Origin of the sequence: Mesorhizobium sp. M0051, assembly GCF_040323235.1 — a bacterium.
GTDB lineage: Bacteria > Pseudomonadota > Alphaproteobacteria > Rhizobiales > Rhizobiaceae > Mesorhizobium.
The window spans coordinates 112,641-223,899 of sequence record NZ_JAMYUT010000007.1 but is presented as its reverse complement, the minus strand read 5'-3'; the positions used below and the strand labels follow the sequence as shown (position 1 = coordinate 223,899).

The window sequence follows — 111,259 nt, the reverse complement described above, 5'->3', positions numbered from 1 at the left end:
TGAGGGCCTTGGCCGCCTGAGCACCGTCATGTGTCCGCCGCTCCGCTAAACACGGGAGCTGCGCGGCGGACACGCCGACGTCACAAACGGACTGGCAGCTTCGAGTGCGGGTTGTAAGAAGCGGACATTCAGGCGCTCCCGTGGACTGCCCTCGATCTGACACTCGCGTCCACAGGTGCGCGGTTGGCAAACCGGAAACTGAGGCAGAGAGGGGGCGGCCCGACGCCCACCTCGACGACAGCGGCGGTTTCTTGTTTTGAAGCACCATGGATGCCAATGCGTGCCTCGGCCGACATCTTCAATGCTCGATGACACTCAGTTAAATGTCGAGCAAAACCGTTCCTTGTGGGCGGCTGCAACATGCCAGGACATAGCCGGCCGACTTCTCTTCAGCGTTCAGTCCGCCTAGGTCGTCCATCGCAACTTCGCCGGATAGTTTGGCTATTCGGCACGTTCCGCAAACGCCCTGCTGGCAAGCGGTCGGGATGTAGATGCCACAATTCCGTGCCGCCTCCAGCAGGGTCTCTCCGGGCGTGCATTGATACTCCAGGCCCGAGCGGGCGAAACGGACCGAAGACGGAACCGCTGAACCCATTTCCGAACGCGAACCGTTGCTGCCTCCGAAACTCTCCTCGTGATACTGGGCCGGCGGGAGGCCAATTGCGTCAAGACAGGCGCGTGCCGTCTTCATGTATCCTTCGGGCCCACAGGCAAAAACGGTGCGCTTGTGGAGATCGGGAACCAGGCTCAGCAGCATCCGACCACCAATTCGGCCGGTTGAACCCGTCCAAGCGGGACCTCCCTGATTGCAAATCAAAGTCACTTGAACGTTGGGAAAGCGAGCGGCAAGTGCTTCCAGTTCCGATCGGAAGACGATGTCGCCTGGCGTTCTCGCACTGTGAATGAAGCGGATCTCCCTGTCATCCGCGCGATCGGTAAGTGCACGCAGCATGGACATAACCGGAGTCACGCCGCTACCGCCCGAAAGGAAAACGGGTTTCTGAGCCGGCAACTCATCAAGATTAAACGAACCGAGCGGCCCTTCGATCTCGATCTCGCTGCCTGGCCTCACATTGTCATGGAGCCAGTTGGAAGCAAGCCCGCCTGGCTTTCGTTTCACCGTGATCTGAAGATCAAGCGGTCGAGTCGGCGGTGATGATACAGAGTAGGAGCGCGTCATCGCGGCACCGTTAATCCTGAGATGCACGAGAACATACTGGCCGGCGCTGAAGCAGAACATCCGATCTGCGGCAGACGTGAGAACGAATGTCTTCACATCGTGCGTCTCGTCGATTACGCGACGGCAGAGCACAACATCTCGCGTCTTTTGTGTCCATTGCCGCTGACGCGACGTGGGCACGATATCGGATGCTTGGATGGAAGCGTATGCGTTCATTGTTCGGCTCGGCTTTGCGGTCGAGCGAACATGCCAGTTCTTATCCCATAAAACAGCAGTATAAACCCAACGTTATGATCGGCAATTTCGATTAAACTTCCAGCGACATAACGGCGAGATGGAGAGCTCGGATGCCTTTGCGAATGATCGGTTCGTGTTTGCGACGTGCCAGTATTGCCGTGTGAACTGGCTGGTGCAGCGTCGGCGCTCCTTCAACGAGGAACGATGGAAGCTCGGCGGTGAACCGGCGCGCATCATCGCTACGCATGTAGCAAGTGCCGCCCGTTCGCCGAAGCATGATCTCCGCCAGCGTTTCCGATCCGGTCGAAAGTCGACAGATCGCCAATTGAGCCAGCAGCTCCGCGTGCGTTTTCTCCAGCAGAACGGTGTAGCCTGGGCGGATGTAGGTGTCAGGATCAACATCCGACAGCGTTCTGGCGGCAGTCGAAACCATCACATATTCCTCGACCATCAGGTGCTCGTAGGCGATCTCGGGCAAGTAGCGAGGGGCATAAAGCACCGCGATATCCAGGTTTCCCATGCTCAAGTCGCTGACCATCTGGTTCGAGTAATCCGATTCGATATGAATCGAGGACTTCGGAAGGACCTGGCACAGTGTCTCGACCCACCCGGGTAGGACTGAGCGGGTCATGCCCACTTGGGCGGCAACGCGCAAGGTGCCTTCGAAACGGTTGAACGCGCGTACGTCGTGGCGAGCTTGCGACCAGGTCGAGAGCAGAGACCTGGCGTAAGCTTCGAACCGGCGTCCCGCGGCAGTCGGCTCTGCCCCGGCGCGTCCACGCTGGAACAGTTCGGACCCGATTGCGCTCTCCAGGTTCTTGATGCGGGTGCTGATCGTCGATTGGGTCAGGCCCAACCGATCCGCGGTCCGATTGAAATTTCTCGACTCGACGATATCGAGAAAGGTTTCGATGTGATCAAGCTGCATTGAACCCTCGATCGAAAAACTCGATCATATTGGCACGTTTCATAAGCTTGATCAAACGACAGCCAAGGCGGAAGCTGCACCAGTCAGCGATCCGGCAGCATCGCCGGACGAGGCTACGGAGCGGAACAAAGTGTTTATAATCGACTGCGATTGTCATAATTACTGGTCAAGCGCCACGGTATTGCAGCCCTACCTTTCCGGCCTCTGGAAGGACATGTTCGTCGAAGGCGAGAAGACAGGTCCCGTTGGGGCCTTCCCCCACGGCCATCGTCCCTGGTTTCATCCGCAGGATTTCTCCCGCAAGGACGTCCGTCCGAAAACCGAAGCCGATAACTATCTCATTATGAAAGAGAAGCACCTCGACAAGTACAAGATCGACGTGGCAATCCTGACGGGTGATGAGCCGATCGAGGCGTCAACCCTCGCCAACCCCTATTATGCCAGCGCCTTGGTCAGCGCCTACAATGACTACCAAATCGATCAGTGGCTGCCGAAGGACGACCGTTTCATGGGCTCGATCATCATCGCGCCACAAGATCCAAAGCTCGCCGCCGCCGAAATACGTCGCCTTGGCAATCACCCGCGCATGGTGCAGGTGCTCGCTTCCCAAGGATCCGTCAAGCCGTATGGCGACCCGTTCTACCACCCGATTTACGAAGCCTGCGCTGAAGTAGGATTGCCCTTCGCCATCCATCTGGGCGGCCATGGCGGAGTGAATTCAACTGCCATCGCTCCTGCCCCAACGACGTTCTTCTGGGAGACCCACGCTATCCTCCACATGTCGGCAATCTCGCACGTGGCCAGCATGATCGCGCATGGCGTCTTCGAGAAATGGCCGGACCTCTATTTCGTGATCATCGAGTGCGGCGTCGCTTGGGTCCCATCGGTACTCTGGCGCCTGGACGCCGACTACAAAGCGCTGCGCAAGGAGACGCCATGGCTGAAGATGCTGCCGTCGGAATATTGCAGGCGCAACATCCGCTTTTCCACGCAGCCGCTGGAACAGCCCGCAAACATCCAGCATCTGTGGTCCACGCTTGAGGCGATGGACGGCGAAAATACGCTGATGTTTGCGTCCGATTATCCCCACTGGGATTACGACGATGCAAACACGCTGCAGATCCCTCCTGCCTGGAAGAGCAAGATCATGGGACTGAATGCGCTGGAGGTCTACAAGCGCATCCCGCGCGCGCAAGCGGCGAATGCCGCCTGAGGAACCATGTGATGCCCGAAAAGACCTACATCTGCCGCGTCGACGAAATCGAATCCGGGTCTCCCTTTATCGCCAAGATCCGCAGCCTTTCGGTTGGCGTTTTCCGCGTCGGGGATTCATTCCACGCGCTGCTGAATGTTTGTCCGCACCGCGGCGCTCCACTTTGCGAGGGACCGCAGTGTGGAACGACCGCGCCCGTCGAACAGGCGCAATTCATCTATCATCGCGAAAACGAGATCGTCCGATGTGCCTGGCACGGCTGGGAATTCGACATCAAGTCAGGTGAGGCCTTGGTCGATCCGACCGTTCGCGCTCGCACATTTCCAGTCACCGTGGAGGCCGGCGGCATCTATGTGACGGCCTGATTGGCGCAAAACCGATTGGGATTGGAAAATTCGAAGGAAAGGTGGCCGCAGCAAACTAGCAGATTTGCAGGTGTTTTGACGAGAAATAACGCGGAGAACTCCGCAATGGGAGAGTCGAATGTCAGAATCTGAATACAAGCTTGGTATCGCTCGAAGCCTGATCGGTGGCGGCAATGTTTCCCGCCGCGACTTCATTCATCTTGGCCTGGCCGCTGGCCTGACCGTCGCCGCCGCCGACAAGCTGTTCGTGAGCACGGCGCGGGCCGAACCGATGCAGGGCGGGTTCGCCAAGCTCGGCATGGCTCACGGCGCGACGACGGATTCGATCGATCCGGCCGGCTACCCCGATACGTTCACACAAACCGCATTTTCGGGCTCGCTGTCCAACAGCCTCACTGAGGTCGACGCCAAAGGCAATGTCCAACCGGACCTCGCCGAGAGCTTCGAATCTTCGGATGGGGCCAAAAACTGGGCCTTCAAGCTGCGCAAAGCCGCAACCTTCCACAACGGCAAGACCGTGACGGCGGATGACGTCGTGACCTCATTGCAATATCATATGGGCAAGGACACCAAATCGGCGGCGAAGTCGCTGTTGGAGTCCGTCGCCGAGATCAAGGCGGACGGCCCGGAAACGGTGGTCTTCACGCTTAAGAGCGGCAACGCCGATTTCCCTTACATTATGAGTGACTACCATCTGGTCATCATGCCAGCCAAGGACGGCAAGGCGGATTGGGCCTCAGGCGTTCGCACGGGCGCTTTCGTAATCGAGAACTTCCAGCCCGGCGTTTCGGCCAAACTCAAGCGCAATCCGAACTACTTCAAGAACGGCAAACCATACCTCGACGAGGTGGAGTTCATCGCCATTACAGATCTTGCCGCTCGCATGGCGGCATTGTCTACGGGGGAGGTGGACTATATCGGCCGCGCCGACTTGAAGACTCTCGGCATGCTCAAACGCAATCCCAAGGTGGAAATCGTCGAAGTCACTGGCTACGGTCACTATACCTTGCCGATGAATGTCACGATGGCGCCGTTTGATAATCCGGACGTGCGAATGGCCCTGAAATGGGCGATCAATCGTCAGGAGATCGTCGACAAGATCTTTCTCGGCCACGCCACCGTGGCCAACGACAACCCGATCGCGCCAGCGATCAAGTTCGCCAAGGATCCGCAACCGCAGCACAGCTTTGATCCGGAAAAAGCCAAGCACTACCTGAAAAAGGCCGGAATGGAGAACCTGAAAGTGGATCTCTCGGTCGCCGATGCCGCTTTTGCAGGCGCGGTGGACGCGGCTTCGCTCATTCGCGAGACGGCAGCCCAATGTGGCATCGACGTAAATGTCGTGCGTGAGGCCGAGGACGCTTATTGGGACAATGTCTGGCTCAAAAAACCCTGGTGCGCTTCCTATTGGAGCGGTCGAGCGACGGCCGACTGGATGTTCACCCAAGCCTTCGCCGCGGACTCCAGCTGGAATGAGTCGTTCTGGAAAAATCCCCACTTCAACGAATTGCTTGTCCAAGCGCGCGCCGAGACGGACGAGGTGAAGCGAGCGGCGATGTATGCGGAGATGCAGCAGCTAACCCACGATGATGGCGGCAGCATCGTGCTGGTCTTCAACAATTTCGTCAGCGCTCAATCCAAAAAGCTCGCACACGGCGAAGTGGCGCCCAATTGGGAGAACGATGGACTGAAAATGGCCGAACGCTGGTGGATCGCCACTGCATGAGATGGCGGGCCGGAGCCGAGTTGACTGTGAGGCTCCGGTTGGCTTCCCTGGCTGTTGCAAGGGCTGCCGCCCAAACAGGAAACGCACGCCCATGAACCCTGTCGCAAAAACAGTTCTGGAGCGGCTTGGGCTCGGCCTGATTACTTTGTTCATCGTGTCCATCATTATCTTCTCTGCGATCGCGATGCTCCCCGGCGACTTCGCCAAGGCCACGCTCGGGCAATCGGCGACGTCCGAAACGGTCGCCGCATTCCAGCGAGAAATCGGCATCGATCGTCCACCTGTCGAACGCTATTTTGTCTGGGTCGCGCAGATGCTCCACGGTGACTTCGGCTCCTCGTTTGCGAGCCGCACCGGATACCGGCGTAGCGTGGCCGAGATCATCGCGCCACGGCTATACAATACGATGTTCCTCGCAGCGGTGACTGCGCTGATCGCAGTCCCGCTCGCCCTGGGGCTTGGCATTCTTGCCGCTCTGTACCGCAACGGCTGGTTCGACCGGCTGGTGAATGCTGTGACGCTGACAACCATCTCGTTCCCGGAGTTTTTCGTCGCCTATATGCTGGCCTACCTGGTCATCTCGCGCGACACGTTCATTGGATCCGATTTCGCTCAATCGCTGCCGCATTGGCTGGCAGCCTCACTGGGCTGGGCACTCAATGCTGTTCCCAAATTTCCGACATTGTCGAATGTGAACGAGCAGACGCCGTTTTGGGATCACGTCTGGAAAGTGGCCCTGCCGGCAATCACCCTTACGCTCGTCATCGTGGCCCATATGATGCGCATGACCCGAGCGGCCATCATCAACATGCTGGCAAGCCCCTACATCGATATGGCGCGCCTCAAGGGAATGTCCCCGATGGTGATCGTGCTGAGGCATGCCCTGCCCAATGCCTGGGCTCCCATCGTCACCGTGGTGGCCTTCAATCTGGCGTATCTCATCGTTGGAGTGGTCGTGGTCGAGGTCGTGTTCGTGTATCCCGGCATCGGTCAGTTGATGGTTGATGCAGTGAAATCCAGGGATGTTCCGGTCGTTCAGGCCTGCGCCCTGATTTTCGCCGCGACCTACATCCTGCTCAATCTGATAGCCGATATTATCTCCATCGCCACCAACCCCAGGCTCTTGCATCCACGATGACCAGCTTCGAACCTATCGCGGCGATTCAAAGGCTGAGGCGCTCGCGTGCCACCCGAGCGAAAACGGCCCTGAAGAAGGCACCCTTCAGCGCATGGTTCGGGATCGTCGTGATCGTCGGCTACGTTTTTGTTGCGGTCTTCGCGCATTGGATCGCGCCATACGGGGAGACTCAGGTCTTCAGCGAAGCCTTCGCGCCGTGGAGCCAGGAGTTCAAATTGGGAACCGATCAGCTCGGCCGCGACATGCTCACCCGCTTGATCTACGGTGCGCGCAACACCATCGCTATTGCAGTCGCGACCACGTTGCTGTCCTTCGCGGTTGGCGTCTCGCTCGGTCTTCTTGCCGCGTTGCACAGGGGATGGCTCGACCAGATATTGTCGCGTGCGGTGGACGTGTTGATGTCAATCCCAAGTCTGATCTTCGCGCTGGTGCTGCTGTCGATCTTCGGCTCGTCGATCACCAGCCTGATTGTGATCATTGCCCTTCTTGATTCCACCCGTGTCTTTCGGCTTTCTCGCGCCGTTGGGCTTAACGTGGCCGTGATGGAATATGTGGAGGTGGCGCGATTGCGCGGCGAAGGCGCGAGGTGGATCATCGCCAAGGAAATCCTTCCCAATGTAATGCCGCCGCTGGTCGCAGAGTTCGGCTTGCGATTTTGCTTCGTATTCCTCACCATCGCGGCGCTGTCCTTTCTCGGCGTCGGTATTCAGCCACCGACCGCCGATTGGGGTTCGATGGTGCGCGAGAACGCAACCCTGATCACTTACGGAGACGTCACGCCGCTCCTTCCGGCCGGCGCGATCGCTCTCCTTACGGTGTCAGTCAATTTCGTTGTGGACTGGTTCCTGTACGCAACAAGCGGGTTGCGGGATGAAAAATAGCGGTCTAGGCCCGCGCGAAAAAGGAAAGGATCTACTGCAGATCCGCAATCTGCATGTGGAGGGGTTCTCGGACGAGCGGTGGCATCCCATTGTGCGCGGGATCGATCTGACGCTGAAGCGGGGGGAGGTTCTGGGCCTGATCGGCGAGTCAGGCGCCGGCAAGTCCACCATTGGCCTTGCCGCAATGGGTTATACCAAGCCGGGCTGCCGGATCACACAAGGCTCGATCCTGTTCGACGGGATTGATCTTCTGGCAGTCAGTGAAGCAGTGCGCCGTCGCCTCAGGGGCTCCCGCATCGCCTATGTCGCGCAAAGCGCGGCGGCCTCTTTCAACCCGGCCCACCGGCTGTTGGAACAAACCGTCGAAACTGCGGTGGCGCATGGAATTGCCAGCCGGGAAGAGGCAAACCGGAGCGCCGTCGATCTTTATCGACGTCTTCAGCTCCCAGACCCGGAGACCATAGGCTTTCGCTATCCTCATCAGGTCTCCGGCGGGCAGTTGCAAAGAGCAATGACCGCAATGGCTATGGCTTGTCGTCCGGACCTCATAGTGTTCGACGAGCCAACGACCGCGCTCGATGTGACGACGCAGGTCGAAGTTCTTGCCTCCATTCGCAACATCGTGGAGGAATTCAATACGGCCGCAATCTACGTGACGCATGACCTGGCGGTGGTAGCGCAAATGGCGGACCGCATTATGGTTTTGCGCGACGGGCTCACTGTGGAGGAGGCTGAAACACGGCAGATGCTCGCTGCGCCTGCCCAGGAATACACCAAAACACTGTGGGCTGTGCGCAAGCTCGCGAAGCCCGAAGTTGCGGCCGAAGAGTATCTGCTGACGATAGACCACGTTACCGCGGCCTATGCCCGAACCGTCAAAGTGCTCCAGGATGTCTGCATCAAAGTTCCACGCGAAAGAACGGTGGCTGTGGTCGGCGAGTCCGGCTCCGGGAAGTCGACCCTCGCTCGGGTCGTCACCGGCCTTCTGCCATCGCTTTCGGGGTCGATCTCTTTTGCCGGCCAGCCCCTTTCAAAGAGCTTGAAGATGCGCCCGAAGGAGGTCCTGCGCCGCATACAGATGATTTATCAAACGCCTGACAACGCGTTAAATCCGCGCCAGACGGTCGAAGACATCATAGCGCGACCGCTTGAATTCTACCTCGGCTTTAGCGGCGCGCAGCGGGATCGCCGGATCGGCGAACTCATGCATATGGTCGAGATGAGCGAAGCTTACCTGGACCGACTGCCGGCCGAATTGTCGGGTGGCCAAAAACAGCGCGTTTGCATTGCCCGGGCGCTTGCGGCCGATCCGGATCTCATTATCTGCGACGAGATTACGTCCGCGCTCGACCAGATCGTGCAGGAGGAAATCCTAAAGCTCCTCATGCGCCTGCAAAAGGACTTCGGCATGAGCTACCTCTTCATCACTCACGACATTGCCACCGTACGGGCGATAGCCGACGAAATTGTCGTCATGCACCAGGGCAAAGTCGTTGAGCAGGGTATGAAGAGCGAAGTTCTTACGCCGCCGCATCCGGCTTACACCGAAAGGCTCTTGTCGTCCGTACCGGAAATGGATCCGGACTGGCTCACAACGCTGCTGGCCAGGCGGAAAATCTGATAGGATCGCAAGGTGGACAGGAAGAGAAACCCGTCCACCAGGCACCTGCCGTCCGTCCTGCTGCCAGAACACCCCGCGACCGCTAGGCCGCATAGCACTGGGACGGAGAGATGCCGTACGATCATCACCCGACTGTGCGTTCGATCGTGAGTTTTTTCCCTCGTGAGAGCGCGACCAGCAAGACGGCACGATCGTCGCCGCTGCGCCGACTGACCCAGCGCGGTCGCGTATTTTAGGCAAATTGAATCTTGGCCCGTTCTGAGCGATGGCATGCCCCAGCAGTAGGTCGCGATTGCCCGTCAATCCGATCAAGATCATCGTCAGTGACGTCGCCTCATTGCTCCTCGGCTTCGATCACCTCATTGGTTCGACCGGCATAAATTGAGGCGTGACGCCAAACCCGCCGCCGGCCGATGCGATCCGGACTTCAACGGGTCAGAACGAGGGCCTCCTCCTCGTCGCGCTGCTTGCCACCGTACACTGCTGCAACGCTGGCTATGAAGGCGCCGACAACCATCGACAATGCGCCTATAAGTGCGAAGGACGCAGTGGCTTTCCTTGCTGTATCGGCCGCCTGCTTGGCCTTGGCCTTGGTGTCGTCGACTTTGGCGATCACCGCATCCACTCGAGCCTTCGCATCGGCCTCCGACAGGCCTGTGCGGGCGGCGACGAGTTGCGCCAGATAGGCCTTGTCCTCAGGCGATATCTGGCCATTTGCCGCCCCCGCCAGCAGGATTCGCGTCGCCTGTTCCGTAGCGGTGGCGCCGTTCTGTTCATTGGCGGGCGCTGCGGCGGGGGTCGCCGCGCGGAACAGAGAATCCACAAAATAGCCGGTCCAGATGCCAGAAGGTGGGGCACCTGTCGTAGCCGCATTGGCGGCTGCTGTCGTTGCCCCCGTCGCGGCGCCTGACGCCACGGAGGATGCAGCCTGCACACCCGTGCCCAGCGCCGCCGAAAGAGCCGAGCCCAGCACGCCGGCAACAAGCAATGTTGCCAGCGCCCACGCAAGGAAACCGTGCGCGGTGTCACGAAAAAAGACTTCGTCGGTGTGGACATTTACCCACTTGGTGCGCAGCCGGCCGGTGAGATAGCCGCCTAAGCCAGCTGATAGCCATTGAACGACGACAAGCCAGGCAGCCGCCGAAACCGCGAAGGTCGTGGTCGAAGCGCTCGCTCCGGTCCAGGGCGAAACCATGGTCAGTCCTAGACCGGAGCCGACCAGCATCAGAATAACCGTCAGCGTCGAGGCCGCGAAAGCGCCCGCGACGATCGGCCCCCAGCTGACGGCCGATGAGGATGACTCAGTGACCGGCGTGATGTCTGTCGATGAAACCACGGTTCCCATTTTCACCCCCTACCGCGCAAGAAGCATAATCAGAATGATGATTGGGATCGGCACTCCAAGCAACCAAAGCAAGATACCTCGACCCATAACTACCTCCTTTAAAAGGTGCTGAGACGAAGTAACAATTCTCCATGAAGGTTTTCGTTCCAAAGCTGCCGCTGGGCATTATGCGGCAACTCTCCTGCGCGAGACTGGTCCAGGCACGCAAGTTACCCGGCTGACGGCAAGCGGTGCGTTGTCGTGGAATCTGCCCCTCGATACGTGCGGAGTTTACCGCGCCTGTGTTGCGCCGCCTTGTCGAGAGCCTTTGCTGGGCCCGTCATTGTTTTGGTGGGCAATAAGACTCAATCGTTTGGAAAGTTCCAGGGGCTGAGGCTGTTCAGGAGGTTAGGCATAATAGAAAGGCTGTCCTGCGCGGACCGCGTTACCCATAGCCGCCATCGCATTCGGCTCGTAGGCAGCGATCGCGAGAAGTTCCCAGGTAGGAGTTGGGACACGCCGCAGGCACAAACTAACGTGCCTTCGTCACCGCCCTATCGTGGTTTCGCGTAGTGAGGTTGCGCGAGCTACTCGCGCACGGTTACCCGCGATGTCGCTGAGACCTCGGCAATGGAATCAATATCGACAGTGACAAGACCGCATCCGTCGATACGAACGGTGACTTTGCCGTCCTCTAGATCGACGCGCGTGGCGAAACCACTGATTTCGACTTTCTGGCCTACCTTGGCCTTCTGCGGCGTGTCGATGGCAAGCGGGAAATTATAGGTCGGCACACTAACGCTCGAAACGCCGTCCTCCATCACCTTCAGGATGGTGGCCGATAGCGTGATCTCATCTCCGACTTTCGGTTTTCGCGCCATTCAAATCGCTCATGATCGTGATTGTGATTGAAACATGCAACTCAGCTGAAATGTTCCCGACCCTGCTCACTGCCATTGGATTAATCGAGTCATTGCTAAGTTTTACTCAAAATGCCATCGCTGGATGTCCCCTCAAGCCCCAGCAAGCCGACGCGGCCTGCGTCCCCAAAGGTTTAGAGCGTGCCGGCTTCCCTATCGCGCCAGCACACCTTGTGGGCTGCGCGAAGGCGTTCCACACCGGTCGGCCAAGCCCGTTCCCTCAAGGGCTAGAAGCCTCCGCACGACGACGACCAGTAGCTGAAGAGGACGAAAAGCCCCGCCATAGGAGCGAGCTGCGCCGAACTCTTGAAGCGGTCAAATCCATGAGGTTTAGACCCTCGTGGGTTGTATGGGAGCCGTCTGCATCAGGCTTGCCTAAGTGCGCGCCCTGGCCGTCATGAAACGTCAGGCGAGGCCGTCTCCGGTCAAGCTTTTCGCTAGCAAGACGTTGCTAAAATATACGTTATCCACGCCGGAACCAGGTGGTCAAGCGCACGTTGCTTCGTGCAGTCACGACAAGCTTGTTGACCTAAAGGAGGTTAAAATGAGCATGAAACTTCTCGTTGCTGCAATCGCGCTCGCATCGATGGGGGGTGTTGCGATGGCTGGTTCCACAACCGGCACATCCGCGCTCGACGATCCTGCCAAAATGTCGCCGTTCTTCACCGATGCCGGTATGAAGACATTGAGGTCCGAAAAGGATTTCAAGACCGCGTGGACGGCCATGAAACCCGACGAACGAACGGCGGTGTTGAAAGACTGTGGCGACACCACGCTTAACAAGGCGCATGCGGAATTTTGCGCAATGGCCAAGAAGATGGGCAGCTAAAATAGCGCTGCCAACCACCGAAGACGAACATTAAGTCCGGCTTCGGTGGCCGTGAATGGATGGCGTGCTTCGTCGGCGATTGCCCAACGCCTTTGTTCCTGCGTCGCTGTTCAAGCCGATTGAGTTGCGAGACTGATCGGCAGCATCACCATTGAGATGCGCGACAGGGCTCGCTGGGGTGTAAGAGCCGAAAGTGGATGAGCAGTTACCTGTTCCACGCGGTCGGACGCAGCCACCATGCTGATCGCAGCCTGACCATTTCGAAAGGATAGCGCCTCGACGACCTGCCTTGCCTCTGGGGCGGGAGATCTGGGTCTTCTCGGAACATTAGGCATTTAGCGAAGTTTGGTTGGACGGCTCGCTCTTGGGGCCAAAACGATGGCCAGGCGGGCTTTGGGAGGAAGCTATGATCGATGTCACGCCTTCGCTTCACGTCTGTCGCCGCCGGGCACTGCAAATTGGCCTGGGAGCAACCCTCGCTTCGACCATCGGCCTTGCTCCGGCTTCGCCTGCTTTTGCGCAGGATGGCGTCAAGGACGAAGACATTTTCCGCTTTGCACTCAACCTCGAATACATGGAGGCGGAATACTATCTTCGGGGTACCACAGGAAAAGGCATCGACGATTCAGATGCCGGTTCCAAGCCCGGCGATGTCGTTGGCGGCAAACAAGTTTCCTTCGAAACGCCCGCGCTCGGTGAATTCATGCGGGAAGTCGCGGAAAACGAACTTGCCCATGTTAGGTTTTATCGCAAGACGCTTGGGTCGGACGCCGTCGACCGGCCGGCAATCGATTTTGATGCCGGCTTTGCTGCAGTCGCGAAGGCTGCGGGCCTGAGTGCGGATTTCGACCCCTTTGGCAACCAGATGAATTTCGTGCTCGGCGGCATGCTGTTTGAGGATGTGGGTGTAACGGCCTACGCTGGAGCGACAACCGTTCTAAAGAACAAGCAGTTCCTGGCTGCTGCAGCTGGTATTCTCGCGGTCGAAGCTTACCACATGGGAATGGCGCGGTCTTCGCTCTATCGCATGGGCGAGAAGGCCTGGAAGGCTGCCAATGCCATTTCCGACGCGCGGGACAAGATCGACGGGCCTGACGACAAGGACCAAGGCATCTATGTCGACGGCAAAGCCAACTTCGTTCCTTCGACGCCAGACGCGATCGCCTTCACAAGAACACCGCAAGAGGTGCGGCGCATTGTCTATCTGACTGATCAACCCGGAGTGAGCAAGGGCGGTTTCTACCCAAACGGGATGAACGGAACGCTCAGGAGCACTTAAATGATGGAACCTGTCGGACACGCAGAACCTGATTGTCGTCGGCAGATATCCCCTTCATCTGTTTTCGTCCCCATGAGAATGCGATGAACGTCAGCAGCGAAGCGACGAAATCTCTGTGGGCTCTTGACGCCAGCTTGCCCACCGCTCCCCGTCTTGAGCAAAACGAGAAATGCGACGTGGCCGTGATTGGGGCTGGCATCGCCGGGATTTCGGTTGCCTACGAACTGGCGCTGGCGGGACGCAAAGTGGTGCTCGTGGATCGTGGACCCTTGCTCGGCGGCATGACCTCGCGCACGACCGCCCATCTGGCGCCCATCTGCGACGACGGGTTGAGCGCGCTGGTCGAGATGCGTGGCGAAGCTCTGGCGCGCGGCTTTCAGGCAAGCCAGCGAGCCGCGGTCGACCGGATCGAACAGCATGTCGCCAGCCTGGAAATCGACTGCGATTTCCGGCGACTGGAGGGGTTCCTTTTCCCCGCCGCATGGATGGACGAGAAGGACGCCGCCAGACGATGCAACGAAGAGTATGCGGCTGCTGCAAAGACGGGCGTCGAAGTCGAGCGTGGGAAGGGCGTGCCGCTCAAGGGTCATGAATCGGCGCCCGTCCTGCGCTATCCGGGCCAGGCCACTTTCCACCCGCTGAAGTACCTGCGCGCCCTGCTTGCTGATTTCAAGAAGCGAGGCGGCAAGGCCTTCGCCGACAGTGCCGTCGTCGAAATCAAGGAGGGGAAGCAAATTCGCCTCAAATGCGACAGCGGCTCAACCATCACGGCTTTGAACGCGGTGTTTGCAACCAACTCTCCGATCAACACTTGGGTCAAAATCCACAGCAAGATGGCGCCCTATCGCACCTATGCGATGGCTTTCGAGATCGCCGGGGGAATTCTCCCGGACGCGCTCTACTGGGATATGGACGACCCCTATTATTACGTCCGCCTCAGCCGCGGGTCTGGTAAGACCGACTGTCTCATTGCGGGCGGTCGCGATCATAGATCGGGCGAGACGGACGATGGCGAGGCGCGCTTTGCGGCGCTCGAGGCCTGGATCAGAGCGCTGGTGCCCGATCTTGGTGGGGAAAGAGCGAGATGGTCAGGTCAGGTTCTCGAAACCATTGATTATTGTGGCTTCATCGGCCGCAGCCCCGGCGACGGCAACGTCTTCATCGCCACCGGCGACTCCGGCCAGGGCATGACGCATGGTGCATTGGCCGGGCGCCTGATCCGCGATCTGATCGTCGACGGATCGAATCCCTGGGAAGCCGTCTATGCTCCCGACCGGACACCGCCAGCTGCCTTCACGCATTACATCAATGAGAACCTCACGACGGTGAAAAATCTCGCCGGTTACTTGCTACCCGGCCAGATCAAATCGGCCAGGGATCTCAAGCCCGGCGAAGGCGGCGTCCTTCAGGACGGCTTGAGTAAATTCGCCGTGTGCCGCGACCGCGCCGGCAAGTTGCACAGGCGGTCAGCCACTTGCACACATCTTGGCTGCATCGTGCACTGGAATTCCACCGAGCAATGCTGGGATTGCCCTTGCCATGGCTCGCAGTTCGCGCCGGACGGGACGGTACTTAACGGCCCAGCGACCCGATCTCTGGTTCAGCCGAAGTCATAATGCCAAACGTCAGAGGCGGATCAGCCGGACGGCATAAGCCAGCTTGTTGTGGCGTGCTCTTTTTGCTGGTGGACAAGCCGTGTTTCGCCTAATGGCACTGGGCTGCATGCCCCGCATTCTCGGGCAGCGAAGGCCCGGTATGTCGAGCCGGTTTTGTTCGAGCAATCCCTCGCTGGTCTGTTCGAAATTGCTCGTCCGATAGTAGCCGCATTTCGGATTGATCGGGGGCCTGGATTGCGAATGTAACCCTTGGCCCTTACCGACGGCGCATGGAAGAGCAGCTGGCGCCTTCGCTCGCACCCTTGCACGCCCTAAGACCAAGCAGACAGCGCCAGCGTTGGAGCCTTCGATGATGCTTATAGTCGGCACTGCGGCGGTTTTCGCCGCAAACCTCTTCCGTTCTTTCAGCGCACGATCCGCCGAAAGACCGCCGGTATGTCAGACAAGGTCACGATGCGCTGCCGTTGACCAGCGGCGTATGCATCCTAGTTGCAGTCATCCGCGTTCGAGAGGAACATTCCGTGCATCCTGGCCTCTGGATAGCATTCGTCGGAACGGTCATCGCACTGCAAGTGCCACCGGGGCCGGACAGCATGCTTGTGATGGCGCGCGGAATTGCGCAGGGCCGTGGAGTTGCGCTGTTCACTGTGCTCGGGATGACCGTCGGAGCGGGCATGGTGCAACTGCCCCTTATCGCGCTTGGCCTCACTACTCTCATTAGAGCTTCACCGCTCGCGTTCGCTGCGCTCCAATGGATGGGAGCGGCCTATCTCATTTGGCTCGGGCTTCGGCTGATTTTCACAGCCGCGCATGTCCCTGCCCAGCACGATGGGAGGTCGCCCGGGCACCTTGCGGCGGCAGGCGAAGGCATGATCGCCAATCTAATCAATCCTTGGCCCATCACTTTCATGGTTGCATTCCTGCCCCAGTTCGTGGACCCGCATGGAAGCTCGATTACGCTCCAACTCTTGTTGCTGGGCGCCACTCAGAAATTGTCGGGCGTACTCGTGTTAGGAACTTATGCCATGGCTTCGGGCAGCATAGGGACGTGGATCATGGCGCATCCCCGCGTAAGGCGGTGGCAGCAGCGGATCGCGGGCTTCTTCATTGTCGGCCTCGGGCTCCGAATGGCCTTTGGTGGTGGAGCAAGCCATTGAATCTAACGCTGTCGAATTGCGCCGGAGACCCTACAGGGGGAGGAACATCTTCTCTTCGCCTCGAATCTCTTGCGGGCCTCCTGAGCGGGCATGTTGCCTTCCACAGCAGACAAGCAGGTTTCCACCGCCTGTTTCCTTAGGGCCTTAGGGCCACGCCTCGTACACTTCAGGAGATGCTCGGAGGCACCTTCCGCATGACTGACCCGAAGCGGATGCCAGGTTTGTCTGTCCTGACGTAGACCGGAGGTTGAATCAATGCAGAGCCGTCAGGGCTCTCTGAGGACGAAGAGCACGAATTGATCGTGAAGCGTCGCTCGGTCCATGATGATCTCGACCAATTCCGGTCGGTCTCTCGTAGGACGGGCCCGGCCTTATGAACTGCGGCGATGGACAATGCTTGCCAACCGGGATGAAACGCATCGCCGCCTCGACCAACTCGTTGGCGGTGGCCACGGGCTCGCAAACTGCTTGAAGCCTCATCGCTCCTCCCCCCAAGGGAGAAACCTAAGTGGTCTATGGTTCACCAAACGAAGATCAAGTTTGGATGTATCAAGCCAAGAGGCCGGGTGAATAGGGACCGACGCGACCTCCGTCGCGTCTTTGCGTTTGCACTTACATTAGCTTTAGAGCACATTAAAGCAGCCGGTGAAGTACCCCGTACCGGTTAGGCTCGCGCCAGTCCCCCAGACCCCTCGACGCCGGGCCGCTCGGGTGACAAGGCACATTTCCGTTTTGCCTAGTCTCGCCGCCGCTTCTTGTCGCGCAAATTGAGAAGCTCGACCAGATCATCAGCCTCTTCGACAGGCATGTCGATCAACGGAACGCCCAACTCGACGGCAGGCATGCCGGTGAACACGTCGATGACGTCCCACGTGCCTTCAGGCGTTCTTTCCATGTCATATCGTCGCGTCATCGGGGCAGAGCGTTCAACGCTGCGTATCGTCCGGCTGGGCATCGGGTCCTTTTTCATCAAGTTCATCGGCCAATGAAGCAATGTTGGGGGGCAGCTCGGGCTCCACCTGCCAGTTTAAGAGCTTGCGCAGGTGCCGGCGCAGGATTTCCGTGCCAATCCAGCGCCGCACGATTTCGGCAATAGCCTTCTGCCTTGATCGATCAAGTTCTGGCATGTTCGGAACTCTCGGAACTTCGTTTACACGCCGAACTCACCCACCATGGAATGGTTCCTGCCGCTGAAACATTGCCGCTACCGCTACCCTTGGCGCCGGTCGTTCGTCGATTTCACATCGAAGACAGGTGACGCAGCCTTTTTGCGGAATGGTGGGAAGTCTGGGTTGTCGAAGCGCGCGTTACTGTTTTGCATTGCATGGTCGAGCTCGCCGCCAACCAAGATGACAATGGAAGAAATCCAGATCCAAATCAGGAAACCGATGATCCCGCCGAGCGAACCATAGGTTTCATTATAGTTTCCGAAATTGCCCGCATACCAGGAGAACAGAAACGATCCGACCAGCCAGCCGAGTGCCGCGACGGCGCTGCCCCAACTTATCCAGCGCCATGGCGCTCTCTGCCGGCTCGGACCGAAACGATAGAGGAGGGCGAAGCCGAGCGCGACGATTGCAAGCACCACAGGCCAGCGCAGAATTCGGATGAGCAGGTCCGTCGCCCCAGACAGTCCGACGAACGACAACAGGATTGGGACCGCCACGGCAGCGCCGATTGCCAGTAGCCCCAGGACGATCCCGCCCATCGTGAAGGCCAAAGAAACCGCATTGATGCGGAAGAAGCCGCGTTTCTCCTTCTCGCCATAAATTATATTAAGGGCATCGAAGAGTGCCTTAACGCCGGCGTTGGCACTCCACAGCGAGGCGGCAAGACCGATTATGAATGCCAGCCCAAGAGTTCCGCTTCGCTGCGAGGCGATGTGCTGCATCTGGTTGCGGATAACTTCCAGTGCCCCGGCGGGTAGCAAGCCTGAGATGCGGTCGAAGTGTGAGGCAATAGTCTGCGGATCGGCGAACAATCCGTAGACGGCGACCAGTGCGGCAATGGCAGGGAAAATGGCAAGGATGGTGTAAAAAGCGATTCCCGCAGCAATGGCAAGCACGCGGTGTTCTGTGATGCCCGTCTTAACGCGAAGAAGGATGTTCCTCCAACTTGCGAACGAGCTTGCCGAAGAATTAGTGAGGCGCTGCTGGCCAGCGTCACTGTTTTCCTCATGCACCGGCGTAGCAGCTGGAGCGGCGTATCGACGTGGTGAGAATCCGAACGCCAGCAGAACCAGAGTAGCCGCAGGAACCCAAAATGGAGTGAAATCCCTCTTGTGAAGGGAGCGGTTCTCCGGCTGGCCGGTGGCAGTCGTTGTCATCACCCTGCTTTGTCGTGCTCTTCGTTCGCCTGCGGTGTGCGCGCGGTGTTTTCTCTTGAGGCTGCTTTGTTGGCCGTGTCTGGCTCTGCCGCTGCCGCGGGCACGGCCGGCCTTGCTGGCTCCTTTCCTTCTTCTTTTGTCTTAGCGGCAACCTCTTTCTCGCCGGACGGAGTGGGTTGTTCAGTACCATCTCCGGACTGGCGATGTCGGCCGGGTTCCGGACTGCGTGGGTCTTCTGTCGCACCGCCTGGTTTATCGCGTATCAGGTGATCTTCCACTTCCGAGGGCGGCAAAGCCGCACCGATTGCCGCGCCGACTGCCAGGCCGATGCCCGCCAGGACAAGCGGCTCATTGCGGCAGAAATTCAGCAGGCTCTGAGTGGTCGATGCGAGGCCATGGCCGAGGCTTCGTGCCGAACCGCCGATCGCCATCGCTGTTCGGCTGGTGCTGTCGGCCACCGCGTCATAAGTCGAGGATGCCGTCCTTGAGACAGATGCTGCCGCCGATTGAGCATTCTCCCCAGCGGCTGCGCCCAGGCGCCCAGCTGCATCCCTAATTTGGGAACCGGCCGCCGCACCAGCTTCCGTGACTGAGTCGGCGACGGCCCCAATCTTGTCACTCATCCGGTCCAGGTCGCTGCCTTCGGGCTTGGGGCGTGCGCCAATGTCGGCGGCTCTGCCGTTTGCCGGGCCAGCGCACATCAGCCAAGCGATTCCGGCTCCGATTAAGGTGACGGGCAGCGGATTTCTTGCCATCTGATGGCGCAGGCCACGATAGAATTCACCGGCATCGCCTCGACCGGCGTAGTCGCTGAACTGATCCAGAATTTGGCCAGGCGTGACGCTGGCCCTCAGTTCGTCAAGTGTGTCCACGAGCTGCGAGCGTGTCCGCTCCGTCTCGCGCTCAAGCTGCTCTGTGTAAGTCATGGCGATGCCTCGCTTGTTCTTTTGCAACGGATGCGTCCCGCTGAAGCTGGTGAATGGTCTTGTCGGGCATCATCGTTTTGATTTTGAGCCGGTTCATGCCCACGAGAAGGAAGATGAGACCCAACACCAAAGCTATGCCGCCCACGATCAGGGCGGATGCGGCGGCTGTGGTTCCAAGTGCCGGCGCCAAAGCGGCGACGCCGGCCTGAAACAGTATGACCAGCGCCGGAATGAGCAGCACAGCGCCGCCAATCACAAGGCTCAATCCGGCCGTAGCACGGCCTATGTTCTCCGAAATCTCGCTGCGGGCAAGTTGTCCTTCTTTTCGAAGCAGGGTCGTGAACTGCAACACGACATCCGAGAATATGTCCGGAATGGACCGGCTATGTCCGAGAGTTGTCATTTTCTTCTCCTGTCAGGGGTGCGTTCCGCCGTGCTTCTGAGGGCCGGGAGACCTCTTCAGAACCCGCGCGAGAGTGATCCCTGCCAGAATGGCTCCGCCGAAGAACGCCGCAGGCTGAGTGTGTGCGAAATCGCCAAGGTCTTTAACCAGATCCTCGACTCTGCGCTTACGCAGTGCAGCGGCTGTGCCTTCCAGACGTGACGCGGCGTCGTGAACGTAGTCAGCACTTCGTGGAAATTGCTTCTCCAGCTCATTTGCAGCGCTATGGATCGCGTCAGCCATCTCGTCGATCCGCCCGGCGCCAGCTTCCTTCTGTTGCTCCGCCGCTTGGCGTGCATGCTCTTTCATCTCATTGGCCTGGACCATGTTAGTCTTCCTCGGTTCGGTCGTCGCCCTCGGCGACGACCGGTTTATTACGTTGAGCTTAACTACGATCGGGAAATTGAGTTCCGGCCGACTGGAAAAAGTCATTGGCCGTTGCCGGACAGCAGTTCACTCAGGGGACTCGGCGGCTCTGCAGTCGCACTTGAGAGGCGCTGCTAACCACTGGTCGAGGGAACCGCGTCTCAACCAATGGAGCGTCCGAAAGCAAGTTGACCGGCCCTCTCACGCGCTGCGCCTCCTGAACCACGGCTGAACGCCACCTTCAGCATTGGTTCGAATTGCATCTCCTAAAACGAAGCCGTTCAAACTCGCGGTCCCGTCCGCCAAAGGAGACGCTCTCATGATCCGCAATTCTTTCACCGCAACCGCGCTCGCCGCTCTTATCGGCATTGCCGTCGCTGCCCCGGCCATGGCCAACGACGTGAGCATCGAGCAGTATGGCTGGTCCAATTCGGCTGGTGGCGCCCAGAACGGCTTCAAGAACCGTATCCGGGTTTACCAGGACGGCCGCTTCAACACGGCAATCGGCCAGCAGCGCGGCCGCCATAACCTTTCGGCCATTGGCCAGCAGGGGATCGGCAACTACGGCGCCACCTATCAAAATGGCAATCGCAACGTCGCAGGCGTCGCCCAGTTCGGCTCCAATCACACCACCATCCTGACCCAGGACGGCAACGGCAACATTGCTGCCGGCGTGCAGGTTGGCCGCGGCTGCAATGCCAATGTCAGCCAAGGCGGCAGCGGCAATGTCGCCGCTTTCGTTCAGGCCTGCCCATAAGCAGCACCGGCTGGGCGGCCGCGGAAACAGTCCGCGGCCCACGAATGCCAAGGAGACGAACCATGCCAAGCATCGTCAAACTTCCCCGTAGCGTCATGACCGCATTCGCCCTGCTTCTGATCCCGGCCGGCGCTTTGGCGACCATGGCCACCGCCGGCCAGTCGCTCGGGCCGGTGCGCTGCGAGATCCGGGCTACCCAGGAAGGCGGCATGGTCTCGCTGGAGGCGCTCGTCCATGCCGACAAAAGCGTCAGCGGCACCTATTCCTTCCATGTTGAAAGTGCCGCTCGCACCGGCGGCACCAATATCGAGCAGGATGGCGCCTTCAGCACAGCGCCCGGCAAGCCAGCTACGCTCGGCGCTGTCACGCTCGACGCGAAGGGCGGCGTCTATGACGCCAGGCTCGAGCTGACGGTCGATGGCAAGAGCATCAGCTGCGCCGAGCGGCTCGGCGGCGCGACCTGATCGGATCGCCAGATTTACGAAAAGGGCGTCGGCAATCGACGCCCTTTTTCTATGTACGTCAGGCCGGGAGAAAAAATGACTGAACGACAGCTGAACGAAGGATTCCGGGAGGGTTCAGCCACCAAATGAGAAGGTTGGCCAAGACCGGAGCAGCCGGAAAATGGAGACCAAGATGACCCGGAATACATTGAAAACTCTTGCCGCCGTTCTCGTTGCCGGCAGCATCGGCCAGGCGGCGCTGTCCGCACCGGCTTACGCCGGCGGCTGGGTTTCGGTGACATTTGCCCCCGGCAACGTCCGCGACGCTGGCGCCCTGGCGACTGGACTGCGCTTCTATTCGCTGTATCGCGGCGTGCATGGTGCCAGCATTCGTCAGTCCGGACACGGAAACGCAGCTGGCATCGGACAAAACGGTCGCGGCAATCTGGGCATCATCCAGCAGGAGGGCAATGGCCACTCCGCCACGCTGCAGCAGAATGGCAATGACAACGCTTACGGCATTTTCCAGTTCGGTAGGACCACCGACGCCAACGTCGGGCAGAACGGCAATGGCGGTGGCGGTGCCACCTTCAGCTACGGCTGGTAACTGCCGGCGACGAGCCATGAAATTTAGGGTTCCCGCTGGGAACGACGTATAAAGCGAGCAAATTTAGAAATGTAATGGCCGATTGCGTGGAACGCCCGTATAAAAGAATGAGAGAGAAGTCGGGACAGCCGAAGTGCGTCAATCGTAAAAGATCTGCTGAAGCGCAAAGGCTGATCAGGACCGGTATAGTGCGAAACACAATCCCGAAAATTTGTGGGAAATGGAAGAAAACCCGAAACCAGATTTCTTCCGCAGCTGCATTTGCATTCCTGCCCCAATCATGCGGCCTCGCGCTTCCGCCTATTTCCAGACAGAGCCTAGGCAAAACCGCCTATTGTGGTCGGGCCGAATTTCAAACTGACCCACTACCCAGCCTTGCGCTCCAATGACAACACGGCTATATATCTGGATATAAGCACGGAGGCACGCGATGAGCAACAGTGCGCAGAAGAGAGCGATCGACAATTATCGGTCCCGCCTGACCGAGCGTGGCATCGCGCGGTTTGAAATCCAGGCGCTCGACGCCGACCGCGATCTACTCAGGAGCCTTGCCCGGAAGTTGACGGAGGAGGGGCCGGAAGCTGGCCGGCTTCGCCGGACCATACAGCAGGCAGTAGCGGGTGAACCTCCGAAAACGGGCGGTATTCTCGCCGCATTGCGTCGCTCGCCTCTGGTTGGTGCCGATCTCGACCTCAGCCGGCCGCGAGAAGAGGGGCGTAAGGTCGACCTGTGAGGCGCTACCTCCTCGATACCAATATCATCAGCAATGCCATAAAGCAGGAGCCTTCAGAATCGCTGCTGGCCTGGATGGGAACGCAGAACGACGATGACCTCTTCATCGCTTCGCTAACCGTTGCGGAAATTCGCCGCGGTATTCTGGAGAAGCCGCGCGGTAAGAAACGTGACGCACTGGACAAGTGGTTCTCTGGGTCGGAAGGGCCGCAGGCTCTGTTTGCCGGCCGCATCCTATCGTTCGACGACAAATCGGGGCTGATTTGGGCGCAACTGATGGCAGAAGGGAAAGCGGCCGGCCGGCCGCGTAGCGCGCTCGACATGATCGTCGCCGCCGTCGCCAGTGCGAATGACTGCGTGGTCGTGACGGATAACGAAAAGGACTTCGCCGGACTTCAGATCGTCAACCCGATACGCGGAACGGTCTGATGCAGCGGCGGATCAAGGAATGCATGATGTCTTCGCTGATGCCGTCGGCGAAGTAGCCCTGCTCGGTGTCGCCATTTTGGCGAACGGCAGGACGGCGATGGAATGCTTTGCCGGCGTTGACCCTGCCGGCCGGCTCGTCGAGGGTTCCGACATAGCGATCGCCTTGGTCCCGGCGCTGCCGACTTGCAGCGAATAGACCACGATCGGCTCGGCGAAATTATTGAGTTGTGTGCTGTGGAGATCGCGGACCGAGAGGTCGAGCGTTGCCTTGACCTGCCGATAGGCATCCTCGGAAAGGCAGATGGCGCCGGGCGCCGCCACGCCCGCAGCACACGGCATCCAGACTGCGGAACCAACCAGCGCCCCATCGCCGGCCACTTGATCGCCCGGCCGTTGTACACGGTGATGATCGAGCTCTCGCTCGGCCGCCGCCTCTGGATATGGCATTGCAAGGTCGCCACCGTGCCTGGCGCCGGGCCCGATTCCCTCGCGAATGGCTTTCTCGGAGGGGCGCAAATACCATTACCACAGCCGGTTGTCGGGGGAATGGTTTCGGGGACCATCGTTGCCGGATATGACGCAAGAGCCCGAAACCACTCGAAATTGCGATGCAACTCAGGCCGCCATTGTCAGCATTTCTATCCCGTGCTGCTGCATTGCCGCGCCGATCCGCGCGAAGTCGGGCTGCGTCTGCGGCTCGGCCGTGCCGATGTCGCGGAAGAAGACGACCATAGAAGTTTCTATGAGCACGAGCATCCGCACCGGGTGGCTGCTGTCGTTTGAGTAATTATGCGGCTCTCTGGGACCGATACGCACCGAGGTTCCGGGGCTCGCGACCGTCACCTCGGGCGGGCCGCCCTCGGCAAAGTGGCGGACCGTGAGGTCGCCCTCGATTACATAAAATTGTTCGGGCGACGCGTGGCTGTGCGGCGGGGTGCCGGAGCCCGGCGGGACCTCGACCTCAATGAGTTCGAGGTTCGAGCCCACAAGGCCTCCCAGGAAGCGGATGCGATCGGCAACGACCCAGAGGGTCTGGCCGTCGTAGGGGTTGGTGACGTCAATTTTCATTACCTGTCTCTTTCATTTGCGATGTAACGTCCGCTGGAGAGTGGCCCGAGGTGACTGCGGACAGTATCACCTCAATTGCCCAGGATGCGGTCTCGCCAGCCTCGGTTCCGGTGAGACCGCCGTAGTCTTTCAGGACCTCCCAGGCAGAGGCCGAGAAGAGAAGATGGACTAGCGACTTGATTTTCTCGGCCTCGGCGGGCGGAAGGGAGGCGATGGCGGGAGCAAGTGCGTGAGCGAAATTGGCACGCCGCTTCGCCACCGTGCCTGTACGCATCTCGCGGCCGGTCCGGGAGTGTAGCGAGGAGCGGATCGCCGCTTCGTGTGTGTCGAACTTTGGGAACGCTTGTCGTGGGCCATCGACGAGGTCTTTTAGACTCTCAGGTGTCGCCGAGACACCTATCCGGGCATTCAGCCAAGGCCAGAAGGTGGCCAACAGGTCGTCCTTAGTCGCGAAGTGGCGAAACACGGTCCGCCGCTGCACTCCGGCCCTCAACGCGATGGCTTCCGTGCTGATCTCGTCCGCGGCGCTCGCCGAATCCATCAGTTCAAACAGTGCGATAAGGATCGCCTCGCGTGTCTCACGCGCTTTTTCCTCGCGCACGGGGCTGTTGTATGCACGGACACTAGACATGCGGCTCGTTCCAAATTTCACGACACTGCCTGTGTCATTAAATTTGACCCCTGTCAATTGATGGCACCATATGTGTCCTTAAATATCGCAGGAGTCTGTGAGTGGCTGGATTCCCAACGCCGGCCGAATGCGTTTGAGTCCCCGCCAGGCCAGTGCAACACAAGCCGCCGCGCGCCATCACGCCCACTGACGTGAAGGCGGCCACCGCTCGATTATTGGGTTGGGACCTTTGCCCTTCGTGGCGTAGTTTCATCCCGAGCTGGTCGCGCCTGCCGGCGATGCGGTCGAGATTTCCTCGGTGAGCTTGCCCCATTGTTCTTTCACCTTGCCTTTGACCTGCTTCCAATTTCTTTCGACGCGGTTCAGTCCATGGTGGCGAACTCCTTCGTTTCTCTCGTGGAAAAACGGTCGTATGGCCGTGGGGTTCAGCTACAACGCCGAAGAAGCGACGACCTCGATTGGAAGTCGATTTTCAATCAGTCTCGATGGAACATTAACAGTCCCTAAGGGTTGTGCGTGCGGCAGGTGCCCTCCATCGCCTGCTGAAGATCGGTGTTCTCTGATCGGCCCGCGCTCTCACAGAGGGCGCGGGCTTCAATTGCACAGGCGATGGTCGGAACCTACGTCGTCAGACCATAAGGCGCTGGCCATGGCAAAGGAGAACGGTGCCAAGGTGCGGGTCGAGGAGGTGAAGAAGCGGTAAGGCCCGTCTGGCGAGGCAACGGGAGTTCGCTAATAGTTACATTGACGGTATCGAGCAATATCTCGTGCTTGGACATTCCTGGGGAGCTCGGGCAGCCCTCGTGCCGGCCCGCAGGCATGCTCCACCCTGGCCGTGGTGCTGCTCTCCGGCTATCCGGCTCCGCGGCTCGATCTTGCGCTGGCCGCACTCCCGGCCCTACCGGTGATCGGCACCGCTCTCCGTCACACCTGCTGCCGCTGCTTGTGAGGCTGGCCTGGCCTTGGGCGAAATGTTGGCCGCAGGCCTGTTGTCGAAGGCTAGCGAGAAGAATATCGCCGAGCCGACCGGCATCGTGGCCGGATCTGGAGACCGGCTGTTCGACGCGCAAGCGGATGCACCACGCCTGCATGGAGAGATCAGTGGGTCTCTCCTTGAGATCGTTTCGGGCTTCGGCCACAGGGTTCGTAAGGGCGCCGCGGGTGGTGTTCGCGATAGTGGGCAAGATTGCAGGGCTCGTCGCCACAGCTCGAGACCGCCCGACGTATCGAGGGGGAGACGAGCGCCGCTTTCACAAAAATGGCATTCAAAAGACATGAGTGATCAACGTCCCGCCGACATGCAGTCCGTCCTTCGCCAGAACATACAGACTCTGGTCGACCACAGACGGCAACAGGAGGAAAACCAAGGCGTTCAGGTGCGAGTTGCTGGCGCCGTTTCGCGCTTCGCGGGAAGCATGACTTTTGTCTATTTGCATCTCGCAATTCTTGTAGCCTGGATTCTGGCGAACCTTGGCGCTATACCATCCATCCCAGCTTGGGACCCCACTTTTGTGATCCTGGCCATGGTCGCCTCCGTCGAGGCAATCTTCTTGTCCACTTTCGTGCTGATCAATCAGAACAGAATGGCTGAACACAGCGAGCACCGAGCGGAACTGGACTTGCAGATCAGCCTTCTCAACGAGCATGAAACCACGCGACTGATCGAGATGGTGGCTGCTTTGACGGCGCGTCTGAATGTCTCGACCCCCGCCGACAACGAGCTGCCGCAACTGGCAGAGAATATCGATCCCCAACATGTGATGAACCAAATTCAGCAAGCTTCTGGAGATCAGGGCAAAGGTTGAGCAAAACGAGGTCGCCGCCGCGAGTGATGCAGCCAGAGCATAGATGCGACGCGCATTGGCTACAATTCCGGACTGGGCTTCAGGCCCACCATCCTCTCTCCTTTGTACCATTCAACTACGATTTCGCCCAACCAAGTCAGTTATTAATAAGAAAAAGCACCGCACAAAGCCCAAGTTGCACCACAGCATGCCTCGGGAATTTGAGATCGGTGACGAGGTCGCGCTGACCAGTACGGTGATCACGATTCTCCCCAGCGGACGCGCTAGAGTAAGCATTTCTCACGGTTCTGTGGCCGATCCACAATGGCCTGCTACGCTACTCAGGCTTTGATGTGCTGCCACCCTTTGTCGCCTACATGCCGGGCCGCGTCGGCGACGATGGCCGCAAGGCCACCTGGAGGCCTACCGAAAGAGGCTCGAAGAAATCAACGACACGCCGCGATTATTCTTCCACGCCGCCGATGAGTACGGCAAGGACGAACGGCTGAAGCCTAGTGTGCTCGCACTCTCAGGTGTGCAGCGCAACGTTGATGCCGCCCGCCCGCTGGAAGGCCTTGTTTGTCGTCGACAGCTATAGATCACCAGTAAGACCGCATCGATGATCGAACGTCCGGTAAATGGGGTCCCTCACCTTTATCCAGCCGCGGAGCATCGCGGGGGCTGCTTCGCGCTGCCGGTGAGGTCGACAAAACGAAGAGCCAGAGGAGATTTGAAGCCCGCGAGAGCGGAAACAGCAAACCTCATCAAGGGTCGTCGTCTTGGTCGGCCTGACGATACCGGAAGTGATTGCGGGTGATCGTTAAAGTAGCGACCCTTGGCGAAAGCGGCTCGAAATGCAGCAAAGGCAGGCGGCACGTCCTCGAACTCGTAGCGTTTGCCGCTGGCCACAAACCATACAGACAGGATTCTGCTGTTCGGATCATGTTCCGTTTTGCGTATCGAGCTCGAAGGCATGAGCAGACTTTACACAATCCGCCCGCGTCACCAGTGGATGACGCGGGCCAGTCAGACTCGCGGCTCAGCGACTGATCAACAACCTTCCGTCGTCTTTTTCATCTGCCCTGGAGCAGCGGTCTTGGCGGCGGTATCCTGTTGCCCCGGAGCGGCCTGCTTTGCGCTGCCGGTCTGTTGACCGGGGGCGCAGGGCCTCGCCGAGTTCGGATTGGTCCCACCGGTGATGGTCGAGTCAGTGCCTTGATCATTGGTGCTCGGCATCGTTGTGGTGGTAGTCGTCGTGGACGATCCACTGGTGCTCGACTGAGCAAAGGCAAGGCCCGTTGACAAAGCCACCATGGCTAATGCGAAAAGAAGCCGTTTCATCTCGTGGTCTCCTGTCCGAAAAAATGCCCTTCAATTATCAAACAGCGAAATGAGAGCACGGTTCCTCCGGTGAAAAACAATCTGTCTGGCTAAATACGTTGCGAAGGCCATCTTCGGCAGGTGGACGCCGACGATCCTCGACCGCAACTTCGGAGTCATGCAGCGCGTCTCGCCAGGCTGAAAAGCAAGCAGCGCACCGGCGATGATGTCGAGCGTCGAACCTGATCATCCAGCAGTGTCGCTAGCGCCCCAACCTGCAAGTTCGAGGCCGGATCTTACTCGTTCCCGATCCTGGACACCCTCGAAGCGAAAATCTGCGACGATCGCCTGCACGGTCACCCACACGTCGCGCGGGCGGCCCGCAAGCAGCCGCCGGCGGATGTCAAGGTAGTCGTGATCCTCCAGGCTGCGCTGCCCCGCGCCGGGCCGGCGTCGTCGATCTTGCGATCGATCTTGGCGACGAGGTCTTCGATAAGGGCGATTTTCATGACCGTTCTCAGGTTAGTGTCCCGCAAGCATCGCAGCGGCAGGGCCCCGCGTCCTGAACGGGTGCTGATATTGTGCTGAAAATCGAATGTGGATGGCGCCCGCAACGATGATGTTGCGCCTATTTTGGAAAGCCTTGCTTGAGCTCGATTCGGGTGCCGTGAATCGGGCTTGTGTCGACGTTGCGATCGGCATGTGCCGGTTGGGCCGGCAGTTTCAGGATCAGCGGCATCTCGAAGGTAGCGGGAAGCGGCAAGACGATTTCCTTGCCTTCGCCATCGGAGGCGCATGCCAGCCGATCGATGATGAAGATTGACGGCCAGCGATGATGATGGCTCCGTCTCGCCAGGCGCGACTGTGACTGAAAGCATGCGGATCATGTCGTCTTCGTAAAGCACCTGGTGGTTGTCCGCCGCGGCCCAATTCCGCCGTCCTACGGCGGGGCGGAGCCTGCATAGGCGATTGTACGGAAGCTTGTTTGGGGTGTCCGATCAAGCCCGCCGCTAAAGCACCCTGTGCATTTGAGAAATGCTGCAACGCGCAATGTGAATGCAACATCCCCAGCCACTCCAAACTTATTCATAGGGGATATTAAGGCGGGGCCAAACCGAGTGTCGCACGCACTTGAAATCTCGAACGTCACTATCATGTTTGATGCGACAGATGACACAGGAGGTGCATATGGCGACTACGGCGGATAAGGTCGTTACTGAAGCGAGAGGCGGTGGTCTCCAAAGGGTGGAGGCATTGCTCGGCGGGTCTCTTATATTGTCGCGTCGATTGACCAGTGCCCTTGACGCGCATGATCTGCTGCTACTCGGTCTGCCGGGCTCGGCGCTAAACCACCTCGTCGGACAACTGGTCTTCATCAACAAGACAACATCGCTCGAAAAGGCGGTTGGCATGAGCCTGCGAACCTGGCAGCGACGCAAAGACGCTCCATCCAAGCCTCTTAGCCAGGAGCAGAGCGGACGGACTTGGAAATTCGCAGAGATCCTGGCGAAGGCGACGGATGTCCTCGGCACGCAGGCGGAAGCCGAACAATGGTTGGAGCGTCCGGCGATCGGTCTCGACCAGCGCCGTCCGATCGATCTGCTGGGCACTCCCGCCGGCGTGGAACTGGTCGAAGATTATCTCGAGCGGCTTGAATACGGCGTCTATGCATGACGGCTCTGCCGATAGCGCTCGGAGGAACGGAACTCATTGCGTGGCGACTCGACCAGCCCGTCTATGCCGCGACATGGAATAGTGGCGAAGGTGCGTTTCAGGAAGCTTTTGCCCTCGACACAAGGCTGCATCCCCCGGTCAGCAAATAACATCGGGGTGGGCGCGACCTTGCCTGGTTTTCGCCGGACAAGTTGGTGAAGCGGCGCGTCTCGCGATCGGCGGTATGCAACCCATGAGATACGATGGGTTCGGAAACTGGCCTCAACGGGAGTAACTGTTGGAATAATCCCGAGTGGGCAGCTTGGGTGAGCTTTGCGTTTCTCCCAGACGACGCCCCGGAACGGTAGTTCGGCGACATCAGCTCTACCAGCGGATCACCCCCAAAAATGCTGAATTTAAAGACTGATTTCTCAGGGTGCCATTCTATTTGCAATTTGCCGTCAGTTTAGCTGATCGCGGCGACGATCCAGCGTCGAGGCCGCCAGCGACTTTAGCCCGCCGATATCCAAGTCGACCGTCCAGTTGGCTCAGCTGAGAATGGCACCCGCTAGTAGTACCGTGATGAGAATTGACAACGGAACGGCTAGAAGACCGCACATCTCAAGGGTTTTGGTGTTTAGCTCCATCTTCGTCGCCTCGCGTCGTTGGCGTTGTCATTTTGACGCTAACGGGAAGTCATTGGAAGTGGTTCCGCGCGAGGCAGTCAGAGATGCAGTCCCTGCTGCATATTAGCAACACCTTGACGACCCTGGCTGGCTGGAAGCCCCATCGGCGTGCGTTTCCGTTGTCCGCTGCCCTACGGCGAATCACGGAGCTATGCATTGGGATCATGTCGGCCTCTTTGGCTGCTCAGATTGCAAAGCCGGCGGCCGCGATCTCCGAACCGGCTCGCCGACATTGTGCAATCTGATGGCGCCCTTGGGAAAATGACAAGCTGAACAATTAGTCCCGGCGGCCGAAACCTGTCCTATCTGTCAGGCGAATTCGGCGACAACAAACCTCCAGTCAAAACACCGTGGGAACGCAAATCCCATGTCCATTTTTGGCTTATGCGCCGGTCAGTCGCGGGTTGCCGGCCATCAGCTCGGTCGCCTTTCGTGCTCGGTGCTCATGCCCTTTCAATGCGCCCGAGGCAAGACGCGCGCAAGTCCGCCGCGCCTCAAGGCATAGCTGAGTCTTAACGGCGTCAGGTGGCGGCGGACTACGCTTTGGCTTTCCGCTTCGCAGCTGCCTTCTTGGCTGGTGCGGCGGGTTCAGACTTGCGGCCAAGCCCGATGGATTTCGCAAGTTGCGAGCGCTGAGCTGCGTAATTCGGAGCCGTCATCGGATAGTCGTGCGGCAAGTTCCATTTAGCGCGATAGGCGTCAGGCGTCAGGCCGAAATCCGTGCTGAGGTGCCGTTTCAGGGATTTGAACTTCTTGCCGTCCTCGAGGCAGATAATGAAGTCCGGCGTCACCGACTTCTTTGGATTAACCGCAGGAGTTTGCGGCTCGACGGCAGGCGCGACCGCCGTGCCAAGTCCGGCCAACGAAGCATGAACCGATGCTATCACGTCCGGCAAGCCGGTCACCGGCAACGGGTTGTTGCTGACATATGCTGAGACAATGTCGGCGGTTAACTCAGCTAGTTCGGCAGCGCTGTTATCAGTTTGGTTGGTCATCGGTTGGTCCTTTTGTCTGATTTATCCGCTCTTTATTGGTTGATGATCAATGACGCAACCGAGTTGCACCGGGTTTACCCGCTGAAACAGGGACTGGGCGAAACGCCTATTGATACCAACCAGATGCAACCTGGCATATGCAGCTTACTGAACCCTCAAGGCAAAATGGCCATGCTGAACCGCAGCGAAGACCTTAAGCACCTTCTCGGCACACGCATGTTCCACTTTTCGTCCATTTTCTTTTACTCGACAAGCCGCTCAAGGCTTCGTTCACGGCGCCTTCAGATCCGCGAGCTGGATCACCATGATCGGCGTTGTAGGCAGCGAGACTTGCGTTGTCGACAGCCCTGGAGACATCGTGGACTCTAGACCCTCTGGGTTGAAAAGCCGGAATGAGGGACTTTACATCGGCCACATCTTAGAGGATGCTGAAATATGCCATAGCATCTGTGGCACTCTTAGACTTCCGCGCATCGTGGATCGCCTGAAAACAACCTGTTTTCACGCGAAAGGGACGTTGGGCGCCACTCTACTTTTGAGCGTCTGAACAAGTTGGTACCAGGACACCGCCAGCAGCGTGCCCACAACTATCGCCTTGATGCACGCCGTCCGGCCATCTCCGTCGTCATCGCCGCGCTGGTCGCAGTCGCCGTAAGCACGCTCACCCAGAAGGGAGACTCAAGACTAAACCAGGTGAGGAAGATGCGACGCGCCGCAAAGGAGACGTTGATATCATAAGGGAAGGAAAGGCCATGAGACGTGCAACAGGGCTAGTCGTCACCAACAATGTCGACGATTCATCACTCTTACGCATCGACATCGGAGCAACCTTGGACCACGCTTGCAGCGGCCACTTGGAAGAGTTCGGATGGAACTCAAAGCCAGTCGACTTCTGTACTATTGCTGGCGCCGCTGGACCGTGAACGCTGGTCTATCGGAAGGAACCGTAAAATGACAAGATTTCTGGTTGCCGATGCCGCAGACAACTTCCAATTTTGGCCCAACCTCCTGCTCATGAAAGCATTCGGCTGCAGCTGCGCATTTCTCGCCGTTCTGTTGCTCACAACAGGTCCCACCTTCGCAGCGGATTCCTCCGTCGTCGCGCCTGGTGCGAAGTTGGAAAAATTGGGCGAAGGTTATGGATTCACCGAAGGTCCGGCAGCGGATGTTGATGGCAACGTGTTCTTCACCGACGACCCCAACAATCGGATCGTTAAGTGGAGCGCGGCAGACGGGAAATTCTCCGACTGGCTCAAGCCAGCGGGACGCGCGAATGGAACTTACTTCGACAAGGGCGGCAATCTCATCGCCGTCGCCCCCGATAAGGGCGAACTATGGTCCATTGCGCCCGACAAGAAGGTTACGGTGCTGGTGACGAACTTCGACGGCAAGGTGTTCAACGGCCCGAATGACTTGTGGATTCGTCCGGACGGCGGCATCTATTTTACCGACCCTGATTTCGATTCATATCACGATCGCAACACGCGGGTGGACGGCCAAAACGTCTACTTCGTCACGCCCGACCGCAAGACCGTTACGCGTGTCACGAACGACCTGAAGAAGCCCAACGGCATCATTGGCACGCCCGACGGCAAGTTGCTTTACGTGGCAGACTACGGCGCGAGTAGGACCTATGCCTACGATATCCAGCCCGATGGCGGGCTCACGAACAAACGCGTCTTCTGCAAACTCGGTTCTGACGGCATGACCATTGACTCTAACGGCAACGTCTATCTCACCCAGATTGGTGTGGCTGTATTCGATAAAATGGGAAAGAGGATCGAACAAATCGATGTGCCCGAGACGACGACAAATGTGACCTTTGGTGGCAAAGATAACGACCTGCTCTTTATCACTGCGACCGGAAGCGTTTACGGTCTCAAGATGAAGGTGAAGGGGGCCCGCTGAAGCCCGGTAGTGGGTCAGTTTGAAATCTAACGCCAGAAGCAGATCACATTCCGGCTTGATTGAACCTGTGCTCATTGGCGGAAAGAATCACGTCCATCTATACACCACGCGCCGAATCCGACATCGAAGCATGCTCTTTTCGTTCGTTGTTCATCAAGAACCAGGAGCGCACGCTAGGAACTTGGCAGCAATCGGCCTTGTTGTGACGCTGCGCGGCGGACACGCCGACGTCACAGCTACTGCCACGCCATTTTTCGAGAACTTGACGCACCCAACTAGATACGCGGGATTGGTCAATCTGATGCTCAGAAGCGCCGAAACGATGATCCGGCCGGATCGGCCCTCCGCGAAAGCGGACCGGAGGTCCCGCACGACGATCAAAAGGATCGCCGCGGTGAGCAGGTAGCGCAATCCAGCCAACAAGAACGGCGGCGCGCCCGCATCGAGCCCGAACTTGATCGCGGCCCAGGTCAGGCCTCAGATCAACGACATGACCCCAAACCGCACGAGATTGCGCATGCCGCCCCGATCAACGCAGGTTCTGGTCGTCGATCAAGATGCGATGGACTTCGATGCGCTCGGGCAGTTCGATCAGCAACTCCGCATCACGGTCGAGATGATGCACTTCGGTCGGCCGGCGCTTGGTGAAGGCAGACATCGCCTCGAAGTCCGGCCAATAGGAGATGGTGGTGAACCAGGTCTCGTCGTCCCGGTCCTCGCGGAGAAGCTGGACGCCGAGCGCCACTCTCTGAAGCGGCGGAATACCCTCTGCCCGCATGTAGAGCTCGTAGATGTCCGCGATGTCGCGACGAGTGCGGCCGCGCCAGATACGCGCAATGGTCGGCTTCGTGGCCATGACGGTCTCCTTGTTGAAGTGTCGTTCGCTCCGGAGATTAGCGCAGCATGCGCGAGAGAAAGTTGCGGACGAGGGGCAGGGCTTCGTCAAAATGCGTCTCCAGCAGCCAGTGCCCGGCGTCCCTAAGGAGATGCAGTTCGGCATTCGGCAGGTCACGGTAATAGGCGCGAGCCGATTCTTCCGGCATATAGCCGTCCTGCGGCCCCCAGATGATCAGTGTCGCAGGCTGGTTCTCACGCAAATAGGATTGGTAGCGCGGGAACCATTCGAGGTTTTGTTCAAGCTTTTCCATCAGCGCCACCGACACGGCCCGACGAACCGGCGTATCCATCAGTGGCCAATGAAGCTTCCAAAGGTCTGGCGGAAGGCGGCTGGCGATCTCCTCCGAAACCTCCCCGACGAACTCGTTGCGAAATCCTTCTTCGCTCACCGCCTCTTCAAGCGGACGATGGCTCTCGTCCGTCTTGTCTGCCCACCATGCCTTGATCGTCGCATATTTGGGACCAAGCACGTCCTCGTAGACGTCGCCGTTCTGGATAATGAGCGCCGCGATCCTGTCTGGATGCGCGATGGCGTGCCGAAGGCTGATCTGCGATCCATAATCATGGAGCCAGAGGGCGTAGTGCTCTAGTCCGAGCGCATCGGTCACGTCAGTGAGCACGTCGGCATAAGCATCGAAATCATACCCGAACCCGGCCGGTTCCGGCGTATCGCTGTATCCAAAGCCTGGCCAATCGAAGGCGACGGTGCGCCAGCGGTCGGACAAAGCGGGCATAAGCCGTCGAAACTGGAAGGAGGAGCACGGATAGCCGTGAGGTAGTAGCACGGCCGGAGCATCCTCACGGCCAGCCTCGCGGACAAAGAGGTCTCGATCGCCAACCCTAACGTGACGATGTCGCGTTGCTTCACCTTGCATAGCCATCTCCTCGGTTAGAATCATCTAAATGCACTTAGATGGGTCCTGTTCCAAAGAGATTGGTGCTTGGCTTGTTGCAGACCACGTCGAGAAAATGGTGGTTCCGCGAACTTCCGCTCCCTCCAAAAACGCGGTCTTATCAACGACTGACGCCATCGAGTAGTGATCGATCGGATGTGACGTTCGTAGCCGTTCGAGATTGCGGTCTTTGCCGATCAGCCAACCTCACTTGCTCCAACTACGCTGACCTCGCTGCTCGGTTATGAAGCATTCCCGGCTTAAGATGCCATCGCAGCAACATCTTCCAATCCTTGTGCCCCGCGACCAGCGCTATTTATTCAATGTGAACCCAGCTTCGAAAAGGCGGCTGGTCCCTTCGTGGCGCAAATCATGGAAATGAAGGTCATGGACATTCAGTTCTGCGCACCGAAGCAATCCCGGCCGTGCGGTAGGGCGCTTGCCTCCGTGTTAATCTCGGCCGGCGCGCTGGCGGCCATGGCCACCGCTGTCCCTCGGGCCGGTGCGCTGCAAGATCCGGCTACGCAGGAAGGCGGCATGGTCTCGCTGGAGGCGCTCGCCCATGCCGACAAAAGCGTGAGCGGCACCTATTCCTTCCATGTTGAAAGTGCCGCTCGCACCGGCGACACCAACATCGGGCAGGACGGCGCCTTCAGCACAGCGCCCGGCAAGCCAGCTACGCTCAGCGCTGTCACGCTCGACGCGAAGGCGGCGTCTATGACGCCAGGCTCGAGCTGACGGTCAATGGCAAGAGGGGAGGACCTCGACACGGTCTCGCCCCGGCCCCTGCTGTTCATCGCCGGCGACCAGGCTCATTCCCGGGAATTCAGCGAGCTGGCGTTCTCCAAGGCCGCCGAGCCGAAGGAACTACACTGAGTCAAGGGCGCGGGTCACGTCGATCTGTATGACCGTGTGAACCTCATCCCGTTTGACAAGCTGAAGTCATTTTTAGATCGGCACCTCAGCGCCTGAACCAGAGCAAGCTCTTGCGAGGCGATTGCTGCAGGATTGGGTCGAGCGCGGTCTCGACCGCGCGCACCTGGCCCATGAACAGACCGAGCGGAATGGCGACCGCGACGGCTGCTGCGAAGGCAATGCCGGCACGCTGCAGGCTGATGGCGATGTCGCCGAGCAAGGCGCCGCCGGCGAGCCCTTTCCACAGAGCGGCAGCGATCATGTCGATGGGCGGCAGCACAGCGGCATTCACCGACCCGGCGCTGCTCGCCACCTGACACAGCACCGGAAATCCGACGAGAACGCCATGGCGACAGGAAGCGGCCCGCGGTCAAATTGCCGAGGCGCAGCAAATCGACACCGATGTTAGTCCGGTCTCTGTGCATGCCGATGACGGCCGGCAGCTCGACGTTCTGCAAAAGTCATCGTCTTGCCCTTCGCTTCTGAGGATTATTCGGCGGCCAGCTCGGTCGAGGTGCTGATGTCCACGGGTTTTCGGGACGTCGGAGGCCAAGGTTCTCGCGCGGCGTCCGCCCTTCGTAAGCGGTGCGGAACAGGCCGCGGCGCTGCAGCTCCGGAATCACCAAATCGACAAAATCGTCGAGCGCGCCCGGCAGCAAGACTGGCGGCTGACGAGGGCGGCCGACATTGGCGGATTTGATTGCCGTCCGGCGGCGACTTAATGTCGCCGATTGCGCGCAGATGAAAATCGTATGGAGGAGGCGAGCCTTCGCGGACGGAGACATCAACAAGGTGCCACATACCCGATGTGACCTTGGCCCCAGATCCCAGTTTGACTAGAGTTAGCAGCATGCTGAACGCCATTCACCACGTCGCGCTCATCTGCACCGACTACGACCGGTCGCGACGGTTCTACGTCGAACTCCTCGGCCTCGATCTGATCCGGGAAGTCTATCGGGAGGAGCGGCAGTCATGGAAGGCGGATCTGCGGATCGGATCGGTCCAACTGGAATTGTTCTCCTTCCCCGCACCAGCGATGCGGCCATCCCATCCAGAGGCGACAGGCCTGAGACATCTGGCATTTGCCGTAGCGAATCTTGATCCCGTAATTAAGCGGCTGGAAGCCGTAGGCGTTGCCGTTGAGCCAATCCGGATCGATCCGTATACAGACCAACGGTTTACCTTTTTCAGGGACCCAGATGGATTGCCGCTGGAGCTTTACGAAGCTCCATAAGGAAACGATTTGCCCCATTCGCGACCACGTCGTCGAAGGTGGGGACGCCACTGCCTTTTGAGAACGGCACGTTACAGGAAAGGCACTTGGCTCCTCGAACGACGGTCTCTTGCTGGGTGTGGCCGTCCTGGCCGATGAATCCTACAGCAGATCTGGTCGAGGTCAGGAGGGGACACGGTTTCGGGATCTATCTGGAACTGATCGGCGTCAAAAGCCGCGGCGCGGTCCACATCAAAAGTCCGCGTATTGACCTCTTTCCAGAGTTCCATTTCAATCATCTGCAGGCCCTCGGGACATAATGCATTCCGCGAAGCTGTAAGGGGTGTCCGCAATATCGTATTCCGATCGCCATTCAGTGACCTGCGCGCCGATGAGATTTCTCCCGGCTAAAGTATAGAGTGCTGCCACGACGTCGAGGTTTGATAAGGGATACGGTCGGCGTCCTGCAAAATGGGGCCAGCCGCAGATCCAGGGGTGGGTCCGGACTTGAGGGTCCGCGGCGCCACCGGCTTGATCGTCTATACCTCGATCATGCCCGCTATCATATCAGGCAATACGCATGCCGCCGTCATAGCGATCGCCGAACGAGCGCCGAGCTGATCAAGAACGCCAACCAGTTGAATATGCCACGCGCAAAGCAGCCGTTTGATACGCAGAATGACATGCATCGATACGCAGCTGGACGGCAATTCCTATCCGCAGGTTCGCAATCTTCCCGCGGCACAAGAAAGTAGAGACTGAGCCCTTGTCTGACCAACCGCCACTTTTCAAAAATTTTTCGGTTCACACCGTCGAGGTCGGCGCTATCGACATCAATTGCCGTGTGGGCGGTGAAGGACCGCCCTTGCTGCTTCTCCATGGCTGCCCTCAAACCCATGTCATGTGGCACAAACTGGCGCCAGAGCTCGCCAAGACATACACTGTGGTGGCCAGCGATCTGCGCGGTTATGGCGACAGCAGCAAGCCCCAGGGATTGCCCGATCATGCCAATTACGCTTTCCGCGAGATGGCATCCGACCAGCTGGCGGTCATGAAATCCTTCGGGTTCGACCGCTTCTACGCGATCGGACATGACCGTGGCGCGCGGGTGCTGCACCGCATGGCGCTGGATCATCCCCAAGCGCTGGAAAAGCTCTGCCTGCTCGACATCTTGCCGACAGGGTTTCTCTACGCGCAGACCGACAAGAATTTCGCCTCGCGCTATTGGGAATGGTTCTTCTTCATCCAGGAAAGTGACTTCCCCGAGACCCTGCTGGCCGCCAATCCTCTAGCGTTCCTTCGTTATGAGATTGGGGATCTCGTGGACGCCGGCTCCATCACACAGCCTGCGTGGCAGGAATATCTGCGCGTCCTGTCGCACAAGGACGCCATGCATGGCATGTGCGAGGATTATCGGGCGGGCGTTAGCATCGACCTGCAACAGGACGAAGCGGATTCGGGAAAGCGCATCGAGTGCCCGCTGCTGGTGCTGTGGGCTACGCAAAACCCGATATGGTTGCAATTCGACATGCTCGACGTTTGGCGTGGCTTCGCACGCAATGTTCAGGGCGCCGCGATGCCATCCGGCCACTACATGGCCGAGGAAATTCCTGAAAAAGTTCTCAACAAGGTCCTGCCCTTTCTGGGCGAACGGCGACCGTAGCGCCGCCTCGAGTCGGAACACCACGCCTATCGGCATCCCGTCCGCAATACGCAAAGCGGTCGCGACAGCGCCTAAGGCGCACAGTTAACAGCGAAACGCCGCGTGACGTACGCCTCGCGCAGTAACACTCTTGTCGTGAAAGCAACAATCGAGATCATCAGGCAGGCGAGCGTAGTTGCGCGGTTACGGCATGCTGTGCTCGGCAGAACGGTCAATGTCGAGCCCTATTACGGCCGCTGCTTGTTGAAGCAGTCGATGAAGTCGTCGAACCTGGCATCGTAAACGGAAATGACTTGGAGGCGTTCCGCGGCGCGTTCAACCGCGCGCGTACCAGCGCAGGCGGGCGCCCGAGCGCCATCGTCTGCTACACGCGCATGTGCAAGAGCGTGCCATTCCTCGAAACGCGAGATTACCTTTCATCCGTGTCGAGCCGAACGAATGGCGCCTGGCGATGGAAGCATTGGATGCGGAGAGAGCGTTGTGATTCATAAATCCGGCACCCCGACGATCGCCGATCCGGCGAAGCCGCGGCTGACAACGTTCGCTATGATCGCTTCGATCGCCGGCGAAGGGCAGCGAACAAAACCGGCTCCCTTAGGGCATGCCTTGGTTGAACTGGCCGAACTGGCGTCGAAGTGCCGTCACGTTGCATAGATCTTCAAGAAAATCGAGCCGGCCGAAAGTTTGCAAGGAGTGAGTGCTCTCTCCCGGTTGCGATCTCGTCGGCAAGCAGCTCGCCGGCGATCAGGCCAAGCGTTGCGCCGCTGTGGCTGAAGGCGACGTAGTAGCCCTCGATGTCCTTCAATTGGCCAAATACCGGCTCGCCGTCCGCGGGAATTGGCTTGGGGCCGACACCATAGCTTTCCAGATCCAGTTTCGGATGGCCCGCGAGAACCTTCGAGGCTTCGTTGAGAAGCCCCTGAACAGTGGAATCCAGCACCCCATACGCGCCATCAGAATTGACGACCACCTCTTCTTCCGACCAGGCGGAATCGAGCACGAAAGCTCCGTCCGGCGTCGGTCGGATGGCGACGCGTGGCGTGTTGAGCACCGCCCGAAGCGGCAAGTGCATCGGCTTGGTCCTGACCAGCAGCGCAATCGGCGTCCCGTCGGCGATATGTTGGCCGGACTGTGCAACCATGCCCGGCACATCACCGCCGGTGGCCAGCAGCACCGCATCGGCGGTAAAGCTGATGCCGCTTGTCGTGGTGACGCCAGTGGCGCGGCCGTTGACGACCGTGACCGCGGCGCTTCCGGCATCGGTGACAAGCTGGCCGCCACGCGCCACGAACTCCGCAATTAATATCTCGATCAGCGACGGCAGATCGACCCAGCCTTCACCTGGGTTGAAGATCGCGCCCTGAGGCGTGACCGCGCTGGCATCTATGCCCGGGGTGACCGACGCTATCGCATCTGGGGACAGATGCCGCGCGTCATAGCCGAGGTCTTTCTCATGGGCCAAGACATCGGCGATATCGTTCGAGGCGTCGTCCGCATCCCATGTCAGGCCGCCGTCAAAACGCAGCCAGGTGGCATCCGGATATCTCGCGGACAGCGTCCGGTAGCGGTCGATACCAATCATGCGCAGCCGATGATACTCAGCCGACCGCTTGCGCGCGGAATTGAGCCAGGCGAGCGAGCGGCCGGAAGCTCCCTTGGCGAGCGGTCCATCATTGACCAGGACGGTTTCGATGCCGAGCCTTGCAAGATGAACGGCCGAGGAGACACCGAAAATACCGCCCCCGACAACAACCACCTTTGAGACCGAATGCGATGTAGCCATGAGATATTTCTTTCACTGTGTGGAGTTTGGACTGGGCGGCCGCGACGAAGGCACTTTGGCTTTCGATGTGCCTCAGGGCCTGCGATGGTGCGATCAAAGCACTTCGGCAAGGAAATGTTTCAGACGCACACTTTTGGGACTATCGAAGATCGCAGCAGGCGTGCCGGCCTCGATGACGCGGCCTTCATCCATGAAGACGACCTGATCGGCGACCTTGCGGGCAAAGCCCATTTCGTGGGTAACGACCACCATTGTCATGCCGCGCCGGCCGAGATCCGCCATCAGGTTGAGTACGCCCTTCACCAGTTCGGGATCGAGAGCGCTTGTCACCTCATCGAACAGAATGACCTCCGGGTCCATTGCAAGCGCACGCGCGATTGCCACACGCTGCTGCTGGCCACCGGAAAGGCTCCCGGGACGATGGTGTTTGCGAGCGGCGAGGCCGACATCGGCAAGGCGTGCCTCGGCGATGCGCTCGGCCTCCTGCGGCGGAATGCCTTTGACCTTGGTCAGCGACAGCATGACGTTTTCCAGGGCTGTGTGGTCGGGGAACAGGTTGAACTGCTGGAACACCATGCCGACACGCCGGCGCAGCTTTTCAGGCTTCATCGCCAGGATGCTGGCGTCATCGAGCAGCACGTCGCCGCCCTTGGGCTCGACCAGGCGGTTGAGGCAGCGCAACAGGGTCGACTTGCCCGAACCTGACGGACCGATGACGCATGTGACCGTGCCCGGTTTGACCGTCAGGCTGACGTTCTTGAGGACATCGAGATCGCCATAGGCCATGTCGAGATTGCTGATGGCGAGACTGCCGCCCTTGAACCGGGGAAGCGCCAAACTGCCTTCGGTGCTGGTCCCCGAATGAGGACTGCTGATTGCGCTTTCCAGTTCGCTCACCTCGGCGAGGCCGCTGGTGACGATGCCGGCCTTCTGCTTGCCTAGTCGCAGCGAGTTGTCGATGTAATTGACCAGATGGGTCAACGGCACGGTGATGACGAGATAGAACAGGCCAGCCAGAAGCAATGGCGAGAGGTTTCCGGTGACCACCGCCTGGTCCTGACCGACACGGAAAATCTCGCGCTCCGACGCGAGCAGACCAAGGAAATAGACAAGGCTCGAATCCTTGACGTTGCCGATGAACTGGTTGACCAGAGCCGGCAGGACGCGGCGAATGCCTTGCGGGATCACGATCAGACGCATGCCCTGCCCATAGCTCATGCTGAGCGCCCTGCAGGCTTCCATTTGCCCGCGCTCGACGCTCTGGATGCCTGAGCGGAAGATTTCGCCCATGTAGGCCCCAGCAATCAGGCTGAGGGCGAGAATGCCGAGCGGATAGGGGGAAGGCCCGAAGATTTCGCGGCCGACGCGAGCAAAGCCCTGGCCGATCAGCAGAATCGTGACGATCGCCGGAAGGCCACGAAAAATATCGGTGTAGACCCGCGCCGGAATGCGCAGCCAGCGCGATTGCGAGATGCCCATGACCGCAAGGACCATGCCGAGAACGACACCGAGTACCGTGGACGCCGCGGCGAGGATCAAGGTGTTCTTCAGTCCGATGGTGATCATGCTCGGCAGCACGTCGGCCATGGCTTGCCAGTCGAGGAAACTGCGACGCAGGTTTTCGAGCCAGTCCATTCGGTCCCCTTTTTATCGCGCTATTTGCGTCACCATGAACTCAGGCGCGAGCGCGCGTCCGCCGGCCGTCACAGCCGGCGGCTGTGCGCGGTTACTTCTTGGGGAGATACTGGTCGGGCATAGGTGACCCGGGAAACCACTTCTCGTAGAGCGTCTTCCAGGTGCCGTCCTGCATCGCCGCATGCAAGGCAGTGTTCAACGCCTCGCGAAACTTGTCGTTGCCTTTGCGCAGCACGAAGCCGGCGGGTGCGTCGAAGGAAGGAATGTTGAGCGCTATCGTCAGCCCCGGATAACGCTCGCCATATTGTTTGGCGGCCTCGTAATCCAGGAAATGCGCGTCGACGGTTCCGTTGTTCAGCGCGGAAACGGCGGAGTTGTTGTCGGGGAATTTGACGAGATCGGTTCCGACAAAATTCTTCGCCGCATAGATCTCCTGCAGTGTACCCTGCACGACGCCGAGACGCTTGCCCTTGAGCCCATCCGCCGAATTTATCGCCTTGTCGGCGGTAAGTACCGAGAGATAGCCCGCGAGATAGCCGTCGGAAAAGTCGACGGTCTTCTTGCGCGCTTCCGTCGTACCGATTGCCGCGACCGCGACATCGAAACGTTCGTTCGCAACCGAAGGCATCAGCGCCGAGAATTCCTGGCCGGTGAAGATCACCTGATCCGGCTTGAATCCAAGGCGGCTCGCGACGTTGCGGAACAATTCGATGTCGAAGCCGGTGAACGTGCCATCCGCTTGGGTGAAAGCGTAGGGTTTGGCATCGCCCATGGTACCAACGCTGATGACTTTCGCATCAATAAGACCATAGGGATTGTCATCCGCGGCGGCGGCTCCCGAAATCAACCCGGCGCCGATGCACACGGCCATAAGAGCCATTACGCCAGACCTGACCGGTGACATCAACGACTTGAGAATTCCCATCCTGCTCATGTCTTCTCTCCACTCTGAAGGTTTGTTGTTCTTGGCATTTGCGTTGAGCCCATAAATTTCGCGCCTCACATCGTTCGTCGCTGCCACGGGGCTAGCGCGGCCGCCTGTCTCCACGATTCTGGAAACCCTCGCTCTTTCGTTTAAGAGACCGGTCTCTTATTGTGTGAGACCGGTCTCTTTGGTAATCGTTATCGCCAGATTGACCTTCCGTCAACAACTCTTGTAGTCGTTCATCCGATGAAAAGAACCGCGCCCAAGACCCAGTCGATAACAGTCAGCGATGTCGCCCGCGCGGCAAAGGTGTCAAAAGCGACGGCCGCGCGCGTGCTCGGCGGATACGGCGTCGTCAGCGACATGATCCGTGCGGATGTCCTGGCCGCGGCCAAGATATTGGACTACCGTCCGAACGAGTTGGCTCGCAGCATGACGACCGGCCGGTCCGGCATCATCGGGGTGGTTGTCGGCGACATCGAGAACCCGTTCTTCAGCTTGGCGGTGCGCGGCATCAGCGATGCGGCAAGAGCGGCCGGATTCAACGTGATTCTGGCCAACTCCGGCGAGAGGATCGAAGACGAAAAGACTGCTGTGCGAATTTTGATCGGCAAGCGCGTCGACGGGCTGATCGTCACGCCATCGGAATCGCGCGACATCTCACACCTGCGCGACATCCATCGTTCAGGCCGACCGCTTGCCTTGCTCGATAGGGGGCTGCCCGATCTGGGTGTCGATACCGTCACGATCGACGATCGCGGCAGCGCCATGCGGGCGACGCGCATTCTTGCCAATGCCGGCCACCGCAACATCGCTTATGTGACTGCGGTCGAAGGGCACGAATACCGCGATCTAGCGCAAATCTATACCTCATCGGTTCGCGAGCGTATCGACGGCTTCCTCACCGTGTGCCGTGACGCCGGAATTGAGCGGCCGGAACGTTATGTTCGCCTGGGTGCAACAAGCCCTGTCGAAGCGCGCAGGGTTGCCGACAAGCTCCTGTCCGAACCAGATCGACCGACGGCGATCCTTGCCTCCGACAGCGTCATAGCGCTAGAGATCTTCAGGGTGATCCGCCAGCGCGGCTTGCGAGTTTCCGAGGACATTTCGCTGATCACGTTCCATAATGCGGATTGGACGAGCGTGACAACCCCGCCCATTACCGTCATTGACCAGCCAGTCTATGCGCTTGGCAAGAGTGTCGCGGATTTGCTCATCCGGCGGTTGAAGGGCGAAACACGATCGCCCGAAAGGCTGATTTTGCCGACCACGATCATCGAACGCGGATCCGTAGGCCCGCCCTCGAACAGAGGGCGGTAGACGCCCAAGCTCAATCGCCGGGATCCTGAAGGTTCTGCAAAAAGCTTTGGAGAGAGAACGGCCCTTCGCCGAGGCGAAAGCGGCCATGGCGCGCTGGTGACGTTGCAATCACCGGATCCCATGGAAGGGGAAGTGCACGAGCGCTGGAGACGGACACGTGAAAACCCGACAAGCGTTATCTCACGAGCCGGTAGGCAAGAGGTTGCGGATGTGGTCGTTAAAATAGCGACCCTTGGCAAAGGCAGATTTGAATTCGGCGAAGCTCTCCGGCGGCACGTCCAAGAACTCGTAATGCCTGCCGCTTGCTATAAACCACACCGACGGGATCCTGGAATCTGGGTCATATTCGAATTTGCGTATCGAGGTCGACGGAATGGTACGTCCTGAGGGACCGCCGGCCCGAGCCGGCGGGCTTCTGTTGCAGTCGAGATCTGCTCAGGTCACGGGACCCGGACACGAAGACGACGACTTGCGCCGTGACAGAGGCAAGACTCCCCCGCTTCGTCAGGAAGGACTTTTCATAGGTCTCTTTCATAGGAGGCCGTCGTTTCTCCCCGGGTTGCGCAAAGCTGCTAAACGAATAGTCGAATTCTGGACGACCAAGACAAGTCCGCGCCCCTAAAATCAGTCAGTCCTCTCTAGGATTTTTCTGAAAGGATCGATTCAGCAGTCTTTTCGTCGGTGATCAGGACATCGACGACGCCAAGACGCAATACAGCGCGCAGCACCGGAACTTTTTCGAGTCCACCGGAAGGCAAGATCACCGTATCGATGTCACGCAAGTTTTGAGGTGCGAGGCCGATAACGCGCCGGTTGAGCGGGTGATCGACGAGTTGTCCGTCCGCATCGATCCAGTGGCCGCAGATATCGCCAACGGCGCCTGCCTGTTGGAGGGACGTGAGGTCATCCTCGCCCACCAGCCCGATGCGAAAAATCGTGGCGTCCTTGTGAACCGCGCCAACTGAAACAAAAGCGGCCTCGACAGCACGGGCATGTGTAAAGGCATCTTCCAGAATGGACTGGCGCATGAGCAGATCGCGCGTGGCCTCGGTATCCGTGAACACCGGGGCTGCGATGTAGAAACATTCGGCATCGAACAGCGCCGCAAGCCGAGAAGCCATATCATAAATGTTGATGGCCGACCCCCGCGTCAGGCCGCCGAGCAAAGAAACGATCGACATTCCTTTCACCGGGCGCACTGTCACAGACCGGAGGCTGAGCTGGAGCGTCCTCCCCCAACCCACGCCGACGGATATTCCGTCCCGGATTCTAGCCGACAGGGCTTCGCCCGCCGCGGCTGCAATGACCTGCGGTATCAGAGCGGGATCGGGAGGCGTTGGGACCACGATTGGATCAGAGACGCCATAGACGACCCGCAGCCGGTGCTCTAGATCTATGCAGCTGGCTACCTTGGAATTAATCCGAATCTGGACTATCCCCCGCTCGCGGGCAAGCGCCAGCATCCGATTGACGCGAAGGCGGGTTAGACCGAGAGACTTGGCGATTTGCGCCTGTGTGAGGTCACCCACATAGGCAAGCCAGGCGGCCCGGACAAGGAGCCCTTCCTCGCGATCGACGCTGACGGAATTCGCTAGGATCTGGCGGCCGTCGCGTTTCTTTCTTGGTGGTTTCTCCATCAAAAGTCCTCTCTACACGGGGCGCTTCGATAGCCGAGTGGCTCGGCGGACCGTGCCATCGACGTGAAGCGCTTTGTGTATTCGCCTATCCACGATGAAAACTGTCGAAGGACAATACCAGCGGAGCGTCATGGCAAATTGCTTCGACTATGGCGGCCGTCAGCGGCAGGCGATCGCGAGGAAGTTTGCCCCGGCTCATCATTCTCTCCAATGTCGGGCCAAGATCCAGCGCCAGTTGCGCCCCCTCGACCGTGTCCGAACTCATATGGTCGCGCTTTGCCACGGAATAACGCAAGCCGCAGCCGAGCAAGCGTCCCATTCGACCGTTGCGGCCTGCCTGGCAGGTCACGTAAAGATCGCCGGAACCCGCCAATCCCCGCACGGTTGCGATTTTTCCGCCCAGGGCTTCGACAAGGATCGCCATTTCTTGGAGGGACTGCGAAAAAAGTGACGAGGCAAGATTGTGCATGAGTGCGCCGTTCGGCGCCTTGTTGTCGCGCTCAAGAAGCCCGACTGGAGCCCCAACTGCGAGCGTATAGAAATTCTTGAAAGCGGCGCAGATTTCAACCCCGGCGAGATCGGACGACGCCCGCGCATGATAGAAGGGGGCTCGCAGGAGGCGAGATGCCGCGGCAATACTGTCGGCGTCGTGCCCTGCCACGATCACAGAGGTATCGCGCTGGGCCGCCAGTTCTCCGGCAATACACGGTCCGCCCACTGCCATCACCGGCATCGACAAAGCGGTGCGCCGTTGAATTTCGCGGGCAACCACGTGTGGCAGGATGTCGATGCCATCGTCTCGCGCGGCGAGCCCCTTTGTAACCATCAAAATCGGCACGGGCGACGTGACACTCTCGGCGATACGGTCGATCGCCCAGGGAACGCCAGCCGACGAGACACCGAGCACAAGTAGATCGGGTCGGTCGCTCATCGCGTCAACGAATCCAGTCCAGGGGTAGGCGACAACGGCGGCTGGCAGAGTGACGTTGAGACGCGGATGGTGCCCTGTGCTGGCCACAGATGCAACGATCTCTTCATCAAGATGGGTCCCGACGAGGCTGATGCTGTTACCCGCGTGAGCGGCCGGAAGCGTCATGGCCGAGCCCATGACGCCGGCACCGAGGATGACGATCCGCGCCATTCAGTTTCTTCCCTTGTCCAGCCGTTCGCCGCTGCCTTGGTCAAACAGATGAATTCGGTCTGGCGCGGGCTCCAGATGGATTGTCGCCCCGGGAGAGAGCTCCATCCGGTTATGCAGTACCGAGCAGACCACGATGTTGCCCACGCTGGCGAAGATATGGATTTCAGGACCAGTCGGCTCGACAACAGTGACGGTCGCCCGGATGCCGCTCCCATCCGTCACAGGTCGAAGATGCTCGGGGCGGACGCCATAGACTACCTTTTGGCCCGGGCGGACCGCGGCCTTTGGTGGTAGCGGCAGGGCGAGGTCACCGATCCGCACCACCCCTGCGTCCCCTTCATCGGCCACCTCACCATGAAACATATTCATTGCAGGCGAGCCGATGAACGAGGCGACAAAGAGATTTTCCGGGCGATCATAGACGTCGAGCGGGCGCCCGATCTGTTCGATGTAGCCGTCTCGCATGATTACGATGACGTCGGCCATGGTCATCGCCTCGATCTGATCGTGCGTGACGTATACTGTCGTGGTCTTCAGCCGCTGGTGGAGCTCCTTGATTTCGGTCCGCATCTGCACGCGCAGTTTGGCATCGAGATTGGACAGCGGTTCGTCGAACAGGAACACGGTTGGATCGCGCACGATTGCGCGGCCCATGGCAACACGCTGCCGCTGACCGCCGGAAAGCTGGCGAGGATACCGTTCCAGGTAGGGAGTCAGATTGAGAACTGACGCGGCCCATCCTACCTTCTGTTTGATCTCTTCCTTAGGTCGTTTCTTCAACTGCATGGAAAAGGCCATATTGTCGAAAACCGTCATGTGCGCATAAAGCGCGTAATTCTGGAACACCATCGCGATGTTGCGATCCTTGGGATGAAGGGTATTGACGACATGGTCGCCTATGGCGATGCGACCGGATGTGATGGGTTCAAGACCGGCAATCATGCGCAACAGGGTGGACTTGCCGCATCCGGAGGGGCCTAACAGGACGACGAACTGGCCATCTTCGATCGAAAGGTCGAGTCCATGGATCACCTCTACGCCGCCATAGTCCTTCTTTATGTTGTTGATGGTTACAGACGCCATAAATTGCTACCCTTCAATTCCCTTGCCGTTCGTTCCATTCGCCATGCGAGCCACTGGGACGATGCAAATGCGGTCTCACCGTTCGCTCTGCAGAAATTCTTCCAGGAGATCTGCATCGGCCGCCAAATTGACAAAGGACCAGCGGCCTCGGATTTCTCGCGAACAGCGAATGGCGTCGTGCCAAAGCTCTCGTGGCAGGCCTAATTCGGCGCCGGTGACCGGGCCTCCAGCAGCCTTGAGCGCTGCTTCCATGCGGGCGACCGGCATAGCCATCGGCCGAAGCTCCCGGCGCAGAGCCGGCCAGATTTCCTCAAGCTTCCGGTTGAAAGCTTCTGTCTCTTTGTGGTCGAGTGCTGTCTTCCTCATTTCGGCTATACAAAGCGGTCCAAGTTGCGCACCGTAGCGTACCAGCATCGCCGCCTCATCGATGGGCGTCGGCTTTGCCCGAGGGGGCTCTTCCATGTCCAGCAGCATCGCTTGCAGCCGCGCCATGACCAGCGATGCCACGCCAACCTGCTGACCATGGGTCGTACCGGGATGATGCTCTCGCGCGAACATGTCGACCCAATGGGAGATTTGGTGCTCCCCCATGGAGCCGGGGTGCGAAACGCCCGCGAAGCAGACTCCCATCGAGCAAAGCGTCAACACGCGCTGGAGATGCCCGACGGCGGTGAGATCATGCGACGCCAGGCCAGACGCGTGGGCCAGCATCGGCTCCTCGTCGCCGGCCTGCAGCCGATAGGGCACGTCGGAGTAATAGGTCCCGAAAAGCCGATGCGAAGCCCACCAGTCGACCTGCGCGGTGGACCGGCAGAGGCTGTCGCCAAGGCCAGCAGCACTGAGCCAGCTTGGCGCTGCCGCCGACACACCTAGGTCCAGGAAGATGCCGCGCGGGGCGTGCGAGGGCAGCGAGATCTTGAGCCCTGAAGCCAACGTCACCGACGCAGTCGAGGCGCCGTAGCCATTCATCGACGCTGCGGTTCCGAAGACCGCATAGGTCCGGCCGTCGAGGAAGGTTGCGTGCTTGCAGCTGTCGTTGAGGACTCCAGACCCGACGGCAACGATGCCGTCGGCGTGACGCGTTTTCTCCCTGACCAACTCGATCGTCGTTTCTTCGCAGTCGAGGCCGTCGGGAAGCACGATTGCGTCAATATCGGCTACACTGCGCAGCGCCTTAGCGACGCGTCGCCCCATTACTTCGAAAGTGTTGACATCGGACACGACAGCAATCCGGCTGCCCAGCGCCAGAGGCGCGATGAGATCCGCCTCGCGGCCTTCAGTCGTCTCCAGCAATTCGATCGTCTGGAAGGGCAGGTCAGCGGCCGCGCCTGTCTCAGGATCCTTCCAGCGTCCTGCGACAACATCCTCGATCAGGGCGTTCCAGTTGATCGTCTCAGCCACCATCAGCCTCCGTGAAAGCCGCCAGTCGCTGGTTCCAGGCCGAAATCGTCGGCCAAAGATCGGCGTGAATCGCAAGAAGTTCGGTATACCGGCCGGCATGGCCTGCATTGGGTTCGAAAGATTTGGCGGATTCGCTGGCCATTGCGAGGGAGGCTTCGGAGATGGTGGAAAACCAGCCCACCCCCTTTGCCGCTGCCATTGCCGCGCCGAGCGAGGAGGCTTCCACGGTCGTCGAACGCTTTACGCGACGGTCGAGTGCATCTGCCAGAATCTGCATCCACAGGTCGGACTTCGCTCCTCCGCCGATCGCTATAAAGTAGTCGATGTCCTGGTGGGCGGCGGCAGCGGCCCGCTGACTTGTAGCTGCCTGATGGAGCGCTATGCCTTCCAGCACTGCGCGATAGATGTCGCCGCGGCGGCTCGAGCCGGAAAGCCCGGCAATCACACCGCGAGCGCCGCTGTTCCAATGGGGATCCATGACGCCTTGCCAGTAGGGCAACAGCATTATGCCGCCAGCGCCGATCGGGCTGGCTGCGGCCTCGGCCTCAAGCGCCTCCAGCTCGCCGTTGCAGCCATGCAGATCGACGCCCAGCATTTCACGCGCCATCCAGTCGACGAGGAAAGTGCCGGCGCGCAGACACGTCTCGTAAATGTAGCCATCCTCAGCGATGGCATTTTCGGTGCGGAAGGCCGGATCACAGACATACTCGGTGCCGAAGCTTCCCGAGACGACCGCTGTGCCAAGATTGATGTAAGCGCTTCCCTGCTGCAACACACCGGCGCCCGTTCCGGCGCATTGACCGTCGCCGCCGCCAGCCACGATCGGCGTCCCCTCCCGCAAGCCTGTCAGCGTGGCGGCTTCCTGAGTTACCTGGCCCACAACCGTCCCTGGCCGAGCCAAGTCCAGCATCATCCGCCGGGCGACGCCTGCCGCTTCCAGTATCTCGTTCGACCAGTCGATTGCGCGCATGTCAAGCACACCCATCGGGTCCGCCGAGGCAGTCGATGTTACCCATCGGCCGCTCAGGCGAAAAACGAGATAGCCATGAACTTCGGCCATTCGCTCCACCCGGGTAAAGATCTCGGGCTGCTCCTCGCGAAACCAGATCATGCGATAAAGGCAAGGAATGACGTCCAGCGGCTTGCCGGATATCGCGTGGACGCGCGCCGCGCCGAATGCCTCACCGAAGCGGCGAGCTTTCTGGCGAGCCCGCTCGTCCAGCCAGAGTGTCGCGGGCCGGAGCGCTTCGCCCTGTTCGTCGAAAAGGCCAAAGGTCTCGCGCTGGTTGGAAATGGCTAGGGCGGCAATGCGCCTTGGCGAAACTGTTGCAGTTACGGTGCGCAGCGCTGCAACCGCCGAAGCCCACCACTGGGCCGGGTCCTGCTCGAAATACCCCGAGCGCGGGTTGGACATTGCTATCGGCGCGCGACCCTCCCCCACGCTGCGTCCATTGCGGTCCCAGGCAATTGCCTTGGTTGCCGAGGTCGAGGAATCAATGCCGATGACGAGATCCGGAGCCATTGCCGCCACATTTCCAAGGGCGAGGGCGGTCGAAACCGCCATCGCCGAAATAGCCCAATTACGCCATTAAAGCCCCGCGTCCTTGACCTTACCGTCGACAATGTGGGCGATGGCATCGAGGCATGCCTTGGCGTCCCCGCCATAGTCCTGACCAGTCAGCAGCTTGCCGAGTTCGACCGGGATGTCATTGTTCGACAGATCCGCCCAGATGGGCATGTCCGGCTCAGATCCCATCTGATTGTCGATTGTGTATTTGATCGCCTCGAAATGGCGTGTTGTTCCTGGTCCAACCACGGCCTTCGCCTTGACCCGAGGATCCGTGAAGGAGGAATTGCGCATCGGCGAGGCGCCGCCGCCAAGCGTCGAGACCCGCGCCATCACGTCCTTCGAGCAGACCCACTGCATAAACAACCAAGCCGCTTCCTTGTTCTTGGAATATTGCGACAGGGAAATCGTCGAGCCGCCCTGATGACCGACGGCCGGGATTTCGTTGAAGCCGCAATCCGCGGTGGCGCGGCGGCCGGGAACCTCCTTGGGCGCAGGCAAGGCCTCGAACAGGCCTTTGACCTTGGAATCGTTGGCATCGAAACCGGGGAAATCCTCGCCCCAGGTGATTGCCATGGCGGCCTGCCCCTGTGTCAGGGCCTGCCCCTGTCCATCCCAGGTCCATGTCGTTGCCGACGGTGGCGAGTTCTTGACCAGTTCCTGGTAGAATTTCAGCCCGGCTATGCCGCGCTCATCGTTGCCGACGAACTTCTTATCCTTGTTGAAAATCGAACCGCCATGACCCCAAAGTGCGAAGGTCCAGTCGCATTCGAGCGAATAATGGCCGGACTTCGCCTGGCATGCGGTGCCAAAGATGCCATTGCCCTTTTCCGCCTCAGTCAGCGCCTGCACGGCCTTGAGATAGGCGTCGAGGTCTGTCGGCAAGGCGATATTATGCTTGTCGAAAAGGTCTTTGCGATACATCAGGATGAAGATCGGAATATCGAAGGGAATTCCGCACTGTTTGCCATTGTACATGGCGATACCGTCGACCAGCGGCTTGGAGAAATCGTCCCAGTCGAAATTGGGCATCGCCAGCGCTTTGTTCTGGTCGTAATACTCGCGCGGATCGATGACATCCTGTGCAAATGTCGCCATCCAGGACTGGTCAAGATAGTAGACATCATAGGTGCCCAGCTGGCCTTGCACGTCCTGCGTGGCCTTGGCGAGAACCTGCTCTAGCGGCACGATCTCGACCTCGACCTCAATGCCGGTTGCTTTCGTGAATTCACCCGCGACAAGTTGGTTAGCGACGATCGTGGGCGGCGTTGCTTCCGAGGTGTAGCGAATTTTCGTGCCGGCATATGGCTTACCGACATCGGCCAGCCACTTCAGCATGTCCGTGTCCTGGGCCCGGGCCTCCTCGACCCCGAAGCCCAGCGTCCCTCGATTGGGGCGACCGCCACCCAGCATAGCCGATCCGAAGGCGGAAAAGCCAATGCCCGCCAGCGCCATCTTCCTCATGAAGTCGCGTTTGGTTATTCGACGCGCTGTAAAGTCGTTGCAGGTATCGGCGACGAATGTCTTCTTGTCGTGGTCTCTGAAGCTCATGATCGTTCCTCCGTTGCGTTTGTCGTCGTTCTTCTCGTCCGGCCTTACTCCTTGAGAGATCCAAGGGTGAGGCCGCGGACCAGATGCCGTTGAACCAGCAGGATAAAGATGAAGCTCGGTATGATCGCAGACGTGCCGAGTGCTGTGATGTAGCCCCATTCGGTGGCCGTCGAAGTCACAAACGTCGAGATCTTCACCGGGACAGTGCGGATCGACGTTGTCAGGAACAGCGACAGCAGGAACTCGGTCCATGAAAAGATGAAACATAGTACGGCGGTCGCGGCGACGCCGCCCTTCACCATAGGAAGGACTACGCGTCCGAACGTCTGCCAGCGCGTCGCACCGTCAATCAGTGCCGCCTCGTCAACCTCGCGTGGAACATCGTCGAAGAACGACTTCAAAAGCAAAACCGCCAGCGGCAGATTGATCAAGCTGTGGACGAGGATGAGCCCAGTATAAGTATCGCGCAGGCCGAGATCCCGGAACATGAAAACGATCGGTATGACGATCGCGATAGGCGGCATAAAGCGCTGCGAGAGGATCCAGAACAGGAACGACTGCTGCCCGCTGAACTGCATTCGCGACAGGCAATAGGCAGCCAGCGTCGCCAGGACCAGTGTCAGTGCCGTCGACCCGACCGCTATGATCGCGCTGGCGAGCAGCGACTGGCGGGAATCGTAAGAACTGGCGCCTCCCTTTATTACTCCGGCCGCCTCGCCCCCCTGTTCCATGCCGATATCGACCCGCGACACGCCGAGCAGCGTCACGCGGTAATTGTCCGGCGTCGGTTTGAAGCCGATGTAGACCGGTCCACTGCGGTCGAAGATCGCCGAATAGGGTTTGATGGAGGACAGCGCCCACCACGCGATCGGGAACATGAAGATCGCAACCACCAACACGGCGAGCAGGTCACGTGCGATCATCCGGGCGCGGGAGGGCTCCATCAGAACCTTACCTTGAAAAGCCTGACGAAGAGGTTCGACACTCCGATGAGGACGACGAGCACGATCAGCGACAAGGTCGCGGCGTAGGGAAAATCTCCCGTGAAATAGATCCGGCCTGCGTAGAACGAGAGCGTCTCGGTAGCCGTGCCCGGCCCGCCGGCACTGATGATGTAGACGTAGTCGTAGATTCGAAAAAGATCGACGCCGCGGATCAGCACCGCGACCGCAATCACCTTGCGCAGCATCGGCAGTGTAAGTCGCAAGAATGTCTGGATCCCACTGGCGCCATCGATCGCCGCGGCTTCGAAAGGCTCCTTCGGCAGCGCCCGCAGGCCCGCCAGTATGATGAGCACCATGAACGGCGTCCATTGCCATATGTCCGCCAGCAGGATCGCCAGCAATGCGGTTACCGGCTGGGTCAAGATCGGCTGTGCCGGCGAGATCAGGTTGAGGGCATAGAGATAGAACGACAGGACACCGAAAGAGCCGTCCTGCATCAGCAGGAACATCATTCCGGTAACCGCAGGCGGCACGACCAGCGGCAGTGTCATCAGCGCCCGCAGGATCCCGTACCCCTTGCGATCGGTATCAAGCAGGAGGGCGATGAGGATGCCGAGTGCAAGCTGAACCGCAAGCGCGATGAATGTATAGATCAGTGTCGTTTCCAACGCATCCCACATGCGCGTATCCGAAAATGCGCGTGCCCACTGGTGGAATCCGGCAAAATCAAGCTGCCGCGATACGACATTGCGTTTGTGAAAGGACAGCCAGACCGAATAGGCGAGAGGATAGATGCCGAAAACGAGAAGCATCACCGTGATCGGTGCCAGCCAGGGAAACGGATGCTCGGCCGTCATGAACCGGGGCAGGGCCCACCCGGACCTCTCTCGGGTGAAAGTCGCGGTGCTCACGCGCAAATCTCCGCTGGGTGACAGAGATGCATCGGCCTTCTCCCTACCGGCCAGATCGTGCCAACTTGAACTTTTGTAAGTTTGTTGTGCCTTTTGTTAAGGTAGCGTGTGGGACGGCCGTCGATTTGTCAAGATGGGTTTGAGCGGCGCCCGCAGGAGTTGATCCGCACGTTGACTATCAGGGGCAAACATGAACTGTTCTCCAAGCCAAGGGGATTAGGCAAGCTTGTCGGCGAATGCCGACAAACCCCCATGTGGTCACGCGGCCGCGCAGCCATGCAGGCCCGATGCCATCACCCGTCTACGCCGCCAAAGCGTGACGACCGCGCGAGGAGTCAAGAAGACTTGAGACAGCGAGGCTCACATTAATCTGGCAGGGTGATCTGAAGTTTCACGTCGGCCGGCCGGCCTTCGACCGCACGGTCGAAGGCCGCGATAGAGTCCTCGAAGGCAAAGGTCGCCGAAATGAGTGGCTTTAAGTCGACCCGTCCCGACGCCATAAGAGCAATCGCCCGCTCATACTGATGGGCATAGCGGAACACAGTCTCGATACGGACTTCCTTGGTCGAAGCGGTCGCGATGTCGAATGGGACCGGCGCCACCGGCAGGCCGACGACCACCACAGCGCCACCGGGCCGCGGCAGGTCAAGAAGCGTCTCCCACGCCTTGGGCGAGCCGGAGCATTCGAACACGACGTCGGCGCCCCAGCCGTTGGTCAAGTGCTTGACCTCCCTCATCAGGTCCTTTTCTCGAAGATTGGCCGGGATCACCCCCTGATAACCGGCGGCGATTTCGAGCTTGGGTTGCGCAAAATCGGCGATAATTGCCCGGGAACATCCCCCGGCAAGGGCAGCGATCGCGACCATAGTGCCAATTGGTCCGGCGCCAAGCACAACAGCTGTATCGCCTGGGCTGATTTTCGCTTTTGTCGCCGCCTGCATCCCCACGGCGAAAGGCTCCACCATCGCGCCTTCGCCGAAGCTGATACTGTCGGGTATCTTGAAGGTGTAGTTGGCGGGATGAACGACATGGGCCGTCAGCACCCCATGGACAGGAGGCGTTGCCCAGAACCTTACGGCAGGATCTATGTTATAGAGGCCAAGCCGGCTCGCCCGCGAATTTGGGTCGGGGATGCCCGGCTCCATGCAAACGCGGTCGCCGATCTCCAGGTGCTCGACGCCTTCGCCAATTTCGACAATCGTCCCGGCGGCTTCATGCCCCAGAACCATAGGTGCTTCGACGACAAACGGGCCAATGCGGCCGTGGGTATAGTAGTGGACGTCCGAGCCGCAAACCCCGACGGTGTGGATCTTGATCCGGACCTGGCCCTGGCCGACGGTCTGGGGCAGATCTATGTCACGCAGCTTAAGCTCGTGCTGGCGTTCAAGGACAAGGGCGCGAACTTTGGTCATTATCATCTCCTCCTTCAAAACTGGCTGCCGTGTTTCGAAACGCAAGCCCTAGCCAGCTGAAATTTTCATTTCACAGTCTATCGGACCCTTCTCGTCAGCGTCGATGTGGGGGAGCTTGGCCGAACTTTGGAGAAATTTGCCAGTCCAGGGCGCAGAGCGGCCTCGAGCGGCCTGGGACCTCTCGTTTTTATTTTCAGTTCTTTGGTTCGGCTAGAATGTGTCGGTCATCAGAGTGGTCCGCTAGCTCCTCGAGGTAGGCCCTGAGTGTACGTGGCTCGTTATCGAGGATCGCCCGCAGCGTCAGCGGGTTTCCGAGCAGATCATGTTGGTCGTAGTGCTCGAACATCCTTCTCTCGGCCTGCGGGACTTCGCTGAGGACATCAACGTCGCGCCGCTCCTTGATCTCGCGCCCCAGCACTTCGCTCATGAGCGCGACAACGCGCTTGCGATCCCAATAACCGGGAGCACAGAGCTCGAATGTACCGTAAAGCAGTCGATCATCCGTCAATGCGATCGCTGCACTTTCGGCAACGTCGCGATAGTCGACGAGAGAGAAACGGGTGTCTGCCGACCACGGCTCAGCCAATAAACGCTCCTTCATTACCGTGGGCCAGAAGGCTGCGTAATTCTGATAAAACCGGGCTGGATGGAGGAATGTATATTCCATGCCCGAATTGAGGATGGCGTTTTCTACCGGCGCCTTGGCGGTGTGATTGCTGAGAGCCGACAGGACCGGATGGATCACGGCTGAGAACACGAAGCGGCGTACGCGAGCACGAACTGCAGCGTCAACCAAACGCATTCCTAGGTCGGCTTCGTCCGGCATGAAGGCGGGGGCGATATAGAATACAGAGTGCACGCCATTAAGCGCCGCGTCGAGTTTCTCCTGGTCATGGAGATCGCCGATCGCGACCTCGGCTGCGCCGTGGCTTCGCGCGCGATCGGCATCCCCGGGCTTGTGGACGAAACCGCGTATTCTCGCGCCGCGCTTTGCGAGCGCCGGAACGACATAGCCGCCGAACCTGCCGGCTGCACCGATCGCAAGGATCATCATCTAACTCCCTCGCAGTCAGGTGGTAAGTAACTTGCTCGATCTGGTTTTCCTGAGCAAAGGTAACGGTCGCGATGCGAAGCAGTTCCAACCAAGGCCCACCTGACTGGCGCTACGCGAATTGAAGAGTGAATGGCCGAGGATCTCTACGCGCTATTCGAAGGTCCACGGTTTCAACGTGTGTCTGGTCAAACGAAGCTGCGGCGGGACGGCCAGATTGTCACAGACATCGCCGCAGCAATTTTCGATTTTCAAGAGCCGGATTTTGAGAACTGCTGACGACAGAGAAGGCAGCCAGAAAATCTGGGCTTTACGCGTGCTGTGGCCGACCGCGTGATCTTCATGGACGCCGGTCAGATTTTCGAGGAAGGCAGTCAAGACAGCTTCTTCGGCAATCCCCAACATGCCCGGACCAAGCAGTTTTCTGAGCCAGATACCAAACACCAGATCAAGCGCAGTGCGCCTCGCGCTCGACCGTGGGCATGCCAAAAAGCCACCTAACGGTCCGGCCGCGCAATGTCGCCACACCGTTGACACGCGGTTATCTATTAGGGCCACTGTTCGGCCTATAGGTGTCTCCGACATCCGGCCTGGGGAATAGGACTTTCTGCCGATCAGCGGGCTTTTCGGATAGGTCCGTCGGAGAACGAAGTGGAGAAATTGATGCGGAACCTTATACTGGCCTTCGCGGCATTTGTCCTAGCCGCGTGCCAATCGGCTCCAGAACCGCCACAATCCGCCGTTGTTGAACCTGTGTGGGATCCTGCTACCATTCCATCCCAACCCGCGTTGGATCCTGCCTCTGTTCCTCCTGGCTCGGCGATTATGGATCAATCCGTGACAATCACTCCTCCCGCAAAGGGCGTTCCAACAAAGTACGCTGCTTTTTCGGGCAATTGGGCCGGACGATTGGAAGGTACATATGAAGGTAAACTGGCTGTTCAATCTGTTTCTTCGAACGGAGAGGTCACGGTCACCTATGCGTGGGGAATTCTGGGCGATAACAATCCGGGAGAGGCCGCAGGCGCAGGAAAAATTGTAGGGACTACGTTGAAGCTTGGGCGCCTCCCGAATGGCGCGGACGTCAGTTTTATGATGATGCCCGACGGAACTCTGGCCGGAACCTATACGCTCGCCGGCCAGACCTACACGGGCCTGTTCATCAGGCAATGATCAAAGAAGATACGGTCGCGCTCCTCCGGTTTTGATCCGCTCCCAATAGCGGCCCTTCAAATGCTCCGATGCCTTTGCGTCATAACCGCTGCGCTCAAGGAGGGTGGCGGCCCCGAGCCGCGGCATTCCCAGAACAAGGGCGGAAAGGAAGCGCGCCTGACCGCCCACATCCTAAAACACGCCACCAATGCCTATGCCCCCACTAATGTCTGGAGGGGGGGCTGCGGGGCGTTGCGGGGCGGCCTGCGCGCGTTTCGCAGCCTTGCGGCTGGGACCGGTTTGCGAAAGGCCGTTATCCGACGCGACTTTGGCCGGCTTGGCCTTGACGATGACCGGCTGCTTGCAGATTCTGCCGGAACGCAAAAAGAGATCGCCGAGCAGTCCGACGGTCGGCTCGGTCGTCGATGCGACCTGATTGGTATTTTGGTAATAGTCGGTGAGGGCGCGGATGGAGCCCGTGCCCCAATCGCCATCAACCTGCATGCGATAGCAACCCAGGCGGCGAAGTTCCGTCTGAATGCTGCGCGCAAGATCGCCTGCCTTGTCCTTTTGTGCTTCACCCGCCGATGCGCCTACAATCAGGGTTTCGAGACCGGAGACGACGCTCTGGCGAGCGACTGCAACGCTGTCAGTTGGAGACAGATTGGCGACCTGAGTGCCGACCGGCCCCGCTGAACCGCCTGACGGTGCAGGAATCTCGACCGACCGCAACGTCTGCCCGACGATGAGCACGGCGGTCTGCAGGTCGTTAGAGGCGAGCTCGATCTGCAGCTTCTTCTTGGCGTCGGGATCGGACAGTATGCGCGACAGGCTGGCGCTCAACTGCGCCGGATCGAGCATCTGCTGTTCGGTGAAATAAAATTGTTCACGCAGGTTCGACTGGTCCCATGGAACCTGGCGGCCGACGGTGAGCGCCTCGGTCTCGTTGCGGACGCGGATCATCATGTCCGAAATGCTCAAGCCGGGGATTTCGACATTTTTCAGAAGCGCAGTGGTGAACGGGCTGTTTTCGCCGGTACCGTCGACGGTGACGTTGCCGGGCTGGGTCGCGAAGGCGACAAACGTGTTTTCGCCGACCTCAACCTGGGCCAGACCGTTGATGTTGGCGCCGCTGCCCAGCGGATTGTTGCGGCAGGCATCAAGGAAGATGAAGGTCTGACGGTCGCGACTGGCGAATTTGGCGATCACGCCGTTCAGCTTGACGGCGTGCGCCGTCAACTTGTCCAGGTTTTCCGGATCGGGCGTATCGATCGGCAGCAGGTAGTTTTCGCCTTGCACCTGCATGCCGTGACCAGCGTAGAAGATCAGCACGGCGCTGCTTTCGGGCAGCTTGGCCTCGGCGTCGCGGAAAAGCTTGGCGAATCCATCGGCGGTGAGATCGGTTCCGGTCAGAACCTCGAAATTCAGCCGCTTCAGGCTGTCGGACAGTTTCGTCGCGTCGTTCACCGCATTGGCGAGGTGCTCGAGACGCTTGCTCTGGTAGTTCGTGTTGCCGATGACGATCGCCAGCCGGTTGCGCGGCTGTGGCGAGGCGTTCTGCTCGACCGCGGCGCGAACGCCGACCGTGCTCAGGATCACGAAAAGCATGAGCAGAAGGATGCGGAAGAAGAATCCGTGGCGATGGGTCATATCGGCATGCTCGTTCCAGCCTGCGTCAATCCTATTCCGGCAGCCTTCGAACGCACCACACGCAAACGCAATCCTGCCTGAGCGTCTGGACTCGGTGCCGCCAACGGCCAGCAAATTTTTATACCAAGTGTCATGTCAAAGATAGGAAAAAGGGGATTTGTATGCAGTCACTGGACTGTGGAGGACACGATGCCGATCAAGATCAACCTCGCCCTGCCGGTTTATGGAGCAGCCTACAAAAGCGTGTTCGTTCGCAGCCTCTTCGCGGCCCTGACCCACAACAGCCTGTCCAGCTACGCTTTCACGCTGTCGGAAATCGAGTACACGGATATCCCGTTTTCCCGGAACTATCTGCTGACGAACTTCTACTACAACAAGCCGGATTGCAGTCACATCCTGATGATCGACAGCGACATGGGCTTCTCGCCTGATCTGATCGCCGCGATGCTGGCGCTGGACAAACCGGTGGTCGGCTCGTTGTATCCCCGGCGCCTGGTCGATCTGCGAAAACTCCACTCACTGTCGACATTGCCCTTCGACAAGGCCTTCGCACAAAGTCTGGACTTCATCGGAACCGTCGTCGAACCCCGGCAAGAGATAGGGGGCTTTGTTCGGGTATGGTCATGCGGCACGGGCATCTTTGTGGTCTCCCGCGACTGCGTGACGGCGATGATCGAGAAGTTGCCCGAGACGGTGGACCGGTCTCGTTACCGTAGGAACAAGTACACCGCTCAGTTCCAGAATTTCCTGACGCCGTTTACTAAGATCGTGACGCCGGAACTGGATTTGCCTGACGATTTTTCTTTCTGTTACCGCTGGGCGGAACAGTGTGGCGGCGAAATCTGGGCAAGCTACGACCGCAAGATTGCTCATGCCGGAGACCTGACCGTTTCGGCAGCCTATTCTGATCTCTAAATGTGCCCTTTGAACGGTGATACACTGGGGTCAATAGTTCGCTTCGAGCTTTTCGATAGTGACCTTGTCGCCACAGCTGGCCTGATAGTCGCCCAACGGCGAACGCCGAACCATTGCCGTAGAGCAACACGCCGCGTACACTCTCGGCGAGGCAGGCCAACGAACCCCAATCCCATGGGTGGGGCCTATTTTAGTTTTTTGTGACGGTATCGATTTCTCGTAAAGTGGGGTCGAATGAGCGTGCCGCGCGAGGCCTATCAATTGGCGGGTGTTTCGTTGCTTGCGTTGGCGGCAGCGTCCACCTTCCAAATATCTGGCGCAGCGGCGTGCTCCGCCACTGCAAACGGCGACGGCGATCCGTTCCAGACGACATCGGTTACGGTGGAGTGCAGGACGGTCGGGGATTTTCAGGACATCGATGGCGTATTCACCACCCGGTTTAATGGGTTCCAGAACTCGTCGGAGATCAAGATCAATGACTACGATGGCAACGGCGACGACATCCTAAGGATTTTTGGGGGCGAGCTGACCGACGACGTGTCGACAACGCCCAGTGTAGGCGGGCTGCCCACGGATGGGTCGACCTCCTTGCAGCCGGCGGATGGGACGATCGAGCTCCTTGGCGGCAAAGACCAATTCGAGATGTTCTATGGGGATTACTTGGGCGAGCCGTTCGCCCCCAACGTCAGGGCCAATCTCGATACCGGGGCGGGCGATGACACCGTCGTCATCCAGGCCGGCAGCATTCAGGACATCAACCTTGGAGACGGCACCGACAGGGCCGCGATATCCGGCGGCGCGACGCAGGTCGGTGATGTGACCGGCGGCCTTGGGGACGACGAGATAACGGTCGGTATCCTCGAGACCGAGGAGGGCGTTTTTTACAGCGCGCCAACCGTCGGCGTCATCTACGGGGGCGACGGCAGCGATACCATCACCATTGCGGGAGGCAACGTTGCTGCAGTCGATGCCGAGGCCGGCGATGACAAGGTCAGCATAGGCGGCGATGCCGCGGTCGAACTCGATGTCGATGGTGCCTCCGGAAACGACACCATAACGGTCGGCGGCAACGCCACCATCGGCGGCAATATATTCGGCAGCGATGGCAACGACACCGTCAACATCAACGGCGGAACCATCGGGACAACCACGACGCCGGGCCGCGTCGATCTCGCCGACGGCGCCGATATTTTCAACATAACCGCAGGTCACATAACCGGTTCGGTATTCGGCGAAGGTGGCGGCAACACCTATGACGTGAGCGGCGGTAGGATTGACGGTTCGATTTTCGCCGGCAGCCAGAACGACAACGTCACGGTCTCAGGCAGCGCCAGTATCGGCATCGACCTTGGCGAGAGTGGGAACGACACCGATTCTGTCGGCCTGGAGGATGGCGACGACAGCTTCTCGATGACCGGCGGCACACTCGGCGGCGCCGTGAGCGGCGGCGCCGGCAATGACACGATCGACTTCCGCAGCGGCACGATAAATGGTTTCATCGAAGGCAATGACGGCAACGACCGGATTTTCGTATCCGGCGGCATTCTCACCGATGAAATCATCGGTGACCTAGGCAACGATACGATCACCATCAGCGGCGGAACGATCGCCGGGCCGGTTTCCGGCAATGACGGTGATGACCATATCAGCATCTCGGGCGGCACCATTGGCACAGCCGCCGTGCCGACCCAGGTCGATCTCGGTACCGGGGTCAATACATTCGACATGAGCGGCGGCACGGTCAACGGATCTGTTTTCGGGGAAGGCGGCGTCAGCGGCGGCGCCGGCTTCGACAACGTCTCGGTCACCGGCGGCACCATTACTGGCGGCATCGAAGCCGAGCATGTTCATCTGTCAGGCGGCACGATCGGCGGTAACATCACTGGCCTCGGGCCCGACACGCTCGTCATAGACGGTATCGGCACGGTCGATCCGCTCAATCTGAGCGATGGCGTGCTGTTTAGTGGAACAAATGCCAATGGCACCGTCACCGGCACCGACCTCGCGGCCGGCGGCAAGAGCCAGAACTTTACGGGCTTCGACAATTTCTCGGCCGACGCTTCCACACTGCGTTTCAGCGGCGGCACGCAAGGCATCAACCAGCTCAACCTCGGCAACGGCTCGACGCTGTTCATCAACGGCAACGTCACCATGCCGGGTTCAATCATCGCGACCACGAGTTCGCTGATTGATATGCGCAATGGTGTCGCCAACGACGTGTTGACGCTCGGCGGCCTTACCCTCAACGGCGCCCGCATCGGCCTCGACATCAACCAGCAGACGGTGCAGTCGGATCAACTGGTCGCCGGCGCGTTCTCGGCCACCGGCGTCAATACAATCATCGTCAACCTGCTCGGCACGCCGCAATTCACCCAGGCGACCGATATCCCGCTCATTGTTTCGACGAACGGTCCGGTCACCGGGACGTTCAGCGTCGCAGGTGTTCCCGGCACGCCGGGCTCGCTTTTCAGCTATCAGGTCGTAGCCGGCCCGAATGGCGGCTTGTTCCTGCGTGCCACGCCGGCCAATTTCGGGATTGCGGCGGCGCCCACCAGCGCCACCAACGCGGGCGCGGTCACGGTGGCAATCGACGCTCTCTACGGCATAAACCGCGACGCGCTCGATGCTGACCTCCACCTTTCGCCCGCATCCGGATCTGGAATGGTGCCGGTTTCGGAGAGCTTCGGGGTCTTTGCCTCCGGCCAGTTCGCCCATACCGAGCATGACGGCTACAACATCAGCGGCGGCGGCTTGAATGGACCCGGCCCGAGCTTCGATGCCAATGATTTTTCGGCCGCCATCAGTCTTGATTTCAATGCCGCCAAACACTTCCAGTTCGACAATGAGTATGGCCTGAACATCGGCGTTTTCGCCGGCTACGCCTCGACCGACGTCAGCCTCGGCGCGTTCCGGGGATTTGATGCCATAGGCGAAGGTACCAACAAGGCTGGCCTGTTCGGCGGCTACGTGTTGTTTCGCAAAAGCGTCGACTACGCGTTGGTCTCCGCCTCCGGCTTCATCGGCGGAAGCGACGTGACGAACGGCGTGCTCGGCACCACCGGCAGCTATGATACCAAGGGCTATGCGGTTACGGCATCGGTCGGCCACATCTTCAAGCTGGGCGAGCGCACCCGTTTCGACCTGCGCGGCGGCCTGCTTGGCGTTTCATTCCGCGGCGATCCCTATACAGACAGCGGCGGCAACGAGTTCGGCAAGAGCCAGCTTTCTTTTGGCGCGATCAAGCTCGAGCCCGGCATCTATGGCGATTACACGCTGAGCAACGGCGTGGTGTTCAGCCCCTATGCGCGGGGCGAATTGCAGCAGCGTTTCGGCTACAAGAACACCACCGAAATCGACACCAGGGAAATCAACTTCGACGATGCGGATTTTTCCGCCGCGCTGTCGACCGGCTTTAACCTGAAAGTGTCGGACTCGACCACCGTCAACGGCGAAGTCCGTGGCAAGGCGTCTTCAGACAGTTCCACCATCGGCGCCAAGTTCGGATTGAAGATCGCCTTCTAGCCAGTGTGGCGTGGCCGGATTATGGACTGGCCAAGCACTCCAGCCGAGACGCTCGCCAAGCGAGAGCAAGTGTTCTATGCTCTCCATCGGCACCGAGCAATTCCAGGAAAAGAGACGGTTTTCCGTCCGGAATTGCGTCAAAACAAACAGATGGAGCGGTTTGCCGTTTCCGTGAAAGCGTGAACTGCTCTAGGCAGGGGGGTTCCATGTTCGAAGTCGTCGGATTCTGCTGGAAAATACGGTCGAGAAGTCGGCTCGCCATAAACGCACTTGGCTTGATCGTTGCGCTGTCCGTGCTGCTTTTGCCCGGACTGGGAACCGCGAACGCACAGGCGAACTGGACGCTCGATCCCGCCGCGTCGGTGCTCACCTATCAGTCGGTCAAGAAGAACACGATCGTCGAAACAAACAAGATCAGGAATATTTCCGGCAGCCTTACTTCGGGAGGTGACGCCAAAGTCACCTTCGACCTCAATTCGGTCGATACGGGGGTCGATCTTCGCAATGTCCGCATGCGGTTCCTTTTCTTCGAGACATTCAAGTTTCCGTCCGCCGAACTGACCGCGAAGGTCGATCCCGCGGCGTTTGCCGACCTGCCGACCAAGCGACGTGTGAAGGCGGTGCTTCCGTTCCGTCTCAACTTGCACGGGGTCGACAAGAACCTTGAGGCCAACGTCGTGGTGACCATGATCAGCGACGACATGGTATCGGTCGCTTCGGAGGCTCCGGTCGCCGTGCATGTGGAGGACTTCGGGCTATTGCCGAATGTCGACAAACTCCAGCAGGCGGCCAATGTGACCAACATTGTTCCGACCGCATCGGTGTCGTTCGATTTCGTGTTCACCGCTGACGGCAGCACGCCGGCTGCTGTCCAGCCTGTTGCGGCGAAGACCGCCGATGTCGGACCCGTCGCCACCGATGCCGCGAAGACGAACTTCAGCGACGAGGAGTGCCTCAACCGGTTTGCGGTGCTGTCGCGCACCGGGGCTATCTACTTTCGAACGGCGAGCGCGCGGCTCGATACCCAAAGCCGTCCGCTGCTTGCGGAGGTCGTCGGTGTCGTTGGCAAGTGCCCGGGCCTGAAGGTCGAGGTTTCCGGACATACCGATTCCGATGGGTCGCCTGTCGAGAACAAGCGCTTGTCGGAGCGGAGGGCCGAGGCGGTTGCCGATGCCATTGTCGCCGCGGGCATTCCTCGCACGCAGATCGCGGCGACCGGCTACGGCGAGGAGCGGCCGGTTGCCGCCAACGACACGCCGAAGAACAAGGCGCTCAATCGGCGGATCGAGTTTTCCGCCACCAAGCTCGTCAACTGAGGAAGGATCCGTTGTCCCGGTGAGTTTCGATCTGATCGCCCATTGTGGTGGCCTTATGCGCGGCATCGGGCTTGCAGCACTGGCATTACTTTTGACTTTGTCGGCCGCCGATGCCGAACGCCGTGTCGCGTTGGTCCTTGGCAACTCCCAGTATCAGCATGCCCCGGCGCTGACCAATCCGGTACGCGATGCCCAGGCTATGGCCGAACGCCTGAAGAACCTGGACTTTGAAGTCGTTTCCGGCTTCGACCTGACCAAACTGCAGACCCAGACGACGATTGCGCAGTTCGCCAAGCAGGTTCGCGGCGCCGACATCGCCCTGTTCTTCTACGCCGGCCATGGGTTGCAGGTTTCAGGCAGCAACTACCTTCTTCCGATCGATGCAGCACTTGAGGACGAGACCTCGCTCGACTTCGAGGCGGTGCCTGTGGATTTCATCTTGCGGCAAATGTCACGCGAGACCAGCATAAGGCTGATTTTCCTCGACGCCTGCCGTGACAATCCGCTTGCCGATGTGTTGGCAAAGACCGCCGGCGTCAAGGGAGCAAGGAGCGGCCTTGCCGAAATTCCGATCGAGAATGGTGGTGCGGGCACGCTTGTCGCGTTCGCCACCAGTCCTGATCGGGTCGCCTATGACGGGTCGGGCGAACATTCGCCGTTTGCTTCGGCGCTGCTCGCGCATATCGGCGAAACGAATGTTTCCATCACCGAAGCGATGAACCGCGTTACCGCCGATGTCTTCAAGGCAACCGCCGGCAAACAGCGCCCCTGGACCAATGTCTCACTGACCACCGAGGTCGTCCTGCACAAGATCGATCTCAACGCGCCGCTGATCGTCGGCGAGGCGAGCGCTCAGCAACCGGAAGGCGGCTCGGACGGGCGCAACACCACGGCAAATCCGGCCGGCCCCGGTGACGACGCCCAACTCGCACTCAATGTGCTTCGTCAGAAGATACCGAAGCTTGCCTCGGACGACCCCATTTTTTTCGACCACCCGATCGATTTTGGCGATCCGGAAATCGACGGCAAGAGCATTGCCGAGCTCATCAAGGGCAAGCCACGCTTCAGTCCGGTGGAGGGGCTCGACAAGTCGGTATGGGAAGGCAAGCATTGCGACGGCTGCCATCAATGGAACGAGGCCCGGCTGTGCGAACAGGCGAAAAATTTCGCCTCCAACGATGTCTCTGTTTTGCGCCTGCAGCATCCGCTCGGAACACGCTTCAAGGTGGCGCTTGCCAAATGGGCTCAAGGTGGCTGCAAGTGATACAGGGCGTTAATGGCATCCATCCAGTTTGTGCCGGGGTGAATGCTTTAATACGCATCCGCTGATTGGCGCAGCGCCTCGATCTCGGCCATCTGGATGCCCATTTCGACAAAGGCCGAAAGAACGGCAAACCGGTCGGCGAGCGCGACACGTGCCAGTCCGGTCAGAATCCCGGCATTGACCGCATGGGCGGCAGGAAATGGTTGCAGGGCCGATACCATCGTCGCGGCCCTAGTCGAACCATTGTCACGCCATCCCGCGGCCAGGACAATCCAGCCGACCGGCGTCGTTGGCTGTCTCGCCGCGGCCGCACTGACTGCTGCCCGATGATGCGGGCTGTCCGGTTCACCCACCCAGTCGCGGACAAGCGCGAGCAAACCGTGATCGGTCTCATCGAACAGGTCGGTCAGGTGGCTCAGGCATTCATGGGCCCACCAGACCGCGGCCCGCTCTGGAAGCAGATAGGCACAAAATGTAATCGCTTCCTCGGGAACGCGCCCGGCGAGGAGGTCGCGGCAGAACTCGATCGAGCGCTGGTCGGTTGGAAGGGCTCTCATGTCCCGGGCAACAGCAGGACAGGCCATGAAAAGATCCCGTGCCGTTTTGAACCGGAGCCCATTGGCCATGACCGCCACGCTTTCATCGAGGAGCTCTGGCCACTCAAGCCTCACGCGCGGCGCGGGTCAAGTCTCATCCTGTGACGCGCCGACAACTCGCGGCATTGTCGTGCCCCTCAGTGTTTTGTCGACAGACAGTTGCCTTGGAATTTGGTATGATCGCGATCATCGAAATCGGATTGCTCAAACAGGAGGAGCCGCTATGCAGTGGAGCAGTTCAGCTTTTGTGTTGGCGGTCGTGTTTTTCTCGACCCACGCTTCCGCCGGTCCCGTTCAGAAATCAGAAGACATTGTGAAGTTTTTTGCCGGCGCGGCCGATCTGGGCAAGTCGCGAGGAATTTGTGTCGGCTCCGAGGAGGAGTGCAAAAGCAAGACCAAGGCAAATGACGCGCCAGCAGGAAAATCCAGCCTCGACATGCTGATCAATTTCGGGCTGGATTCGGCCGAGCTCGACACGACTGCGCGCGCTGAACTCACCGAATTCGCCAAGGCCCTGAAGGACAATCGGCTGCGCACGTTCAACTTCGTCGTCGAAGGCTACACCGACGCCACCGGCACTGTGCATTACAACGAAGGCCTGTCGCAGCGACGAGCGCAATCGGTGGCGACCTTCCTGACAGCCAGCGGGATTGAGACCGCGCGCATCAATGCGATCGGCATGGGCGAAAAAAATCCGCGCAGCCCAAACCCATACGATCCCGTGAACCGCCGCGTGGAAATGCGGATAAAGACGGAATAAAGCCGGTAAAAGTGTGAAACGGTTTTCCGTCCGGATTGCGTTAAACAAACAGAGTGCGCGGTTCGGCGTTTCCGTGAACGCTCTGAGCCCTGTTCCATCCCGATGAAATCGGGATGGGGAACATCAGCAGTCCGAGACACTTATGCCGCGCGGCCAGGTCAAAGCGTATTCTGAATCGAGCCTATGAGGGCGGTGACGGCCTGTTTGTATTTTTCGAACTCCGGCGATGTCTGGCGGATCTGCGTGGTCTGCGGGCTCGCGTCAGTAGCCACACGGCTTAGTTTTTGGCCCATTTTCCTTTCGGCCCAGTCCACCACGTAGCTGGCTGTCTTGCCGGTGAGAAACGGATTGGCCTGGATGACGGCCGAACCCAGCACGGCGCTCAGTTGCGCCGAACCTGTCGCCGCCAGCACCTGATGCGCGCCTTCCATCCCCAGGAAATGACAGAGATAGAGCCGTCCAGCTGTGATCTGGTGACCGCGCGCCCGAAGATAGGCCTCGCCTTCGCGCGCCAGATTGCGCACCATCTCGCGCGAGATCGTGGCGTCGTAGCGCAGAGCGAGCAGGTCGGCAGTCGACAGCGTGCGCGCAAGCTCCGGGCGATAGGTGCTCATCATCCTGATCCAGGTCTTGGTTATGAACTGGCCGGCGCCGGTCGCTGAAGAATTTGGGTTCTTGGCGCGAGCGCTGCCGCCACTTTCGACATGAACAATGCGGTCGGTGAGCGTTTCGACAGCGGAATCGTCTGAAGCGATCGCGGTAACCCTGCCCAGCGGGTCGATCGCCTCGCCATTCTGATAAAGTTCGAAATGCAGGTGAGGCCCGGTCGAAAGGCCGGTGGTGCCGATGTATCCAATGATGTCGCCGGCTTTCACCTTGGTGCCGACGCCGGCCGGGATTGCAAATTTCTGCATATGCGCATAGCGCGTCTCGCGCCCGTTTCCGTGCGAAATCTTCACCAGATTGCCATAGTTGCCGCCATCGCCTTGGAAGGTGATCTCGCCATCGAAGGCCGCTGCGATCGGCGTGCCAACGGGAGCCGCCCAATCGACGCCCTTGTGGATGCGAACGGTCCCGAGGATTGGATGCTTGCGTGGCCCGAAGGTGGAGGTCATAACCCCGTTGACCGGTGTGACCATGCCGTTGGTTACCGTCAGCGAGCGAACCTGATCGTCACCGGTGACGCACGCAAACTGGCCGTCGCTCTGCTGGAAGACGAAACAGTCGAGGCTCTTTTCGCTGCCCTGGACACCCACATACAGCACCCGCCCGGCACCTTCGTCCTTGCCGCGCGGCATCTGCGAATAGATCAGCACGAGGCGCTGGTCCTCGCTTGCAAAGGCGTCCAAGTCCTGTCCTCTCGAGAGATACATGATCGCTTCGCCGATCACGCCGGTCGGGACATTGTTGCGGGCCGCCGTCGAGTAGATCGCGTCGAGCAGACGGTATTGCCTTTTGTGCGTGCCTTCCGCCTGTGCGCCCGAATAATTGAACAGGTCTTCGCGGACCCAGGGATCGACGCCCGACACGAACGCGCCGGCGGCATTGCGCGTCAGCGTGCCGACGAACACGTTCCTGGCGTAGATCGAAACCTGCATGAGAGACATCGTGGTCGTCCCGCGGCTCGGCCTGAAACCGCGCATGGCAACCACATAACCCGGTTCCAGACTGTGCCGATTGAAAAGCGCCTTCAGGGCCTCGCCTGCCAACTTGGCATCATCGGCGGAGAAATGCGCATCGAGCACAACGCTGTCCAGGCTGCGGTCGTTGAGGGTCTTCACGAACATGTCCTCGGTCGCCTCGAACCGCTGATAATCATTCGTGACGACCGCGACGCTGGTGTTGTTTTCGATCTGGGTCTTCTGGAATGCGGGAAGGGCAGCATCGCCCGCGTCGATTGTCTCACCCCAGCCGGCTTCGGGATCGTCGGCGTCCGCCTTCTGGTCCGGAACCGCCGCGGGTTCCTCTGCGGTGGGTGATGGCTCAAGGTCGTTCTGGAGATCGCCGGATGGTGCGGTAGCGGTCTTTCTTTGCGCCTGGAAGAATGCGAAATCCTCCTGCGTCGACGGTATCGTCGTCATGAATTTTTCGCTGGCGCTAAGCATGACGTCGGACAGAATTTCGAGCTGGGGAGAAACGCCGGCCTGATCGAGTTCCGCCGGGCGCGGCATCGTTCGGCCTTTCGTTGCGGCGCCGGCATCGGGCGCCAGGGTGATCCACATTGGATCCCCGGCAAGGTCGATGATGGCCGGCACATAGACGGATGCATCGGCCGGCACATCATCCACTCCCTCGACCGCGTGCAACTCCTCATCTTCGTCGCCGAACGACCAATAGTCCGCGGTGAGGTAGAAACCGGCGGCGATCGAAAGCAGGAGAACCACCGCGAGACCGGCAATAAGCCTGCGCCAAAGCGCGCGCCTGCGAAGGGCGGCGCGCGCCTGCTTTTTGTGCCTGAAGCTCGTGTCGATATTGTGCGTCACGGATTGCTTCCGGTCAGGAAGAAGGTCCAGCGGACCTGTTCGAGCGTATCGACTTCGAGAAATTGCGCCGCGATATGGCCGCGCTGCCAGCATTCATCGATGCCGCGTATCGAGAAACGGCGCGGCTCGATGCACATTTCTGTCGATCCGGTGAGGATCGCATGACCGAACACGTCCGTGGCATAGATGTAGATGTAGCGGTTCGTCAGTTTCTCGCGGATGACGTTCACGCATTGATTGGCGCCGATGGTCCACCAGCCATCGGTCTGGTCCGCATTGTCGACCTTCTGGCCGACGGCGAGATTGACGACGTCGAGTGTCTGATTGCAAACCGTGAATTCGGCGCGCGCTTCGCTGGATGACAGCACCGCCAGCAGCGCGGCGCCCGCCATGACTGCAAGCCTCATGTGGCCTGTCAGGGCAAACACGGCTCGAAGCGGATCACGCTGCTCTATGGGCAGGTCGGCGGACGAACGGGGCGAACGCGAGCGGCGGAGTTCCATCGGGCGTCCATGCTATCCGCCGAGCCGGAAATACTGGGCAGCGGCCGAGAACCGAGTCCCATCGGTCTCAATTTCTTCGAGAATTTTGGGGAGCAGCACCGCGGCGGGTGTCGGCGTGGAGAACGCGGCCGCCTGAATATCATGGACGCCCGTGATCACCATTATGATCTGCGGCACGGCCTTTCCGGCGGCTTTGTCGGCCGCGCCGAGGCCAATCGGGATGCTGAAAGTAGCCTTGCCCGGTTCTACGACGATGCGGTCGTCGAGATTGAATACCATGCCTTTGTGATCGATCAGCAGCACGCTGGAGACGAGCCCGCCGCGTGTCACCAGCGTGCCGCTGACCGGCGTGCCGTTCGGCACCGACGTCCGATCGAGAACAAGCTGCGGCTTGTCGGCGGCGGTCTGCCCCAGAAAGCGCAGAAAATTGGTGACTTCGCATTGGCTTGGCTCGATGAGGCGGACGCTGATGTCCGGCTCGATGTGGAATTTTGCCTGGAAATCGCCCAGCATGCGCTCGAATGGCTGGACCGCAGTTCCAAATCCTTCGATCGCGGGGGCCTTGTCGGTTGCCGACGTCATGGTCGCATAGAAACAATCGCCGCCGCCGAAGTCGCGAACCCAGGAGACCCGTTGCGCGATGTCGTCGACGGCCGCGGGGACCTCTGGTTTGGGCACGTTCAACGCGACGACAGGCTGGTCGGGCTGTTTGGCCTCCGGTAGTGCGGCTTTTTGACTCTCGGCCTTCGCGATATCTGTCTTGCTTGCGGCGGGTTCAGGCGCCGGCGTGGTCGCCTTGGGCGGTGTCGGCTGGTTGGTCTGTAGCTCGGGCTTTTGGCTCTTGACAACCTCTGGCTTGGCCGGCGGCGGCGTCGACACCCTCTCGGCTGCTGACGGCGCTGGAGCGGTCGTGACAGGTGGCGCCGCCGACGTCTGGCTGTCGCTGGCCACTGCATCGGGCTGGATTGCCGGTGATGCCTTTTCGGGCGGCGGCTGCACGTCCGTAGTTGGCTTCGGGGGTGCCCCGGTCTGCGAGGGGACTCCGGCGGGCTTGGCCGGCCGCGGCTTCTGAGCTGCCGCTGCATCTTGCTGATTTTCAGCCGGCGGTGCGCCGGCCTCCGGCTGCGCGAGCGGAACTACCTTTGCCGGCTCGGGGGCATTCGCGGCAGTGTCCGCCGGGGGCGGCTTTGACAGCTCTGGGGCGGGCTTTGATGGCTCTGGTGCGGAAAGCGATATCTTATCGACGGTCGGCGTGGCAGGCGTCATGAAGCCGCTCAGATAGAGCCCTGCGCCGGAGGCGACAGCAAGCGTCGCCAAGGCGGCGATGGCGACGGTCCGGGTGGTCTTTGCGGGTTTTGCGCGCACATCCGGCTTGACCGCGCGCGGAGGACCGACGGCCGGGGATGGCTGCGGTGCGGTCAAAAGCGCGGGCCGGACATGCGGGACAAAGCGCTCGCGCGTGCCCGTCGCCAGCGGCGCGTCGTGTCCCGCGACATTGGATGGCTGAGGCTGGCCCTTAGGATCAGGAGCAAGGGCTTGCTCGGCTGGCCGCAAGACCGGTCGCTTGCGTGGTGGGATGGACGTCGGCGGCATCGTTCCTTCGTCTTCGCCACGCGTCATTCTGGCGATGTCCGCCATGCTGGCCGGCCGGTCTCGCGGATCCGGTTGCAGCATGGCTTCAACGATGTCACGAAAATCGTCGTCGATGTCGGAGAGATCAGGCACGGTCCGGCGCTTTTCGATGACCTCGAACTGCGATCCGCTCATGTCGATCGGCTTGCCGCGCAAAGCGGCAACCAGCACCAGCCCCAGGCTGTAGATGTCGGATTGCTCACTGACGTCGCCGCTGTAGAGCCCGAGCTGTTCGGGCGAAACATAATTGTACTTTCCCGCGAACTTTCCGCCGATCAGGGTCTCACCGCCCACGCTCGCCGAGCGGGCGATACCGAAATCGATGATCTTCGCGCGGTCGACCCGGCCGCCGGGCAGGATGATGTTATCGGGGGAGAGGTCGCGGTGTATTGCTCCAGCTTGATGGACGGCGCTCAAACCGGAAGCGAGGCGGTGGCAGAGCTTGCGCACATCTGCCGTCGGCATCGCGCCACGTCGCATGATGTCGAACAGCGACTCGCCGTCGACGAATTCCATGGCAAGGTAGGGACGGCCGATCCCGGGATCGATCGTGAAGACGTGGTACCGCACGACCGCGTCATGCGACAGGTGATTGAGGATCAATGCCTCCTTGCGGAACAGCGATAAGATCGTCTGGTCACGGGCGAACTCGGGCAAGACGATCTTGATCGCGACATGGTCACCGGTCTGGATATTATGGCCACGGTAGACCTCGCCCATGCCACCGAATGCGATCCGCTCGTCGAGTTCATAGATGCCGCTGAGTTGCGTGCCTACGGCGGTGTTGGCCATGCCCCCCGATATTCGCGTCTTATCGTCGGCGCTCATGAGCCTCAAGCCTCCGCTCTATGCGGATCTGGACGAGGCGATTGGCCATCGCGCCGGTCTCCGATCTTCACAAGCACGATCGTCACGTTGTCCGTTCCGCCGCGCGCCAGCACCATGTCGAGCAGGTTCTCGCAGGCTGCCTGAGGTGTCGCCGAAACAGTCGCCGCCTCGATCTCGGCGTCGGTGACATGCGCCGTCAGCCCATCCGTGCTCAACACAAAAATGTCCCCAGGCATGATTTCGCCCTGCTGGAAATCGATGACAATCTCGTCGCTGACGCCGATCGCTTGTGTGATGACATTGCGGCGCGGCCAGGTGCGCGCTTCGGCTGCGCTGATGATACCCCGGTCGATGAGCTCCTGAACTTCGGTGTGGTCTCTCGATATTTGCGAGATCGAGGCGTTGCGGATTAGATAGACGCGGCTGTCACCCGCCCACAGGCAGGCAAACCGCCCGTCCATCGCCAGCAGCGCGGCAACGGTAGAACCGATGGTTATGCCGCGAGATTCGGCTATGCCGCGGATCTCGGCATTGGCCCTGCTCAGCCTGTCCTCAAAGCGCGCCCGAAGATCGGGTGCCGAGCTCGCGATGCCGATCGTTGCCAGATGATCGACGATACTGGCTGAAGCGACCTCTCCGGCGTCATGTCCACCCATTCCGTCGGCTACCACCCAGAGGCCAGTTTGTGGCTCGACCAGATAGCTGTCTTCATTGAGCTCACGGACAAGGCCTTTGTGGCTCACGCCGAAGCTTTCAATGGGAAGGGCGACAGTATTCATTTTGCCACCAAGCGCTTTTCAAGCGTCCTTCTGCGGCGCACCTTTGGACGCTCGCTCGCGCCACTTTGCCACAGGCTCGAACATTAAAGTATCGAAAACTAAGGAAAACCAAGGTTTGACCGTATGTGGTCTGCGGATCGGCACCATGCTCAGCAGATCATCCCCATCTCAAAACGCCTTGGGACAGCTGAACCCGGAAAGCGCGGGGAGGAACAAGGGGTTGGAGCCTGAGCCTGTCTGGAGCGTATAAGAAACGTCGCGTCCGCCGATCACGAAGCGCGCTTGCATGCTGCTGTCGTCGCCGGTGACGGCAGCCTTGTCCAGAAGCCGTTTCAGGGCCCACGGCCCTTCGAACTTGATCGCGGATTCGCGGCCTGGCATTTCTGGTGTCAGGCTTAGGCTGGCGTACGCGGAAGCCGTACCGCCCGGCCAGGTGACCGCACTTGGCGCGTTGCCGGTCTGGTTGCTCTGGACGATCTGGCCGTCGGCATCGAGTATCGCCGTATCGGCATCGCCGTTCAGTGAGAATGGTGTGAAAGTGATGCTGACCGAAGGCACCGAACCGCCCGATGGGAAGAAGGCGCTGCGGATTTCCGCGGCCAGTTGGAAGTCTTTCAGGGTCGATTTCGACAGGTCGCGTCCAAAGCGCGCATCCTGTTTCCAGCTCCAGTCCTGGCCGGTCATGTCGATCAGCGATGCGAGATTTTGTGCGAAGAACCGGTCCAGCAAGCCGCCCGGGGCGAACAATTTCGCGAAATCCGCCATCGCAACATCCTCGGTGGCGTCGCCGGCGAAGGGATAACGGCCGTTGATCGCGGCTTCACAGGGAGCCGTCACCGTCTGGTCGAGTATCTGGTTCAAGTTGGTTACCGAGGTTTCGGCGACATTTTCTTCGAACTCATCCGCCGTCGCGTTGACCATCCGGCCGAGTTGCTTGGGCAGGCGTGAGACATTGGCGCGAAGCGTGGCTATCTGTAGCTGCAGGTTCGAACTGACGCGCTCCGTCTGCGAAGGAACTTCGGCCGCCAGTTGCAGGCTCTGATAGATATCGCTGAAGTTGTGGGTCAGGGCATCAATTGGGCGGTGTCCGGCAGGGCCGTTCACCAGGGCCTGGAATGGTCTAAATTGCGCTTCGATGTTTGCACCTGGATTGACGTTCCGTGCGTCGGCGGCCCCCGTGCCGGCGCGGCTTTGCGATTTGCCGTTGGCGATTTGTATGCCGATGCGGGCCAGGCCCTTGGCCAGATCCGCGGCGTTGCGCGGCTGGTTCTGAGCCGTGCCTGCTTCGATCTCGGTGCCGGGACCGTTGCCGTCACCTGGGTCCCGCGTCAGAGCTGTTTCGTTGGCGATCGCCGCAAAGAGCTGGTTCATCGGTGAGCTTGGGGAGGCAGCGGCTGAAAGCGCGATGTAGTGCGGCTTGTCCGTCAGCATCGCCTTGAATTTCAACTGGTCGAGAACGCCGTTCCACGCGGCCGCGAACTCCTTCCCGTAGCGATCGAGAAGTTCGGGGCCGAGCTTGAGCAGTTGCTGGTTGATGTCGCCTTGTTCGCCGCCGCCGCCGAGAACCCACTGCTCGTCGACAAGCATCTGCGCAATGCGCGAAAGTTGCCGGAGATAGAAGGTGTTGAAGCCGGAATGGGTGTAGATTCCGGGAACACGAAGCCCTGACAGATCGCTGCCATCGATGCGCTCGAACAGCAACTGCGCCTCCGGCCCACCTTTCTGGGATACGGAAAAATCGTCCAGCACCGCAGCGTATGTCGCCGACTTGATCAAAGCCGAAGCTCGATCGGCAAGGCTCATACGCCCGAGAGAACGTTGAGCGGCTTCAACAAGCGGCCGGTTGAGTTCGAAGACGGGATCGTAAGCGTCGTCCAATGCCAGCATCGCGCGCAGGTGCTTTTCGAGCTGCTCGCGTCCTTCGCGATTGTTTTCGCCTGGATAGCGGTTCTGCTCCCAATCCTGCTTCATCCAGGAAACGATCAAGGCGTCATCGACCTTCGGTGCCTTGCCGCCAAGCATCAGATAGATTTTCAACGGTTCGTAGAGCGCGACGGGATCGGCCATCTTGGCCTGGATCGTCCGCTCGGCCTGGATCAGCAGGCGCGATCGGAACATTCGTTCCAGCCCCTGCCGATAGGCCGTTTTGGACGCCGAACGAAGTCTCTCACGCTGACTGAGGCCGAACGTCTCTTCGATCGGTGTCGGCAGGTCACCGTTTTCGAACCCGGCCGGCAGATCGCGCAACTGGTCGAGCGGGCCGATGACGTTTTCAAGGTCGACATCGGTAACCGTGGCCGTCTTGAGCAATGGGGCCGCCGTCTCGCGATACTGGCCCATGGCAAGAGTTGTGGAGGCTATCAGCGATCGGTTGGCCGCAAAGCTCAGGGCGAGCGTACCCAGTGCGGCGGCAGCGATCAGCGTTATTGCGCCGAGGCCGCAAAGTCTGGCGATCGCCGCACGCCTTGCAGCCGATTTGTCATACGAAACCCATCCGGATTCGGCAAAAATGACGTCCGTCAGCAGATTATGCAAAAAGAAGCTTTTGCCAGTTCCGGAAAAGTGCGGGCGGGAATTGCCGCCGAAATTGCGGCTGATCGCGCCCAGCACCTGATCGATAGGCGTTCCCTCTTGCGTGCCTGACGAAAAATACAGTCCACGCAGGCTGACGTTCACCTGGCTTCGGGTCGGATCGAACACGCTAGCGACAAAACTGGCAATTCGACTCCTCAGCGCGCCGAACTGTGCGGGAAAACCGAAGATGGAGATGCGCGTGACCGGATCAGCCTCTTCCTGGAGGCGGTCGGCCATCTCGTCCACCAGTCGTTTTGCCAGCGCATCGAATTCGGCAGGGGCCCCGGCGGCCATGTTCCTGTCGCGCTCCGCGGTCTGGAATGTCGCGCCCCATACCTTGCGCCTGCGCGACTCGTCGAGACCGCCGAAGTAGTCCATGAATCCGGAGACAAGATCGGTCTTGGTGAAAAGCAGATAGACTGGAAACTGGATTTTCAACGTCTCGTGGATTTCCCTCAGCCGGCTGCGTATCTCGGTGACGTGGGCATCAAGCTGCTGATCGTCGAAGCTCATCAGATCGGCAAGGCTGATGGCCAGGATAACGCCGTTTATCGGTTGTCTGGTGCGGTATCTCTTGAGCAGCGAGAGGAATGCGAGCCAGCTCTTCTTGTCGCTCTCGGCATTGGAGTCCTGCGTCGTGTAGCGTCCTGCGGTGTCGATCAGCACGGCCTGGTCGGTGAACCACCAGTCGCAGGCACGTGTTCCGCCAATGCCAGCCACCGGTTGGGTGTCCCCCGAACCGGCAAGCGGAAAATTCAGACCCGAATTGACCAGTGCCGTTGTCTTGCCGGCACCCGGCGGGCCTATGACCACGTACCAGGGGATCTCGTAGAGGAAGTTGCGCTTGCCGCTCGATCGTTTGAGCGTCGCCACGGCCTCATTCATGCGGGCTTCGAGCACCCGCGCATCATTATCATCACGGTCGTCATTGTGCGCAATGACGGTTTCGAGCGCTTTTTGCGCCTTCCTCGCCTGCCAGAAACGCAGCCCGTAAAAAAGCGCCAGCGTCGCCATGATTACACCAATGATCGTCGCGCGTAGCCAGGCAGGCCCGAGCGGCCGGCTATCGGCGAAGCGGATCAAGGGGCCGGCAAACCACACCGCCGCCGCGAAGCCGCCCAGCGCGGTCACGCTGAATATCCGCAGCAGCCAACGCGTCATGGGTGCTTCCAACGGGCCGTCACAATGTTTCCTCCCTGGGGATCATCACATCGACACGGCGGTTCTTGGCGCGGCCTTCCGGCGTCGCATTGTCGGCGACCGGTTCGTCCTCGCCCTTGCCATCGACCGTCAGTCGCGAGGGATCGCTGAATTTCGCTGCCATCAACGCTTCCACGGCCTTCGCCCGGGCGACGGAAAGGTCGAAGTTGGATTTAAACGCGCTCGACTTTCGGGGTTTGACATTATCCGTGTGGCCGACGATCCGGATTGGTCCAGGCTCGTGATCCAGAGCCGCGGCGATGTCGGTGGCAATGGGCTGGAATTCCGGCTTCGTCTCTGCCCTGCCGGACTGAAACAGCAGCAGATTGTTGATTTCCACCACGATGAAGTCGCCTTTCGTGCCGATGGTCAGCCCGCCGCCTTCGACGTCCTTGGCCAGCGCCGCACGAATACGGTCGATCTGCCCGGTGGCCGTGGGTGGGGTGAGTTTCGCCGGCTCGGCCAATGGCGCCACGCTGGCGCGCTCGATGGCAATCGGCGTCGATGGATTGAGTGCCAGCAATTCACCGGCGGCGGCGTCGCCTTCATTGCTGATGAAGACCCGTAGTGCGAAGAATGCAGCAGTCAGCAGCGCCGATCCCGCTGCCGCGACGACCCAGAGCGGCAGGCGGGCCGATGACTGTACCATCGTCGCTGCCAAGCCCTGCCAGTGCGGCGAGATGTCTTCACCCGCATGCGCCCTGAAGTAGCGAAGCGTCTCGTAGACATCGCGTCGAACGCGCTCGAGATTGTTGTCTTCGCGCTTCACGCCTCGATACTGGCCCTCGAAACCCAGCGACAGGCAGGCATGCATCAGTTCGAGCAGATCGTAGTGCGTCTCGGGATTGGCCAGTATCTTGTTCAGTGCTTCGTAGAAACCTGTGCCGGTGCGCTCGGTGTGAAAGAACTGCCCCAGCATGCTGTGTTGCGCCCAGTCGTCACTCCTGGGCCAGGGCAGGTTGCCGATGAGATCGTCGACGGTTTCGCAGAGGGCGAATTTCGCAATCCGCGCATCCTCTTCGGCAACGCCTGACTTCTCCACTGTCCGGTCGAATTTTTCAATCGTCTCGGTGACATGTTCCGCCAGTGGCTCCGCTCGTATTTCGACGGACATGAGCCTGAGCTGCCCGAGCAGCATCAGCAAAGGTGCCGCCGCGGCGAGAATAGGGTTTGCCGCGGAGTATTTGACGATGTCGGCGGCGCCGAGCAGCAGCGCCTGCTCGATGGCTGGCTTTGGCGGGGCGGCGGAAGAGCTGGTGCTTGCCGCAGCACCCAAGGCTGGAGCCTGATAGATTATGGTTCCGGATGCCCAGCCCGGCGGCCGCACGACACCAGGATCGAACACGGTTGAATCCTTGGCCCCAGAGGGTTGGTCTGCGCCCGCGACGGGTTGCTCAGGAGCTGGCGGCGATTTCTGCGTGCGCCGCGGATTTGCGCGAATGACGGTCTTGCCCGCCAGGCCGAAGGGGTCGTCCTTCGAGCTCATCGCCAATCGTCCGTGCTGGCGGGGTACCCACGATTGGGCGAGACAGGCGCAAGACGGTTTCTGGTCAGGTAAAGGAAAGGCAGCCCCGGCCGGCCGTGGCAGTGTCCGGAGGAGGATTGGCTAGAAAACGCTATTCCGCCGTAGCATGACATTTGCCGCAGACCCCCAGGTCAATGAGTCTTACCCGCTAGGCGAACTGTCGTATCCGATCGTAATCTCAGAAATTGTCGATTGGAACCGGGTCCCGGGCGTCGGAGAGACTTTTCTTCGCCGACTGCCGTGCCGTGCTTTTCCTGGGATCGCCTATTTTTGCTTGTCGGCTTTGGCGTAGGCCTCGCTGAAATACGCCAGGAAGATGTCCAGCATGCCGTTTTCATGTGCCTCTTCCATGGTCCGCCATGTCGCCACATAGGCGTCCCAAGCCTGGCCCTTCTTCGATGTAAACGACGTAGGCGGGAGCTTCCTGCCGATTGCCTCGGGGGACAGATCGTCAAGCAGCCGGGAGAGCGCGGCTTGCATGGCGGCATAGGTAGCGAATTCGTGCGTCTTGAGATCGCGGAATGCATCTTCGATACTGCGCCTGGCATCAAGATAGCCGGCCCTGCGTCGGGCAAACATGATTTCGAGGATGTCGTCGGTTCCTGGAACGAACTTCAGTGGATTGTTATCGGCGGCGCTGATCATCGTTCGTTGTGTACTCTTGGCCAGCATTTTCGCGGCCGCCCGCGCCTTCAGCAGCAAACTAAGTTCCTCGACCACGGCCCGCAGGACCGCGCCGATTTCGGCTGCAACTTCATGCTGGTCGCGCAATTGAAGCAATTCCGGCGAAATGCCGGCTCCGATCGCAATCTCCCTCAACACCTCGTCTCTGGTTGAGGGCAGGGGTGGGGAGTGCACGGCTGGAACGCGCCGCCCGGACCGTTGCTGCGCGGAATCGAAGAAAGGCCCTTCGCCGAATTCCAGCGGCCGGCCTGTCGCGAGCGGCATGTCTCGCTGCGTCGGACCGTGGCTGGGGTTGCCTGCAGTGGCGCGCTCCTCGTCGATCGACACTAAGACGACATAGCGGCCGATCAGCATCCGATCGCCATCGCCCAGCCGATGCGGGTTGGTCATGCGCTGGCTCGATCCATTGATGAAGGTGCCGTTGCGCGAGATATCGTGCAGCCAGAACGCGCCGGCCTCGTAGCGAACCTCGCAGTGCCGACCCGAGATGAACTTGTCGGGGTCCGGCAAGGTCCAGTCACAACCATCGCGTCCGATTTCGAAGCCGCGATCGCGCGCCGCGTAACTGGTCGAGGTGCCAGCGGGCAAGGCATCGACGTTGTTGATTTGCAGACTGACGTACATCCAGGATCGCCCTCGATCAATACTCCACCATTCTAGCAGCTTGCAGGTAAAACAGGACAGCGGCGTTTCAAGCCCCTGAATCGATGGGTAAGATCTTGTCGCCGCCTCTCTTTGGCCGGCGGGGAAACATGTGGTAGGCTCACCACGGCCTGGCTTGGCGGATTTAGAAAGTTCCTGAACGTGATGCTGTTAATATAGCGGGAACTTCAAATCCATCACGTTGGCGGCCGCGTCCAGGAGGGGCACGACCCATGCCGAATGAACGTGCCACGGTGGTGCAGACACCGGTTGGCTCCGATTTGTTGACGTTCACGCATCTTGTCGGGCGCGATGAGATCAGCCGTTGTTTTGCCTATACGGTCGGGTTCGTCAGCACGGACACCGATATCGATCCGCTGAAGATGCTAGGTGGCCCGGTCTCGGTTGAAGGTGAATCCGATCCGAAACGCTGGTTCAGCGGCATCGTGTCCGAGTTCCGGATCACCCGGCTCGAGGACCATCTGGCATATTATGAGGCGGTGATCAGGCCGTGGCTCTGGTTTCTCGGCAACACAACCGATTGCCGTATTTTCCAGAACAAGAGCGTCGTCGACATAATCAAGAACGTCTTCAAGAGATACAGCACGGCGGAATTCGATCTGCGCCTGCAGGGGTCCTATCCCCAGCGCGAATATTGCGTGCAGTATGACGAGACCGATCTGGATTTCGTCCAGCGGCTGCTCGAGCATGAAGGCATTCTGTATTTCTTCGAGCATGACGAAGGCAAGCACACGCTTGTCCTGGCCGATGCGATGAGCAAGCTGAAGCCTGCGCCGGGCTACGATAAAGTGCTCTATAACCTTGAAGGTCAGGGTTCCCGGCGTGATGTCGAATACATCACGGAATGGATTCCGGGCAGTTCGGTGCGCCCAGGCGCCTATGCCCACACCGACTATGATTTCACGAAACCGGGCGCTGACCTGATGGCCAAGTCGGCCCAGCCGTTCAGCCACAAGGAGGCGGCGGGCGAGAACTACCGCCAGCCCGGCGCGCATCTCGAAACGGGCCGGGGAGACAGCCTGGCCGCGATCCGGCGCGAGGAAATTCAGGCCGTCCATCAGCGCATCGCCGCGGTCGGCACTGTGCGCGGTCTCTATTCGGGCTGCACGTTCAAGCTGGATAGCTTTCCGCGCGAGGACCAGAACCAGGAGTATCTGGTGGTCAGCGCCGAATACAGGCTGTTCGATCCAGGCTACAGAGCCCATGCCGACGTCGAGAGCGAGAACTTCAAGGCAATCCTCGGCCTGGCGCCGACCGCATTGCCCTATCGTCCACCGCGGATCACGCCACGGCCGATCATGCGCGGCCCCCAGACGGCGACGGTGGTCGGTCCATCCGGCGAAGAAATATTCACCGACAAATACGCGCGGGTGAAGGTCCAGTTTCATTGGGACCGTCTGGGCAAGAAGGACCAGAACAGCTCCTGCTTCGTGCGGGTGTCGCAGACCTGGGCCGGCAGCGGCTGGGGTTTCATCCAGATCCCGCGCATCGGCCAGGAGGTGATCGTCGATTTCATTGAAGGCGACCCGGACCTGCCGATCATTACCGGCAGGGTCTACAATGCCTCCCAGATGCCGCCCTACGGGCTGCCCGGCAGCGCCACCCAGTCGGGCTGGAAGTCGGACTCTTCCAAAGGCGGTGGCGGCTACAACGAGCTGATGTTCGAGGACAAGGCCGGCTCCGAACTCGTCAACTTCCAGGCGCAGAAGGATCACCACCTTCTGATCAAGCACGATCGCACCAAGCTGGTCCAGCACGACCAGTCCGACCGTATCGACCACGACGCCAAGCACTCCGTCGGCCACAACCTCGACGAAGACGTCGGCAACAACAAGACGGTGAAGGTGGGCGTCGACCAGACCACCAACATCGGCTCGAACGACACCGAGACAGTGGGCGCCAACCGCTCGCTGACGGTCATGGCCAACGAGACCATCCATGTCGTGGCGAACTCGACGGAGAACATCGACGCCAATCATTCTCAGACGGTGGGGATTGTCCAGACAGTAAGCGTCGGCGCGGCTCGGGTCGATTCGGTGGGCGCATCGGAGACCAGAAGCGTGGGTGGACCGCAGACCAACACGATCGGCGCGACGCGGTCTGTGACGGTTGGGGCGGCGCAGGACCACAGCATAGGAGCGAGCGACAGCTGGACGATTGCGGCGGCACAAACCGTAAATGTTGGCGCCGATCAAAGTGTCACCGTCGGCAGCGCACAGACTTTCAGCGTCGGCGCCGCCCGCAGCGCCAGCATCGCGGCCGATGACACAACGACGGTTGGTGGAGGGAGTTCCCTTTCAGTGACCGGTGCAAGTTCAATCCAGATCGGAGAAGACAGTACAATTAATGTCGGCAAAAAGCTGGTGATCACCGTTGGCGACGAAATTCTGATCAAGTGTGGTTCGGCCAAATTCATGATGAAGAAGGACGGTACCATTGCCCTGGAAGGGAAGGACATTTCGGTGAAAGCAAGCGGCAAGATCGGTATTAAGGCATCGAGCGACATCACGATGAAGGGCTCGAAGATCAGCGAGAATTGAGGTGCAGCGATGAGTGACGTTCGCGAACGCATTGACGGTGTGGTGATCGGCATCTTTCTCGGTTTCGATGATGCGGCATCGCCGCTGGTGGTATTCCCCGGCAATCCGGAACAGACAGCCTTGCCCGCGCGCAGTTTGACCGGACTGACGACCGATATGGTCGGCTCCGAGGTGGCTTTGCTCTTTCAGGAAGGCGATCCCGCCAAGCCGCTTATCGTCGGCCGCATCGTCGAGCCGGCACGGAAGACCGCTGCGCCGCAAATCGTGCGCGACGGCGAGCGCGTTCGCATCATCGGGGAAGAGCGCATCGAACTGCGTTGCGGCAAGGCGACAATCCTCATGGAAAAAGATGGCCGCATCACTATTCGCGGTACCTATGTCACCAGCCAGGCGAGCGCCACCAATCGTATCCGTGGCGGCTCGATCGACCTCAACTGATGTTGTCGGCAAGCAACAAGTCGAAATCAGATGGCACGCCTAATCGGCGAATAGTACCGGATGTCGTAAGGCAGCATGCTGAGCAGGTCGCATTTTTCTGGGCACAGCGCGATACTTTGATGGCGGCGGATCCTCCGAACCTGAATGTGGTCGCCGGTGTCGACCGACGCCTGGAAGCCAACCTGGATGGCTTGCGTATCGCGGGATCGGCCGCTTGGCCGTTCATTGTTGCGGTCTATGAGGATTTCCCTGAGAAAGGCGAATTGTTCCTATACGGATGGATGGCTGTCGAATTAAACGACGGCCGCCGTATTGCCGAGGTTGTCGAGCACGGCAGTCGAAGCGAAGACGGTGCTTGCGGAATGGTCGGTGCGCTGGCGTGGCACCGGCCCGCAACGATCGCGCCGCTGGTGCGGGACTGGATCGGAGCCCACGATGCGTTCAAGCGATATCTCGGCGTATCGGCTTGCCTTGGGCACGGCGTCGACCCGAAGCAGATGCTGGTTCGACTTGTGCGCGATCCGGATCCACGCGTTCGAGCTGCGTCCCTGCGGCTTGCCGGAAAGCTCGGACGAGCCGATCTCGTTCCGCAACTGGGCGCAGCGTTGGATGACACCGAAAAGTTGCCACGCTTCTGGGCTGCCTGGTCGCTGGCGGAACTCGGTTCAGGCAACGCGGCCAGCTCCGAACTTCGTAAGGTTGCCGTCAGTGGAAGCGCCGACGCTATGACGGCGCTGCGCGCCGCCGTCAAGGCCGCGCCCGACAGAGATGTCCGCGCCTGGATGGGCGGATTGTTCAAATCACCTGAAACCGCGCCTTTGGCCGTACGTGGCGCCGGAATGCTGGGCGACCGCAACATTCTGCATTGGCTGATCCACCAAATGCGCGCACCTGCTCTGGTCGCCGCGGCCGGTATATCGTTTTTGGAGCTTTTTCCCGAAGCCAAAGAGTACGACGAGCTTTTTTCGGTCGAACCCGACTTGCTAGGAGAAAAGATTGCCGAACATTTCGAGCAGGATCCTCCATATCTGCCGGTTGCCGATAGGGTAAAAGAGTGGGCAATCGAGCGGGGCCTGCTTGCCGATCCTATCGCCAGCCCAAGGGATTGATGAATCTGTGGATCCACCCGATCGTATTGTCGTTCTCGAAAAAAAGTCTGCCTGAGAACCTTGGATGTTCCCGAAGGAAAAGAGGTTCTAGAACGCGGCTTGCTTCGAAGTAGGCATCATTAACCGTTTTTGGTCGGTTCATGTCCTCGACATTAGGCTCCGGGCCAAGTCGCATCAGGTAGCCTCGTCGTCCGCGCTCGATGTCGACGGAACTGAGGGACGCGCAGCTTTTCACCAGTTCAGGCCAAGATGTGTCGATCGCGGACAGGCCCTCGCCGAAGAGTGTCAGCCAACTCACCGTTTTGATTCCGTTGTTGCTGACAGGAATCGTCAGGTTCAGATTTTCTATGTCTATTCCCCAGTATCGCTTCGCCTGCGTGTATATGTAGTCAAACGCCGCAAGTCGTTCCCACGGATCATAGGCAAAAGTCAGCCCGCCGTGACCAGAGATAAATTCAACATTGTCAACAATATTGCGAGCCAAGTTTACGAGCACGACAACATCTGTATCAAGTGGAGCGAGGACACGCACAGCCGAATGCAGGCCGCTGTCGCGTCTATGAATCCGGTTACACGAGAAACTCCAGCTGCCTCTCGGATCGGCAATCGAAACATGATCCCAGTAGCGAAGTTCGAACGCTCTGCCCTCACGAATGCGTCGGTAAACCGGTTGAAGATAAGGCTCCGGGAGCCCATTCCTTGCCGCTACGCGGCCGCTCCTTGTCAACTCAGGCGCCGAAGCCAGCAGCCAATACGGAAACTCTGCAAGCCCGATCCTCTGAATAGAGCCTGTCGGAGAGGCCTGCCGGTAGAGCTCGATCAGGAAATCGAGCTCCGCCTGGGTGGGGCCTTTCAGGTAGACTGTTAGGTCGAGCATTACCTTGCACGCGATTTTGCTTCCGACGGAAAAGGGTCGAAGCAGTTGCGGAGGCAGCTTCATGAACCTGCACCCACTTTTACACCTATTCGTTGCCTTCGTCGCTTGACGTTCCGTTAACTTCCTCGTCGATCATGTATTCGAGAGTCTCAAGCTTGAATGCCAAATAGTCTGAAAAATCTTTGTAGGCGTCACTCTTGTACATGTCTTCGAACTCGATGAAGTCAACTTTCCCATTCTTCTTAACACGGGACGGATCAAGGACCAGGAAATGGCTCAGATCTTCGCCAAACATGATCGGAATCGCACCGTTGTCGAAGGGGTTGTCCTCGTCATCCGGCCACAGGTCGCCCCAGAACTCGATTTTGTCTTTCACCCATTTGCTGTCGTGATCCTGCGTGGACAACAGCTTCCCGCCAGCGTCGAAATCACTCCAGCCGTTGTGGAGTTTCAGAAATTCGCGATATGACTCCGGCAGCGGTATGCCCAACCGTTTCTCAAGCTTGGCTATCTCTTCATCGGTCGCCGGTCGGCCAAGTTCATGTGGCAGTTCCTCATCATATTTGAGCGAGTCATACTTCCGTTGGGCCTCAACGATCTTTTCGACCAACTCCTTCAGGTCAGGTTTCTTAGGCACTTGCTGGCTCCTCCCATCCGCAACAATTGGGGAAAACCCCAGTGTGGGGCTTGTTTCCACCCTTTCGCCAAAAATCCGTCTTGGCGCGATACTTCTTCATGCTCGATCCCATCCACGAATTCGCGCGGCTCGACATCCACTTGAGATTCTTGGCATCCGTTGGGTGGCCATTCAACTGAAGCTCGTTGCTGTGGTCGGGGCTAAATCCGGAGTAGTTTTGCTTTTCCGCCTTTTCCTTCGCGCAGTCTTTGTAGAACTCAATCTCGGCGGGCTTTTCTGCCACTGCCGCGTCTTTGAGGCGTTTGCACTCGGTGTTGCCTTGCGTGCGCCTTTTGGCGTAGCCCGCAGAACGGTTCCCATCCCAGGTCACACGTTTCATTTCGCCGGCCTTCGCGGCCTCGTTGATTGCCGCGCACTTGGCGCAAATCTCTTCCTTCTCGCATTTGTCGAATTTGACGTGCTTCTTGCCCTTCTTTTTCGCCGGCCCGTTGGCGCAATCGATCTTCAAGGGATTGGTGTTGGCTGGCCCCAACGGATCAACATCGCCAGCCAGATTCACGGTATTCTTGTCGTTGTGGAACTTCTTGTCTGTGTGTCGGCAGGCATTCTTGCCGTCCATCTTCACATCGAATGAGTAAAGTATCCAATCCGTCGCCTTCTTGAAGACGTTGGATTTTACGCCACCGACCGTGCCAGGCTCGTCGCCGGAACTCATGCCATACTGCGAGCCCTTGATCGCAATCATCTTGCCTCCCTTGGCGAGGACGGTCGTTGTGCCGTCCTTCAATGAGCTTTGGGTGGCGATGTTGGGATAGGGCAAGGGGATCGGACCACCAGGACTGGGTGTCTTGCAGACATCGGGGATTGTCGCTATCGAGAGGCCGATAGTGCCTTTGTAGGTTAGCCCGAGGCCGTTGACCGTGATGTGGCTGGGCATCAGGCGGCTCTCCTCGGTCCGCCCAGCAGCACGGCAGCGCGGGAGCCGTTTTCGGAACTCGCCCAGATCAGAGACAGCGGCCCGTTCTGGTAGTTCCGCGCTTCGGCCTCGGTTATCAAACCAACGAACAGCGGACCGGACGCCGCGCCGACATCGCCCCAACAATCGGCCGGCGTTTCGAAGTCCGCTGCATCCTTGAAGCGGCCCGGGTTGCGGATGACAGCGAAGCCATATTCGTTTCCGCGGTAGCGTTCGCCGTTCATGTCGCAGATGATGCGACCGACCGGATCGATCGGCGCATCATCGAACAGCAAGCGGAAGGCCGCGCCCAACCCTTCGCCGAGCACGACCGTCTCTGTCTTGATCCTGTTTTCTTCTCTCGCCGTCGAGGCAGCCACGATCTCGAGAAGAGGTTGCAGCCCAAATGCTCGTGCGGCGGTCAACGTCGTTAGCAGACAGAATCCTGCCGCCTCTCCCGGACAGAACCCGTAGATGTTTCCCTCGGAGTGAAGTTGCTCGTTTTCATCCAGCCACTCGAGGGTTTCCGGTTCAAGATAGGTATCGACGCCGCCCGTGAGGCAGAACGTGGCTTTTCCCTCTCGCAGTGTCTTGCAGGCATGATAGATCGCCAGCAGCCCGCCGGCGTGGCCACCAGCGATTGAACCACCACCTTCGAGGACAACATGCTGGGCCAGCTGCTTGCGTAACTTGGCATCCACCTGAGCGGCAAACCCATCCGGTTGACCTGGCCTTGGCTCTCCGGTGGAGAGAATAAGGCAGACTTCGGGCGACTCCACTGATGCTCGTAATGGCCGCAATGCGTCGAGTGCCGGTGAGATCGCGATTTCCACAGCGCGCTCGGGGCCGGTAAGGCTCGCATCAACGCCGATGTCGCGAGTGATTTTCATCCGCTCACCGAAACGGTCGACCATATGGGGATGATCCTGGATGGCCGAGATACCGGCGCGGACAGCCGCCGCACTTGAGGCTGCGTCAAAACCCAACGGCGTGCGTAGTCCAACGCCGACGACGACAATCGTGGCGCCTTTTGTCGTCATTCGTTTTCTTCCGGTTGCCAGATGCCCGTCGCCGCGACTGTCGGCGAAATGCCTGTACGTGGCCTGATACGCAGATTTGTGTTCTTCAGCCGTTCCTCGTCGAAAGGCACCGATAGAGCGGACATCCACGTAATCGAGAACTGCCGCAGATCGGGCTTGATGCGCAGGGTGTGGATAGTGGCTTCACCGTTCTCGCGATCTGGACGGTTGTAGAACTCGGTAGTCAGGTCGAATTTTATGCGCGGCAGAAGGAATTGCCAGAAACCATCCTCGGTGAAATTCCCCAGCCGAACGTCCTCATAGCCAAGCAGTGGAGCTTTGGTTTGTTGATCTTCGGGGGCGCATTGATAGTACATGCGGCTGAAATCGCGCGGCAAAAGCGGATCGCGCGTCTTCTCCCATTCCTCGCCATAGGTGCCGGCGTATTTTATCCGCGGCTGCCAGTGACGCGCCACCGGTCCGAAGCCGGCCGGTGTGCCGCTTTTGTGGTCGCGATAGGGCGCGTCGGCATACTCAAAGTTGGGTCCGGTTTTGCTGACTAGACGCTGAGGATCGACTGCAAACCCCGTGCCGACTGGGTTGCGCTGGTCCCAGTCCGGCTTCGATGCCTCCATGTCCGTGCCGCCGTAGGTCCTGCGCCAGCTGATCGGCATTTTCGTGAATGGCTCCGCCCGGCTCATACGAACCGACACCGGGCCAGGCATAAACACGCGGTCCCCCACCACGGTGAGGGTCTTGTCCACGTCGCCGACTTTTATGCGCGCCGCGCTCTCAATGACTGGACGCCCGCCGGGCGTGTAGACGTGTCCTTCGACCAGAACGTCCGTATGCTTCTTCTCCAGGTTGAGGTCCGTCTCGTCGAGAAGCTCGTTCGCATCGGCCCCGTGTACAGGCGCCAGAGTCACCGGCGTCTGGTCCTTCAAGAGCCGTTGCCTGCCATCGGCATCGATCTCGAATGATGCTTTGATCGCGATCAGCCAGACCTCATATCCGCGCTCGTCACGCGTCCAGCTCTCCTGGGCGGCGAATGGCGTATGGTTGGACAATATCCACATTTGAAACGGGGCATCCTTGCGCGAAGGTGAAACAACGCCGCCTTCAATTGTCTAGAAAATGGCTTGGAAACATTTTACCGGCGCAACGTCTGCACGGGCTTCCAGCTATTGCTTGCCGTCGAATTCGCCTCCATCAACTGATCTCCCAACTGGCTGCAAAAACCTGTTCCAGCGTCGCTTGCGGCGATTGCGGGTCGATGTCGAAAATGTCGGAACGGGCTGTCCACATCACCAGATCCCCAATGACCTCGTTGTCCGACGCGACAGTCGGCACGGGCAGTTCGGCCAGCGCGGCATCCAGTTCGTCTGGCGTTAGCTGGCCATGTTGGGCGGCGAGGGCCGCCTCTTCGATGTTGGAAAACCACGCCTCGGCGTCGGCCAGTCGAACGGGAGCTTGACCAAGCTGCGCAACGACGGTTAAAGGGAATTGTCTGCCAACTTTGTCGGCGCTCTGCAAAACGATGCCTGCTGATGCGCCGAAGGTAGCCGGGCCAGCCAGGAAGCGCAGCGCGGTTGTGCTTGGCCAAAATTCCGAGCCGAACAGCGGGACCAGATGCTGCGCCAGCCAGCGGTCCCAGAGGCGCACAAAGTCGCCCGACAGCCGTCGTGTTACGAAATCGCCGGTAGCGGGCATTTTTCCGTAAAAGCCAGGCAGGATCATATCTGCGGTGGACATGAGAATTTCTTGAACATTTGCAGGTTGTAGGGGTTTTCGACGCTTGCCGCCTTGAGCTCGAAATCGGCCCACATTCCCTTCGTGCCCAGGCGTAGGCTGTAGACATCAGTCAGCGAAGTGCCTGCGAAACGGCCGCTACGCAGCATTCTCAGCCAGGCCCAGCTGCCGGTCTCGTTGAGGAGGATTTCGGGCGATCCGTCGATCGGCTGGAAGGCGAGTGAGATGACCCCGGTTCCGTCTTTGCCGGGCCATGTCATTGGTTGCGGCCGTGTTGCGTTGTTGTAGTAGACCAGGCTCTGGCCATCGAGATTGAGCGTGACGCGCGTGACGTTGGGAGAAAGGTCCTTCGGTTCGAGCGTGAAGCTCATCACCGGTCCGGTCCCACCGGGAAACAGATCGTCGCGGATGTGCCTGGCCTGCTCGAACGCCGCCAGCGCCGAAGCATCGAGGCCGAAATCGGCGCGCCATTTCCATGGTTGGCTCGTCATGTCGACATAATTGATCAGGTGGTCGTTGATGAAACCGTCGATCAGCCCGGCCGGTCCGAATAGCCTGGCGAAATCCCGCACATTGACGTCCACTGCGCTGTCGGCGCTGAAGGGATAGCGGTCGTTCAGCGCAGCCTGGCAGAAAGGCAGTATGTCCGCCCGCCAGATGGCGTTTAGCTCCGAAGTGACCGCCTTCTGGGTCAAGTTGCTGGTGTCACCGGCAATTCCGCCGAGCCAGCTGTTGATAGGGTCGGGCAGGATCTGCGCTTGCCTGGCGACCGCACCCGTCAATTCTGCAAGGCCGCCCTGCTTCTTGATGGCGTCCTGGGGGTCGGGATTGGCCGTGACCGTCTGCAGCACGTTGGAAAGCGCCGTCAGAGCCACCACTGCGGCGTCGAGTGCCGGCGGCTGGCCGTCGACCTCGGCGATTGCACCCTTAAGTGGCTTGAAGTGCTCGGCCACCAGATTGCCGGTAAGATCTACTTCGTCGGCTGAGCCCGCACGTGGAAGCAGCTTTGCTCCCGTTTTCACGATCTTGCCAAGCTTGCCGAGTTTGCCGAGCAGTTTCGAGCCGCCCTTGGCCGCAGCCTTGTCGTCGGCCGGCGCTTCATCGGACCGGGTGAGGTCGGTCTCCTGAACGACTGCGGTGAGCAGGCGTTTCAACGCTGAATCGGCGCTGGAGAGATCCTTCAGATTCTCACTGGCGACATTGAGATCGGTCAACGGCGCCAGCCTCATATCGCGCAGGAAGCTGTCCCACTGTGCGATATAGTCGTCGTAATAGAGCTTCAGGATATCCTCGGACAGTGCCGATACGGAGGTTTCGGAGTTCTCGGAGCAGCCGCCAGCGAAGACTGCCCGATCCAGGGCCGCCTGAGCTGCCACATCCTCGACCCGGTCTAGAACGGCGTCATGGAAGCCGGCGTAGGTGAACGCCCCCGAAACGCCGACGCGAAGCGTCTTGGCGGAGCGACGCGCGAACACCTTGCCACCATTGGGCCCGGCGAAATTCGCCGGGATCCACTCCTTGAGCCCGGCCACTGCCGGATCGGCCAGCAACTGCTTGTAGGCCCGCGCCGGCAGCGAGATGGTGCACACCGTTTTCAGCGCTTCGGCAACCAGGGCCTGGTCGGGCGCGACATAGCTCTCGTCGACCGTCATCCGGCGGATGGCGGCAAGCTGATGCTCTTCGGCATCGGCGGTCGGAAATGGTGCTGCGGCCGCGAATTCGGGCAAGCTGTTCACCCACCAGTTCTGGGCGAAATCAGGATCCATCTGCGACAGACCCGTCATCATGCGATAGGTCTTGAGAGCGCCGAGCATGAAATCCGGATCGCGGATCTGCCGCCACATGGTGGCCTCGAGCAGGGCGACCATGTGTGGCTCGAGAACATTGCGCAGGGCATGGTCATACGTATCGGTCTGTGCCCGCACCATTTCTGCCGAGGCCGATGGCCCCAGCAGATCCTGGGCGGCGCCGGGCGGGGGTGTTCGGGCATTCGCGACTGCTTCCATCGCATCGAGCGCGCCATCCATGGTGGGCCGCTCCACCGATGCCTGCGTTGCGGCAGCCGAGGTCAGCGGCATCTGGAGCGCTTCGAACTGGCCTGCCTGGGCCGCGATGGCATTGCGATTGTCGTAGTAGGACCAGATGAACACCGCACTGGCCAACAGGGCCGCTGCCGCACATCCAGCCGCCGCACCCCGCCAGATCCAGGCGCGGCGCCGTTGCGCCAGTGGATCGAATGTACCCAGGCCCGCTTCCTTGAAGATGACCTCGGTGAGCAGGTTCTTCAGGAAGAAGCTGCGTTTCTCGACCCTTGACGCGGGCGGGGTCCGGCGTGGCGGAAGGCCGAAGGAAGAAGACAGCGCCGCGGTCAGGCGGTCGATCGGCGCTCCTTCCTGCGTTGCCGACGTCAGATAGAGCCCGCGCAGCCAGGCAGCCTCTTCATACCGGCTTTCACCGAACATCGCCTCGATCAGCACCTGGATCGGTTCGGACAGACTCGCGAGTTGAGCCGGGAACCGGAAAATCTCGGCACGGGCGGCGAGTTTCTCTTCGTCCTCCAGGCGTGGCACAAGCCGCCGCTCGAGTTGCGTCGCCAGCGTCGAAATCTCCCGTTCGACTGTCTTGGCGTCCACGCGCGCATCCAGCGGGAAAGTCGTTCCCCATACCTGCTCGCGCGCGGCGGTGGACAGACCGCCGAAGAACGGTTCGAAACCCTTGATCAGATCGGCCTTGGTCAGCATCAGATAGACTGGAAGGCGGATTTCGAGGCGGTCGTTGAGCTCGGCCAACCGGCGGCGGATCTTGCGGCCGTGTGCCTTGATGGCTTCATCGCCCTCCGAAAGCACGTCGATCGAAAGCGCGACGATCACGCCGTTAAGCGCGCGGCGGCCCCGGTGCTTCTTCAAAAGGTCGAGGAAGCCTAGCCATTCCGCCGCGTCGACGTCGGGCTGGCTCTCCTGCTGGACATAGCGGCCGGCGGTGTCGATCAGAACCGCGTGTTCGGAAAAGAACCAGTCGCAGTTGCGCGTGCCGCCGACCCCCTGCAGGTCGTCGGTGAGGTCGATCGGAAAGTTCAGTCCAGACTGCCGCAACGCCGTGGTCTTGCCGGTGGCCGGCGGCCCGACAATCACATACCAGGGCATTTCGCGCAGAAACTTTCGTCCGCCCAGCTTGCGGCGCTTCAGTTCGGCCATCACCTCGGCGAATTTAGCACCGACGGCCGCGACATTCTCTTCGCCGGGGCTGAGCGGCTTTTCCACAGCTGGCGCGGCAATCTCGGCGACGAACATGCGGTTGGCGCGGATCGCCCGGCGCTGGGCGACGATCAGCCAGATCAGCCAGAAGATGACCAGCAGCGCGATGATGACGATGCGCACGTTATCAGAGGCGAACGGTTCGTAGGGACCGACCCTGACGATCGGACCGAACACCCAGATGACCAGGGAAAGCAGAGTGAGGCCGATCAGCGTCCACAGCCAGCGCGATGTCAGGACCGCCCAGAGGAAGCGCAGGATGAACATCTCACAACCTCTTTTCGACGAGCACCTCGACGCGGCGGTTCAAGGCCCGCCCCTCGCGCGTGCTGTCGGTGGCGACTGGATCGGTTGCCGCGCGGCCCTCGGAATGGACGCGGTCCCGTGGCACTCCGTTCTGGACCAGCATATCGGCAATCGTCTGGGCGCGAGCCTCGGACAGTCGCTGGTTGGTCGACAGCGGATTGGTCTTTTGCAGCGGAACGCTGTCTGTGTGACCGACCACGGTGATGTTTCCGATAAGCTCCTGATTGGCGAGGATCACCTTGGCAAGTGACCCGATCAGCGGTTCGAAGCCTTCGGTCAGTTGTGGCCTCGACGACTGGAACAGTTCGGGGTTGGAGCCCTGGATGATCAGCTTGGCCAGCGAAACGCTCTCGGTGCCGCTGAGGGCGGATCTGAGGTCGGCCGGCGCCCCGGCCTGAAATTCCGGCAAGAGCGCAAAATCCACTTTCTCCGGAGGTGGGGCGTCCACCTTGGGCGACGTGCGGCTGATGTCGCCGCGTGCAGGCGGGGGCAAGGCGCGCACAAGTGCGGACAGCTCGACCGCCTGGCTGCTCAGGCCCATCGAGAGCCCGACATGGATTGCCGTGGCGACAACCGCCGCGCCGAGCGCCATGACCCAGATCGGAACAATGAAGTGCTGCGGCTCGTCGGATGCGATCACGCCTTTCCAGTTTGGCGACAGTGGAGCGCCTTCGGCGTCGGCATCGCGCAGGAAGCGTGCCGCCGCCACGCGAACGGCATTGAGCGAGCGGTCGCCTGACCGGCCGGGCACACGGTATTTGCCGCGGAAGCCGAGCGCCATGCAGTCGTACTGCAGTTCCAGCAATTCGCGATCGCGGTTGGGATGGCGCTCAAGTTCGTCGAGACGCGTGAAGAACTGCGTGCCGGCATCGACATCGCCGCGCAGCATGACCACAAGCGGCTGCCGCGGCCAGGCGCTGGCACCGCCCCATGGCGTGTTCAGGGCCAGATCGTCGAGCAAGGCCGCCACCACCCAGGCCGCCTGGTCGGCGCGCTCCATCGAAGATCCCGCCGACATAGCCGTATCGCGCGCCCGAACCAGTTCTTCGAGCAATCGGGTGCGCAAAGCTTCCGGATTGTCCGGCGCGAGCGCGCTTTCAAGCTCGGGAGCGAATTCGAGCAAGGGCGCGAATGCGTTGACGAGTGCGTTCGGATGGGTGCGGGACCGTTTCACCACCGCGCCGGGCAAGAGTGGCGCCATCGGCCGCGGCATCGGCGCGCCGGTCAATCGAATGCGAGTGCGTTCGCGATCCTCCGACAGTCCGAAAGGATCATCGCGGCTCATGATCTCACCTGTTCACCGAGTAACAGTCCACCTGCGGCTCGCTTGGCAACACACCCGAAACGCCGATGACGAAGCCGGGGGCATCGAGCAGCGACGCCCAGTGCTCACTTTTCTGGTCCAGCTCGAGACATAACCGATCGCCATCGTAAGGAATCTCGCGCGGCTGGGAATGGAGTGGTTTCAGCGGAATGCCGGGTAAGCGCGATTTCCACAGGCCCTCGAACTGGTCGGCCGACCCGACGGTCGCCTGATTGACGAATATCTTGCGCAGCGCGTCCTCCGACAGCTCCGAACCAACCCGGATGACGATCCGGCTGGCCACCAGCAGTTTCGGGTTGTCGATGCGGATTTTCCAGACATTGGTCGAGTGCCGCATGACCGGCAGCGCACGCGATTTCGGCTCGATGTAACGCAGGCTGAGGATGAGCGAGCGCAGCGCATCCGCCAGCGCCGAATAGGCGGGGCCTGGCGCCATGTGATCGTAGGCGGGCAATTCGCCCAACCGCCGTGCGCTTGATCCGTATGTCGCCATCGAACCGGCGAGCCCGGCAAGCTCCAGGTAAAGCTCGGCCGGATGGAAGACATCCTGCGCCAGCATGTGGGCCAGCCGCGGACGCGCCGCATTGGCGAGATTGAGCATCAGCAGATCTTCGACGCTGCGCCCAGGCCCACCCATGACCATCTTCCCGTGCGCCTCGGCGATCTGGTCTAGGCCGGTGACAACTTCCAGCAGCAATTGCCGATACCAGGCGACCGCGCCGGTAACCAATGTTGGTGGCAGGAAGGTCTCGTCCAGGGAGACGCCACCGTCAGCTCGAACCCCCTTGAGGTCGGCTATCGGCAAGGCTGTATAGCCACCGACCGACTTGCCGGGCGCCAGCAGCAGCGCTTGCGGACGGGCGATTTCGATTTCTTCAGGATCTGATCCGCCCTGGACGGCGTCACGCACCGAAACGATCCGTCCATGATATCGCGCTCCCGAGGCGGCGGCGTGCGCCGGATCGAAGCCGACACCGCCCGGAGGCTCTAGCGGCAAGGCGATCAGCACCGGTCCGGCGCCCGTGTCCGGGGTGACCGGCAGCGGTCGCGGCGCGTCCATCATGTCTGGAATGGAAAAAGGCGTCCCATCCGGAAAGATGCCCCGTGCGGACAGTATCGAAATCTGGCCGGCCTCCAGCGATGCCTGGTCAAGCGTCAGCTGTTGAAAGCCGAACGTATGCAATTGCCCGGCCTGCAATGCGCCGCGCACCGTCGCCTCGAAAAAGCGATCCTGCTGCTGGAAATGCTGGGTCCGCAGGAAAAGCCCTTCGGACCATAGCACCCTGTTTGCATCGCTCATGCCGCTACTCTCTGCATTGAGCTCCCCTTGCCCTGGCCGCTAGGCGGAAATGCCGCCGCTGCCAAGCGTGACATTGATCGTGAATTTTGACCCCGGCGATACCGACTTGGTTGTCCGCCAGTTCCTGCCGCCAGGCTCGCGGATCAGTGCAACGAAGCCCAGCGCCGTCGCGTCCGGCTCGACAGTGATGGTTTTGGACGCGGATTTTCCCGGCCCGACGGAAATCTGATCGGATCCGATGAGATCGCCTGCCAGCGCCGTGCCAGCATCCCCCTGCAGCGCGAAATAGTCGGCGGAATTGAATTTGCCGGTGCTTTTCAGCCGCATCACGAGAACCGTCACCGGCCGGTCGCCGCCACCTGGCCCCGGGTTCATGCCGGCGCCGCCGGTCATGTTGACAGTGATCACCGATGGTTTTGGCGGACCACTCTGGCAAGCCGCAAGCAGCCCTGTCGCGCCCAAGGCAACGACAAATTCCCGTCGATCGATCATCTCTCACTCCTCCTCATATGCATCTCGAAAATCAGCGCCGATTTCACCAAGGAAGCTTTTTTCCGCGCTCTCAGCGATTTCGCGATGGCGTTTCTGGTAAAGCTCCCACAGCTTGGCGCTCCGCCCACCCGAGAGCAGGGTGCCGATCGCGGAATTCGATTTCAGCTCTTCCTCGATCGCTGCCGGGTCAAAACGGTCGATCATCCGCCGCAAGGCGGCCTGTATGCCTCGCCAGGCGCGCACGTGATGTTGCGCAAGATCGCGAACCGCATCGGCGATTGCCGCTTCGCCGGCGAGAAATCCGGGGCTGCGATCAGCGATGAGCGTCACGATGGCGTCATCGACCGTCGGCAGGAACTTGAGCGGATTGACTTCGGAGGGCCCGACCATGGTCTGGGCGACGCGCGCGTTTCCCTTTTCCTCAGCCCGCTTGCGCAGAAGCTGCATCAGGCCTTCCATCATCAGCCGGTATTCGCGACCAAACTTCTCCATTTCCGCGATGCTGTCGCGTCCGGGAAACTCGGCTTCCTCGACACCCATACCGTGCAGGAACGCGGCGCGAAGCGCCATCTCCTCCGGCTGCGCCGCTGCTGGCGGGCGGGCGGCTTTGGGAGCAGCGCCCACACGTGGTGGAGGAGGGGCATCCGCCGGCTGCACCGGCAAATCCCAGGGATTGGCGGATTGGGATGGATTGGCGATGCGCTCGCGCTGTCCGGTCGAACTGGCGCCGTTCGCCGAACTGGGCGCCGCGGCTGGTCCGAAACCAAAATCATCATTGAAATGGGACGGCTTTCCAGGAGTGGCTTCGGCTCCGCGGCTGGGGGACGGCACCGGGTCGAGGCTGAATGGGTCCACCTGGCTCGTCGCGCCGCCCGGTTCGCGATAAGGGGCGGGATTTTTCGACACGGGCGTTGAAACCGGATCGAGGCTGAACGGGTCATCGAAACCGGGCGAGTTGCGCTGGTCGGAGTTGGCACGTTCGAATGCGCCCGGAACCGGCTGCTCGAACGGGTTCGGCAGATCGGCCGGACGTGGCCGTCGCGGCTCTTCCTCGACCTTGGCGGAAAAGAAGTCATCGCGGCCGATGCTCACCGGCGCCCGGGACGCCGGCGGCGCGCGTTCAGGAACCGGCTGGCCGGCTGCGGGTGCTTGAGTGGCTGGCGTTTGCAGGTCGACACAGACGATGTAGTCGCCAAGTCTCAGCCGCATGCCGCTTTGAAGGCGCGTCGACTTACCGGCACCAAGCGGGCTGTCGGAGTCGTTTATGAACAATCCGCTGCTCGACGTGTCGGTGACAAAATATCCATCTCGCCCGCCAGAGATCTTGCAATGCGCTCGCGAAACGAACATGTCGGGATCGTTGATCTGCCAGCCCGCGTCCGCGCTGCGGCCGATCACCAGCTCGCCCTCGTCCAGCCGGGTCTGCCGTACCGCCTGGGTGCGTGGCCCTTGTTCCAGCGTCAGCAGCAGACTCATGCCGCGACCCCCGCCATTTCCGGCCGCCATCCGACGATTGTCCGCAGCCGCATGTCGTCAGCATCGCCCCTTTCAGCGGGTCGCGCAAGCCAGGCGGTCCGCCCGAGCTGAACCGATCCGACACGGGGCGGCGGCACAGCTTCACGCGCAAGCACGATGCGCAGGTCGACGTCGAGCGATTCCCCGACCATGTCGCGAACCGCCTGCTTGAACAGTTTGAGCCGCTGGCCGCCAGGCAGGAACGCCTTGAACTCCTCGTACCCCAACGGGCCGACACGCAGTTCAATCCTGCTTTGGCGGCTGAAAACGCGCGGGCCGATCGTCGCCCCCTTGCCGAGCCCCGCAAAGGCCTTTGCAAGACGGGTCTGGAGGCCGGTTGGTACTGTTACCCAGGCGGCGATGAATTCCTTGATCTGTACCGGCACCTTGAACGCTTCCGCCAGGAACAGCGTCAGCCGTTCCGGGCCGTCGACCTGATTGGCGAGCGAAGCCGCCTGGCGAAGTTTCACCGTATCGAGATCGGGGTCCTGGGTGCCGGGAAGTCCGATCCCGGCCATGGCTTCAAGCATGGCGCGAATGCGTCCGCCGACCGCGCGTTCGACCTGTACGGCTGGATGCGCATCCGCCCACGCCCGATAGTAGAGGGCGATCATACGGTGCTGCAGAATGTTGACGAAGTCCACGAACGTTGTGTCGCTGGTCAGCTGCGCATCGGCGCCGGCGAACCAGCGTTGCGACAGGCGGTCGAGCACCCAGCGCGTCAGATGCAGCGGCATTGGACCCTCGGGTCCCAACAGACCGAGATTTGCCACCGTGACCCGGGCCGGCGCCCTGTCGCTGGCTTCGCGGAACTGAACCAGATCCCGTGCGGAAAAGGCGAGGCGAACATGCTGGCCAAGCCGTGCCGGCTCACGGTCAGGGCGGCCGGAATGGCCGAACAGACTGCTCCGTTGTTCGAGACGGCGCAGCAGTTCGAAAAAGTCGAACGTCTCGGATAAAACTTCGGCCCGGTTCGGGTCGGGCTTGTCTAGATCAGGTAGCGATTGCCGGGCGTCATCGGCCATAGCACATCCTCCTGCTTCTGCAGCAGCCGCGTGCGGGTTCGCACGAAGCCGTTTATCCCGGCGTGACGGGCAAACAGCCGCGCCAGCAAGGCCGAAAGCAGCAAGGTGCTTTGGCCGGCCAGGACCGATTGATCAACATGCAACGTCACTTCGGTACCGCGTCCGAAGCACATCGGCCCATCGATTTGCAGACGTTCGATGACCGGCTGCGAGTCGATACGCACGATCGAATGCACATTGCGGGCAAGGCTCGGATCGCCGCGATCGGCATAGAGGTCGAGCAGCGCATGCAGGGGGTCGATGCCGCGGCCTTCCTTGGCAAGACTGAGAAAGTTGAGCGCGAGCTGCGCCACCAGCCGCCAGGCGAGATCGTCGGCCCGCGATTCACCGTCGGCCCCAGCCGGCAGTGCCGCGGGGATAGCTGGCTGCGGCGGACGCAGCGCGCCAAGAAGCCTTACAGTTTCGACCGGGTCGCCGGCCTCTAGCGTCAAGGTCGGATTGTCATCGAGGATCGGCAGATCACGATTGGTGCAAAGGGCCATGACGTCGAGACGCTTCAGCGGCCGGGTCGTCGGGCTTGCGAGCGGCCGGGATACGGCCAGGAAAACGTCATCCCCGGTGTAGGACGTGCGGGTCAGGCCGTCGCGGCGCTCCTCTTCCGTCGCCCGGCGTGGGCGCCGCTCGATTGAATAGACCCAGCCACTACCGCGGTTCTGACCCAGGCTGAAGAGTTCGGGGATTTCGGCGTCGTTGCCTTCACTGTCGGCGTCCTCGACGCGGATGACCCGATAGATTTCGAAGTCACGCGCCCGCGTCCGGTCCGCATGCAACACCTGCCGCGTCTTGCGCGCATCGACTTCGACGACGTTGCACTCGCGTTCGAACAGATTGATGATCGGCGTGGCGAAAAGTTCGAAGTCCGCCGGCGTCAGATCGGCCAACTCAGGCGCCGCGCGTCTGAACAGGAAGATGATCTCAAGCCCGGCCGCGCATTTGCGCACGATGGGCTGCAGCCCCGAAAGCCGCGCATAGTGAAAGCGTTCGGGCATCATGAAGTATTCGCGCAGCAGGCGGTACCCTTCGAATGTCGGGCGCGTGCGCGGCATCAAGGCTTCGTCGTCGCTGATGCCGACCATTGCGGGTACCGGCAAGGCCGACAACGGGTTGGTCTTGCCTTCGGGTCGTGCGCCGGCAGCCGTGCAGGCGCCGAATATCGCGTCGAACAGCAGCGGCGCCTTGGTGCGCCCGGCAAAATAGAGGTCGAGTCGGTCGAGCGCCAGTTCATCGAGCTTGCCTTTTCCGGTCCGGGCCAGCGTGATGCGGAGCGCCGCCTCGCCGCCGACGCCGCCGATCGGCCCTATGCCGGCCATCGCCATCGCACTGCGATCCTGAAAATAGCTGACCGAAGTAATCCCTATCGGCCAGAGGGTCATTTCTTGCGCGGTAGAGAAAGTGCAGCGTGTCGACAGGCCGGACTGCAGGCTGGAAACCAGCCGCGTGTTGCGCTTGACGACGTGGCCGGCGAGCATGGTCTGGACCTGCTGGCCGGGTTTCAGCACCACCATCGCCGTTGCCGGCGCCGGCGTGACCAGATCCGGATAGAGAACATCGAGCACACTGCGTGAAAATCGCGAGCGCTCGGCGTCGACCTTCAGCCGGGTGCGCGCGGCGAGGAAGGCGACGCCGTCCAGCAGCCGCTCGACATATGGGTCCGGACACGGGACCGTGTCGAGGGAAAGGTTGCGCGCCACTGCTGGATGCATGTCGGCGAATTCCGCTGCGAGGCCACGGATATGGGTCAGTTCCTCCTCGTAATATTCGACGAAGACTCGATCCATCTCAGGCGTCCCTAATTTCGGTCCGCGCCAAGCCGTTATCGAGATTGATCGTGGTGCGCAGGCGCATGCGTTCGGGCGTCGGCGTCATGATCAGCACGGCGTCTATCTCGATCTTCAGGCCAACGGTTTTGTCGCCGAGCGTGACCGTAACCTTTGTTGCGCTTTCCTTCAGGCGAGGCTCGAAGGTGGCGAGCACGGTGCGGATCTCACGCGCCAGCACGTCGCGATCGAAGTCGCGGGACGAGCGGCCCGAGAAGGAAGGCACGCCATAATTGACCACGCTTCGCCGGACCTCCGGAAAATCGGCAAGCGAAGGGGGATTGTCCGAAACCTGTTCATTTTCCAGATCGGAAAGAAGCGGCGTGGCCTCGAAGCGCTCCGTGTTGAAGAGCGCCTCGATGTCACGTCGTACCGCTTCCCTGAGCACTCGGGCCGATACCACCACGCCACGGCTTTCGATCTCGACGCGGTGCTGGGTCTGAAAGGCCAATCGATGCAGACGGCGTTTCTGATCCGGTGTCAGTTCCGTATCGGCGTCGATGGCCCGCGTGCTGCCGGCAACGAGTGTGTCGAGGCGGTCCGCGCCAAGCTCGTCGAGCAGGAAATGGCGCAGCCCTTCTATTTCCGAGGTCAGACCCGGCAGGTCATTGACGAGGCGATCCCAAAGCGATGGCTGGACGGCTTCGCTTTTCGCCCGCAAGCTACCGGTGGTCTGCCGCTTGCCCGCGCCGGGCTGCCGAACCTCACTTGCCGACATAGACATCCATTTCGGCTTCATCGTTGCCGTCATAGACGAACTTGATCTTCTTGTAGGCGAAGCTGACTTCTTCCTGGATCAGGTCTTCCTCATCCTCGGCCTGCGACATGTCGTACTCCATGACGAAGGCGTCATTCAGTGTGATGACCAGATAATCCTTACTTTCGCCATCGATGGTCCGGCGCGCCGAAAACACCACTTCATCAAGGGCCTTGTTGTCGAACAACGCCTTTTTCAGATAGGGCGAGGATTTGTCGTAGTGTTTGGTGAACTTGATCATGCCCATGTTCACGCGGCCACGGCGTGAGATCGAATTCGGATCATAGGGGGCGACCATCTTGTAGTCGACGCCATGAATTTCGATCTCATCTTCGTGCCCGTCGCGGGTGCTGGGGCCTTTGATATCGGGAACCTTCAGAAAGCCATCAATCTTTGTAGTCGTGGGCATTGTGTTTCTCCACCGCGTTCAAAAACCAGGATGTTGTTGCTGCAAATCAAGTCTTAACGGACGGCAGTTCCGACACCAGTCGGAGCGAGGCGTTGATGCCCTCCAACTGGTAATGCGGGCGCAAATAGAAGCGGGCATTGTAGTAGCCCGGCCGCCCCTCCACGCTGTCCACCTGAACCTCGGCGGCGGCAAGCGGGCGCTTGGCGCGCGCCTTGTCGTCGGCAAAGGCCGGGTTGGCCAGCACGTATCGGTTGATCCACTCGGTCAACCAGATCTGCATGTCGGAACGCTCCTTGAACGAGCCGACCTTGTCGCGCGCGATGGCCTTGAGGTAGTGCGCAAAGCGCGAGACCGGGAACAGGTAGGGCAGGTTGGCGCTCAGCCGCTCGTTGGACTGCGCATCGGGATCGACCAGCCGCCCCGCTCGCGTCTCGTCGTCCTGCAGCGAGTGGGCCCCGATGAAGGCCGCGAGATCGGTATTCTTCCGGTGCAGGATGGGCATCAGGCCAAGCTTGGCCAGTTCCGCCTCGCGCCGGTCGTCGATGGCGACTTCCGTCGGACATTTCATCGCGATAGAGCCATCATCGGTCGGGAAGCTGTGTACCGGCAGGTTGAGCACCGTGCCGCCATTCTCGACGCCGCGGATCTGCGTGCCCCAGCCAAACAGCTTGTGGCTGCGGTTGATGTTGACGCCCATCGGGAAGGCGGCGTTCATCCAGACATATTTGTTGTGGTCGCCCTGCACCTCTTCCTCGAAGGTGAAGCCCTTCACCGGAACGGTATCGGTGCCGTAGGGCAGCCGCGCCAGGACGCGGGGCATGGTCAGGCCGATGTAGCGAGCGTCCTCACTCTCGCGCAACGACTGCCACGAGGCATAGGCCGGGTTGGAGACGATCTGCTGCAGATCTTGCGGGTTCGGCAATTCCTGCCAGCTGTCCATGCGGAACAGGCGCGGCGAGGCCGCCGCGATGAACGGCGTGTGCGCCGAAGCGCAGATGCCCGAGATGTTGCGCAGCAGGCCGACGTCGCGCGGGTGGTTGGAAAACTCATAGGCGCCAATCACGCAGCCGATCGGCTCGCCGCCCAGCATCGAATACTCGTCTGTATAGACTTTCTTGAAGATCGGGCTCTGATCCCACATCTGGCCTTCATAGTCTTCAAGCGTATCGGCCAGCTGTTCCTTGGAAATGTTCATCACCCGGATCTTCAGCTTCTGATCCGTCTCGGTGTTGTTGACAAGATACCAGAGGCCACGCCATGTGCCTTCCATTTCACGCACCTCCGGCGCGTGCAGGATCTCGTTGACCTGGGTCGTCAGCATCTTGTCGATGCCGGCGATCAGGGATTTGATCGACTTGATCGCATTGGACGAGATGGTCGTGGTGTCGGAACGGGACTGCGCCGCGAGCGCGAGATTGCGCACGAGTTGCTGCAGCTTCTCGCTGTCGTCCTTCTTGACCTTGAAATCCTTCTCGAGGAGTCCGCTGAATTCTCCAAGGTCTATGGCCTCGGCCTCGGCGGCGACTGCGGCGGTCTTTTGCTGTTCGGCCATGATTTATTCCCCAACCTTGTCGTCATCCGACAGTGCCTGGTTGGCGATCTTGCCAAGCAGCGGTTCGTTGTTCAGAAGCTGCGCGATGCGTTTTTCGGCATCGACGCGGCCGTCCATGAAGCCGAGCAATTCCTCGAGCTGACGACGCATCTTGAGGATCTCGGCCAGTTGCGGAACTTGCTCGGCGATCTTGTCCGGGGCGAAATCACCCATCTTGCTGAAGGTGAGATCGAGCGCCAGTTCTTCGTCGCGCTCCTGGCCTTCGGCCTGTGGCAGGGTATTCTTCACCCGGGCTTTGACGCGGGGCCCGAGCGCCTCCATGAATTTTGGGAAGCGGTTTGCGTCGGTCTCGACAAAGGAGCGGTCCAGCACCGACTTTGACGCTTCCTTGGTTTGCGAAGCACCGGCAAGGTCGGCCATCACGCCCATGACAAACGGCAGTTCGATCGTCGTCGGGCTGCCGTAGGTTTCCACATCGTAGGCGATCTGCACTCGCGGCGCGCGGTTTCGTTCGATGACCTTCGCTTTGCTTTCGGCTGGCATGTGTTGTTACCTTTCATCCTTCTGAGCCGTCTTCTTGGCATCGGGAACGCCGGCAAGCAGCCTGAATTCCTTCAGCCCAGACGGGGCGAGATCTTCCATCAGTTCAACGAAATCCATATGCACCATCCGGCGTACGCGCCGAGCCAGGTGCGGAATCGGGCTCGACGGTTCGGTGCGGTCATAGAAGGCGACGACGAGGTCGAGGCATTTCACCACGTCGTCGCGCGAGGAGATCCGGTCGGGAAGCCCCGTGCTCGGCTCCGCGTAGCTTGCCATACTTGCCATCGCATCGGCTCCATGACCGTTTCGAGCAGGCGTTGCCGGTTCCGCCGGCATCGGCGTGGCCGCGCCATTCGTCACCGCGCCGGCTGCCGAATTCCGTTCGAGTGTCGTCAGCAAACGCTGCAGGAACCGTTTTAAGTCCGGAACGGGAGCGCCGCCGCCGCCGAGACGAGCGTTGAGCGCGGCCTCGACCGCATCGAGTGCCGCGATCGTTGCCCGGGCGTCAGCGATGAGCTGGAGCATCTCCGCATTGGCCTGATCAATCTGGGCCGCACATCCGGCACGCACCCGATTCAGGAGTTGTGCGTGCGCACTGACCAGCGCGGCCTTCTCCGCCGCATTCAACCCCGAGGCGGCCTCCTGGAGCATGACACGGTCGTCGAGCGCACCCTTTTCCAGATCCTTGCCCTGAATCGGGCCGATCGCGCGCGGCGCGAAGAACGTCATTTGCCGCAGGTTCGCCAACAACCCGTCCTGACCATTCTGCAGGTCGAGCAGCGCATTGATACGGCGCAGGGCGGCATCGCGTGGCGAAGCGTTGGGCCGCAGTGCCGGATGCATGGTTTCCCAATGCTGATCGAAAGTCTGCGCAATGAGAGTCAGACCTTGCGCCAGCCCGGCCAGCCCTTCTTCATTGGCCAGCGCGCGCGTGACGATGACGAGCAGGCGCAGGTCCCGACCATGCGCGCGCAACTCCTCCGCCTTTGCGAGCACCGCAGGCCAGTCGACCGGAATGGTGCTTTGCGAGGCGGCCTTGTTGTTGCCGTCGTGGACGACTTTGATCTGGGCTTCCGTCAGGCGCTCCAGCTCATGAAAAGCTGGGTCGTTGCGCAAATCTTCCCCGGACGGATTCTCACCGTCGAACGAAGTAAGCCAGAGTGCGAGATCAATCACACCAACCCCCAGCGAAGGCCCTCAAACCAGATGTGACCCGACGTTATCACACCGCTGCACTTTACCACAATTCAACGACTGCTCAAAAATTAACAGAAGCTAAATGCAACCGCCTCCGAATGCTGACATCCGTAGCATGATTGCCGATCCTGCATGAGAAATGTATCGCGCAAGGGCCCAATTCCGTGATTGTTTGCAGCCGGCGGTGCAGGACGTCCATAAACGCAATAAGCTGGCTGGACCGGTCTTCGAGACCTCGTCCATCACGCACTTTGTCAAGTGGCGGCTTATGTGGCAGGTTATCGGCTGGCAGATTGCAGGAGCACGTTCGATGGAACAGCGCCGGTCGTCGCAGAGCTTCAAGCGTAAGGAACTGGTCGGCAAGCTCAATCCTGTCGGTGTGCGAGCCTTCAAGGCCGCCGCCGACACCGCCAAGCTGCGCGGCAATCCTTACGTCGAACTCGTCCACTTCATCGAGCAACTTGTGCTTTCCGACCGCTCGGATGTGCAGATGATAATCGCCGATGCGGGACTGGATGCGAGCCGGCTCACAGCCGACATGACCCGCGCCGTCGACAAGCTGCCATATGGCGCAACGTCGATCGAGGAATTTTCCGACCATATCTTTCATGCCATCCAGGAAGCCTGGAACCTGGCAACGCTGGAATTCGGCGTCGAGGAAGTCCGTAGCGCACATGTTCTCCTTGCCTGCCTAAAGACGCCGGTGCTGGAAGGCCTGCTGTCGAAGATCAGCGGCGAGTTTGACAAGGTCGACGCCGCCGCGGTCATCCAGCGCTTTGCCGACGTAACTGAAGGGTCGCTCGAAGCCGGGGCTGCGCCGTCCGCTGCCGCCGCCGAGACCCCGCCGAAGCGGGCACTGGGCGGGGATTCGGCGCTGGCGAAATACGCCACCGACCTGACCCAGCGCGCCCGTGACGGCAAGATCGATCCGGTCGTCGGCCGCGATCCGGAGATCAGGCAGATCGTCGATATCCTGATGCGACGCCGGCAAAACAACCCGATCCTGACCGGCGAGGCCGGGGTCGGCAAGACGGCGGTCGTCGAGGGCTTTGCCTTGCGTATCGCTGAGGGCGACGTGCCGCCCACGCTGCGGGATGTCAGCGTGCGCATGCTCGATGTCGGATTGATGCAGGCGGGTGCAAGCGTAAAGGGTGAGTTCGAAAAACGGCTGAAGGCAGTCATCGATGAGGTCCAATCATCCGAAACGCCGGTCATCCTGTTTATCGACGAGGCCCACACGCTGATCGGCGCCGGCGGCGCGGCTGGAACTGGCGACGCGGCCAATCTCCTGAAACCGGCGCTGGCGCGCGGTGAGCTCCGCACAATCGCGGCAACGACCTGGGCCGAATACAAGCAGCACATCGAAAAAGACCCCGCGCTGACCCGCCGTTTCCAGGTAGTAAAGATCGACGAGCCGTCGGAGGCGGTGGCCATTCTCATGTTGCGCGGGGTGGCCGGCGTTCTGGAGCAGCACCACAAGGTGCAGATACTCGACGAGGCGATCGAGGCGGCGGTCGGCCTGTCGCATCGCTACATCCCGGCACGGCAACTGCCGGACAAAGCGGTAAGCCTTCTCGATACCGCTTGCGCGCGTGTCGCCATATCGCAGCACGCCACGCCGGCCGAGGTCGAAGATATCACGCGCCGCCGGCAGGCGCTGGAGGTCGAGCGCGGCATCATCGGTCGCGAGGCCGCGATCGGCATCGAGGTGACTGAGCGGCAGGCACGGGTCGACAACGGGCTTGCCGAAAACGAAGTCAAGCTGGCCGCCGCGCAGCAACGTTGGGATCGCGAAAAAGCACTTGTTGCCGAAATTCTCGAATTGCGCGCCAGGTTGCGCGGCGAAGGCGTACAGCTCGATGCGGTAGAGACACCGCAGACGAATGTCGAAACGGCAGGCGCCAACGCAGTTGAAGCTCAGCTGCCCAAGACCGAAACGCCTGAGACGAAAACAGGCCGGGCTGACGTGGAGACACCGGCGACTGCCGCTGCCCCTTCATCCGATCCGGCCGCCGATCTCGCCCGGTTGCGCGAACTGATGACTGAACTGGCCGAGGCGCAAGGCGAGACCCCGCTGATCCTGCCATCGGTCGACCGCAACGCCGTGGCCGCCGTGGTCCAGGACTGGACGGGCATTCCGACCGGACGGATGCTGTCGAGTCAGACCGAGAAGGCGCTTAAGCTCGCCGCCACTCTGTCCGAGCGCGTGGTCGGGCAGGATCACGCCATGGAGATGATCGCCAAGCGCGTGCAGACCAGCCGCGCCGGGCTCGGCGCGCCGGAAAAGCCAGTCGGCGTGTTCCTGCTTTGCGGCCCCTCGGGTGTAGGCAAGACCGAAACCGCATTGGCGCTGGCCGAAACACTCTATGGTGGAGAGCAGAACCTGATCTCGATCAACATGTCCGAATTCCAGGAAGCGCACACGGTCTCGACGCTCAAAGGCGCGCCGCCCGGCTATGTCGGCTACGGCAAGGGCGGCATCCTGACCGAGGCGGTTCGCCGCAAACCTTATTCGGTGATCCTGCTCGACGAGGTGGAGAAGGCGCATCCCGACGTGCACGAAATCTTCTTCCAGGTTTTCGACAAGGGGATGATGGACGACAGCGAGGGCCGCCGGATCGACTTCAAGAACACGCTGATCCTGCTCACCTCCAATGTCGGCTCGGAGGTCATCATGGACCGCACCAAAAATGGCACGCTGCGGGCCGGGCTCGAAGATCTGGACACCGCGTTGCGCAGCCCGTTGCTGAAGGTCTTCCCGGCGGCCTTCCTCGGCCGGGTGGTGACCATTCCTTATTATCCGCTCTCGGATTCGATGATCGAAGCAATCACCCGTCACCAGTTCGCCAAGATCGCACGCCGGCTGCGGGCAACCAACGATGCGGAATTGGTGATCGGCGACGGTGTCATGGATCTGGTCAAGGCCCGCTGCACCGAGATCGAATCCGGCGGCCGGATGATCGATGCCATCCTCACCAACACGCTCCTGCCGGAACTCAGCCGCGGCGTGCTGAACCGCTCGCTCGAGGGCGAAAAAATGACAAAAGTAACCGTCGGCGCCTCCAAGGAGGGCTTCACGTATTCCTTCGAATAAGAATGTTGATGACGAGTTGCTTCGGCGTCTCTTGCATAGGCAGGCCGAGCCAGCCGGCTCGACCATCTTTGAAGGCATGGGAGACCTGCCTGCCGCTCCATCTCGCGCCAAAGGGCGAGTTTGTGTGGCGATCGAACCGGCATTGCTTCAAGCCTCGCTGGAGCTGGACGAGAGACAATCATGAGAACCACAACCCTGATCCATCGCAACGCACGCCCAGTCCGCCGCGAAGGCGCAACGCATCTCTTCGCCGTCGGACAGGCTGTCCGGCTGAAGAGCGGCATCGGCGCGTAAGGGTTAGGAGCTGGTAGGGGCTTTCGAGCACCGGCCAAGCGGACCAAAAATCCGCTGCCAGAACAAGCCAACAGGCTGGCCGCCCGGACTCAAGGTGCGATCGTGGAAGTATCCCGATGGCAAGGCCGCCGGCGCGACCGCAGGCCAGGTGTTCTTTACACGGCCAGGCGAGCCGGGAACATTATTTCCCGCCAATGCGTTTCAAGATCCTGCAAGGGACGATTTGTTTTGGAGGCTGAATATGCGGCTTCGAATTGGTCGATCTGCTTTACGTGGTCGAGGGTTGCAAGCGCGATCGAGTGGTCGGAAGTTTCGTGTCGATGGCCGAAGGCGTGGAAGAGTTGCGTGTGCTAACCGGCGATTTCGTGTCTCCGGATGATCTGATGGCAAATGCACTCTCAACAGTAGCGCTTGCGCGAGGCTGCTCGGTTTTATTCGATGAACAGGCAGGCTGAAATCGCTCAAGGCCGCCCCTCCGTCAACCCGATGCTCCATCTCACGTAGCAGCACATCCTTTTGCCGCAATAGGTCTTCGGTGCGGCCGAGGAGTTCTTCCTTTTCGCGCTCGATGACACGCCGCGCCGTTATGTCGTTGAAGGCGAGCAGGATGGTGACGGCCGAATTGTGGTCGTAAAGCACCTTTCGCGCGTTGAGCAGCATCGTGCGCTGGCCGATGTTGGGGAAATCATACTCGACCTCGAAGCCGTCCATGGCGGTCTTCTCAGGGATGATAGTCTCCAGGAGCAGGCGCAGTGCCGGAATATCCCACTGGCCGTCGGCTAACGCATAAAGCAGGGCGCCGTGTTGCAAGCGCGTAAAGCTGCTACGTTGCGCGCCAGCTAAATATGCCCGATCATGGCGCGCGGGCGAGGCTAGGTATTCAATGGCGGCAAATCGTCGAAACGGCATTTACCCATCAGAGCTCGGCTTGGCGGGCATTCTTTCCGCAGCCAACGCCCGTCCGCGCACCTCATTGCCCACCGTCGCCACGATCGTGACAGCGGTTGCGGCGCTGTATTTCGGGCGCGAAGTGTTCCTGCCGATCGCCATTGCGCTGCTTTTGACCTTCGCGCTTGCGCCCGTGGTGTCGGCTCTGAAGCGCGTCGGCATTCCCCGCCTTCCCGCTGTCATCGCCAGTGTGTTCGGTGCCTTCGCGGCACTCGCTCTGTTCTCTTTCATTGCCGCATCGCAGGTTAGCGAACTGGCGCAGAACATCCCGGTCTACCAGACAAACATCCTGACCAAGATCCGGTCGCTCAAGGAAACCGGGGCAGCAGGAGGGATCATTGCCAGATTGAGCCAGGTGATCGAGCGCGTCGGGCAGGAGATCGACCTGCAGGATTCGTCGCCGCCCGCCGCCGACACGCCCAGGCGAGAGCCCGTGCCGGTCGAGATCATCGCGCGAGAACGGCCGCTCGAGTTCCTGCAGAACCTCATCGGCCCGTTGATCAGCCCGCTGGCCTCGGCGGGTCTGATCATCGTTGTCGTCATCTTCATGCTGCTGGAGCGGGAGGATTTGCG

General features: G+C 60.2%; 96 protein-coding genes and 8 pseudogenes (1 of these 104 running past the window's edge). 40 read left to right on the top strand and 64 right to left on the bottom strand.

Features of this window, described 5'->3' with window-relative positions:
• Positions 1–319 precede the first annotated feature (319 nt).
• Positions 320–1,396, bottom strand: a complete 1,077-nt coding sequence (locus NKJ90_RS10195; protein WP_352486066.1) for an FAD-binding oxidoreductase — start codon at positions 1,394–1,396, stop codon at positions 320–322.
• Positions 1,397–1,487: 91 nt separating this feature from the next.
• On the bottom strand, positions 1,488–2,345 hold the full coding sequence (locus NKJ90_RS10190; protein WP_023758498.1) for a LysR family transcriptional regulator: 858 nt from the start codon (positions 2,343–2,345) through the stop codon (positions 1,488–1,490).
• A 130-nt stretch (positions 2,346–2,475) separates the two neighbouring features.
• Here NKJ90_RS10190 and NKJ90_RS10185 point away from each other — a divergent pair, with 130 nt between their 5' ends.
• The 6 genes from NKJ90_RS10185 (at position 2,476) to NKJ90_RS10160 (ending at position 9,289) form a co-directional block, all read left to right on the top strand.
• On the top strand, positions 2,476–3,558 hold the full coding sequence (locus tag NKJ90_RS10185) for an amidohydrolase family protein (RefSeq protein ID WP_031259925.1): 1,083 nt from the start codon (positions 2,476–2,478) through the stop codon (positions 3,556–3,558).
• An 11-nt stretch (positions 3,559–3,569) separates the two neighbouring features.
• The gene (locus NKJ90_RS10180; protein ID WP_023758500.1) at positions 3,570–3,923 is read left to right on the top strand and encodes a Rieske (2Fe-2S) protein; all 354 of its coding nucleotides are present in this window, start codon (positions 3,570–3,572) and stop codon (positions 3,921–3,923) included.
• Between the two features lie 118 nt (positions 3,924–4,041).
• The gene (locus NKJ90_RS10175; RefSeq protein WP_023758501.1) at positions 4,042–5,649 is read left to right on the top strand and encodes an ABC transporter substrate-binding protein; all 1,608 of its coding nucleotides are present in this window, start codon (positions 4,042–4,044) and stop codon (positions 5,647–5,649) included.
• Between the two features lie 91 nt (positions 5,650–5,740).
• Complete coding sequence (locus tag NKJ90_RS10170; protein ID WP_352486065.1) at positions 5,741–6,787, top strand: ABC transporter permease; 1,047 nt, start codon at positions 5,741–5,743, stop codon at positions 6,785–6,787.
• The gene (locus NKJ90_RS10165) at positions 6,784–7,668 is read left to right on the top strand and encodes an ABC transporter permease (RefSeq protein ID WP_352486064.1); all 885 of its coding nucleotides are present in this window, start codon (positions 6,784–6,786) and stop codon (positions 7,666–7,668) included. The genes NKJ90_RS10170 and NKJ90_RS10165 overlap by 4 nt, the downstream gene beginning before the upstream one ends.
• Positions 7,658–9,289 (top strand): ABC transporter ATP-binding protein, encoded by a 1,632-nt coding sequence (locus NKJ90_RS10160; RefSeq protein WP_352486063.1) that lies wholly within the window; start codon positions 7,658–7,660, stop codon positions 9,287–9,289. Before NKJ90_RS10165 ends, NKJ90_RS10160 begins: the two co-directional genes overlap by 11 nt.
• Before the next feature lie 427 nt (positions 9,290–9,716).
• Here the strand turns inward: NKJ90_RS10160 and NKJ90_RS10155 are convergent, their stop codons facing one another.
• Both NKJ90_RS10155 and NKJ90_RS10150 read right to left on the bottom strand, forming a co-directional pair.
• Complete coding sequence (locus NKJ90_RS10155; protein ID WP_023758506.1) at positions 9,717–10,634, bottom strand: membrane protein; 918 nt, start codon at positions 10,632–10,634, stop codon at positions 9,717–9,719.
• Between the two features lie 566 nt (positions 10,635–11,200).
• Positions 11,201–11,494, bottom strand: a complete 294-nt coding sequence (locus tag NKJ90_RS10150; RefSeq protein ID WP_352486062.1) for a hypothetical protein — start codon at positions 11,492–11,494, stop codon at positions 11,201–11,203.
• 583 nt (positions 11,495–12,077) lie between these two features.
• Here NKJ90_RS10150 and NKJ90_RS10145 point away from each other — a divergent pair.
• The 4 genes from NKJ90_RS10145 (at position 12,078) to NKJ90_RS10130 (ending at position 16,414) form a co-directional block, all read left to right on the top strand.
• The gene (locus NKJ90_RS10145) at positions 12,078–12,362 is read left to right on the top strand and encodes a hypothetical protein (protein ID WP_023758508.1); all 285 of its coding nucleotides are present in this window, start codon (positions 12,078–12,080) and stop codon (positions 12,360–12,362) included.
• A gap of 406 nt (positions 12,363–12,768) precedes the next feature.
• Positions 12,769–13,641: a ferritin-like domain-containing protein gene (locus NKJ90_RS10140; protein ID WP_352486061.1), complete on the top strand. Its 873-nt coding sequence runs from the start codon at positions 12,769–12,771 to the stop codon at positions 13,639–13,641.
• 83 nt (positions 13,642–13,724) lie between these two features.
• Positions 13,725–15,257: an FAD-dependent oxidoreductase gene (locus NKJ90_RS10135; protein ID WP_352486060.1), complete on the top strand. Its 1,533-nt coding sequence runs from the start codon at positions 13,725–13,727 to the stop codon at positions 15,255–15,257.
• A gap of 464 nt (positions 15,258–15,721) precedes the next feature.
• Positions 15,722–16,414, top strand: a complete 693-nt coding sequence (locus NKJ90_RS10130) for a LysE family translocator (RefSeq protein ID WP_352486059.1) — start codon at positions 15,722–15,724, stop codon at positions 16,412–16,414.
• A gap of 736 nt (positions 16,415–17,150) precedes the next feature.
• Here the strand turns inward: NKJ90_RS10130 and NKJ90_RS10125 are convergent.
• The 6 genes from NKJ90_RS10125 to NKJ90_RS10100 all read right to left on the bottom strand — a co-directional run bounded on the left by NKJ90_RS10125 (position 17,151) and on the right by NKJ90_RS10100 (position 20,435).
• Positions 17,151–17,309 (bottom strand): hypothetical protein, encoded by a 159-nt coding sequence (locus NKJ90_RS10125; protein WP_198032214.1) that lies wholly within the window; start codon positions 17,307–17,309, stop codon positions 17,151–17,153.
• A gap of 31 nt (positions 17,310–17,340) precedes the next feature.
• Entirely contained in the window at positions 17,341–17,541 is a 201-nt protein-coding gene (locus NKJ90_RS10120; RefSeq protein WP_031259929.1) for a hypothetical protein, read from the bottom strand.
• A gap of 83 nt (positions 17,542–17,624) precedes the next feature.
• The gene (locus NKJ90_RS10115; RefSeq protein ID WP_352486058.1) at positions 17,625–18,740 is read right to left on the bottom strand and encodes a YihY/virulence factor BrkB family protein; all 1,116 of its coding nucleotides are present in this window, start codon (positions 18,738–18,740) and stop codon (positions 17,625–17,627) included.
• On the bottom strand, positions 18,740–19,666 hold the full coding sequence (locus NKJ90_RS10110) for a DUF3618 domain-containing protein (protein ID WP_352486057.1): 927 nt from the start codon (positions 19,664–19,666) through the stop codon (positions 18,740–18,742). Before NKJ90_RS10110 ends, NKJ90_RS10115 begins: the two co-directional genes overlap by 1 nt.
• Entirely contained in the window at positions 19,644–20,069 is a 426-nt protein-coding gene (locus NKJ90_RS10105) for a phage holin family protein (RefSeq protein WP_352486056.1), read from the bottom strand. The genes NKJ90_RS10110 and NKJ90_RS10105 overlap by 23 nt, the downstream gene beginning before the upstream one ends.
• A gap of 12 nt (positions 20,070–20,081) precedes the next feature.
• Positions 20,082–20,435: a hypothetical protein gene (locus NKJ90_RS10100; RefSeq protein ID WP_352486055.1), complete on the bottom strand. Its 354-nt coding sequence runs from the start codon at positions 20,433–20,435 to the stop codon at positions 20,082–20,084.
• Between the two features lie 358 nt (positions 20,436–20,793).
• Between NKJ90_RS10100 and NKJ90_RS10095 the strand changes: the two genes are divergently transcribed.
• The 5 genes from NKJ90_RS10095 to NKJ90_RS10075 all read left to right on the top strand — a co-directional run bounded on the left by NKJ90_RS10095 (position 20,794) and on the right by NKJ90_RS10075 (position 23,442).
• Positions 20,794–21,231, top strand: a complete 438-nt coding sequence (locus NKJ90_RS10095; protein WP_352486054.1) for a curlin — start codon at positions 20,794–20,796, stop codon at positions 21,229–21,231.
• Positions 21,232–21,293: 62 nt separating this feature from the next.
• Positions 21,294–21,695 carry a curli-like amyloid fiber formation chaperone CsgH gene (gene csgH, locus NKJ90_RS10090; RefSeq protein ID WP_352486053.1) on the top strand — a complete coding sequence of 134 codons (402 nt, stop codon included), beginning with the start codon at positions 21,294–21,296 and terminating at the stop codon, positions 21,693–21,695.
• Between the two features lie 172 nt (positions 21,696–21,867).
• Positions 21,868–22,281, top strand: coding sequence for a curlin repeat-containing protein (locus NKJ90_RS10085; RefSeq protein WP_352486052.1), 414 nt, complete (start codon positions 21,868–21,870; stop codon positions 22,279–22,281).
• A gap of 430 nt (positions 22,282–22,711) precedes the next feature.
• Positions 22,712–23,014, top strand: coding sequence for a hypothetical protein (locus NKJ90_RS10080; protein ID WP_352486051.1), 303 nt, complete (start codon positions 22,712–22,714; stop codon positions 23,012–23,014).
• Positions 23,011–23,442, top strand: a complete 432-nt coding sequence (locus NKJ90_RS10075; RefSeq protein WP_352486050.1) for a PIN domain-containing protein — start codon at positions 23,011–23,013, stop codon at positions 23,440–23,442. Before NKJ90_RS10080 ends, NKJ90_RS10075 begins: the two co-directional genes overlap by 4 nt.
• Before the next feature lie 13 nt (positions 23,443–23,455).
• On the opposite strand, the pseudogene NKJ90_RS10070 reads toward NKJ90_RS10075, so the two are convergent.
• The 4 genes and pseudogenes from NKJ90_RS10070 to NKJ90_RS10055 all read right to left on the bottom strand — a co-directional run.
• Positions 23,456–23,766, bottom strand: a pseudogene (locus NKJ90_RS10070) (adenylate/guanylate cyclase domain-containing protein); the annotation flags it as partial.
• Positions 23,767–24,057: 291 nt separating this feature from the next.
• The gene (locus NKJ90_RS10065) at positions 24,058–24,510 is read right to left on the bottom strand and encodes a cupin domain-containing protein (RefSeq protein WP_023758521.1); all 453 of its coding nucleotides are present in this window, start codon (positions 24,508–24,510) and stop codon (positions 24,058–24,060) included.
• Entirely contained in the window at positions 24,500–25,141 is a 642-nt protein-coding gene (locus tag NKJ90_RS10060; RefSeq protein WP_352486049.1) for a TetR/AcrR family transcriptional regulator, read from the bottom strand. Before NKJ90_RS10060 ends, NKJ90_RS10065 begins: the two co-directional genes overlap by 11 nt.
• A gap of 241 nt (positions 25,142–25,382) precedes the next feature.
• Positions 25,383–25,507, bottom strand: a pseudogene (locus tag NKJ90_RS10055) (CsbD family protein); the annotation flags it as partial.
• Positions 25,508–26,112: 605 nt separating this feature from the next.
• Here NKJ90_RS10055 and NKJ90_RS10050 point away from each other — a divergent pair.
• On the top strand, positions 26,113–26,946 hold the full coding sequence (locus NKJ90_RS10050) for a DUF1003 domain-containing protein (RefSeq protein WP_352486078.1): 834 nt from the start codon (positions 26,113–26,115) through the stop codon (positions 26,944–26,946).
• A 633-nt stretch (positions 26,947–27,579) separates the two neighbouring features.
• Here the strand turns inward: NKJ90_RS10050 and NKJ90_RS10045 are convergent.
• The 3 genes from NKJ90_RS10045 to NKJ90_RS10035 form a co-directional block, all read right to left on the bottom strand.
• Positions 27,580–27,900 (bottom strand): KTSC domain-containing protein, encoded by a 321-nt coding sequence (locus NKJ90_RS10045; protein ID WP_352486048.1) that lies wholly within the window; start codon positions 27,898–27,900, stop codon positions 27,580–27,582.
• Between the two features lie 75 nt (positions 27,901–27,975).
• Positions 27,976–28,266: a hypothetical protein gene (locus NKJ90_RS10040; RefSeq protein ID WP_352486047.1), complete on the bottom strand. Its 291-nt coding sequence runs from the start codon at positions 28,264–28,266 to the stop codon at positions 27,976–27,978.
• Between the two features lie 335 nt (positions 28,267–28,601).
• Positions 28,602–28,754: a hypothetical protein gene (locus NKJ90_RS10035; protein ID WP_352486046.1), complete on the bottom strand. Its 153-nt coding sequence runs from the start codon at positions 28,752–28,754 to the stop codon at positions 28,602–28,604.
• An 86-nt stretch (positions 28,755–28,840) separates the two neighbouring features.
• Between NKJ90_RS10035 and NKJ90_RS10030 the strand changes: the two genes are divergently transcribed.
• The 3 genes and pseudogenes from NKJ90_RS10030 to NKJ90_RS10020 form a co-directional block, all read left to right on the top strand.
• Positions 28,841–29,068 (top strand): hypothetical protein, encoded by a 228-nt coding sequence (locus NKJ90_RS10030; RefSeq protein WP_352486045.1) that lies wholly within the window; start codon positions 28,841–28,843, stop codon positions 29,066–29,068.
• Positions 29,069–29,433: 365 nt separating this feature from the next.
• Positions 29,434–29,919, top strand: coding sequence for a type II RES/Xre toxin-antitoxin system antitoxin (gene parS, locus NKJ90_RS10025; protein ID WP_352486044.1), 486 nt, complete (start codon positions 29,434–29,436; stop codon positions 29,917–29,919).
• Positions 29,916–30,020 (top strand): annotated as a pseudogene (locus NKJ90_RS10020) (RES domain-containing protein); the annotation flags it as partial. The gene parS and the pseudogene NKJ90_RS10020, both read left to right, overlap by 4 nt.
• Positions 30,021–31,120: 1,100 nt before the next feature.
• Here the strand turns inward: NKJ90_RS10020 and NKJ90_RS10015 are convergent.
• Positions 31,121–31,579 (bottom strand): Ros/MucR family transcriptional regulator, encoded by a 459-nt coding sequence (locus NKJ90_RS10015; protein WP_023758530.1) that lies wholly within the window; start codon positions 31,577–31,579, stop codon positions 31,121–31,123.
• A gap of 951 nt (positions 31,580–32,530) precedes the next feature.
• On the opposite strand from NKJ90_RS10015, the gene NKJ90_RS10010 reads away from it, so the two are divergent.
• Positions 32,531–33,487, top strand: a complete 957-nt coding sequence (locus tag NKJ90_RS10010; RefSeq protein WP_352486043.1) for an SMP-30/gluconolactonase/LRE family protein — start codon at positions 32,531–32,533, stop codon at positions 33,485–33,487.
• 529 nt (positions 33,488–34,016) lie between these two features.
• Here NKJ90_RS10010 and NKJ90_RS10005 read toward each other — a convergent pair.
• A complete protein-coding gene (locus tag NKJ90_RS10005; protein ID WP_352486042.1) occupies positions 34,017–34,343 on the bottom strand; it encodes a hypothetical protein in 327 nt (108 codons plus the stop codon).
• Between the two features lie 37 nt (positions 34,344–34,380).
• Positions 34,381–35,265: an alpha/beta fold hydrolase gene (locus NKJ90_RS10000; protein WP_502904902.1), complete on the bottom strand. Its 885-nt coding sequence runs from the start codon at positions 35,263–35,265 to the stop codon at positions 34,381–34,383.
• Positions 35,266–35,649: 384 nt separating this feature from the next.
• Here NKJ90_RS10000 and csgH (NKJ90_RS09995) point away from each other — a divergent pair, with 384 nt between their 5' ends.
• Both csgH (NKJ90_RS09995) and NKJ90_RS09990 read left to right on the top strand, forming a co-directional pair.
• The gene (gene csgH / locus NKJ90_RS09995) at positions 35,650–36,015 is read left to right on the top strand and encodes a curli-like amyloid fiber formation chaperone CsgH (protein WP_352486040.1); all 366 of its coding nucleotides are present in this window, start codon (positions 35,650–35,652) and stop codon (positions 36,013–36,015) included.
• A gap of 30 nt (positions 36,016–36,045) precedes the next feature.
• Positions 36,046–36,249: pseudogene (locus NKJ90_RS09990) on the top strand (alpha/beta hydrolase); the annotation flags it as partial.
• A 4-nt stretch (positions 36,250–36,253) separates the two neighbouring features.
• Here NKJ90_RS09990 and NKJ90_RS09985 read toward each other — a convergent pair.
• A pseudogene (locus NKJ90_RS09985) lies at positions 36,254–36,544 on the bottom strand (ABC transporter permease); the annotation flags it as partial.
• A gap of 109 nt (positions 36,545–36,653) precedes the next feature.
• A pseudogene (locus NKJ90_RS09980) lies at positions 36,654–36,857 on the bottom strand (hypothetical protein); the annotation flags it as partial.
• A 185-nt stretch (positions 36,858–37,042) separates the two neighbouring features.
• Between NKJ90_RS09980 and gloA2 the strand changes: the two are divergent.
• From gloA2 to NKJ90_RS09960, 4 genes are all read left to right on the top strand, one after another.
• Positions 37,043–37,426, top strand: a complete 384-nt coding sequence (gloA2, locus tag NKJ90_RS09975; RefSeq protein ID WP_352486039.1) for an SMU1112c/YaeR family gloxylase I-like metalloprotein — start codon at positions 37,043–37,045, stop codon at positions 37,424–37,426.
• A 450-nt stretch (positions 37,427–37,876) separates the two neighbouring features.
• Entirely contained in the window at positions 37,877–38,026 is a 150-nt protein-coding gene (locus tag NKJ90_RS09970; protein WP_352486038.1) for a GMC oxidoreductase, read from the top strand.
• 223 nt (positions 38,027–38,249) lie between these two features.
• Positions 38,250–39,068 carry an alpha/beta fold hydrolase gene (locus NKJ90_RS09965; protein WP_352486077.1) on the top strand — a complete coding sequence of 273 codons (819 nt, stop codon included), beginning with the start codon at positions 38,250–38,252 and terminating at the stop codon, positions 39,066–39,068.
• Between the two features lie 480 nt (positions 39,069–39,548).
• Positions 39,549–39,722, top strand: coding sequence for a hypothetical protein (locus tag NKJ90_RS09960; protein ID WP_352486081.1), 174 nt, complete (start codon positions 39,549–39,551; stop codon positions 39,720–39,722).
• 4 nt (positions 39,723–39,726) lie between these two features.
• Here the strand turns inward: NKJ90_RS09960 and NKJ90_RS09955 are convergent, their stop codons facing one another.
• From NKJ90_RS09955 to NKJ90_RS09945, 3 genes are all read right to left on the bottom strand, one after another.
• On the bottom strand, positions 39,727–40,851 hold the full coding sequence (locus NKJ90_RS09955; RefSeq protein WP_352486037.1) for an NAD(P)/FAD-dependent oxidoreductase: 1,125 nt from the start codon (positions 40,849–40,851) through the stop codon (positions 39,727–39,729).
• 93 nt (positions 40,852–40,944) lie between these two features.
• A complete protein-coding gene (locus NKJ90_RS09950; RefSeq protein ID WP_352486036.1) occupies positions 40,945–42,486 on the bottom strand; it encodes an amino acid ABC transporter permease/ATP-binding protein in 1,542 nt (513 codons plus the stop codon).
• A 91-nt stretch (positions 42,487–42,577) separates the two neighbouring features.
• Positions 42,578–43,411 (bottom strand): ABC transporter substrate-binding protein, encoded by an 834-nt coding sequence (locus NKJ90_RS09945; protein ID WP_502904901.1) that lies wholly within the window; start codon positions 43,409–43,411, stop codon positions 42,578–42,580.
• 246 nt (positions 43,412–43,657) lie between these two features.
• On the opposite strand from NKJ90_RS09945, the gene NKJ90_RS09940 reads away from it, so the two are divergent.
• On the top strand, positions 43,658–44,731 hold the full coding sequence (locus NKJ90_RS09940; RefSeq protein ID WP_352486034.1) for a LacI family DNA-binding transcriptional regulator: 1,074 nt from the start codon (positions 43,658–43,660) through the stop codon (positions 44,729–44,731).
• A gap of 180 nt (positions 44,732–44,911) precedes the next feature.
• Here the strand turns inward: NKJ90_RS09940 and NKJ90_RS09935 are convergent, their stop codons facing one another.
• The 11 genes from NKJ90_RS09935 to NKJ90_RS09885 all read right to left on the bottom strand — a co-directional run bounded on the left by NKJ90_RS09935 (position 44,912) and on the right by NKJ90_RS09885 (position 57,429).
• The gene (locus tag NKJ90_RS09935; protein WP_352486076.1) at positions 44,912–45,091 is read right to left on the bottom strand and encodes a KTSC domain-containing protein; all 180 of its coding nucleotides are present in this window, start codon (positions 45,089–45,091) and stop codon (positions 44,912–44,914) included.
• A gap of 278 nt (positions 45,092–45,369) precedes the next feature.
• Entirely contained in the window at positions 45,370–46,368 is a 999-nt protein-coding gene (locus NKJ90_RS09930; protein WP_352486033.1) for a sugar-binding transcriptional regulator, read from the bottom strand.
• 85 nt (positions 46,369–46,453) lie between these two features.
• A complete protein-coding gene (locus tag NKJ90_RS09925; RefSeq protein WP_352486032.1) occupies positions 46,454–47,509 on the bottom strand; it encodes a hypothetical protein in 1,056 nt (351 codons plus the stop codon).
• On the bottom strand, positions 47,510–48,592 hold the full coding sequence (locus tag NKJ90_RS09920) for an ABC transporter ATP-binding protein (protein ID WP_352486031.1): 1,083 nt from the start codon (positions 48,590–48,592) through the stop codon (positions 47,510–47,512). It abuts the gene before it with no gap.
• Between the two features lie 75 nt (positions 48,593–48,667).
• Entirely contained in the window at positions 48,668–49,993 is a 1,326-nt protein-coding gene (locus NKJ90_RS09915) for an iron-containing alcohol dehydrogenase (RefSeq protein ID WP_245266572.1), read from the bottom strand.
• A complete protein-coding gene (locus NKJ90_RS09910) occupies positions 49,986–51,515 on the bottom strand; it encodes an FGGY-family carbohydrate kinase (protein ID WP_352486030.1) in 1,530 nt (509 codons plus the stop codon). The genes NKJ90_RS09915 and NKJ90_RS09910 overlap by 8 nt, the downstream gene beginning before the upstream one ends.
• Positions 51,516–51,581: 66 nt before the next feature.
• Positions 51,582–53,111, bottom strand: coding sequence for an ABC transporter substrate-binding protein (locus NKJ90_RS09905; protein WP_352486029.1), 1,530 nt, complete (start codon positions 53,109–53,111; stop codon positions 51,582–51,584).
• A 44-nt stretch (positions 53,112–53,155) separates the two neighbouring features.
• A complete protein-coding gene (locus tag NKJ90_RS09900; protein ID WP_352486028.1) occupies positions 53,156–54,055 on the bottom strand; it encodes a carbohydrate ABC transporter permease in 900 nt (299 codons plus the stop codon).
• On the bottom strand, positions 54,055–54,966 hold the full coding sequence (locus NKJ90_RS09895; RefSeq protein WP_245266570.1) for a carbohydrate ABC transporter permease: 912 nt from the start codon (positions 54,964–54,966) through the stop codon (positions 54,055–54,057). Before NKJ90_RS09895 ends, NKJ90_RS09900 begins: the two co-directional genes overlap by 1 nt.
• Positions 54,967–55,331: 365 nt before the next feature.
• Positions 55,332–56,378, bottom strand: coding sequence for an NAD(P)-dependent alcohol dehydrogenase (locus NKJ90_RS09890; protein WP_352486027.1), 1,047 nt, complete (start codon positions 56,376–56,378; stop codon positions 55,332–55,334).
• 193 nt (positions 56,379–56,571) lie between these two features.
• Complete coding sequence (locus NKJ90_RS09885; protein ID WP_352486026.1) at positions 56,572–57,429, bottom strand: NmrA family NAD(P)-binding protein; 858 nt, start codon at positions 57,427–57,429, stop codon at positions 56,572–56,574.
• A gap of 303 nt (positions 57,430–57,732) precedes the next feature.
• On the opposite strand from NKJ90_RS09885, the pseudogene NKJ90_RS09880 reads away from it, so the two are divergent.
• Together NKJ90_RS09880 and NKJ90_RS09875 are read left to right on the top strand one after the other, a co-directional pair.
• A pseudogene (locus NKJ90_RS09880) lies at positions 57,733–57,930 on the top strand (hypothetical protein); the annotation flags it as partial.
• Positions 57,931–58,080: 150 nt separating this feature from the next.
• On the top strand, positions 58,081–58,602 hold the full coding sequence (locus tag NKJ90_RS09875; RefSeq protein ID WP_352486025.1) for a hypothetical protein: 522 nt from the start codon (positions 58,081–58,083) through the stop codon (positions 58,600–58,602).
• Between the two features lie 171 nt (positions 58,603–58,773).
• Here NKJ90_RS09875 and NKJ90_RS09870 read toward each other — a convergent pair whose 3' ends face one another.
• Positions 58,774–60,231, bottom strand: coding sequence for a caspase family protein (locus NKJ90_RS09870; RefSeq protein WP_352486024.1), 1,458 nt, complete (start codon positions 60,229–60,231; stop codon positions 58,774–58,776).
• Between the two features lie 189 nt (positions 60,232–60,420).
• On the opposite strand from NKJ90_RS09870, the gene NKJ90_RS09865 reads away from it, so the two are divergent.
• From NKJ90_RS09865 to NKJ90_RS09850, 4 genes are all read left to right on the top strand, one after another.
• Positions 60,421–61,146 carry a hypothetical protein gene (locus NKJ90_RS09865; RefSeq protein ID WP_352486023.1) on the top strand — a complete coding sequence of 242 codons (726 nt, stop codon included), beginning with the start codon at positions 60,421–60,423 and terminating at the stop codon, positions 61,144–61,146.
• Positions 61,147–61,380: 234 nt separating this feature from the next.
• The gene (locus NKJ90_RS09860) at positions 61,381–64,668 is read left to right on the top strand and encodes an autotransporter (RefSeq protein WP_352486022.1); all 3,288 of its coding nucleotides are present in this window, start codon (positions 61,381–61,383) and stop codon (positions 64,666–64,668) included.
• 206 nt (positions 64,669–64,874) lie between these two features.
• Positions 64,875–65,984 carry an OmpA family protein gene (locus tag NKJ90_RS09855; RefSeq protein WP_023758876.1) on the top strand — a complete coding sequence of 370 codons (1,110 nt, stop codon included), beginning with the start codon at positions 64,875–64,877 and terminating at the stop codon, positions 65,982–65,984.
• A gap of 19 nt (positions 65,985–66,003) precedes the next feature.
• Positions 66,004–67,248: a caspase family protein gene (locus tag NKJ90_RS09850; protein ID WP_352486021.1), complete on the top strand. Its 1,245-nt coding sequence runs from the start codon at positions 66,004–66,006 to the stop codon at positions 67,246–67,248.
• A 47-nt stretch (positions 67,249–67,295) separates the two neighbouring features.
• Here the strand turns inward: NKJ90_RS09850 and NKJ90_RS09845 are convergent, their stop codons facing one another.
• Entirely contained in the window at positions 67,296–67,874 is a 579-nt protein-coding gene (locus NKJ90_RS09845; protein WP_352486075.1) for a DUF6931 family protein, read from the bottom strand.
• Between the two features lie 193 nt (positions 67,875–68,067).
• Between NKJ90_RS09845 and NKJ90_RS09840 the strand changes: the two genes are divergently transcribed.
• The gene (locus tag NKJ90_RS09840) at positions 68,068–68,604 is read left to right on the top strand and encodes an OmpA family protein (RefSeq protein WP_352486020.1); all 537 of its coding nucleotides are present in this window, start codon (positions 68,068–68,070) and stop codon (positions 68,602–68,604) included.
• A gap of 158 nt (positions 68,605–68,762) precedes the next feature.
• On the opposite strand, the gene NKJ90_RS09835 is transcribed toward NKJ90_RS09840, so the two are convergent.
• From NKJ90_RS09835 to tagH (NKJ90_RS09805), 7 genes are all read right to left on the bottom strand, one after another.
• Positions 68,763–71,087 carry a M23 family metallopeptidase gene (locus NKJ90_RS09835; RefSeq protein ID WP_352486019.1) on the bottom strand — a complete coding sequence of 775 codons (2,325 nt, stop codon included), beginning with the start codon at positions 71,085–71,087 and terminating at the stop codon, positions 68,763–68,765.
• Positions 71,084–71,494, bottom strand: a complete 411-nt coding sequence (locus tag NKJ90_RS09830) for a DUF1036 domain-containing protein (protein ID WP_352486074.1) — start codon at positions 71,492–71,494, stop codon at positions 71,084–71,086. Before NKJ90_RS09830 ends, NKJ90_RS09835 begins: the two co-directional genes overlap by 4 nt.
• A 108-nt stretch (positions 71,495–71,602) precedes the next feature.
• Positions 71,603–74,050: a serine/threonine-protein kinase gene (locus NKJ90_RS09825; RefSeq protein WP_352486018.1), complete on the bottom strand. Its 2,448-nt coding sequence runs from the start codon at positions 74,048–74,050 to the stop codon at positions 71,603–71,605.
• Positions 74,051–74,055: 5 nt separating this feature from the next.
• The gene (locus NKJ90_RS09820; RefSeq protein WP_352486017.1) at positions 74,056–74,829 is read right to left on the bottom strand and encodes a PP2C family protein-serine/threonine phosphatase; all 774 of its coding nucleotides are present in this window, start codon (positions 74,827–74,829) and stop codon (positions 74,056–74,058) included.
• Positions 74,830–74,997: 168 nt separating this feature from the next.
• Complete coding sequence (gene tssM, locus NKJ90_RS09815) at positions 74,998–78,564, bottom strand: type VI secretion system membrane subunit TssM (RefSeq protein ID WP_352486016.1); 3,567 nt, start codon at positions 78,562–78,564, stop codon at positions 74,998–75,000.
• Between the two features lie 19 nt (positions 78,565–78,583).
• Positions 78,584–80,089, bottom strand: a complete 1,506-nt coding sequence (gene tssL / locus NKJ90_RS09810; protein WP_352486015.1) for a type VI secretion system protein TssL, long form — start codon at positions 80,087–80,089, stop codon at positions 78,584–78,586.
• Between the two features lie 303 nt (positions 80,090–80,392).
• Entirely contained in the window at positions 80,393–81,436 is a 1,044-nt protein-coding gene (tagH, locus tag NKJ90_RS09805) for a type VI secretion system-associated FHA domain protein TagH (RefSeq protein ID WP_352486014.1), read from the bottom strand.
• A 251-nt stretch (positions 81,437–81,687) separates the two neighbouring features.
• Here tagH (NKJ90_RS09805) and NKJ90_RS09800 point away from each other — a divergent pair, with 251 nt between their 5' ends.
• From NKJ90_RS09800 to NKJ90_RS09790, 3 genes are read left to right on the top strand one after another with little or no spacing between them, the layout of a single operon-like run.
• Positions 81,688–84,015, top strand: coding sequence for a type VI secretion system Vgr family protein (locus NKJ90_RS09800; protein ID WP_352486013.1), 2,328 nt, complete (start codon positions 81,688–81,690; stop codon positions 84,013–84,015).
• A 9-nt stretch (positions 84,016–84,024) separates the two neighbouring features.
• A complete protein-coding gene (locus tag NKJ90_RS09795) occupies positions 84,025–84,453 on the top strand; it encodes a DUF6484 domain-containing protein (RefSeq protein ID WP_352486012.1) in 429 nt (142 codons plus the stop codon).
• Positions 84,453–85,562, top strand: a complete 1,110-nt coding sequence (locus NKJ90_RS09790; RefSeq protein WP_352486011.1) for a HEAT repeat domain-containing protein — start codon at positions 84,453–84,455, stop codon at positions 85,560–85,562. The genes NKJ90_RS09795 and NKJ90_RS09790 overlap by 1 nt, the downstream gene beginning before the upstream one ends.
• Here NKJ90_RS09790 and NKJ90_RS09785 read toward each other — a convergent pair.
• The 18 genes from NKJ90_RS09785 to tssA all read right to left on the bottom strand — a co-directional run bounded on the left by NKJ90_RS09785 (position 85,540) and on the right by tssA (position 106,329).
• Positions 85,540–86,502 (bottom strand): type VI immunity family protein, encoded by a 963-nt coding sequence (locus tag NKJ90_RS09785; protein ID WP_352486010.1) that lies wholly within the window; start codon positions 86,500–86,502, stop codon positions 85,540–85,542. The genes NKJ90_RS09790 and NKJ90_RS09785 overlap by 23 nt on opposite strands.
• A 22-nt stretch (positions 86,503–86,524) precedes the next feature.
• The gene (locus NKJ90_RS09780) at positions 86,525–87,076 is read right to left on the bottom strand and encodes an SMI1/KNR4 family protein (protein WP_352486009.1); all 552 of its coding nucleotides are present in this window, start codon (positions 87,074–87,076) and stop codon (positions 86,525–86,527) included.
• Entirely contained in the window at positions 87,069–88,013 is a 945-nt protein-coding gene (locus NKJ90_RS09775) for a DUF4150 domain-containing protein (RefSeq protein ID WP_352486008.1), read from the bottom strand. The genes NKJ90_RS09780 and NKJ90_RS09775 overlap by 8 nt, the downstream gene beginning before the upstream one ends.
• On the bottom strand, positions 88,013–89,071 hold the full coding sequence (locus tag NKJ90_RS09770) for a beta-ketoacyl synthase N-terminal-like domain-containing protein (RefSeq protein WP_352486007.1): 1,059 nt from the start codon (positions 89,069–89,071) through the stop codon (positions 88,013–88,015). The genes NKJ90_RS09775 and NKJ90_RS09770 overlap by 1 nt, the downstream gene beginning before the upstream one ends.
• The gene (locus NKJ90_RS09765; protein WP_352486006.1) at positions 89,068–90,126 is read right to left on the bottom strand and encodes a DUF2169 family type VI secretion system accessory protein; all 1,059 of its coding nucleotides are present in this window, start codon (positions 90,124–90,126) and stop codon (positions 89,068–89,070) included. Before NKJ90_RS09765 ends, NKJ90_RS09770 begins: the two co-directional genes overlap by 4 nt.
• Positions 90,127–90,259: 133 nt before the next feature.
• The gene (tagF, locus tag NKJ90_RS09760) at positions 90,260–90,802 is read right to left on the bottom strand and encodes a type VI secretion system-associated protein TagF (RefSeq protein ID WP_352486005.1); all 543 of its coding nucleotides are present in this window, start codon (positions 90,800–90,802) and stop codon (positions 90,260–90,262) included.
• On the bottom strand, positions 90,784–94,320 hold the full coding sequence (gene tssM, locus NKJ90_RS09755) for a type VI secretion system membrane subunit TssM (protein WP_352486004.1): 3,537 nt from the start codon (positions 94,318–94,320) through the stop codon (positions 90,784–90,786). The genes tagF and tssM (NKJ90_RS09755) overlap by 19 nt, the downstream gene beginning before the upstream one ends.
• A gap of 1 nt (position 94,321) precedes the next feature.
• On the bottom strand, positions 94,322–95,644 hold the full coding sequence (gene icmH, locus NKJ90_RS09750; protein WP_023758854.1) for a type IVB secretion system protein IcmH/DotU: 1,323 nt from the start codon (positions 95,642–95,644) through the stop codon (positions 94,322–94,324).
• A 4-nt stretch (positions 95,645–95,648) separates the two neighbouring features.
• Positions 95,649–96,983: a type VI secretion system baseplate subunit TssK gene (gene tssK, locus NKJ90_RS09745; protein WP_023758853.1), complete on the bottom strand. Its 1,335-nt coding sequence runs from the start codon at positions 96,981–96,983 to the stop codon at positions 95,649–95,651.
• A 39-nt stretch (positions 96,984–97,022) separates the two neighbouring features.
• Complete coding sequence (tssJ, locus tag NKJ90_RS09740) at positions 97,023–97,475, bottom strand: type VI secretion system lipoprotein TssJ (RefSeq protein WP_023758852.1); 453 nt, start codon at positions 97,473–97,475, stop codon at positions 97,023–97,025.
• Positions 97,476–97,478: 3 nt separating this feature from the next.
• A complete protein-coding gene (gene tagH, locus NKJ90_RS09735) occupies positions 97,479–98,951 on the bottom strand; it encodes a type VI secretion system-associated FHA domain protein TagH (protein ID WP_352486003.1) in 1,473 nt (490 codons plus the stop codon).
• The gene (tssG, locus tag NKJ90_RS09730) at positions 98,948–100,015 is read right to left on the bottom strand and encodes a type VI secretion system baseplate subunit TssG (protein ID WP_352486002.1); all 1,068 of its coding nucleotides are present in this window, start codon (positions 100,013–100,015) and stop codon (positions 98,948–98,950) included. Before tssG ends, tagH (NKJ90_RS09735) begins: the two co-directional genes overlap by 4 nt.
• On the bottom strand, positions 99,979–101,853 hold the full coding sequence (gene tssF / locus NKJ90_RS09725; RefSeq protein WP_023758849.1) for a type VI secretion system baseplate subunit TssF: 1,875 nt from the start codon (positions 101,851–101,853) through the stop codon (positions 99,979–99,981). The genes tssG and tssF overlap by 37 nt, the downstream gene beginning before the upstream one ends.
• Before the next feature lies 1 nt (position 101,854).
• The gene (gene tssE, locus NKJ90_RS09720; protein WP_352486073.1) at positions 101,855–102,610 is read right to left on the bottom strand and encodes a type VI secretion system baseplate subunit TssE; all 756 of its coding nucleotides are present in this window, start codon (positions 102,608–102,610) and stop codon (positions 101,855–101,857) included.
• The gene (locus NKJ90_RS09715; protein WP_023758847.1) at positions 102,597–103,058 is read right to left on the bottom strand and encodes an Hcp family type VI secretion system effector; all 462 of its coding nucleotides are present in this window, start codon (positions 103,056–103,058) and stop codon (positions 102,597–102,599) included. Before NKJ90_RS09715 ends, tssE begins: the two co-directional genes overlap by 14 nt.
• Before the next feature lie 46 nt (positions 103,059–103,104).
• A complete protein-coding gene (gene tssC, locus NKJ90_RS09710) occupies positions 103,105–104,610 on the bottom strand; it encodes a type VI secretion system contractile sheath large subunit (protein WP_023758846.1) in 1,506 nt (501 codons plus the stop codon).
• Between the two features lie 3 nt (positions 104,611–104,613).
• Entirely contained in the window at positions 104,614–105,153 is a 540-nt protein-coding gene (gene tssB / locus NKJ90_RS09705) for a type VI secretion system contractile sheath small subunit (RefSeq protein WP_023758845.1), read from the bottom strand.
• A gap of 6 nt (positions 105,154–105,159) precedes the next feature.
• Complete coding sequence (tssA, locus tag NKJ90_RS09700; protein WP_352486001.1) at positions 105,160–106,329, bottom strand: type VI secretion system protein TssA; 1,170 nt, start codon at positions 106,327–106,329, stop codon at positions 105,160–105,162.
• A 331-nt stretch (positions 106,330–106,660) separates the two neighbouring features.
• Here tssA and tssH point away from each other — a divergent pair, with 331 nt between their 5' ends.
• Together tssH and NKJ90_RS09690 are read left to right on the top strand one after the other, a co-directional pair.
• Positions 106,661–109,444 carry a type VI secretion system ATPase TssH gene (gene tssH, locus NKJ90_RS09695; RefSeq protein WP_352486000.1) on the top strand — a complete coding sequence of 928 codons (2,784 nt, stop codon included), beginning with the start codon at positions 106,661–106,663 and terminating at the stop codon, positions 109,442–109,444.
• Positions 109,445–109,977: 533 nt separating this feature from the next.
• Entirely contained in the window at positions 109,978–110,193 is a 216-nt protein-coding gene (locus tag NKJ90_RS09690; protein ID WP_352486072.1) for a hypothetical protein, read from the top strand.
• Positions 110,194–110,218: 25 nt separating this feature from the next.
• Here the strand turns inward: NKJ90_RS09690 and NKJ90_RS09685 are convergent.
• Positions 110,219–110,539, bottom strand: a pseudogene (locus NKJ90_RS09685) (histidine kinase); the annotation flags it as partial.
• Between the two features lie 82 nt (positions 110,540–110,621).
• On the opposite strand from NKJ90_RS09685, the gene NKJ90_RS09680 reads away from it, so the two are divergent.
• Positions 110,622–111,259: the 5' portion of an AI-2E family transporter gene (locus NKJ90_RS09680; RefSeq protein WP_352485999.1), read on the top strand. 1,366 nt of this gene lie beyond the right edge of the window; 638 of the gene's 2,004 nt are visible here — the first part of the coding sequence; the start codon lies at positions 110,622–110,624; the stop codon falls past the right edge of the window.

What these genes read in the sequence shown, in the direction of transcription:
- NKJ90_RS10195 (WP_352486066.1), bottom strand. Translation starts at nt 1,396, where the DNA reads ATGAACGCATACGCTTCCATCCAAGCATCCGATATCGTGCCCACGTCG.
- NKJ90_RS10190 (WP_023758498.1), bottom strand. Translation starts at nt 2,345, where the DNA reads ATGCAGCTTGATCACATCGAAACCTTTCTCGATATCGTCGAGTCGAGA.
- NKJ90_RS10180 (WP_023758500.1), top strand. Translation starts at nt 3,570, where the DNA reads ATGCCCGAAAAGACCTACATCTGCCGCGTCGACGAAATCGAATCCGGG.
- NKJ90_RS10175 (WP_023758501.1), top strand. Translation starts at nt 4,042, where the DNA reads ATGTCAGAATCTGAATACAAGCTTGGTATCGCTCGAAGCCTGATCGGT.
- NKJ90_RS10170 (WP_352486065.1), top strand. Translation starts at nt 5,741, where the DNA reads ATGAACCCTGTCGCAAAAACAGTTCTGGAGCGGCTTGGGCTCGGCCTG.
- NKJ90_RS10165 (WP_352486064.1), top strand. Translation starts at nt 6,784, where the DNA reads ATGACCAGCTTCGAACCTATCGCGGCGATTCAAAGGCTGAGGCGCTCG.
- NKJ90_RS10160 (WP_352486063.1), top strand. Translation starts at nt 7,658, where the DNA reads ATGAAAAATAGCGGTCTAGGCCCGCGCGAAAAAGGAAAGGATCTACTG.
- NKJ90_RS10155 (WP_023758506.1), bottom strand. Translation starts at nt 10,634, where the DNA reads ATGGGAACCGTGGTTTCATCGACAGACATCACGCCGGTCACTGAGTCA.
- NKJ90_RS10150 (WP_352486062.1), bottom strand. Translation starts at nt 11,494, where the DNA reads ATGGCGCGAAAACCGAAAGTCGGAGATGAGATCACGCTATCGGCCACC.
- NKJ90_RS10145 (WP_023758508.1), top strand. Translation starts at nt 12,078, where the DNA reads ATGAGCATGAAACTTCTCGTTGCTGCAATCGCGCTCGCATCGATGGGG.
- NKJ90_RS10140 (WP_352486061.1), top strand. Translation starts at nt 12,769, where the DNA reads ATGATCGATGTCACGCCTTCGCTTCACGTCTGTCGCCGCCGGGCACTG.
- NKJ90_RS10135 (WP_352486060.1), top strand. Translation starts at nt 13,725, where the DNA reads ATGAACGTCAGCAGCGAAGCGACGAAATCTCTGTGGGCTCTTGACGCC.
- NKJ90_RS10125 (WP_198032214.1), bottom strand. Translation starts at nt 17,309, where the DNA reads ATGGAAAGAACGCCTGAAGGCACGTGGGACGTCATCGACGTGTTCACC.
- NKJ90_RS10120 (WP_031259929.1), bottom strand. Translation starts at nt 17,541, where the DNA reads ATGCCAGAACTTGATCGATCAAGGCAGAAGGCTATTGCCGAAATCGTG.
- NKJ90_RS10115 (WP_352486058.1), bottom strand. Translation starts at nt 18,740, where the DNA reads ATGACAACGACTGCCACCGGCCAGCCGGAGAACCGCTCCCTTCACAAG.
- NKJ90_RS10110 (WP_352486057.1), bottom strand. Translation starts at nt 19,666, where the DNA reads ATGACTTACACAGAGCAGCTTGAGCGCGAGACGGAGCGGACACGCTCG.
- NKJ90_RS10105 (WP_352486056.1), bottom strand. Translation starts at nt 20,069, where the DNA reads ATGACAACTCTCGGACATAGCCGGTCCATTCCGGACATATTCTCGGAT.
- NKJ90_RS10100 (WP_352486055.1), bottom strand. Translation starts at nt 20,435, where the DNA reads ATGGTCCAGGCCAATGAGATGAAAGAGCATGCACGCCAAGCGGCGGAG.
- NKJ90_RS10095 (WP_352486054.1), top strand. Translation starts at nt 20,794, where the DNA reads ATGATCCGCAATTCTTTCACCGCAACCGCGCTCGCCGCTCTTATCGGC.
- csgH (WP_352486053.1), top strand. Translation starts at nt 21,294, where the DNA reads ATGCCAAGCATCGTCAAACTTCCCCGTAGCGTCATGACCGCATTCGCC.
- NKJ90_RS10085 (WP_352486052.1), top strand. Translation starts at nt 21,868, where the DNA reads ATGACCCGGAATACATTGAAAACTCTTGCCGCCGTTCTCGTTGCCGGC.
- NKJ90_RS10080 (WP_352486051.1), top strand. Translation starts at nt 22,712, where the DNA reads ATGAGCAACAGTGCGCAGAAGAGAGCGATCGACAATTATCGGTCCCGC.
- NKJ90_RS10065 (WP_023758521.1), bottom strand. Translation starts at nt 24,510, where the DNA reads ATGAAAATTGACGTCACCAACCCCTACGACGGCCAGACCCTCTGGGTC.
- NKJ90_RS10060 (WP_352486049.1), bottom strand. Translation starts at nt 25,141, where the DNA reads ATGTCTAGTGTCCGTGCATACAACAGCCCCGTGCGCGAGGAAAAAGCG.
- NKJ90_RS10050 (WP_352486078.1), top strand. Translation starts at nt 26,113, where the DNA reads ATGTTGGCCGCAGGCCTGTTGTCGAAGGCTAGCGAGAAGAATATCGCC.
- NKJ90_RS10045 (WP_352486048.1), bottom strand. Translation starts at nt 27,900, where the DNA reads ATGCCTTCGAGCTCGATACGCAAAACGGAACATGATCCGAACAGCAGA.
- NKJ90_RS10040 (WP_352486047.1), bottom strand. Translation starts at nt 28,266, where the DNA reads ATGAAACGGCTTCTTTTCGCATTAGCCATGGTGGCTTTGTCAACGGGC.
- NKJ90_RS10035 (WP_352486046.1), bottom strand. Translation starts at nt 28,754, where the DNA reads ATGAAAATCGCCCTTATCGAAGACCTCGTCGCCAAGATCGATCGCAAG.
- NKJ90_RS10030 (WP_352486045.1), top strand. Translation starts at nt 28,841, where the DNA reads ATGTGGATGGCGCCCGCAACGATGATGTTGCGCCTATTTTGGAAAGCC.
- parS (WP_352486044.1), top strand. Translation starts at nt 29,434, where the DNA reads ATGGCGACTACGGCGGATAAGGTCGTTACTGAAGCGAGAGGCGGTGGT.
- NKJ90_RS10015 (WP_023758530.1), bottom strand. Translation starts at nt 31,579, where the DNA reads ATGACCAACCAAACTGATAACAGCGCTGCCGAACTAGCTGAGTTAACC.
- NKJ90_RS10010 (WP_352486043.1), top strand. Translation starts at nt 32,531, where the DNA reads ATGACAAGATTTCTGGTTGCCGATGCCGCAGACAACTTCCAATTTTGG.
- NKJ90_RS10005 (WP_352486042.1), bottom strand. Translation starts at nt 34,343, where the DNA reads ATGGCCACGAAGCCGACCATTGCGCGTATCTGGCGCGGCCGCACTCGT.
- NKJ90_RS10000 (WP_502904902.1), bottom strand. Translation starts at nt 35,265, where the DNA reads ATGGCTATGCAAGGTGAAGCAACGCGACATCGTCACGTTAGGGTTGGC.
- csgH (WP_352486040.1), top strand. Translation starts at nt 35,650, where the DNA reads ATGGAAATGAAGGTCATGGACATTCAGTTCTGCGCACCGAAGCAATCC.
- gloA2 (WP_352486039.1), top strand. Translation starts at nt 37,043, where the DNA reads ATGCTGAACGCCATTCACCACGTCGCGCTCATCTGCACCGACTACGAC.
- NKJ90_RS09970 (WP_352486038.1), top strand. Translation starts at nt 37,877, where the DNA reads ATGGGGCCAGCCGCAGATCCAGGGGTGGGTCCGGACTTGAGGGTCCGC.
- NKJ90_RS09955 (WP_352486037.1), bottom strand. Translation starts at nt 40,851, where the DNA reads ATGGCTACATCGCATTCGGTCTCAAAGGTGGTTGTTGTCGGGGGCGGT.
- NKJ90_RS09950 (WP_352486036.1), bottom strand. Translation starts at nt 42,486, where the DNA reads ATGGACTGGCTCGAAAACCTGCGTCGCAGTTTCCTCGACTGGCAAGCC.
- NKJ90_RS09945 (WP_502904901.1), bottom strand. Translation starts at nt 43,411, where the DNA reads ATGGGAATTCTCAAGTCGTTGATGTCACCGGTCAGGTCTGGCGTAATG.
- NKJ90_RS09940 (WP_352486034.1), top strand. Translation starts at nt 43,658, where the DNA reads ATGAAAAGAACCGCGCCCAAGACCCAGTCGATAACAGTCAGCGATGTC.
- NKJ90_RS09930 (WP_352486033.1), bottom strand. Translation starts at nt 46,368, where the DNA reads ATGGAGAAACCACCAAGAAAGAAACGCGACGGCCGCCAGATCCTAGCG.
- NKJ90_RS09925 (WP_352486032.1), bottom strand. Translation starts at nt 47,509, where the DNA reads ATGGCGCGGATCGTCATCCTCGGTGCCGGCGTCATGGGCTCGGCCATG.
- NKJ90_RS09920 (WP_352486031.1), bottom strand. Translation starts at nt 48,592, where the DNA reads ATGGCGTCTGTAACCATCAACAACATAAAGAAGGACTATGGCGGCGTA.
- NKJ90_RS09910 (WP_352486030.1), bottom strand. Translation starts at nt 51,515, where the DNA reads ATGGCTCCGGATCTCGTCATCGGCATTGATTCCTCGACCTCGGCAACC.
- NKJ90_RS09905 (WP_352486029.1), bottom strand. Translation starts at nt 53,111, where the DNA reads ATGAGCTTCAGAGACCACGACAAGAAGACATTCGTCGCCGATACCTGC.
- NKJ90_RS09900 (WP_352486028.1), bottom strand. Translation starts at nt 54,055, where the DNA reads ATGGAGCCCTCCCGCGCCCGGATGATCGCACGTGACCTGCTCGCCGTG.
- NKJ90_RS09890 (WP_352486027.1), bottom strand. Translation starts at nt 56,378, where the DNA reads ATGACCAAAGTTCGCGCCCTTGTCCTTGAACGCCAGCACGAGCTTAAG.
- NKJ90_RS09885 (WP_352486026.1), bottom strand. Translation starts at nt 57,429, where the DNA reads ATGATCCTTGCGATCGGTGCAGCCGGCAGGTTCGGCGGCTATGTCGTT.
- NKJ90_RS09870 (WP_352486024.1), bottom strand. Translation starts at nt 60,231, where the DNA reads ATGACCCATCGCCACGGATTCTTCTTCCGCATCCTTCTGCTCATGCTT.
- NKJ90_RS09865 (WP_352486023.1), top strand. Translation starts at nt 60,421, where the DNA reads ATGCCGATCAAGATCAACCTCGCCCTGCCGGTTTATGGAGCAGCCTAC.
- NKJ90_RS09860 (WP_352486022.1), top strand. Translation starts at nt 61,381, where the DNA reads ATGAGCGTGCCGCGCGAGGCCTATCAATTGGCGGGTGTTTCGTTGCTT.
- NKJ90_RS09855 (WP_023758876.1), top strand. Translation starts at nt 64,875, where the DNA reads ATGTTCGAAGTCGTCGGATTCTGCTGGAAAATACGGTCGAGAAGTCGG.
- NKJ90_RS09845 (WP_352486075.1), bottom strand. Translation starts at nt 67,874, where the DNA reads ATGGCCAATGGGCTCCGGTTCAAAACGGCACGGGATCTTTTCATGGCC.
- NKJ90_RS09840 (WP_352486020.1), top strand. Translation starts at nt 68,068, where the DNA reads ATGCAGTGGAGCAGTTCAGCTTTTGTGTTGGCGGTCGTGTTTTTCTCG.
- NKJ90_RS09830 (WP_352486074.1), bottom strand. Translation starts at nt 71,494, where the DNA reads ATGAGGCTTGCAGTCATGGCGGGCGCCGCGCTGCTGGCGGTGCTGTCA.
- NKJ90_RS09825 (WP_352486018.1), bottom strand. Translation starts at nt 74,050, where the DNA reads ATGAGCGCCGACGATAAGACGCGAATATCGGGGGGCATGGCCAACACC.
- NKJ90_RS09820 (WP_352486017.1), bottom strand. Translation starts at nt 74,829, where the DNA reads ATGAATACTGTCGCCCTTCCCATTGAAAGCTTCGGCGTGAGCCACAAA.
- tssM (WP_352486016.1), bottom strand. Translation starts at nt 78,564, where the DNA reads ATGACGCGTTGGCTGCTGCGGATATTCAGCGTGACCGCGCTGGGCGGC.
- tssL (WP_352486015.1), bottom strand. Translation starts at nt 80,089, where the DNA reads ATGAGCTCGAAGGACGACCCCTTCGGCCTGGCGGGCAAGACCGTCATT.
- tagH (WP_352486014.1), bottom strand. Translation starts at nt 81,436, where the DNA reads ATGTACGTCAGTCTGCAAATCAACAACGTCGATGCCTTGCCCGCTGGC.
- NKJ90_RS09800 (WP_352486013.1), top strand. Translation starts at nt 81,688, where the DNA reads ATGCCGAATGAACGTGCCACGGTGGTGCAGACACCGGTTGGCTCCGAT.
- NKJ90_RS09795 (WP_352486012.1), top strand. Translation starts at nt 84,025, where the DNA reads ATGAGTGACGTTCGCGAACGCATTGACGGTGTGGTGATCGGCATCTTT.
- NKJ90_RS09790 (WP_352486011.1), top strand. Translation starts at nt 84,453, where the DNA reads ATGTTGTCGGCAAGCAACAAGTCGAAATCAGATGGCACGCCTAATCGG.
- NKJ90_RS09785 (WP_352486010.1), bottom strand. Translation starts at nt 86,502, where the DNA reads ATGAAGCTGCCTCCGCAACTGCTTCGACCCTTTTCCGTCGGAAGCAAA.
- NKJ90_RS09775 (WP_352486008.1), bottom strand. Translation starts at nt 88,013, where the DNA reads ATGCCCAGCCACATCACGGTCAACGGCCTCGGGCTAACCTACAAAGGC.
- NKJ90_RS09770 (WP_352486007.1), bottom strand. Translation starts at nt 89,071, where the DNA reads ATGACGACAAAAGGCGCCACGATTGTCGTCGTCGGCGTTGGACTACGC.
- NKJ90_RS09765 (WP_352486006.1), bottom strand. Translation starts at nt 90,126, where the DNA reads ATGTGGATATTGTCCAACCATACGCCATTCGCCGCCCAGGAGAGCTGG.
- tagF (WP_352486005.1), bottom strand. Translation starts at nt 90,802, where the DNA reads ATGTCCACCGCAGATATGATCCTGCCTGGCTTTTACGGAAAAATGCCC.
- tssM (WP_352486004.1), bottom strand. Translation starts at nt 94,320, where the DNA reads ATGTTCATCCTGCGCTTCCTCTGGGCGGTCCTGACATCGCGCTGGCTG.
- icmH (WP_023758854.1), bottom strand. Translation starts at nt 95,644, where the DNA reads ATGAGCCGCGATGATCCTTTCGGACTGTCGGAGGATCGCGAACGCACT.
- tssK (WP_023758853.1), bottom strand. Translation starts at nt 96,983, where the DNA reads ATGAGCGATGCAAACAGGGTGCTATGGTCCGAAGGGCTTTTCCTGCGG.
- tssJ (WP_023758852.1), bottom strand. Translation starts at nt 97,475, where the DNA reads ATGATCGATCGACGGGAATTTGTCGTTGCCTTGGGCGCGACAGGGCTG.
- tagH (WP_352486003.1), bottom strand. Translation starts at nt 98,951, where the DNA reads ATGAGTCTGCTGCTGACGCTGGAACAAGGGCCACGCACCCAGGCGGTA.
- tssG (WP_352486002.1), bottom strand. Translation starts at nt 100,015, where the DNA reads ATGGCCGATGACGCCCGGCAATCGCTACCTGATCTAGACAAGCCCGAC.
- tssF (WP_023758849.1), bottom strand. Translation starts at nt 101,853, where the DNA reads ATGGATCGAGTCTTCGTCGAATATTACGAGGAGGAACTGACCCATATC.
- tssE (WP_352486073.1), bottom strand. Translation starts at nt 102,610, where the DNA reads ATGTCGGCAAGTGAGGTTCGGCAGCCCGGCGCGGGCAAGCGGCAGACC.
- NKJ90_RS09715 (WP_023758847.1), bottom strand. Translation starts at nt 103,058, where the DNA reads ATGCCCACGACTACAAAGATTGATGGCTTTCTGAAGGTTCCCGATATC.
- tssC (WP_023758846.1), bottom strand. Translation starts at nt 104,610, where the DNA reads ATGGCCGAACAGCAAAAGACCGCCGCAGTCGCCGCCGAGGCCGAGGCC.
- tssB (WP_023758845.1), bottom strand. Translation starts at nt 105,153, where the DNA reads ATGCCAGCCGAAAGCAAAGCGAAGGTCATCGAACGAAACCGCGCGCCG.
- tssH (WP_352486000.1), top strand. Translation starts at nt 106,661, where the DNA reads ATGGAACAGCGCCGGTCGTCGCAGAGCTTCAAGCGTAAGGAACTGGTC.